The organism is Salegentibacter flavus, assembly GCF_900115145.1.
In the GTDB taxonomy this organism is placed as follows: Bacteria; Bacteroidota; Bacteroidia; order Flavobacteriales; family Flavobacteriaceae; genus Salegentibacter; species Salegentibacter flavus.
Genome location: NZ_FOVL01000003.1, coordinates 1 through 115,343, shown reverse-complemented (window position 1 = coordinate 115,343; position 115,343 = coordinate 1). Strand labels below are relative to the sequence as shown.

Annotated in this window: 106 protein-coding genes, 1 tRNA gene and 1 pseudogene (1 of these 108 running past the window's edge); 65 read left to right on the top strand and 43 right to left on the bottom strand. The window is 36.8% G+C overall.

Annotation, left to right across the window (positions count from 1 at the left end; all coding sequences use genetic code 11):
- On the bottom strand, positions 1 to 661 hold the 5' portion of the coding sequence (locus BM266_RS04010; protein WP_093406421.1) for a LytR/AlgR family response regulator transcription factor. 44 nt of this gene lie to the left of the window's left edge; 661 of the gene's 705 nt are visible here — the first part of the coding sequence; it begins with the start codon at positions 659 to 661; the stop codon falls past the left edge of the window.
- A gap of 173 nt (positions 662 to 834) precedes the next feature.
- Between BM266_RS04010 and rpsF the strand changes: the two genes are divergently transcribed.
- The 4 genes from rpsF to BM266_RS03990 all read left to right on the top strand — a co-directional run bounded on the left by rpsF (position 835) and on the right by BM266_RS03990 (position 2,559).
- Positions 835 to 1,173, top strand: coding sequence for a 30S ribosomal protein S6 (gene rpsF, locus BM266_RS04005; RefSeq protein ID WP_093406170.1), 339 nt, complete (start codon positions 835 to 837; stop codon positions 1,171 to 1,173).
- Between the two features lie 2 nt (positions 1,174 to 1,175).
- A complete protein-coding gene (gene rpsR / locus BM266_RS04000; protein WP_013071549.1) occupies positions 1,176 to 1,475 on the top strand; it encodes a 30S ribosomal protein S18 in 300 nt (99 codons plus the stop codon).
- A 13-nt stretch (positions 1,476 to 1,488) separates the two neighbouring features.
- Positions 1,489 to 1,938, top strand: coding sequence for a 50S ribosomal protein L9 (rplI, locus tag BM266_RS03995; protein WP_093406168.1), 450 nt, complete (start codon positions 1,489 to 1,491; stop codon positions 1,936 to 1,938).
- 150 nt (positions 1,939 to 2,088) lie between these two features.
- Complete coding sequence (locus tag BM266_RS03990; RefSeq protein ID WP_093406166.1) at positions 2,089 to 2,559, top strand: DUF6495 family protein; 471 nt, start codon at positions 2,089 to 2,091, stop codon at positions 2,557 to 2,559.
- A 20-nt stretch (positions 2,560 to 2,579) separates the two neighbouring features.
- Here BM266_RS03990 and BM266_RS03985 read toward each other — a convergent pair whose 3' ends face one another.
- On the bottom strand, positions 2,580 to 3,827 hold the full coding sequence (locus BM266_RS03985; protein WP_093406163.1) for an ABC transporter permease: 1,248 nt from the start codon (positions 3,825 to 3,827) through the stop codon (positions 2,580 to 2,582).
- A gap of 142 nt (positions 3,828 to 3,969) precedes the next feature.
- On the opposite strand from BM266_RS03985, the gene hisS reads away from it, so the two are divergent.
- Positions 3,970 to 5,340 (top strand): histidine--tRNA ligase, encoded by a 1,371-nt coding sequence (gene hisS / locus BM266_RS03980; protein ID WP_093406161.1) that lies wholly within the window; start codon positions 3,970 to 3,972, stop codon positions 5,338 to 5,340.
- A 60-nt stretch (positions 5,341 to 5,400) separates the two neighbouring features.
- Here the strand turns inward: hisS and BM266_RS03975 are convergent, their stop codons facing one another.
- Positions 5,401 to 6,354: an aldo/keto reductase gene (locus BM266_RS03975; protein ID WP_093406158.1), complete on the bottom strand. Its 954-nt coding sequence runs from the start codon at positions 6,352 to 6,354 to the stop codon at positions 5,401 to 5,403.
- Positions 6,355 to 6,502: 148 nt separating this feature from the next.
- Here BM266_RS03975 and glk point away from each other — a divergent pair, with 148 nt between their 5' ends.
- The 24 genes from glk to BM266_RS03855 all read left to right on the top strand — a co-directional run bounded on the left by glk (position 6,503) and on the right by BM266_RS03855 (position 34,060).
- Entirely contained in the window at positions 6,503 to 7,579 is a 1,077-nt protein-coding gene (gene glk, locus BM266_RS03970) for a glucokinase (RefSeq protein WP_093406418.1), read from the top strand.
- A gap of 321 nt (positions 7,580 to 7,900) precedes the next feature.
- The gene (locus tag BM266_RS03965) at positions 7,901 to 9,232 is read left to right on the top strand and encodes a tyrosine-type recombinase/integrase (RefSeq protein WP_093406156.1); all 1,332 of its coding nucleotides are present in this window, start codon (positions 7,901 to 7,903) and stop codon (positions 9,230 to 9,232) included.
- 379 nt (positions 9,233 to 9,611) lie between these two features.
- Positions 9,612 to 10,157, top strand: coding sequence for a DUF3347 domain-containing protein (locus BM266_RS03960; protein WP_093406153.1), 546 nt, complete (start codon positions 9,612 to 9,614; stop codon positions 10,155 to 10,157).
- A gap of 31 nt (positions 10,158 to 10,188) precedes the next feature.
- The gene (locus BM266_RS03955) at positions 10,189 to 10,680 is read left to right on the top strand and encodes a DUF305 domain-containing protein (protein ID WP_093406151.1); all 492 of its coding nucleotides are present in this window, start codon (positions 10,189 to 10,191) and stop codon (positions 10,678 to 10,680) included.
- A 45-nt stretch (positions 10,681 to 10,725) separates the two neighbouring features.
- A complete protein-coding gene (locus BM266_RS03950; RefSeq protein WP_093406147.1) occupies positions 10,726 to 13,089 on the top strand; it encodes a multicopper oxidase domain-containing protein in 2,364 nt (787 codons plus the stop codon).
- Positions 13,090 to 13,122: 33 nt separating this feature from the next.
- On the top strand, positions 13,123 to 13,317 hold the full coding sequence (locus BM266_RS03945; RefSeq protein WP_093406145.1) for a hypothetical protein: 195 nt from the start codon (positions 13,123 to 13,125) through the stop codon (positions 13,315 to 13,317).
- 137 nt (positions 13,318 to 13,454) lie between these two features.
- A complete protein-coding gene (locus tag BM266_RS03940; RefSeq protein ID WP_245760382.1) occupies positions 13,455 to 14,135 on the top strand; it encodes a DUF2231 domain-containing protein in 681 nt (226 codons plus the stop codon).
- Positions 14,136 to 14,595: 460 nt separating this feature from the next.
- Positions 14,596 to 14,913, top strand: a complete 318-nt coding sequence (locus BM266_RS03935) for a DUF6660 family protein (protein ID WP_245760381.1) — start codon at positions 14,596 to 14,598, stop codon at positions 14,911 to 14,913.
- A gap of 125 nt (positions 14,914 to 15,038) precedes the next feature.
- Positions 15,039 to 19,472 (top strand): CusA/CzcA family heavy metal efflux RND transporter, encoded by a 4,434-nt coding sequence (locus BM266_RS03930; protein WP_093406142.1) that lies wholly within the window; start codon positions 15,039 to 15,041, stop codon positions 19,470 to 19,472.
- Between the two features lie 19 nt (positions 19,473 to 19,491).
- Positions 19,492 to 20,742 (top strand): efflux RND transporter periplasmic adaptor subunit, encoded by a 1,251-nt coding sequence (locus tag BM266_RS03925; RefSeq protein ID WP_175494751.1) that lies wholly within the window; start codon positions 19,492 to 19,494, stop codon positions 20,740 to 20,742.
- 101 nt (positions 20,743 to 20,843) lie between these two features.
- Positions 20,844 to 21,200, top strand: a complete 357-nt coding sequence (locus BM266_RS03920; protein ID WP_093406140.1) for a P-II family nitrogen regulator — start codon at positions 20,844 to 20,846, stop codon at positions 21,198 to 21,200.
- Positions 21,193 to 21,609 carry a Fur family transcriptional regulator gene (locus BM266_RS03915; RefSeq protein ID WP_093406411.1) on the top strand — a complete coding sequence of 139 codons (417 nt, stop codon included), beginning with the start codon at positions 21,193 to 21,195 and terminating at the stop codon, positions 21,607 to 21,609. The genes BM266_RS03920 and BM266_RS03915 overlap by 8 nt, the downstream gene beginning before the upstream one ends.
- 9 nt (positions 21,610 to 21,618) lie before the next feature.
- Entirely contained in the window at positions 21,619 to 22,083 is a 465-nt protein-coding gene (locus tag BM266_RS03910; protein ID WP_093406137.1) for a Fur family transcriptional regulator, read from the top strand.
- The gene (locus BM266_RS03905; RefSeq protein ID WP_093406135.1) at positions 22,080 to 22,439 is read left to right on the top strand and encodes a SpoIIAA family protein; all 360 of its coding nucleotides are present in this window, start codon (positions 22,080 to 22,082) and stop codon (positions 22,437 to 22,439) included. Before BM266_RS03910 ends, BM266_RS03905 begins: the two co-directional genes overlap by 4 nt.
- 4 nt (positions 22,440 to 22,443) lie before the next feature.
- Positions 22,444 to 24,990, top strand: coding sequence for a heavy metal translocating P-type ATPase (locus BM266_RS03900; RefSeq protein ID WP_093406132.1), 2,547 nt, complete (start codon positions 22,444 to 22,446; stop codon positions 24,988 to 24,990).
- Complete coding sequence (locus BM266_RS03895) at positions 24,987 to 25,778, top strand: cation efflux transmembrane domain-containing protein (protein WP_175494750.1); 792 nt, start codon at positions 24,987 to 24,989, stop codon at positions 25,776 to 25,778. Before BM266_RS03900 ends, BM266_RS03895 begins: the two co-directional genes overlap by 4 nt.
- An 85-nt stretch (positions 25,779 to 25,863) precedes the next feature.
- A complete protein-coding gene (locus tag BM266_RS03890; protein ID WP_093406129.1) occupies positions 25,864 to 26,496 on the top strand; it encodes a cation diffusion facilitator family transporter in 633 nt (210 codons plus the stop codon).
- 268 nt (positions 26,497 to 26,764) lie between these two features.
- Entirely contained in the window at positions 26,765 to 26,938 is a 174-nt protein-coding gene (locus tag BM266_RS17015) for a hypothetical protein (protein ID WP_175494749.1), read from the top strand.
- Positions 26,939 to 27,002: 64 nt separating this feature from the next.
- Positions 27,003 to 27,368: a DsrE family protein gene (locus BM266_RS03880; protein ID WP_093406124.1), complete on the top strand. Its 366-nt coding sequence runs from the start codon at positions 27,003 to 27,005 to the stop codon at positions 27,366 to 27,368.
- Between the two features lie 162 nt (positions 27,369 to 27,530).
- Positions 27,531 to 27,911, top strand: a complete 381-nt coding sequence (locus BM266_RS03875) for a hypothetical protein (RefSeq protein WP_245760380.1) — start codon at positions 27,531 to 27,533, stop codon at positions 27,909 to 27,911.
- A gap of 71 nt (positions 27,912 to 27,982) precedes the next feature.
- Positions 27,983 to 29,167, top strand: a complete 1,185-nt coding sequence (locus BM266_RS03870) for a TolC family protein (protein ID WP_093406119.1) — start codon at positions 27,983 to 27,985, stop codon at positions 29,165 to 29,167.
- A 15-nt stretch (positions 29,168 to 29,182) separates the two neighbouring features.
- The gene (locus BM266_RS03865; RefSeq protein ID WP_093406117.1) at positions 29,183 to 29,449 is read left to right on the top strand and encodes a hypothetical protein; all 267 of its coding nucleotides are present in this window, start codon (positions 29,183 to 29,185) and stop codon (positions 29,447 to 29,449) included.
- Between the two features lie 15 nt (positions 29,450 to 29,464).
- Complete coding sequence (locus tag BM266_RS03860) at positions 29,465 to 30,961, top strand: efflux RND transporter periplasmic adaptor subunit (protein ID WP_093406114.1); 1,497 nt, start codon at positions 29,465 to 29,467, stop codon at positions 30,959 to 30,961.
- 18 nt (positions 30,962 to 30,979) lie between these two features.
- Positions 30,980 to 34,060 carry an efflux RND transporter permease subunit gene (locus BM266_RS03855; RefSeq protein ID WP_093406112.1) on the top strand — a complete coding sequence of 1,027 codons (3,081 nt, stop codon included), beginning with the start codon at positions 30,980 to 30,982 and terminating at the stop codon, positions 34,058 to 34,060.
- Between the two features lie 69 nt (positions 34,061 to 34,129).
- Here BM266_RS03855 and BM266_RS17325 read toward each other — a convergent pair whose 3' ends face one another.
- Genes BM266_RS17325 through BM266_RS03835 form a run of 4 tightly spaced genes read right to left on the bottom strand, consistent with a single transcriptional unit; the run spans position 34,130 to position 36,687 of the window.
- The gene (locus BM266_RS17325; RefSeq protein ID WP_093406110.1) at positions 34,130 to 34,336 is read right to left on the bottom strand and encodes a GDCCVxC domain-containing (seleno)protein; all 207 of its coding nucleotides are present in this window, start codon (positions 34,334 to 34,336) and stop codon (positions 34,130 to 34,132) included.
- A 13-nt stretch (positions 34,337 to 34,349) separates the two neighbouring features.
- The gene (locus tag BM266_RS03845) at positions 34,350 to 35,696 is read right to left on the bottom strand and encodes a dihydrolipoyl dehydrogenase family protein (RefSeq protein WP_093406108.1); all 1,347 of its coding nucleotides are present in this window, start codon (positions 35,694 to 35,696) and stop codon (positions 34,350 to 34,352) included.
- Positions 35,697 to 36,305: a mercuric transport protein MerTP gene (gene merTP, locus BM266_RS03840; RefSeq protein WP_394333116.1), complete on the bottom strand. Its 609-nt coding sequence runs from the start codon at positions 36,303 to 36,305 to the stop codon at positions 35,697 to 35,699.
- Between the two features lie 16 nt (positions 36,306 to 36,321).
- Positions 36,322 to 36,687: an ArsR/SmtB family transcription factor gene (locus BM266_RS03835; RefSeq protein ID WP_093406103.1), complete on the bottom strand. Its 366-nt coding sequence runs from the start codon at positions 36,685 to 36,687 to the stop codon at positions 36,322 to 36,324.
- Positions 36,688 to 37,389: 702 nt separating this feature from the next.
- Between BM266_RS03835 and BM266_RS03830 the strand changes: the two genes are divergently transcribed.
- The 5 genes from BM266_RS03830 to BM266_RS03810 all read left to right on the top strand — a co-directional run bounded on the left by BM266_RS03830 (position 37,390) and on the right by BM266_RS03810 (position 41,993).
- Positions 37,390 to 37,737, top strand: a complete 348-nt coding sequence (locus BM266_RS03830) for a single-stranded DNA-binding protein (RefSeq protein WP_093406406.1) — start codon at positions 37,390 to 37,392, stop codon at positions 37,735 to 37,737.
- 75 nt (positions 37,738 to 37,812) lie between these two features.
- Positions 37,813 to 38,262, top strand: coding sequence for a JAB domain-containing protein (locus tag BM266_RS03825; protein WP_093406101.1), 450 nt, complete (start codon positions 37,813 to 37,815; stop codon positions 38,260 to 38,262).
- Between the two features lie 691 nt (positions 38,263 to 38,953).
- Positions 38,954 to 39,355: a BfmA/BtgA family mobilization protein gene (locus tag BM266_RS03820; protein WP_093406098.1), complete on the top strand. Its 402-nt coding sequence runs from the start codon at positions 38,954 to 38,956 to the stop codon at positions 39,353 to 39,355.
- Positions 39,356 to 39,366: 11 nt separating this feature from the next.
- Positions 39,367 to 40,398: a MobB family relaxase gene (mobB, locus tag BM266_RS03815; protein ID WP_093406095.1), complete on the top strand. Its 1,032-nt coding sequence runs from the start codon at positions 39,367 to 39,369 to the stop codon at positions 40,396 to 40,398.
- 11 nt (positions 40,399 to 40,409) lie between these two features.
- A complete protein-coding gene (locus tag BM266_RS03810; protein WP_093406093.1) occupies positions 40,410 to 41,993 on the top strand; it encodes a type IV secretory system conjugative DNA transfer family protein in 1,584 nt (527 codons plus the stop codon).
- Here the strand turns inward: BM266_RS03810 and BM266_RS03805 are convergent.
- Positions 41,986 to 42,459, bottom strand: a complete 474-nt coding sequence (locus tag BM266_RS03805) for a hypothetical protein (protein WP_093406089.1) — start codon at positions 42,457 to 42,459, stop codon at positions 41,986 to 41,988. The two genes, BM266_RS03810 and BM266_RS03805, sit on opposite strands and share 8 nt — an antisense overlap.
- Before the next feature lie 6 nt (positions 42,460 to 42,465).
- Entirely contained in the window at positions 42,466 to 43,467 is a 1,002-nt protein-coding gene (locus BM266_RS03800) for a hypothetical protein (protein ID WP_139220591.1), read from the bottom strand.
- Between the two features lie 32 nt (positions 43,468 to 43,499).
- Between BM266_RS03800 and BM266_RS03795 the strand changes: the two genes are divergently transcribed.
- The 3 genes from BM266_RS03795 to BM266_RS03785 are packed head-to-tail and all read left to right on the top strand — an operon-like array spanning position 43,500 to position 50,111.
- Positions 43,500 to 43,787 (top strand): helix-turn-helix transcriptional regulator, encoded by a 288-nt coding sequence (locus BM266_RS03795; RefSeq protein WP_093406084.1) that lies wholly within the window; start codon positions 43,500 to 43,502, stop codon positions 43,785 to 43,787.
- A 5-nt stretch (positions 43,788 to 43,792) separates the two neighbouring features.
- Complete coding sequence (locus tag BM266_RS03790) at positions 43,793 to 45,046, top strand: type II toxin-antitoxin system HipA family toxin (protein WP_093406081.1); 1,254 nt, start codon at positions 43,793 to 43,795, stop codon at positions 45,044 to 45,046.
- A 13-nt stretch (positions 45,047 to 45,059) separates the two neighbouring features.
- Positions 45,060 to 50,111, top strand: a complete 5,052-nt coding sequence (locus BM266_RS03785; protein ID WP_093406079.1) for an NACHT domain-containing protein — start codon at positions 45,060 to 45,062, stop codon at positions 50,109 to 50,111.
- A gap of 62 nt (positions 50,112 to 50,173) precedes the next feature.
- On the opposite strand, the gene BM266_RS03780 is transcribed toward BM266_RS03785, so the two are convergent.
- From BM266_RS03780 to BM266_RS03745, 8 genes are read right to left on the bottom strand one after another with little or no spacing between them, the layout of a single operon-like run.
- Positions 50,174 to 51,007 carry a DUF4138 domain-containing protein gene (locus BM266_RS03780; RefSeq protein ID WP_093406076.1) on the bottom strand — a complete coding sequence of 278 codons (834 nt, stop codon included), beginning with the start codon at positions 51,005 to 51,007 and terminating at the stop codon, positions 50,174 to 50,176.
- Between the two features lie 11 nt (positions 51,008 to 51,018).
- Positions 51,019 to 52,005 (bottom strand): conjugative transposon protein TraM, encoded by a 987-nt coding sequence (traM, locus tag BM266_RS03775; RefSeq protein WP_093406074.1) that lies wholly within the window; start codon positions 52,003 to 52,005, stop codon positions 51,019 to 51,021.
- An 11-nt stretch (positions 52,006 to 52,016) separates the two neighbouring features.
- Positions 52,017 to 52,631 carry a conjugal transfer protein TraK gene (locus tag BM266_RS03770; RefSeq protein ID WP_093406403.1) on the bottom strand — a complete coding sequence of 205 codons (615 nt, stop codon included), beginning with the start codon at positions 52,629 to 52,631 and terminating at the stop codon, positions 52,017 to 52,019.
- Positions 52,632 to 52,668: 37 nt separating this feature from the next.
- Positions 52,669 to 53,514 carry a hypothetical protein gene (locus BM266_RS03765; RefSeq protein ID WP_093406071.1) on the bottom strand — a complete coding sequence of 282 codons (846 nt, stop codon included), beginning with the start codon at positions 53,512 to 53,514 and terminating at the stop codon, positions 52,669 to 52,671.
- Positions 53,514 to 54,095 (bottom strand): conjugal transfer protein, encoded by a 582-nt coding sequence (locus BM266_RS03760; protein ID WP_093406068.1) that lies wholly within the window; start codon positions 54,093 to 54,095, stop codon positions 53,514 to 53,516. The genes BM266_RS03765 and BM266_RS03760 overlap by 1 nt, the downstream gene beginning before the upstream one ends.
- A gap of 29 nt (positions 54,096 to 54,124) precedes the next feature.
- Positions 54,125 to 56,527, bottom strand: a complete 2,403-nt coding sequence (locus BM266_RS03755) for a TraG family conjugative transposon ATPase (RefSeq protein WP_093406066.1) — start codon at positions 56,525 to 56,527, stop codon at positions 54,125 to 54,127.
- Positions 56,514 to 56,798 (bottom strand): hypothetical protein, encoded by a 285-nt coding sequence (locus BM266_RS03750; protein ID WP_093406063.1) that lies wholly within the window; start codon positions 56,796 to 56,798, stop codon positions 56,514 to 56,516. Before BM266_RS03750 ends, BM266_RS03755 begins: the two co-directional genes overlap by 14 nt.
- A gap of 42 nt (positions 56,799 to 56,840) precedes the next feature.
- Positions 56,841 to 57,128, bottom strand: coding sequence for a hypothetical protein (locus BM266_RS03745; protein WP_093406060.1), 288 nt, complete (start codon positions 57,126 to 57,128; stop codon positions 56,841 to 56,843).
- A gap of 282 nt (positions 57,129 to 57,410) precedes the next feature.
- On the opposite strand from BM266_RS03745, the gene BM266_RS03740 reads away from it, so the two are divergent.
- The gene (locus tag BM266_RS03740) at positions 57,411 to 57,914 is read left to right on the top strand and encodes a DUF6705 family protein (RefSeq protein ID WP_139220590.1); all 504 of its coding nucleotides are present in this window, start codon (positions 57,411 to 57,413) and stop codon (positions 57,912 to 57,914) included.
- 42 nt (positions 57,915 to 57,956) lie between these two features.
- Here the strand turns inward: BM266_RS03740 and BM266_RS03735 are convergent, their stop codons facing one another.
- The 5 genes from BM266_RS03735 to BM266_RS03715 all read right to left on the bottom strand — a co-directional run bounded on the left by BM266_RS03735 (position 57,957) and on the right by BM266_RS03715 (position 63,202).
- Positions 57,957 to 58,619, bottom strand: a complete 663-nt coding sequence (locus tag BM266_RS03735; protein WP_093406054.1) for a P-loop NTPase family protein — start codon at positions 58,617 to 58,619, stop codon at positions 57,957 to 57,959.
- Entirely contained in the window at positions 58,603 to 59,322 is a 720-nt protein-coding gene (locus BM266_RS03730; RefSeq protein WP_093406051.1) for a hypothetical protein, read from the bottom strand. The genes BM266_RS03735 and BM266_RS03730 overlap by 17 nt, the downstream gene beginning before the upstream one ends.
- Positions 59,323 to 59,325: 3 nt before the next feature.
- On the bottom strand, positions 59,326 to 59,607 hold the full coding sequence (locus BM266_RS03725) for a helix-turn-helix domain-containing protein (RefSeq protein ID WP_093406048.1): 282 nt from the start codon (positions 59,605 to 59,607) through the stop codon (positions 59,326 to 59,328).
- Positions 59,608 to 59,858: 251 nt separating this feature from the next.
- Positions 59,859 to 60,692, bottom strand: a complete 834-nt coding sequence (locus BM266_RS03720) for an RteC domain-containing protein (protein WP_093406046.1) — start codon at positions 60,690 to 60,692, stop codon at positions 59,859 to 59,861.
- A gap of 101 nt (positions 60,693 to 60,793) precedes the next feature.
- On the bottom strand, positions 60,794 to 63,202 hold the full coding sequence (locus BM266_RS03715) for an aminotransferase class I/II-fold pyridoxal phosphate-dependent enzyme (protein ID WP_093406043.1): 2,409 nt from the start codon (positions 63,200 to 63,202) through the stop codon (positions 60,794 to 60,796).
- 211 nt (positions 63,203 to 63,413) lie between these two features.
- Between BM266_RS03715 and BM266_RS03710 the strand changes: the two genes are divergently transcribed.
- The 4 genes from BM266_RS03710 (at position 63,414) to BM266_RS03695 (ending at position 65,596) form a co-directional block, all read left to right on the top strand.
- Positions 63,414 to 63,785, top strand: a complete 372-nt coding sequence (locus BM266_RS03710; RefSeq protein ID WP_093406040.1) for a DUF7793 family protein — start codon at positions 63,414 to 63,416, stop codon at positions 63,783 to 63,785.
- A 17-nt stretch (positions 63,786 to 63,802) separates the two neighbouring features.
- Positions 63,803 to 64,717 (top strand): AraC family transcriptional regulator, encoded by a 915-nt coding sequence (locus BM266_RS03705; protein WP_093406038.1) that lies wholly within the window; start codon positions 63,803 to 63,805, stop codon positions 64,715 to 64,717.
- A gap of 93 nt (positions 64,718 to 64,810) precedes the next feature.
- On the top strand, positions 64,811 to 65,248 hold the full coding sequence (locus BM266_RS03700; RefSeq protein ID WP_093406035.1) for a MauE/DoxX family redox-associated membrane protein: 438 nt from the start codon (positions 64,811 to 64,813) through the stop codon (positions 65,246 to 65,248).
- A gap of 72 nt (positions 65,249 to 65,320) precedes the next feature.
- Entirely contained in the window at positions 65,321 to 65,596 is a 276-nt protein-coding gene (locus BM266_RS03695; RefSeq protein ID WP_093406033.1) for a DUF6520 family protein, read from the top strand.
- Between the two features lie 51 nt (positions 65,597 to 65,647).
- On the opposite strand, the gene BM266_RS03690 is transcribed toward BM266_RS03695, so the two are convergent.
- Genes BM266_RS03690 through BM266_RS03680 form a run of 3 tightly spaced genes read right to left on the bottom strand, consistent with a single transcriptional unit; the run spans position 65,648 to position 72,900 of the window.
- Positions 65,648 to 68,452: a M16 family metallopeptidase gene (locus tag BM266_RS03690; protein ID WP_093406030.1), complete on the bottom strand. Its 2,805-nt coding sequence runs from the start codon at positions 68,450 to 68,452 to the stop codon at positions 65,648 to 65,650.
- Between the two features lie 16 nt (positions 68,453 to 68,468).
- Positions 68,469 to 69,875 (bottom strand): RagB/SusD family nutrient uptake outer membrane protein, encoded by a 1,407-nt coding sequence (locus BM266_RS03685; protein WP_093406028.1) that lies wholly within the window; start codon positions 69,873 to 69,875, stop codon positions 68,469 to 68,471.
- 10 nt (positions 69,876 to 69,885) lie between these two features.
- Complete coding sequence (locus tag BM266_RS03680; protein ID WP_093406025.1) at positions 69,886 to 72,900, bottom strand: SusC/RagA family TonB-linked outer membrane protein; 3,015 nt, start codon at positions 72,898 to 72,900, stop codon at positions 69,886 to 69,888.
- A gap of 700 nt (positions 72,901 to 73,600) precedes the next feature.
- On the opposite strand from BM266_RS03680, the gene BM266_RS03675 reads away from it, so the two are divergent.
- From BM266_RS03675 to BM266_RS03615, 14 genes are all read left to right on the top strand, one after another.
- Positions 73,601 to 73,849 (top strand): helix-turn-helix domain-containing protein, encoded by a 249-nt coding sequence (locus BM266_RS03675; RefSeq protein WP_093406022.1) that lies wholly within the window; start codon positions 73,601 to 73,603, stop codon positions 73,847 to 73,849.
- Positions 73,850 to 74,185: 336 nt separating this feature from the next.
- The gene (locus tag BM266_RS03670) at positions 74,186 to 74,401 is read left to right on the top strand and encodes a helix-turn-helix transcriptional regulator (RefSeq protein ID WP_093406401.1); all 216 of its coding nucleotides are present in this window, start codon (positions 74,186 to 74,188) and stop codon (positions 74,399 to 74,401) included.
- Positions 74,398 to 76,656, top strand: coding sequence for an N-6 DNA methylase (locus tag BM266_RS03665; protein ID WP_093406020.1), 2,259 nt, complete (start codon positions 74,398 to 74,400; stop codon positions 76,654 to 76,656). Before BM266_RS03670 ends, BM266_RS03665 begins: the two co-directional genes overlap by 4 nt.
- Before the next feature lie 43 nt (positions 76,657 to 76,699).
- The gene (locus BM266_RS03660) at positions 76,700 to 78,031 is read left to right on the top strand and encodes a restriction endonuclease subunit S (RefSeq protein ID WP_093406017.1); all 1,332 of its coding nucleotides are present in this window, start codon (positions 76,700 to 76,702) and stop codon (positions 78,029 to 78,031) included.
- Positions 78,028 to 80,085, top strand: a complete 2,058-nt coding sequence (locus BM266_RS03655; RefSeq protein WP_093406015.1) for a DUF4357 domain-containing protein — start codon at positions 78,028 to 78,030, stop codon at positions 80,083 to 80,085. The genes BM266_RS03660 and BM266_RS03655 overlap by 4 nt, the downstream gene beginning before the upstream one ends.
- Positions 80,086 to 81,103: 1,018 nt before the next feature.
- A complete protein-coding gene (locus BM266_RS03650; protein ID WP_317040943.1) occupies positions 81,104 to 83,791 on the top strand; it encodes an Eco57I restriction-modification methylase domain-containing protein in 2,688 nt (895 codons plus the stop codon).
- Positions 83,792 to 83,795: 4 nt separating this feature from the next.
- On the top strand, positions 83,796 to 84,263 hold the full coding sequence (locus BM266_RS03645; RefSeq protein ID WP_139220588.1) for a hypothetical protein: 468 nt from the start codon (positions 83,796 to 83,798) through the stop codon (positions 84,261 to 84,263).
- 3 nt (positions 84,264 to 84,266) lie between these two features.
- A complete protein-coding gene (locus tag BM266_RS03640; protein WP_093406007.1) occupies positions 84,267 to 86,063 on the top strand; it encodes a DUF262 domain-containing protein in 1,797 nt (598 codons plus the stop codon).
- 17 nt (positions 86,064 to 86,080) lie between these two features.
- Positions 86,081 to 86,926 carry a phospholipase D family protein gene (locus BM266_RS03635; RefSeq protein WP_093406004.1) on the top strand — a complete coding sequence of 282 codons (846 nt, stop codon included), beginning with the start codon at positions 86,081 to 86,083 and terminating at the stop codon, positions 86,924 to 86,926.
- A gap of 92 nt (positions 86,927 to 87,018) precedes the next feature.
- Entirely contained in the window at positions 87,019 to 87,870 is an 852-nt protein-coding gene (locus BM266_RS03630; RefSeq protein ID WP_093406001.1) for a phospholipase D family protein, read from the top strand.
- A 288-nt stretch (positions 87,871 to 88,158) separates the two neighbouring features.
- Positions 88,159 to 88,323 carry a hypothetical protein gene (locus BM266_RS17010; protein ID WP_175494748.1) on the top strand — a complete coding sequence of 55 codons (165 nt, stop codon included), beginning with the start codon at positions 88,159 to 88,161 and terminating at the stop codon, positions 88,321 to 88,323.
- Between the two features lie 72 nt (positions 88,324 to 88,395).
- On the top strand, positions 88,396 to 89,562 hold the full coding sequence (locus BM266_RS03625; protein WP_093405998.1) for a serine hydrolase domain-containing protein: 1,167 nt from the start codon (positions 88,396 to 88,398) through the stop codon (positions 89,560 to 89,562).
- A gap of 19 nt (positions 89,563 to 89,581) precedes the next feature.
- Positions 89,582 to 91,267 (top strand): S41 family peptidase, encoded by a 1,686-nt coding sequence (locus tag BM266_RS03620; protein ID WP_175494747.1) that lies wholly within the window; start codon positions 89,582 to 89,584, stop codon positions 91,265 to 91,267.
- Positions 91,268 to 91,343: 76 nt separating this feature from the next.
- On the top strand, positions 91,344 to 91,790 hold the full coding sequence (locus BM266_RS03615) for a hypothetical protein (protein ID WP_093405992.1): 447 nt from the start codon (positions 91,344 to 91,346) through the stop codon (positions 91,788 to 91,790).
- Between the two features lie 66 nt (positions 91,791 to 91,856).
- Here the strand turns inward: BM266_RS03615 and BM266_RS03610 are convergent, their stop codons facing one another.
- On the bottom strand, positions 91,857 to 92,276 hold the full coding sequence (locus BM266_RS03610) for a hypothetical protein (RefSeq protein ID WP_093405989.1): 420 nt from the start codon (positions 92,274 to 92,276) through the stop codon (positions 91,857 to 91,859).
- Between the two features lie 109 nt (positions 92,277 to 92,385).
- Here BM266_RS03610 and BM266_RS03605 point away from each other — a divergent pair, with 109 nt between their 5' ends.
- Complete coding sequence (locus BM266_RS03605; protein WP_093405986.1) at positions 92,386 to 93,006, top strand: SOS response-associated peptidase; 621 nt, start codon at positions 92,386 to 92,388, stop codon at positions 93,004 to 93,006.
- On the opposite strand, the gene BM266_RS03600 is transcribed toward BM266_RS03605, so the two are convergent.
- Both BM266_RS03600 and BM266_RS03595 read right to left on the bottom strand, forming a co-directional pair.
- A complete protein-coding gene (locus BM266_RS03600) occupies positions 93,003 to 93,404 on the bottom strand; it encodes a hypothetical protein (protein ID WP_093405983.1) in 402 nt (133 codons plus the stop codon). The genes BM266_RS03605 and BM266_RS03600 overlap by 4 nt on opposite strands.
- Before the next feature lie 492 nt (positions 93,405 to 93,896).
- Positions 93,897 to 93,970: transfer RNA gene (locus tag BM266_RS03595), tRNA-Met, on the bottom strand.
- Positions 93,971 to 94,151: 181 nt separating this feature from the next.
- Between BM266_RS03595 and BM266_RS03590 the strand changes: the two genes are divergently transcribed.
- Positions 94,152 to 94,538: an START-like domain-containing protein gene (locus tag BM266_RS03590; RefSeq protein ID WP_093405981.1), complete on the top strand. Its 387-nt coding sequence runs from the start codon at positions 94,152 to 94,154 to the stop codon at positions 94,536 to 94,538.
- Between the two features lie 83 nt (positions 94,539 to 94,621).
- Positions 94,622 to 95,467 (top strand): aminotransferase class IV, encoded by an 846-nt coding sequence (locus BM266_RS03585; RefSeq protein WP_093405979.1) that lies wholly within the window; start codon positions 94,622 to 94,624, stop codon positions 95,465 to 95,467.
- On the opposite strand, the gene BM266_RS03580 is transcribed toward BM266_RS03585, so the two are convergent.
- From BM266_RS03580 to BM266_RS03560, 5 genes are all read right to left on the bottom strand, one after another.
- Entirely contained in the window at positions 95,464 to 96,024 is a 561-nt protein-coding gene (locus tag BM266_RS03580; protein ID WP_093406398.1) for a YqgE/AlgH family protein, read from the bottom strand. The two genes, BM266_RS03585 and BM266_RS03580, sit on opposite strands and share 4 nt — an antisense overlap.
- A gap of 122 nt (positions 96,025 to 96,146) precedes the next feature.
- Positions 96,147 to 96,419, bottom strand: a complete 273-nt coding sequence (locus BM266_RS03575; protein WP_006990442.1) for an HU family DNA-binding protein — start codon at positions 96,417 to 96,419, stop codon at positions 96,147 to 96,149.
- Between the two features lie 185 nt (positions 96,420 to 96,604).
- On the bottom strand, positions 96,605 to 97,552 hold the full coding sequence (gene fmt, locus BM266_RS03570) for a methionyl-tRNA formyltransferase (RefSeq protein ID WP_093405977.1): 948 nt from the start codon (positions 97,550 to 97,552) through the stop codon (positions 96,605 to 96,607).
- A complete protein-coding gene (locus BM266_RS03565) occupies positions 97,552 to 99,453 on the bottom strand; it encodes a RecQ family ATP-dependent DNA helicase (RefSeq protein ID WP_093405974.1) in 1,902 nt (633 codons plus the stop codon). Before BM266_RS03565 ends, fmt begins: the two co-directional genes overlap by 1 nt.
- A gap of 5 nt (positions 99,454 to 99,458) precedes the next feature.
- Positions 99,459 to 99,998 (bottom strand): AAA family ATPase, encoded by a 540-nt coding sequence (locus BM266_RS03560; protein WP_093405972.1) that lies wholly within the window; start codon positions 99,996 to 99,998, stop codon positions 99,459 to 99,461.
- Between the two features lie 85 nt (positions 99,999 to 100,083).
- Between BM266_RS03560 and BM266_RS03555 the strand changes: the two genes are divergently transcribed.
- The 3 genes from BM266_RS03555 to murA all read left to right on the top strand — a co-directional run bounded on the left by BM266_RS03555 (position 100,084) and on the right by murA (position 102,436).
- Entirely contained in the window at positions 100,084 to 100,377 is a 294-nt protein-coding gene (locus BM266_RS03555) for a DUF493 family protein (protein WP_093405969.1), read from the top strand.
- 97 nt (positions 100,378 to 100,474) lie between these two features.
- The gene (locus BM266_RS03550) at positions 100,475 to 101,110 is read left to right on the top strand and encodes a DUF4290 domain-containing protein (RefSeq protein WP_093405967.1); all 636 of its coding nucleotides are present in this window, start codon (positions 100,475 to 100,477) and stop codon (positions 101,108 to 101,110) included.
- A 15-nt stretch (positions 101,111 to 101,125) separates the two neighbouring features.
- Positions 101,126 to 102,436, top strand: a complete 1,311-nt coding sequence (gene murA, locus BM266_RS03545; RefSeq protein WP_093405964.1) for a UDP-N-acetylglucosamine 1-carboxyvinyltransferase — start codon at positions 101,126 to 101,128, stop codon at positions 102,434 to 102,436.
- A gap of 70 nt (positions 102,437 to 102,506) precedes the next feature.
- Here murA and BM266_RS03540 read toward each other — a convergent pair whose 3' ends face one another.
- Positions 102,507 to 103,967 (bottom strand): nicotinate-nucleotide adenylyltransferase, encoded by a 1,461-nt coding sequence (locus BM266_RS03540; protein WP_093406396.1) that lies wholly within the window; start codon positions 103,965 to 103,967, stop codon positions 102,507 to 102,509.
- 102 nt (positions 103,968 to 104,069) lie between these two features.
- Here BM266_RS03540 and BM266_RS03535 point away from each other — a divergent pair, with 102 nt between their 5' ends.
- Positions 104,070 to 104,831, top strand: coding sequence for an MBL fold metallo-hydrolase (locus BM266_RS03535; RefSeq protein WP_093405962.1), 762 nt, complete (start codon positions 104,070 to 104,072; stop codon positions 104,829 to 104,831).
- A gap of 1 nt (position 104,832) precedes the next feature.
- On the top strand, positions 104,833 to 105,330 hold the full coding sequence (locus BM266_RS03530; RefSeq protein WP_093405959.1) for a hypothetical protein: 498 nt from the start codon (positions 104,833 to 104,835) through the stop codon (positions 105,328 to 105,330).
- On the opposite strand, the gene BM266_RS03525 is transcribed toward BM266_RS03530, so the two are convergent.
- From BM266_RS03525 to BM266_RS03485, 9 genes and pseudogenes are all read right to left on the bottom strand, one after another.
- Positions 105,327 to 105,983 carry an alpha/beta hydrolase gene (locus BM266_RS03525; RefSeq protein ID WP_093405957.1) on the bottom strand — a complete coding sequence of 219 codons (657 nt, stop codon included), beginning with the start codon at positions 105,981 to 105,983 and terminating at the stop codon, positions 105,327 to 105,329. The two genes, BM266_RS03530 and BM266_RS03525, sit on opposite strands and share 4 nt — an antisense overlap.
- On the bottom strand, positions 105,983 to 106,309 hold the full coding sequence (locus tag BM266_RS03520; RefSeq protein ID WP_093405954.1) for a DUF4870 domain-containing protein: 327 nt from the start codon (positions 106,307 to 106,309) through the stop codon (positions 105,983 to 105,985). Before BM266_RS03520 ends, BM266_RS03525 begins: the two co-directional genes overlap by 1 nt.
- Positions 106,310 to 106,354: 45 nt before the next feature.
- Positions 106,355 to 107,605: a dihydroorotase gene (locus tag BM266_RS03515; protein ID WP_093405952.1), complete on the bottom strand. Its 1,251-nt coding sequence runs from the start codon at positions 107,603 to 107,605 to the stop codon at positions 106,355 to 106,357.
- Positions 107,602 to 109,512: a BatA domain-containing protein gene (locus tag BM266_RS03510; RefSeq protein WP_093405949.1), complete on the bottom strand. Its 1,911-nt coding sequence runs from the start codon at positions 109,510 to 109,512 to the stop codon at positions 107,602 to 107,604. The genes BM266_RS03515 and BM266_RS03510 overlap by 4 nt, the downstream gene beginning before the upstream one ends.
- A 38-nt stretch (positions 109,513 to 109,550) precedes the next feature.
- The gene (locus BM266_RS03505) at positions 109,551 to 110,753 is read right to left on the bottom strand and encodes a GAF domain-containing sensor histidine kinase (protein WP_093405946.1); all 1,203 of its coding nucleotides are present in this window, start codon (positions 110,751 to 110,753) and stop codon (positions 109,551 to 109,553) included.
- Positions 110,754 to 110,809: 56 nt separating this feature from the next.
- Positions 110,810 to 112,045 (bottom strand): GAF domain-containing sensor histidine kinase, encoded by a 1,236-nt coding sequence (locus tag BM266_RS03500; protein WP_245760379.1) that lies wholly within the window; start codon positions 112,043 to 112,045, stop codon positions 110,810 to 110,812.
- Between the two features lie 245 nt (positions 112,046 to 112,290).
- A pseudogene (locus BM266_RS03495) lies at positions 112,291 to 112,557 on the bottom strand (DUF2400 family protein); the annotation flags it as partial.
- Positions 112,558 to 112,582: 25 nt separating this feature from the next.
- Positions 112,583 to 113,641 carry a toxin-antitoxin system YwqK family antitoxin gene (locus BM266_RS03490; protein ID WP_093405944.1) on the bottom strand — a complete coding sequence of 353 codons (1,059 nt, stop codon included), beginning with the start codon at positions 113,639 to 113,641 and terminating at the stop codon, positions 112,583 to 112,585.
- Between the two features lie 56 nt (positions 113,642 to 113,697).
- The gene (locus BM266_RS03485) at positions 113,698 to 115,056 is read right to left on the bottom strand and encodes a recombinase family protein (protein ID WP_093405941.1); all 1,359 of its coding nucleotides are present in this window, start codon (positions 115,054 to 115,056) and stop codon (positions 113,698 to 113,700) included.
- Between the two features lie 113 nt (positions 115,057 to 115,169).
- On the opposite strand from BM266_RS03485, the gene BM266_RS16910 reads away from it, so the two are divergent.
- Positions 115,170 to 115,343, top strand: a 174-nt coding sequence (locus BM266_RS16910; protein ID WP_317040948.1) for a helix-turn-helix domain-containing protein, incomplete at its 3' end; no start/stop codon positions are given.

The window sequence follows — 115,343 nt, the reverse complement described above, 5'->3', positions numbered from 1 at the left end:
GCCTGCTAAGAGGAAGCTGTTGTTTATCTATTTCTATGTTTTTACTGTTGTAACGCTCAATCTTATCTAAATTCACAATATAAGATTTGTGAGTTCGTAGAAACTTATCATTTGGTAATTGTTCCTCAAAAGATTTCATGGTAGCTAGTACCACAAAATTTTCCTTTTCGGTTACAAACTTTACGTAATCACCTAAGGCCTGGATGTATTTTAATTTATTCAGAAAAACCTTTCTGTTCTTCAAATTGCTTTTTACAAAAATAAATTCTTCATCCTCGGGGTTAACCGGGACCTGATGTTTAAGTTTGAAAAGATTGATCGCCTTATTAACCGCATTACTAAAACGCTCCTTGGTGACCGGTTTGTGAATGTAATCTATCGCATCATAATCAAAGGCTTTAAACGCATATTGGGTTTTACCGGTTACAAATATAATTTGAGGTTTATTGGGAAGGTCGTCAAGCAGTTCGAAACCCGAAAGTATTGGCATCTCTATATCCAGAAAAATAAGATCGGTTTCGGTATCCAGTAAGCCGTTTTTGGTTTCGATGGCGTTATTATACTCAGCCACCAACTTTAGGTTAGGATGGTCTTTAATCAGCTTTACAATAGACAGTCTTTGTAAACTGGAATCATCGACAACAGCACATTTGAGTAAAATTTCTTCCACAGTCAGTTAGGTTAAGTAATAACAATATTAAACATTAAATTTATTAATTACAAGTTAAAGAGTACATTCATTAGGATTAAATGCACTTTATCTACGCGGTAGGGCTTTGAAAATAGAAATAATAATTCTACTTTTGCAGCCAATTTAATTAAAAGTTATTTTATATGAATCATTATGAAACTGTTTTCATCTTGAATCCCGTTTTATCTGATGAGCAGATAAAGGAGACAGTTCAGAAATACGAAGAATTTCTTGTTTCTAAAGGTGCCAAGATGATATCAAAAGAAGACTGGGGGCTAAGAAAACTGGCTTATCCAATCCAAAACAAAAAAAGTGGTTTCTATCACTTATTTGAATTTCAGGCACCAGGTGAGGCTATTGAGCCTTTAGAACTTGCCTTCAGAAGAGATGAGCGCATGATGCGTTATCTAACCGTTAAGTTAGACAAACACGCTATTGCCTGGGCTGAGAAAAGAAGAAACCGTAAACAAGAAAAAGCGTAAGTATGGCTACCTCTATTGAACAACAAGCAAAAGGAAAAAAAGACGGGGAGATCAGATATCTTACCCCTCTTAACATAGAAACTTCTAAAACCAAGAAGTATTGCCGGTTTAAAAGATCTGGAATTAAATATATAGATTATAAAGATCCGGATTTTTTAATGAGTTTCGTAAACGAGCAAGGTAAATTGTTGCCTCGTCGTTTAACAGGAACCTCATTAAAATACCAAAGAAAAGTGGCTGTTGCCGTTAAACGCGCCCGTCATTTGGCACTAATGCCATACGTTGGTGATTTACTAAAATAATAAAGGCAGTTTTATGGAATTGATACTTAAGAAAGACGTAGATAATTTAGGCTTTAAAGATGACGTTGTAAACGTGAAAAACGGATACGGACGTAACTTTTTAATTCCTCAGGGATTTGCACAACTTGCAACCCCTTCAGCCAAAAAAGTATTGGCTGAAACCCTGAAACAACGTGCCTATAAAGAACAAAAGCACATAGATGAAGCCAAAAAACAGGCTGAAAAACTTAACGGTTTGGAAATCAAGATCACTGCCAAGGCAGGAGCTGGTGACAAATTGTTTGGGTCTATAACCAATGCTGATCTTGCCGATGCACTGGCCAAGGAAGGTGTGGAGATCGAAAAGAAATTTATTAACATCGCAGGTGGAAACATTAAGCGTTTGGGACAATATGACGCTACTTTGCGTTTTCACCGTGAGGTGATCTCAAACTTCAGCTTTGATGTAGTCTCTGAAGCTTAATCTATTTAACTTATAAGAAAAAGCCTGCTCTTCTTGAGTGGGCTTTTCTATTTTAGTGAAACCCAAATTTGCCAGTCTAATATTACGCAGCAAGTTTGCCGGTTGAACTAATCCCGATGCATATCGGGATCCCTTTAATATTAACTGAGAATGAAATACGCCCGCCTAACTAAGGAACAATTTGAAGAAATGCACCAGGAATTTATTAATTTTCTGGCAAGCCAATCTATTACTGCTGAAGAGTGGCAGGATATAAAAGTCAATAAACCGGATGTAGCCGAGCAGGAACTGGATGTATTCAGTGATCTCGTTTGGGAAGCAGTATTAAATAAAGTGGAGTACCTGGAGCATTTTTCTCCCAATCAAATTTTTCTTTTTCAAATTACTGCTGCAACGATCAATCTTATTGCTATTAAAATTGAAAACGAAGCTATAGATCTCAGAACTAAAGAAGGATATAACTGGCTGCAGGGAAATCTTCTGGATGAATCGGTGAATATTTATACATCTACCAAGGCGATTAGCGATGATCGCAATAAAGATATTTTTGCACTTATTCAGCAAGGAGCTAATATCACCAAAGGTGAGTTATACACCTATTTTGAGAAGGTGGTTAATTAATTATTTTAAGAGATTATTTTTTACTCATACCGGAGTGATTCTATAGGATCCTGTTTTGCGGCCTTTGCAGCAGGGTAACTTCCGGCAAGGATAGCAACGAGAATGGTTATAGCTGTGGCCCAAAGCATAGCAATCCACGGCGTTGTAAAATCGAAGCCGGCAACTGCCGAAACTCCAAAACCGATTAGAATTCCCAATAAGATCCCCAGGATGCCGCCTATCTGCCCAATTATTAGGGTTTCCATAAAAAATTGTGTGGCAATGGTTTTGCTTTTTGCTCCCAGGGCTTTTCGAACTCCAATTTCGCGGGTCCTTTCGGTAACGCTTACAAGCATAATATTCATCAGTGCGATGGAAGAACCAAAAATGGTAATGATCGAAATGATCCAGGCTGCTATATTCAGGTAACTTGTTATGGAGAAAATTCGGTTTATCAAATCGTCACTCTTCTCTATCCCGAAATTATTTTCTTCTACCGGGTTGAGCTTTCTAATATTTCTAAAAGTGAGGATGGCTTCTTCCTGGGCCGTTTCCAGAAATTCCTTATTCTCAACCTTAACACTTAAATTGTAATTGATACGGGGTTGCGTAAATAAGGACCTGGCCATTTGAATAGGTATCAAAACCCTGAGATCCTGATTATTTCCAAAGGTGGAACCCTTGGATTCCAGAACCCCAACAACCCTGAATTTCGCTCCACGTACACTAATGGTCTTTCCAATAGGATCTGCTCCCCTAAACAGTCCCTTTTCCTTAACAAAATCGGCTCCCAGAACCGCGACATTGCTGTTGTTCCTTATATCGAAGACATTAAGTTCACGCCCGGTTTCAACATTGAGGCCGCTATTGCTTAAAAAGTTTTCGTTGACCCCGAGAACAGAAACTTCGGGATCGGTTTTTTCATTTTCATACTTTACTTCTGCAGTTCCGGTTCCGGTAAAAGATACCGAGGTTTGGGTATAGGGATAATCGTAATTCTGTTCAAATTGCCGAACTTCTCTGTAACTTATTATTGGATTTATCTTTTCGGTTTCACCACCTCCGCGACGTTGAGAACTAAATTCGTAGCGTTGAATATTAAAGGTATTTGCTCCCATAGAAGCAAAATCACTGCTAATAGTGTTTTCAAGAGCTGCCACGGCGCTAAGGATACCTACAAGTGCGGTGATTCCAATAGCGATTATCAGCACGGTTAAAATAGTTCGTAAGAGCTGACTTTTAATAGAATTAAAGGCAATCCTGATGTTTTCTTTTAGCAGGCCAAACATATATTCGAATTATTATGCAAAAGATTAGACTCTAAGAATACCCAAATGTTACTTTAAAATTGAAATTTATTTAGGTTCGCTTAAAAATTAAGATATTTGCAACCAGAACAAAATCAATTCAAGGCTTTACCACCAAAATTTTATGGCACAAAAACCATCTATTCCTAAAGGCACCCGGGATTTTTCTCCTGCTGAAGTTGCCAAAAGAAATTACATCTTCGGGAAAATAAAATCTCAATTCAAAAACTTCGGATTTCAACCCATAGAAACTCCCAGTTTTGAAAATTCCGATACCCTTATGGGGAAATATGGGGAAGAAGGGGACCGGCTGATTTTTAAAATTCTGAATTCCGGAGACTTTTTAAAGAAAGCTGATGAAAAACTGCTTCAGGAAAAAGACAGCCTGAAAATTACATCTTCAATTAGTGAAAAAGCCCTTCGTTACGATCTTACCGTACCTTTTGCCCGCTACGTGGTTCAGCATCAAAATGAAATAGATTTTCCGTTTAAGCGCTACCAGATCCAGCCGGTTTGGCGTGCAGACAGGCCACAGAAAGGCCGTTTTCGTGAATTCTTTCAGTGTGATGCCGATGTTGTGGGAAGTAAAAGTCTGTGGCAGGAAGTAGAATTCGTTCAGCTTTATGATGCTGTTTTCGACTCGCTTGGATTGAAGGGAGTAACCATCAAATTAAATAACCGAAAAGTCCTATCGGGTTTTGCTGAAGTAATCGGAGAGCAGGATAAACTCATAGATTTCACCGTAGCCCTCGATAAGCTCGATAAAATAGGGGAGGAAGGTGTTAAGAAAGAAATGCGGGAGAAAGGAATTGCAGAAATCGCCCTTGAAAAAATTCAACCTATTTTCAACCTTCAGGGAGATTTTGGTCAAAAAATACAGGGAATAAAAGATATCCTTGCAACTTCAGAAATAGGTAAAGCAGGAATTGCAGAGCTGGAATTTATCGAGAAAGCCATTGCCGCTATCCCATTGAAATCAGCGAAACTGGAACTCGATGTAACCCTGGCCCGCGGACTCAATTATTACACAGGCGCGATCTTCGAAGTTGCAGCACCAGAGGGTGTGAAAATGGGTTCAATTGGTGGCGGAGGCCGTTATGATGATCTTACCGGAATCTTCGGTTTAAAAGATATGAGCGGGGTTGGCATTTCCTTTGGACTGGACAGGATCTATTTGGTTCTTGAGGAATTAGGATTGTTTCCGGAAACCGTCACTGAAAATACGAGAGTGTTATTTATCAATTTCGGGGAAGAGGAAGCACTTTACGCCCTGAAGGTGATTTCGGAGTTAAGAAGAAATAAAATCGTTGCGGAACTTTATCCTGATGCGGCTAAAATGAATAAGCAAATGAAATATGCCGATAAAAGGGAAATTCCGTTTGTAGTTTTAGCCGGAGGTGAAGAAATGCAGCAGGAGAAATTCACCTTGAAGAATATGAAAACCGGAGAACAATACACGATTTCAGCCACAGAATTAATGGAGAAAATTAGTTAAGCTATATAAACCTGATAAAATCAAAGCCGGAATTCTTTTAGGAATTCCGGCTTTTTAAATTTAATACTCCGAAGCTCGCAGGAGAGAATTCATTTCTTCTCCGGTTAATTGCAGTTCAATTGCTTCCTGAAATGCATCAAGGTGAGACGATTTTGTAGCACTTGCAATAGGCGCAGTTACTCCCGGCCTTTCCATTAGCCAGCCAAGAGCTACCGCAGCCTGGGAAACCCCGTGTTTTTTCGAGATCTTATCAAGGACTGCCAAAACTTTCAGTCCACGCTCATTTAAATATTTTTCAGCAAACATCTTTCGGTCTTTACCTTCAAAATCTGATGGTTTTCGGTATTTTCCAGTTAAGAATCCGCTGGCCAGGGCGAAATACGGGGTTACGCCTAAATTATTTTCCCTGGAGAATCGTCTACCCCAACTTTCAAAATTTTCACGGGCCATAAGATTATATTCAGGTTGATACACCTCATATTTGGGTAGTTTTTTTTCTTTAGCAACATCTAATGATTCCTGCAATCTTGAGTGAGAAAAGTTGGAGGCACCTATATGTTTTACTTTCCCGGCCTTAATAAGTTCCTGATAAGCTTCAAGGGTTTCCTCTACCGGTGTTTCACCATCATCGGAATGTGTGAAGTATAGGTCGATATAATCTATTTGCAGACGTTTTAAAGAATCTTCTGTTGCTTTAAGTATATAATTCTTTGAAGTGTTTTTTGGGCCGCCCTGCTGCATACTTGAGCCTCCCTTCGTCGCAATAGTAATTTTATCCCGTACCCGACGGTCCTTTATCCATTTCCCGATTATCTTTTCTGAAGTCCCAGCTTCAACACCGTCTGCCCAGCGGGAGTAAACATCGGCTGTATCTATCATATCGTAACCACGATCAAGGAGTTCATCCAACATTTTAAAGGATTCCTCTTCGTTTAAGGTCCATCCAAAAACATTACCACCAAAAATGATAGGAGGAGCTTGAATACTGGTATTTCCAAGTTGCTTTTTCAGCATAGATTTAGGGTTTTAGTTGCTCTCTAAAATACGATTTTTATAAGATTTAACAAGGCTCTTAATACTGTCGGAAATCAAATTCTTATCTTGAATAGGCAGAATTGTGGCTGAAGGGGTATGGATTGGAGAATTTATAAAATTACTAATTATGGACGAAATTGTAAGGTTCAATAAGGAATCTGAAGAGTTTTATATTCCGCTTTCGTTTCGGGGAAAAGAGACTTTTAAACAATCTTCGGGAGTGATTTTGGCCGGTGATATAGGTGGAACTAAAACAAACCTAGCCTTATTTCATTTTGAAGAAAATACTTTGAAACCCATTAAAAAGGAAAGCTTTAAGACAAATGACTGGTCTTCCTTCCTTGAACTTATGGCAACTTTTCACTCTAAAGACTTACCGGTAATAGATAGTATTTGCCTTGGAGTGGCTGGACCTGTGATTGATGGTAAGGTATTGGGGACAAACTTTTCCTGGGAACTTGATGAAAAAAAAATAGCAAATGCGCTAAAGGTAGAGCGGGTTTCTATTATAAATGATATGGAAGCCAACGCTTATGGGCTTTCTGTGCTGGCAAAAAAGGATTTGGTTGAAATCAAAGATGGAACGTGGAATAGAGGAAATGCCGCGATGATTTCTCCCGGAACCGGCCTTGGAGAAGTTGGACTTTATTGGGACGGGACTCATTATCATCCATTTGCTTCGGAAGGTGGCCACTGCGATTTTAGTCAACGTACCGAATTAGATCTTAGGCTCTGGAGATTTCTGCAGAAGAAGTATGGCCACGTGAGTTGGGAACGGATTGTTTCCGGGCCCGGAATTGTTAATATTTATGAGTTTCTGCTTGAGGACAAAAAGGTAGCGGAACCGGAAAGTTTGAAGAATAAGCTTAATGGAGGAGATCCAGCGGCGGCGATAAGCAAATGTGCGATGGATGAATCCTTTGAAATCTGTAAGGAAGCAATGCAACTATTCAACATTTATCTGGCCACAGAGGCTGCTCAAATGGCTTTAAAATTTAAGGCATTGGGAGGAATTTTTATAGGTGGTGGTATCCTGCCTAAGATTATCGATATGGTTGATAAGGACCTTTTCTTGCATCATTTTATTCAGTCTGACAAAATGAATACGCTTTTGGAAAAGATTCCTGTAAATGTGATCATGAATGATGAAAGTCCGCTTTTTGGAGCTGCTTTTGGCGCCGCCAGAAATCTTCCGAAGAAATAATTAAACAGTGATTTCCAGGAGGTTGAAATTACCGATAGAAAAACCAAAGAATATTATAGCATAAAACAAAAAAATCTCTTCCGGAAAAGAAGAGATTTTTAGTGTAGCGAGACCGAGATTTGAACTCGGGACCTCCGGGTTATGAACCTAGCTAAACACCTATATAAAATAAACTAAAATATATTAAATAGTATGATTGTTAGATAATTACATATTTTGTGATTTTATTCAAATAGTGTTAAAATCAAATTATTCTGTACTTATTCTGTACTAGTTTTTAAATTGGTTATTTATCTTTATATACATTTTAAATAACGAATTATGGCCAATGTGAAGATCGTTTTACGTAAGAATATGATTAGAAAGGATGGTAGAATTCCTCTTGCTTTGAGAATTAGTGAAAATTACAAAACCAATTATAAGTGGCTTGGGCAATATGTTTTTGAGAAGGATTGGGATGGAAAAGCAGGAAAAGCAAAGAGAAGTCATCCAAATTCACAAAAGCTAAACAATTTTTTAATGAAGAAATTGAGTGAAGTGAATGATATTTTTTTTGAATCTAAAGATCGGGTTAGCCCGAAACAGGTAAAGCAAAAATTAAAAGGAACCTATGGACAGAAATCTTTTTTTGAACTAGCAGCGGAACGCATAATGGAAAAATATGAAAGGGGAACGTTTTCCGTTGCTAAGGCAGAATTATCTATTCTATATAATCTTGAAGAGTTTTTAAATTTAAAAAGAAATAAAAATAAATCAGCCGTTATTAAGTCAATAAAGGAGCGTCGACTGAACCGTCTCAGTAAGGCTCGACTCAATGAATATGATTGGTTGGATGGTGTAGCTTATTTTAAAAATAGTAAGGCTCTAGCATTCCGAGATATTGATGAAGTATTCATTAATAAATATAAAACATTTTGCTATTCTTATTTAGGACAGAAAACCAGAACTATTACGAACCAACTTATTTTAATTAGAACTCTTTTCAATTTGGCTATTAAAGAAGGAATTATTGAACGAAAATATTATCCTTTTGCCGGTGATAAAGAGAAAATTAGAATTGGTTCTGGTAATAAGATAGGACTAAGTATAGAAGAGATCGAAAAAATAGAAAAACTAAAGTTGAAGAAAAATAGTTCTATTTGGCACACTCATAATGTATGGCTATTTTCTTTTTATTTTGCCGGTATTCGTATTTCTGATGTGGTCAAAATGAAATGGTCGGATTTTAAGGATAACCGGCTTTATTATGTAATGAATAAAAATGAAAAAGCGCTTAGCCTTAAAATTCCTTCCAAGGCAAAAAAAATTTTAGAACATTACAAAAAAGAGAAAAAGCTCAATAATGGTTATGTCTTTCCATTCTTGAGAAATACGGCTACTAATGATGCTGAACAAATTTATATACGAACCAAAAGCGTCACTAAGGTCTTTAATAAATGCCTTAAACAAATTGCCAAAGAATGCGGAATCGAAAAAAACTTATCTAACCACATTGCTAGGCATAGCTTTGGTAACATTGCGGGGGATCGTATTCATCCTTTAATGTTACAAAAGCTTTATCGTCATAGTGATTTAAAAACCACTTTGAATTATCAGGCAAATTTTATCCACAGAGATGCTGATGAGGCTTTGGATAGTGTCATTAACTTTTAACTTGAGATTATCATTTTAAGTTTAATCTTATTATGATGTTTCATTACGTAATCTTTGCTTGATTTTCTATATGAAATCGAAGATTCATTTTTTTGTTAAAAAAAATAATTTTGAAAGTTTTCTCTATTAAAACAAAAGGAATTGACTTCTTCAATTTCTAATTTAGCTTTTTAAAAAATAGTAACTCCACTAAAATTCTATACTTTATTAAAAATTTATATATCTCGAAGTTAGACGATTATAATAATTGAAGATCGAGTTAATTTTGAAAAATTATAGAAATATATGAGTTATAAAGAATAGGATATTTTTTAATTTTTTAAAACAAAAAAAGGTGGAGGGAATTACAGTTTAACCAATTATCCAAACAACTAATATTATGAGATTTATTATTAAAATGAGTGTAGTCGCTATAGTAGTGTTACTATTAACTTCCTGTATGGATGATAAAGGCAAGCAGTCGGTAGAAATTAATACCCCTGAGGAAGTTAAGAAGGCTGAAAAAGAAACGCCAGATGTTGCCGATCAGGATTTTAAAGATGGTATGACTGGGAAAATTTGGCATAACTATCTTGAAATGAAAATAGCCTTAACCAATGAAGATGCCAGTCAGGTTAAAGATGTAGCTAAAAGCATGGAAGAATCTTTTACTGAAGAGAGAGCAGAGATGAAATCTTTAGCAGGGCAAATTGCCTCTACAGATGATATTGAGAAGCAGCGTGAACTATTTTCAAAATTTACTGAAAAAGCAGGATCCATGTTTGAGGAAGCCCTTTCTGGCGGAACTATTTATAAAAAATTCTGCCCAATGGCCTTTAATAATAAAGGTGCTTACTGGTATGCTGATGTTGAAGAAATAAATAATCCGTATTTCGGTGAGAAAATGCTCAATTGCGGTTCAGTAAAAAAGACAATTAAAAAGTAAATACCTCTCAACTAACTTTAAAACCAAAAATATGAATTCAGAAGAAAACAACCAGCACAAAATGAGTGGTAGCAATTATGGAAGATTTTTCTCAATGCTGGGATTATCATTTGTAGCCATGTATATCACCATGTACTTGAATACGTATGAATTCGACCATGTTTATTTCAGCCTAACTAGATTTTATATGACCTGTCTGGGTATTGCTGCCATGGCCGTAATCATGTTGTCTCTCATGCTCAATATGTATAAGAATAAGAAAAAAAATATTGCTATTTATGTGGGAAGTCTGGTGCTGTTTGTAAGTGCTTTAGGCCTGGTAAGAGCACAGAGACCTATTGTTGGAGATGTACTTTACATGAAGGCCATGATACCTCACCATTCTATTGCTGTTTTAACCAGTAAAAGAGCCGATTTAAAAGATCCGGAAACTAAAAAACTTGCTAAAGAAATTATTGAAGCTCAGAAAAGGGAGATCGCCCAGATGAAAAAGATAATCTATCGTCTGGAAAATGAAAATTGATTATAGATAGGAGAGGGGAAACCCTCTCTTTTTAATAATACCATAATGAAAATGAAAAATTACTTAATAGTACTAGCCTTTTTACTGGGCATCACAGGTTATAGTCAGGAAGAATTAGAGGCTTCGATTGAAGGGAATGTCAACAATCTTCCGGTAAGGGAATATAAGCTAACCATAAATCAGGAAAAAGTAAACAAAGCCGGAAAGGAAGTGATGGGAATGACTGTGAACGGAGGTATTCCCGGCCCAACCCTGGAATTTAGTGAAGGGGAGTATGCAGTGATTTATGTGGAGAACAAGATGGATGTGGAAACTTCCATTCACTGGCATGGAATGTTGCTTCCAAACTTTTTTGATGGGGTACCTTATTTAACTACCCCGCCTATTAAGCCTGGTACCACCTTTAAATATGAGTTTGAAATAAAACAAAATGGGACTTACTGGTATCATTCTCATACGATGTTGCAGGAACAAAGTGGTGTGTTTGGATCTTTACTGATTCACCCTAAGGAGAAAAAATTGGAATATGACAAGGATCTTGTTTTGGTGCTTTCAGACTGGACCAATGAAAAACCTAAAGATGTTTTAAGGTTCTTAAAAAGGGGGACTGAATGGTATAATATTAAGAAAGGAACAGCAACACCCCTAAATCAGGTGATTAAGAGGGGAGCCTTTGGCGCACAGCTAAATTTCTGGAAACAGCGAATGGAAGGAGCCGATATTGCAGATATTTACTATCCTGCGTTTTTAATTAACGGGGAAGAGAAAATAGAATATCCTCAATTTAAACCTGGAGAAAAGGTAAGATTACGCATAGTAGATGGTTCAGCATCCACTTCTTTCTGGATGACTTTTGGGGGGAAGACGCCCACTTTAGTTTCAGCCGATGGAAGAAATGTGGTGCCCGTTAAACGAAATAAAACATTTATAGCCGTAGCAGAAACCTATGATTTTATTGTGGAAATTCCTGAAAATAGAAAACTTGAATTTAAGATTACTGCGCAGGATGGTTCAGGAACTGCTTCAGCATTTTTAGGTCAGGGAGATGTTTTACCCGCGCCAAATGTTCCCAGCCCAGACAAGATTGGCATGATGCAGAAAATGGCAAAAATGGACATGAAAATGGGAGCACCGGCTTTAAAGTTTAGGTCTAAAAATGTAGATCCTTATGAGATGATGGATGAATGGGGAATGCAGATGGATGAAATGGACCATGGGCAAATGGAACTGAAGAAAGACGATGGTATGGATGGCATGGACCATTCCAAAATGAATATGAAGAAGGATACTACCCAAATGGAAATGGATCATTCTAAGATGAAGCACGATAAAATGAATATGGCCGAAGGATCTATGAAAATGGATGAAAAGGAAAATATGAAAGATAATGGAATGGATATGTTTTCAGAATATAATTATGACTACCTCAGGTCTCCAGAGAAAACAAATTTTGATAAAGAATATCCTGTTAAAAACGTCCTTTTAAATCTTACAGGTAATATGTCTCGTTACGTATGGAGTATGAATGGGGTGGTACTAGATGAAGCTGATAAGATAAAAATCAAGGGAGACGAGGTAACAAGAATTACCTTCAATAACCTTACGATGATGCACCACCCTATGCACCTTCACGGTCATTTCTTTAGGGTGATTAATCAAAATGGAGAATATTCTCCTTTGAAGCATACGGTAAATGTACCACCAATGCAAAAGGTTACTATTGAGTTTTATGGGAACGAATATGGAGACTGGTTCTTGCACTGCCATATATTATATCATATGGATGCGGGAATGGCTCGTGTAGTTAGCTATGATACTCCCAGGGATGAACGTATGAAAGCTTACCCCGTAAGTAATTTGATAAATGAAACAAATAAATTTTACACCTGGGGGATGTTAGATGCCGCTTCACATATGACAGAGTTGAATGTGGTTAGTTCCAATGTTAGAAACCAGTTTACTGCTCTGGCAGAATATGGCTGGAATGAAAATATTGAAGCAGAACTCTCCTATGAATATTATTTAAATGACTGGGTCCGCCTGTTTGCAGGTGTTAATGTGGAAAATGAGATGGAGAACAGTATGGAAGAACTTAGTACCACAGCTATTGGGGGGATTAGGTATTTCACACCTTATATGTTTAGCCTGGATGTTCGTTTAGATAATAAATTAAGGCCTCAAATAAGCCTGGCCAGGGAAATCATGATTTTTCCAAGACTTGCGGTGTTTGGCGAGTATGAATTCCAGGCAGATTTTGGATGGGTAGATGATTTGCCGGAAGGCGATAATTTTAAAAAAGAAGAAACCTGGAGTGCGGGTCTGGAATATTTTCTGTCAAAAAACTTTTCGTTGATGGGAAGTTACGATAATAGGTTTGGCGCCGGTGGCGGATTATCCTTAAGGTTTTAAACAATTTCGTTACAATTCTAAAACTATAAACAGATGAAAAATATAAGAGCCTTAATGATCTTTTTGTTAGTAGCAGGGCTTAACTTTTCGATGATCTCATGTAGAGAAACTACAGAAGAAGATCACGACGACATGGAAATGCAACATGAGGAGATGGAAAATGACGGTATGGAAATGGAACATGATGAGAAGATGAACCACGACGATGAACATGAGCATTCGCATTAAAATCCAGGGAAATGGAGGGGTTTGTTTTAATAGTGATTAGTTGAATTTCTTAATTATCCTCCATTTCCCTTTATTATAAAATTTAAATCATCTTAAAAACCAGATTCTCTCTTTTTGAAAAAATGTAAAGTAATGTCATGAAAAAAATACTCTTTTTATTCATTTTTATAAGTATGACGCTTGCTACACAGGCGCAGGATACTCATGAAGACCATGATCACTCTTCAAACAATCAGGAGCAGCAATTGGAAGCAGATAGTATTTCAACTCCTGAATTAAACCCTAATGAGGATGCAGACCATCCTGAAAAGGGAGAATTAGGGAATCATACGAATGAAGTAAAAGCTGAATTTGATGATTTTCCCAATCTGCATCCTTTGGTGGTTCATTTTCCCATAGTGTTGCTATTGCTGGGAGCTATATTGCAGTTAATTCAATTATTTGTTTTAAAAAGAAACTTAGATTGGGTGATCCTTTTAACCGTAGGGGGAGGGTTTATCGGTGCCTATATCGCCGGGGTGTATGCCCATCCACATGCGCATGATTTAACCTCAATGGCTAAAAGTGTATTGGAACAGCACGATAAATTTGCCGAATGGACCATTTATTCCAGCGCAGTCGCTGCTACCTTAAAATTGGTGAGTTTGTTTTTATTAAAAAGGAACAGAATCTTTGAAATTGTAGTTTTTTTAGTGCTGGCTTTTTCAGCATATTCAGTTTCTGAAGCAGGACATTATGGAGCCCAGTTGGTATATCTGGAAGGAGTTGGCCCACAGGGTGAATATCTGGAATCTGAAGCAGGTGGTCATAGTCATTAGAATTTATTTTTGCACTTAAGTAAATCCATGTTTTATTTAATACTTGAGAAGTTTTAAATGATCTTAAAAAGCAAAACAGCCGTGAATATCCGGAAAGCTCATCGCTATCTGGGAATAGTTATCGGAATACAATTTATAATTTGGTCAGTAAGTGGTTTATACTTTCTGGATCGATATTGATAAGATACACGGAGATCAATTTATCAAAACAGAAATGAAAGATCCCAATTTCTTTGGGATTGGAAGTCCCACCGATGGTTCATATTGTTCAAGATAGTTTTGCATTAAATGTCAGAAATATTTTACATTCTGGAATGGTTCAAAATATATCTGAATAGAACCTTAAAAATCACTTTGAGATTACATCCATTTATTGTTATGGTTTTGCACAATAATTGGCTCAACTATTTTTTGCACACCCTGTGCATGCCTATTTAATTATCTTTGTAATGTGAAAATAATGGCACTCATATTATCTCTTTACGTACTCGGACTTAATTTATTAGCCTGTAATGACAGTGATACTTCACAAGTGATTTCTGATTCAGAAGTAACGATGGTTGCTACCCAGAATTTAGATTTTGACCATTCACATGATAAAGTAGCAGATTTATGCCCTCCATTTTGTAGCTGTCATTGCTGCCATGTACATACAATAGATTTTGGTTCTTCTAGTTTCAAACCTTTAATCGCGGAAATTCCTTCCAAAACTTTCGCTCATTTTGACAGCTCGGTGGAAGAACCTATTCTTTCCTTTTTAGATCCTCCAAAAGTTTAATTCAGTTTTTTTAAAGGATAGTTATATCCTTTACTGTCCTGAAGTCGCATAACTTCTTCAGACCAGTATATCGACTCTCTCTACTTAGGGAATATCGAGATGTTTAACTGAATTAATTTTTTTATATGATCAATAGAATCATTTCATTTTCCATTAATAATAAATTTATTATTGGACTACTCACCTTAGCACTTATAGGTACTGGTATTTGGTCCATGATGACCGTTAACCTGGGATCGGTACCAGATATTACTAACAATCAGGTTCAGGTGATCACCCAGTCACCTAACCTTGCAACAGAAGATATTGAACAGTTTGTAACCTATCCCGTTGAACTTTCGATGGGTAATTTACCTGGGGTTACAGAAATTCGCTCTATTTCACGCTTTGGACTTTCAGTAGTTACTATTGTGTTCAAAGATGATATGGGGACATACCTTCCTCGGCAACTGGTACAGGAAAAACTTAATGAATTGGGAGAAACCATTCCCGATAAATTTGGAAGTCCTGCTATGGGACCTATTTCAACCGGATTAGGTCAAATCTATGAGTATACCATAAAGCCAAAAAAGGAATATGAAACTGAATATTCCCCCATGGAACTTCGAACTATTCAGGATTGGATAGTAAAAAGGCAACTTACCTTACTGGAGGGCGTGGTTGAAGTAAATTCTTTTGGAGGCTCCATAAAACAATATGAGGTAGCAATTAACCCGGAAAAATTAAACAGTATGGGTATAAGTATCTCTGAGGTTTACGAGGCTTTGGCTCGAAATAATGTAAATACTGGAGGGGCTTATATTGAGAAAAATAAAATGTCAAATTTTATTAGAGGTGAAGGTTTAATCCGTTCACTGGAGGATATAAGGAAAATTGCTATTACTACCGAAAATGCTGTTCCGATAACTATTGGAGATGTTGCGGAAGATGTTCAGTTTGGAAATCAGGTACGCTACGGAGCTTTCACTCAAGACGGAGAGGAAGCCGTAGGCGGGATAATAATGATGTTAAAAGGCGCCAATCCCAATGCCGTAATTCAGGATGTTAAAGATAGAATGGCAGAAGTTGAAAAGTCACTTCCTGAAGGTTTGACCATAGAGCCAATTATTGATCGAAGTGAATTAATAGCCAGAACGACCGATACGGTTAAAACAAATTTACTGGAAGGTGCATTGATAGTGATTTTTGCCCTGGTATTGTTATTAGGTAGTTTAAGAGGTGGACTTATTACTGCTACCACTATTCCCTTATCACTGCTTTTTGCTTTTATTTTAATGAAGCAATTCAATGTCTGGGCCAATCTAATGAGTTTGGGCGCTATTGACTTTGGAATCATTATAGACGGTGCAGTGATTATCATCGAGGGAACCGTGTATGAAATTCAAAAACGGATAAGATCTGGCAAGGTGAAATTCAATCAGGCTAAAATGGATGAAGTAGCCTATGATGCTGGGAGCACGATGATGGGTTCCGCATTTTTTGGGCAAATTATCATTCTTATCGTATTTACACCCATTCTTTTTCTAACGGGGGTAGAAGGTAAAATGTTTAAACCGATGGCGTATACCTTCGGTTTTGCGATGATAGGAGCTATCTTCTTATGTCTTACCTACGTGCCTATGATGTCTGCCCTATTTATGAAACCAATTCAGAATAAAAAGAACTGGTTTGGAAAATTTGAACGCTGGCTAGAGAAAATAAGTGATAAGATAATTGGTGGAATACAAAAAGTATATATGCCTTTACTGAAAGGGGCATTAAAACTGAAGCTCATTGTCGTAGGTGCTGCTGCTGTTCTACTTGTATTAGCCGGTTTCCTTTTTTCCAGAATGGGAGGAGAATTTGTACCTCAACTGGATGAAGGGGATATTGCAATGCAGGCTTTAATCAGACCAGGAAGTTCATTAACAGAGTCTATTGAAGTTTCCAAAAAAATAGAGAATATACTTCTAGAAAATTTTCCTGAAATTAAAACAGCAACAGCAAGAATTGGAGTAGCGGACATTCCAACAGATCCAATGCCGATGGATATAGCAGATATGTACCTGATTCTTGAAAAAGATAAGGATAAATGGACAACCGCTGAAACTAAAGAAGGACTTATAGCGCAGATCAAGGAAAAACTCAATAAAGAACTTACTGGGGTAAACCTTGTGTTTACGCAACCTGTAGAATTAAGGTTCAACGAATTATTAGAAGGAGTTAGGGAAGATATTGCGGTTAAACTATATGGAGAGGACCTGGAGGTGTTGTCGGAAAAGGTACAGGAAATGGCCAGTATTATCCAAACCGTGCCTGGTGCAGGAGACGTAAACGCGGAGCGAACATCTGGCCTTCCGCAAATGACCGTTAAATTTAACCGTGATAAAATTGCCCAATATGGACTGGATATCCAAAAAGCCAATGATTACATAAGTACAGCTTTTGCAGGAGGAACAGCCGGAGTCATTTTTGAAGGAGAAAAACGATTCGATTTAGTAGTGAGGTTTGATGAGGAACATAGAAAGAATATTGATGATTTGCGTGGTATGTATATCGATCTTCCAGACGGAACCCAGGTACCTATAAAAGAAATAGCAGATATCGAATATGTTCCGGGCCCTATGCAAATTTCGAGAGATGATACCTACAGAAGAACCTATGTGGGTGTAAATGCCCGGGGAAGGGATGTAGAGTCAGTCGTTAACGACATCCAGCAAAGATTAGATGAAGAATTAGAACTACCTCCCGGTTATTATATAACTTATGGAGGGGAGTTTGAAAACCTTCAGAGTGCTAAGGACCGTTTGGTAATCGTTGTACCGATAGCCTTATTCTTGATATTCGTGCTTCTATATTTTGCCTTAAAATCTTTTTCCCAATCTATCATGATCTATATGGCGATACCATTGGCTGCTATCGGAGGTGTTTTTGCCCTTTGGTTAAGAGGTATGCCATTTAGCATTTCCGCTGGAGTAGGCTTCATTGTACTGTTTGGTGTTGCAGTTTTAAACGGACTGGTACTAATAAATAGATTCAATTCCTTGAAAGAAGAAGGAGTAACCAGTATAAAAGATAGAATTTTTACAGGAACCAAAGAACGAATACGCCCAATTATGTTAACAGCAACCACAGATATTTTCGGTTTTTTACCAATGGCATTTTCCACATCTGCCGGTGCAGAAGTTCAACAACCACTTGCTACGGTTGTAATAGGTGGTATGCTTACGGCTACACTGCTTACCCTCGTTGTATTACCAGTATTATATACATTTGTGGAAAGAAAGCGAGAGAAAAAAGAACAGAATAAATTAGGTTCTTCCAATATGCGCTCTTTAGCTACGATTTTGATAATTGGCTTAATGTTAGGCGGAACCTTATCCGTAAACGCACAATCTGATGTTGTTTCATCTGAATATCCACAACAGGATACTTTACAGACTATAAGTTTGGAAAAAGCCAGGGAAAAAGCCATCAAAAACTTTCCTCAGCTTAAAGCTGCTCAACTCGAAATTGAAAGTGAAGAAGTACTGCGTAAAACCGCTTATGATTTTGGGAATACCCAAATCTTTACTGGAAAAGAAGAGGTAGGAAATGGTTCAGATGGGATTTATACTCAAATTGGTGTTCAACAACAAGGTATAGATGTTTTTGGAATTGCCCCCCGGTTAAAATTGCAAAAAGAACGGATGGCACTTGCTGAAAATGCTTTAGAACTAAATATCTTAGAAGTGGAACGTGAAGTAAGCAGGGCCTGGACTTCAGTTTATACTAGTAAAAAGAGGTATCAGGTATATAAGAAAATGGATTCAATTTTTGAAGACATTGAAAGGGCTGCAAGAATCCGATATGAGACAGAAGCTACTTCTAAACTGGAGTATCTTGCTACGTCCAATCAGGGAAATGAAGTAAAAATACAACTGGAACAAGCTTATCGAAATTACCTGAAATCATTGCAGCGTTTAAATTTATGGTTTGTTAGTGATACGATCTATGATGTACCAGATTTACCTGCCGAAGCATTAGATGAACCTTTAAATTTTCTGACAGAGTCACTCAAAACCCACCCGGCTCTTGAGGTTTCAGAACAGAGAGTTAATGTTGCAAAAGCTTTAACCAGAGAACGGAAATCTGAATTTCTACCAAAATTTCAGGGACAGTATGCCAGGCAGGAAATTAATGGACAATCGGGTTTCTTCCAATATCAAATAGGAATCCAAATTCCGTTATTTTTTGGACCTGAATTAGGCCGTACTCAGGAAGCGCAAGTGAATAGAAAGATTGCAGAGCAAAATTTTTACCAGGATAAACTCGAATTGGAAACTGCCTATAAAAATATGCGGGAAGAATTCATCAAATGGAGAAATTCATGGAATTATTATAAGGATGAAGCGCTTCCCTTGGCTAAAGAGCAACAGGAAGGATCTGTATTGGCATTTAAGGAAGGTGCTATAGATTATGTAACCTTCCTTCAAAATATAAGAGATGCCATTAGAATCGAGGTAAATGCCTGGAGTGCTTTTAATGATTATCTCGATAGCCGTTATCAACTCGAATATTACCTCGAAAAATCAAACTAAAATTAGAAAGAAAAACGATATGAATACAAGATCAATAAATATTTTAATGCTTGCCTTAACGCTCAGCATATTCTTTGGATGTAAAGAAAATCCTGAGGCAGGGGATGACGCTTCCAGTGAAACTGCAACTACTAATACCGAAGAAGGTGAAAATCACGGTGAGGAAGGAGATGAAGAACACGGTGAAGAAGAAGGTGGGATGCGTTCGGTACATCTTTCAGAAATGAAATTCAATAGTCTGGGGATTAAAGTAGATACCTTACCTAAAAAAGCTTTGTCCGGTATTGTGGAAGCCAATGGCCAGTTAGAAGTGCCGCCACAATATGAGGCTACCGTGACGGCAGTTTTAGGCGGTAATATAACTTCTATAAAGGTTATTGAGGGGGATAAGGTAAATAAAGGTCAGGTACTGGCTTATCTTTCTCACCCAAATTTAACCAGAATGCAGTCTGATTATATTAATGCATATAGCAGGATGCAATTTTTGGAAAAGGAATTTGAAAGACAGAAACGTTTATATGAAGCAGAGGTAGGATCTGGAAAATCTTTTCAACAAACCCAATCAGATTACCAGTCTGTACAAGGTGAAGTGCGGGGGTACGAATCGCAATTGCGCCAGTTAAACCTAAATGCTTCCCAAATAAGAAACGGCACCCTCTACGAATACGTGCCTATAGTTAGTCCTATTGCTGGCTATATAGAAAAAGTAAAGGTGCAAATTGGCCAATATGTGGAACCTCAAACCAGCATGTTTATGGTGGTAGATAATGAGCATGTTCATGCCGATCTAATGGTTTTCGAAAAAGATATTTATAAGGTAAAAGAAGGCCAAAAGATTTCTTTTAAGCTGGAGTCAGTCCCCGGAAGTGACCTCACCGGAAAAATATATTCTGTAGGGAAGCAATTTGAACAAAATCCTAAAGCGGTGCATGTTCACGCAGAGATAGATAATAAGGAAGATTATCTCATTCCGGGAATGTATATCAAAGGAAAAATTAGGACAGGAGAAGAAGCAGTACCTGCATTACCAGAAGAGGCGGTGATAGAAGAAGAGGGAAATCCTTACATATTTACGGCACAAAAACATCAGGAAGAGGGTAAAACAGAATGGGAATTAAAACCGGTGCAGGTAAGAACGGGGATCAATGAAGATGGATGGGTAGAAATTAAACTGTTGGAGCCCCTTCCAGAAGGTACTTTAGTTGCGTATAACAATGCCTATTACCTGGTATCTGAAATGCAGAAAAGCCAAACCTCTCATGGTCATTAAATAGAGCTTTAAAAATTTAGATGGATGGGCTCTCTGTAAAATGTTTGTCTTAATTAAAATTCCAGAGGGTTCATTCTTAATAAAGAATTAATAAAACAGCGATGAAAGAAATAAAAGCATTTATAAAACCAAAACGGGTTCAAAAAGTGATAGAATCCCTTAGTGAAGGTGGATTCAAAAGTATGACGCTGTCTCAGGGGGAAGGCACCGGGGCATTTAAAGCAAAAGGTGCGTCGCCTTCTTTGGATTTTCGTGTAACCGACAGTCCGGTGGTAAAGTTGGAACTGGTATGTCAAAATGAAGAAGCACAATCAGCAATCGATATTATCCTTGAAAATGCAAAAACAACTGAACCCGGGGATGGGATCATTTATCTATCAGATATTGAAAATGCTTTTCAAATAAAGACAGGAAAATCGCTTAAAATATCTGATTTAAATAAGGATGAAAATGAATGAAATCGAGAAAATATTAGAGGCACACGAAGTTCGGCCAACAGCCATGCGTATCCTGATCTATAAATTTATGGCTAAAAAAGACAGGGCTGTAACGCTTACTGAAATTGAAAATGCCTTTGGAAAAGCAGATCGGGCTACATTATCTCGAACAATACGCACATTTGAAGCAAAGAATATTGTGCATCAAATAGATGATGGCACAGGGATACCAAAATATGCGCTCTGTGAAAATAATTGTAACTGTGAGGTAGAACAGGATTTACACATCCACTTTCATTGCAATAATTGTGATGAAACTGTTTGTTTGACCGATCATAAAATTCCGCATATTAACTTACCAGAGGGATATATGGCAGAAAATGTAAACCTGGTAGTAAAGGGAATATGTGAGAAATGTAGTCGCGTTTAATTTTATGAGATGACCAAAGCCGAAAAAACACTTAGAAACAACGGGATTAGACCTACCAAAATGAGATTATTTATTTATAAATATCTCAAAAGAAAGTTTTATGCTGTAACATTAAGGGAAATAGAAACGGCTTTCGTGAAAAAAAGTGAACATACACGAGATAGAACAACAATTTATCGGAGTATAAAATTATTTCAAAAGAAAGGGATTATACATCAAATTGATGACGGTACGGCTATCGCAAAATATGCATATTCTGATAAGAATTCGCTGGATCTACACTTACACCTTCACTGTATGAATTGCAGCAAAACCTTCTGTTTGCCCAATAAAGTTCCACAGGAAAATTTACCTGACAAATACGAAATTACCGAAGTAAATTTAGTTTTGAAGGGGGCATGTGTAAAATGCCAAAAAGCAAAGAAGCTAAAATATAACATAGACCAATCTGCTCATAAAAACTTAAAACAATGATACGAATCAAAAATGTCGAAAAAAGCAATTTGATATCCGCTTCAATAAGCGGTAAGATTACTAAAGAGGATATAGAGAAAATCCATCCTTTGATACATAATATTGTCAAAAATGGAAATAAGGTGGATTTCTTTTTTGAACTAGTTAACTTTAAGGGCTACGATCTCAAAGGCTTATGGGAAGATTTAAAAGTTGATACCGCCCATATTTCAGATTATGGAAAAATGGCCTTTGTGGGTGAAAAAGAATGGCAGCAATGGGCTGCTAAAGCCACTGATTTTTTTACAAGCTCGGAAGTTAAATTTTTCGACCTTAATGAAAAGGAAGAAGCTAAAAGATGGATATTAAACCAATAGGGATATGAAAAAGCTACAACTAAAAATTCCGGTATTGTTACCTCAGGTGCCAAATGAAAAAGATACTTGTGTGCAAAGGCTCATTGCTGAATTAGAGGCCAAAGAGGGTCTTGAAAAAGTACATATAGTAGATGATCAGGAAGATACGGTGCCGCAACTGTGCTTCCATTATGATCCGGACATTATCTCTATTGACCGAATTCAATCTTTGGCGGAAAATGCCGGGGCAGAAATTACAGAAAAATATGGTCATCTTCTTTTAGAGGTTGAGGGGATTAGGCATACCCGCCATGCAAGGACTATAGAAAAGAGTCTGCTGAATATCGAAGGCGTTTTGGAAGCTTCCGCCAATGCCGGAGGAATGATCCGTTTAGAATATGATAAGCGTGAGACCAGTTTTGAAGCTATAAATGCGAGGCTTGAAAAGGAAAGTCTACAAGTTGAAAAAAGCTCCTCTGGCCATGAAAATGGTTTTGAATCTACAGAAAAAGCTTCTAAGAAATTAAGTAAACGAGATAAAAGGGGCAAAGAACACAACCATAAAGATAAGGGTGTCCAAAATCATAACGAAGTTGATAGCCACGGAGCCGGGGAAGAACATTCACACGCCCACGGAGGTATTTTTGGAAAAAACACAGAACTTATTTTTGCCATTATTTGTGGTGTTTTACTGGGAATAGGATTTGGTTTATCCTTTGTAGATTCAGTTCCGCAATGGGTTAGTCTTTCCTTTTATATTGTAGCCTATTTCTTTGGAGGATTTTATACTGCAAAAGAAGCTGTGGAAACAGTAGCCAAAGGTGGTTTTGAAATTGATTTTCTCATGCTGGTTGCAGCTATTGGAGCGGCTATACTAGGGGAATGGGCAGAAGGGGCCTTGTTATTATTTCTCTTTAGCCTGGGGCATGCCCTGGAGCATTATGCCATGAACAAAGCACGAAAATCTATAGCCGCCTTGGCAGAACTAGCGCCAAAAACAGCTTTGGTTAAAAAGGATGGTAAAACGGAAGAGGTTGGTATCGAAAAACTAAATATTGGCGATATCATTGTGGTAAAACCAAATAGTAAAATATCAGCAGATGGAGTAGTGGTAGATGGGAAGAGCAGTGTAAATCAGGCTCCAATTACCGGGGAAAGTGTGCCGGTAGATAAAATTCCGGTGGAAGACGTCGACAAGGATTACTCAGAGGTAGATGATATCAAAGATGAAAACCGCGTTTTTGCCGGAACCATCAATGGGAACAATACTTTGGAGATTAAAGTGATCAAAGCAGCCAAGGATTCTACATTGTCAAGGCTGGTCAAATTGGTTAATGAAGCCCAGACCCAAAAATCACCTACCCAGTTGCTGACCGATAAATTCGAAAAATATTTTGTGCCGTCCGTTCTTATTTTGGTCGGAGCTCTTTTATTCGCCTTCTTAGTAATTGACGAGCCATTTAGCGCCAGCTTTTACAGAGCAATGGCTGTACTGGTAGCTGCAAGTCCCTGTGCGTTGGCAATCTCGACCCCGAGTGCTGTATTGAGTGGTGTGGCCCGGGCGGCTCGAGGTGGGGTATTAATCAAAGGGGGACGACCACTGGAAGATCTGGGAGAATTAACCGCCCTGGCTTTTGATAAAACCGGGACTCTAACGGAAGGAAAACCTAAACTTACACAAGTAGTAGCCCTTGGGGATATTTCAGAAAATGAACTGCTAAAAATAGCAATAGCCGTGGAAAGTTTGAGTGATCATCCCCTGGCAAAAGCAGTGGTTCGTGATGGAAAGGAGCGTCTGGAGGGTGAAGAGATCCCAGATGCCTCCAACCTGGAAGCAGTTCTGGGTAAAGGTATTAAAGCAACGTTGGGAAATGATAAGATCTATGTTGGTAATTTGGATTTATACGAAGAACTAAATGATACTATTCCATCAGAAGAAATAACTACTAAAGTAAGAGATCTTGAAGGTGGTGGAAACACAACGATGCTTCTTCGTAAGAATGAAGAGTATATAGGCATCCTTGCTTTAATGGATACCCCCCGGGAGGCAGCCAAAAGGACCCTTTCTGAATTGAAGAAAATAGGAATTAAACGAATGATCATGCTTACCGGTGATAACCAGAAGGTAGCAGACGCAGTAGCAGAAGAAATAGGATTGACCGATGCCTGGGGTAGTTTACTGCCAGAGGAAAAGGTGGAAGCCATAAAAAAACTGAAAGAAAAAGAATCTAAGGTAGCAATGGTAGGTGATGGTGTGAATGATGCCCCTGCCATGGCCAATAGCACGGTGGGAATTGCCATGGGAGCTGCTGGTAGCGATGTTGCCCTGGAAACAGCAGATATTGCACTAATGGCCGATAAATTGGAAACACTCCCTTTTGCCATTGGACTGAGTAGAAAGGCAAAGGCTATAATCAAGCAGAACCTTTGGGTAAGTCTGGGAATTGTAGCTCTGCTTATCCCTGCTACCATTTTTGGTTTTGCGAATATTGGAGTGGCGGTAGTTATACATGAAGGTTCCACACTTCTGGTAGTTTTCAACGCTTTAAGACTTTTAGCCTATAAAAAATGAACAAAAGCACCTTTATAGTCAGTCAAATGGACTGCCCTTCTGAGGAGCAGATGATTAGGATGAAACTGGAATCTTATGAACAGATAAAATATCTAGACTTTGATATTCCCAATAGAAAACTTGAAGTATATCATCGAGAAGGGATTGAGGTTATTCATTCCACGATTTCAGAATTAAAATTAGGCGATAAATTTATAGGATCAGAAGAGGCGGAAGTTCCAGTTAGGGAAAACGAAACCAAACAAAAAAATATTCTTTGGTGGGTGTTGGGTATTAATTTTGGGTTTTTTCTAATTGAAATGATTACCGGTTGGATATCTTCTTCGATGGGCCTTATTGCAGATTCTCTTGATATGCTGGCAGATTCGATAGTATATGCGCTAAGTTTATTTGCAGTAGGTGGTGCTGTTTCAAGAAAAAAGAAGGTCGCGAAATTTAGTGGGTACTTTCAAATGTTACTGGCGACTCTTGGATTTATAGAAGTCTTGCGCAGGTTTTTTATGAGTAGTGAAACTCCCTTATTTCAGTGGATGATTATTATTTCTTCTTTGGCACTTGCTGGAAACTTAATCTCATTATGGCTAATCAACAAGGCTAAAAGTAACGAAGTCCACATGCAAGCCAGTGCCATTTTTACTTCAAATGATATTATCGTGAACGGCGGAGTAATTTTGGCGGGTGTTTTGGTTTATTTTTTAGGAAGTAAATGGCCAGATTTGATCATTGGCGCTATTGTCTTCACATTTGTGATGCGTGGGGCGATTAAAATATTGAAATTATCAAGGTAAATCTTGAAAAAAAAATCATCTATCAAAATGCCTATTACATAATGAAAACAATGAAAAAAGTGGGAACTATACAGACGAATTAAATATGGAATCATCAAGAAAAAAGAATCTTAAACAAGCAAGAACACTTCAAATATGGAATGTCATTTACGACACGATAGAAGTGGTCATTTCACTTATTGCTGGAATAACTGCAAATAGTTCTGCACTCATAGGATGGGCACTGGATAGCACCATAGAAGTAATAAGCGCAGCAACTTTGGGCTGGCGGTTGCACGGCGAGCTTAACGGCATAGAAGAGGAAAAGGTTAAGCGTCGTAAGAAAATTACCTTATATGTTATTGCAGCATCTTTTACACTGGTTTGCCTTTTTATTTCCTATGATTCAATCACAAAGCTAGTCAATCAAGAAACGGCACGTTGGAGTACATTGGGTTTAATCATCTTGCTTGTTTCATTGGTAGTTAATCCTATTTTAATCTATTACAAAAGAAAATACGGAAATAAATTGGACAGTCCGGCTATGCTGGCCGATGCCAAAGACACTTTTATTTGCTTGTACCAAACTGTGGTGGTACTTGCAGGATTACTGCTGGTCAATTGGCTAGGCTGGTGGTGGGCAGACCCGGTTGCAGCACTGCTTATTGTTCCCTATGCAGCCAAAGAAGGTTGGGAAGCTTTCAATAAAGCCAGAAACATTGAATATAATACGGATTAAAAATGGTGCAAACAGAAAGAAAAAATCTGTAAAATATTTAATCTATAAAATTCCTCTACGGCTTGCCTCGTGCCTGCTTGTTGCATACAGAGATAGATGGTTCCAGGAATCTTCTTATTAATTACAATGGCAAAATTAAGAAATCAATGTGCACACTTCGTCTTGCAGTAATTTGGATAAGCCGGTTTCTCCGTTGGCAATTTTTTGTGTGTGATGCAGAGTATATTTATTAACTATGGTCTTTTTTGTTCTAAAACTATTTCAAAAAATGAAGGAGGATATATTTAAGGATTACCAGGAGAGGCTAAATTCGCTAGATGAAAATATTAGAGCGGTAACATTGAAACATGCAACGGATTTCCATTTGAATAAAAATTGTTCAAAAGAAGAAGCTATTGAGCGTGGAATAACTAAGGCTGAAATAGCCAATAGAAAATTATGACTTCTTTAGAATTAAATGAAATTATGGAATGGACTTTCGTAGAATTTAAAACAAGTTTTGATAAGTGACACAAACATCCAAACAAGAGGATCACTCACATAATTATGTGGTACTTACGAAAAAGATCCCCCAACTTCAGCCAATTATTTTAACCGCTGAAGCGCTGGTGGAAGAAGATGGGAAGAGTTTCGGGGATTTCCAAGCGATTATCTGTGGAAAAACCCTGGAAGATCTTAATGATAAAGAAGTGATGAAGCGTTTTATTGAGAAAGCTGAAAAAGCACACGTGAAAATAGTGGTTTGCGGCTTTTCTTTGAAAAAGTTCAAAGTTAATAAGGAATGTATTCCCGAAGAACTTGAAGTTGTGGACAATGGTATTTTACATGATTTCCAACTTCAGAAGAAAGGTTATTTGAGTATAGAACTCTAAATAGTCAGTAAGTTAATTAGTTGAAGTATAAACCATAGGAGCTAAGGTTCTTATGGTTTATACTATTTTTCCTCAAATCTCTGTGATAAATTATTACTTTTGTAATCAGTGCAAATACAAAATCAAATAAAAGCATTATTCCTTCTAGGTATATTTATGCTGATGTCTTTTCATCAGGTCATACCGCATGCACACCATGAACATCAGGAGGAGAATAACGAGGTTGCACATCATCATTCCGGTGAAGCTCATCACCACAAAAAGAAGCAGGAAGATAAGCAGGGCGGATTCTTATCTTATTTGCTGGCTATTCATTCTCATACGAGTGCTTCCAATGAAATTCCGGTAATTAAGGAATATACCGAGGACGTCAGGGCACAAAAGACAGAAGCCAAAAAGAAAACTTCAAACAAAAACTATTTAGGGAATTGGATTTTAGCTGATCAGGATTCAGAAAATTTTGAAAATTATCAGCCTCCAAATGAATATTTCAATTCTTATTTATCCTTACTCTCACTTCGGGGACCTCCCGACTTAGTTTGATCAACTAGTCAGGCCACTATTTAAAATAGCTGGCTGACCTTATCGTATAGATTAAACTAAAATCAAAATTTATGTACAGAAATATAGTTTCCGCTGTATGCGGAATACTAATATCTATGGGCTCATTTGCCCAGGATACCGGTATGAATGGTATTTTGCAGCAGATAAGCCAGAATAACAGGCAACTTAAGGCATATCAGTCTTATATGGCTAGTCAGAATCTTGCTAATAAGTCAGAGAATAACTTGCAGGATCCCGAGGTTTCAGCATTTTACCTTCCATTCGGCGAGCATCAAACTGGTGATTATACAGAATATCAGGTTTCTCAGCAATTTGAGTTTCCTACAGTTTATGGAGCGCGAAGTAAGCGTATTGAAAAGCAAAAGGAATTGCAGGAACTAGAGTATGAAACGCTACGTGAAGAAGTATTACTGAATGCCAAGGAACAGCTTCTAGAACTGCAGACCCTGCAGAAACGAAAAAAGCTGGAGGAAAAAAGAGTGGAGCAGGCCAAACAGGTGTATGATCAAATTCAGCGTTTATTCGATGCAGAACAGATTGGTATCCTGGAATTGAATAAAGCCAAAGTAGCCTGGTTACAGGAGCAGTTTGAACTGGATCAGGTCAACATTAGGATTAGGAACACATTGCTGGAACTTCAGAAATTGAACGGTGGAAATACAATTGAGGCTGAAGAGGTCCAATTTTTTGAAGATCCTGAATTGGCCGAAATGCAGACGCTTTGGGAAGAAAAACTTTCCGAAGATGCCGAAATTCAGCAGTTAAAAGCTCGAGAGAATCTTGCTCAGCAGCAGGTAAAACTGGAAAAGAATAGGATTCTTCCAGACCTAAGCATTGGGTATAATTACCAGGGAGTGAATTCTAGCAATTATTCCGGTTTCTTCGGCGGACTATCAATTCCGCTTTGGAACAGCAAGAATAAGGTAAAAGCGGCAGAGGCAAATTTGGAATATAACCAAGCGAACACTGGCGTTGAAACGGCTGAACTATACACCCGTTTTCAGGAAGACTATCAGCAATATCAATTATTAAAGAGAAAATACGAGGAATATCAGCAAACCTTTCAGGATCTGAATTCCGAAGAACTTTTATTTAAAGCCTACGAACTTGGGGAATTTTCATTTCTGGATTATTACCGGGAAGTGGAGTTCTACAGGCAGGCTTTTAACAATATGCTGGGGATGGAAAAAGAACTCCTTCAGCTTAAAGCAACACTTTTAAAACATCAATTATAATTAAAATTAAATAATATGAATTTCAAGAATTTATTTTTCGCAGCAATATTAGTATTTGGTTTTTCAGCTTGTAGAGATACAGCAAAAGAAGATCATGGACATGAACATGCAGAAGGAACTGAAGATCATGCCCCGGAAGAGGAAGAGCATGGTCATCCACATGATGAAGACGGCAATCATATGGAACAGGAAGAATTCAAAGTTGGTGAAGATTCACTTGATATGCATGAGGATTCTGATCAGCATACGCATGATGACGGAACGGAGCATGAGGATCATTAAAAATTAATATTAGACATGAAATATATTTATATAGTATGTATCTCGCTTTTCCTTTTTTCCTGCGGAAATAATGAGGAGGAAGACCATGCGCATGATGCAGAAGGAAATCACGTAGGCTCAGAAGTACCTACGATTAGCAAAACCATCTGGACAGACCAGACGGAGCTTTTCGTTGAATTTCCAGCTTTAGTGGAAGGGAAAACCAGCAAATTTGCAGCTCACTTTACTGTTCTGGATAAACACCAGCCGGTTCGAAAAGGTTCGGTTACAGTGAGCCTTATTCAGGGAGATAGTGGAATTCGGCATAAGGTAGAATCACCTTCTTCACCTGGGATTTTTTCTCCGGCCTTGCAACCAAAAGATCCGGGAACCTATGACCTCGTTTTTGATCTGAAAACTCCTGAATATTCAGACAGGATCGTGATAGAAGACGTTCAGGTGTATGCCTCGGCTGAAGAAGCATCAGAAAATGTAGAGGCAGCAGGAGATGCCGGCATTAGCTTTTTAAAGGAGCAGGCCTGGAAGATCGATTTTCAAACAGCACCGGTTACTCAGGGAGAAGTATATGACATTGTTCAAACTTCCGGAGTCTGGCAAGCCGCGCCGGGAACTTATAAAACCCTTGCGGCAGGAGCCAATGGAATGGTGAATTTCGTTGCAGAAAACCTGACGGAAGGTAGTGAAGTAAAAAAAGGTCAATTGTTGATGACCTTGAGCAGTGAAGGACTTTCTTCCAATAATATTCAGGCAGAGATAGCCCAGGCCAAAGCCAGATATGATCAGGCGAAAGCTGAATATGAGCGGAAAAAAGAATTGTATGAGGATAAGATCGTTCCCAGAGCTGAATTTGAAAGGGTGGAAAGCGATTTTCGTGTAGCCGAATCTAATTACCGTGCACTTGCCTCCAATTACGGAGCTGGCGGGAAGCAGATCAGGGCTCCTTTTGACGGATTCATTAAATCCATCAGCACCTCAAACGGGGATTATGTAGAACAGGGTGCTAACCTTGTTAGCATTGGAACCGACCGGTCACGTTTACTTAAAACGCAATTAAGTGCCTCTCATAATCCGAGTAAAGAAGCTATTGCGAGTGTCTGGTACAAAAATGATGAAGGGACCTGGAGTGAAGTAGAAGAAGGATCGATTGTTTCCGTAGGGAAAGAAGTAGAGGATCGCAAACCTATGGTCCCGGTATATATCAAAGTGAACGATGTAGTTGAAATGCCCGAAGGCAGTTTTACTGAAGTCCAAATTGCGCTTGGAGAAGCTGAAACTGGAATTGTGGTGCCTGAAGCTGCACTGCTGGAAGATTACGGGAATTATTCTGTAATCGTACAAACCGGGGGTGAAAGTTTCGAGAGAAGACCGGTGAAGATCGGGAAACGAAACGGTCAGAACGCACAAGTACTTAGCGGACTTGAAGCCGGAGACGTTGTAGTGACTACAGGGAACTATCAGGTGAAGATGGCTTCAATGTCTGGACAAACTCCGGGTCACGGTCACGAACACTAATCCTGAAATAGAAATTAGATGCTAAACAAGATATTATCAATTTCGCTCCAAAACCGGCTTCTGGTTCTTTTGGCAGCGGTGGTGCTGAGTGTTGCGGGGTTTTACTTCGCACGTACTATGAACGTGGATGTATTCCCAGACCTTACTGCGCCTACCGTGACCATACTTACGGAAGCGCACGGAATGGAAAGTGAAGAGGTAGAAAAACTAGTGACCTACCAGCTCGAAACCGCGATGAACGGTTCGCCAAATGTAAGAAGGATCCGTTCTTCCTCAGCCGCGGGGATCTCCATCGTTTGGGTTGAATTCGACTGGGGCACGGATATTTACAAGGCAAGACAGATCGTTAGTGAACGTATTCCGATGGTTCGTGAAAATCTTCCAACCGGAATAGGAGCACCTACCATGGCACCTATCTCCTCGATTATGGGAGAAGTAATGCTGTTGGGAGTCACTTCAGACAGTCTTAGCCCAATGGAACTTAGAACATTATCTGATTGGCAGATCCGTCCACGGATAAAGGCCATCGGAGGGATTGCCAACGTGGTGGTGATTGGAGGAGATTATAAACAATACCAGGTTTTTGCCGATCCCGGAAAAATGAAATACTACGATGTAAGCCTCGAGGAGTTAACCGAGAAGGTTAAAGAGGCGAACACAAATGCACCCGGTGGTTTTCTAAATCAATATGGAAATCAATATATCATTAAAGGGAGTGGTAGGGCTTATGCGTTAGATGATCTGGAGGAAGCGGTGGTAAAACAGGTAAATGGGCAGAGCATTAAGATCAAGGATGTAGCAACTGTGAAAATAGGAGCTGCTGATAAGATCGGTGATGGCTCCCTGAATGCAGAGCCAGCTGTTATTTTGACAATTTCCAAGCAGCCCGATGTAAATACCCTGGAACTTACGGAAAGGCTGGATGAGGCCATCGCAGAACTGGAAACAAGTCTGCCGGAAAGCGTGGAAATCAAAAGTCAGATCTTCCGACAGGCCGATTTTATTGATGCTTCCATCAGCAACCTGAACATGACCCTGCTTGAAGGAGCTTTTTTTGTGGTCGTTGTATTATTCATCTTCCTGATGAACTGGCGTACTACCCTAATTTCGCTACTGGCAATCCCAATTTCGTTATTGGTATCGATTATCGTATTAAAAATGCTGGGCTATACCATCAATACTATGAGTTTGGGAGGGATGGCAATTGCAATTGGAGCACTGGTAGATGATGCTATCATTGATGTGGAGAATGTTTATAAACGCCTGCGCGAAAATATTCGAAAACCAAAAGCTGAAAGGCAGTCGGTGATCACCGTGGTAAGGGATGCATCGGTGGAAATTAGAAGTTCTATTATCATAGCAACCCTTATCATTATTGTCTCTTTTGTACCACTGTTTTTCCTTGGTGGAATGGAAGGCCGATTGCTCAAACCACTGGGAATTGCTTTTATCACTTCAGTATTGACGTCGCTGATTGTAGCGGTAACGGTTACTCCGGTGCTGTGTAGTTATCTTCTGAAAAAGGAGAAAATGCTGAAAAAGCAGTCCGAAGGAACAAAAGTGGAAAGATGGTTACAGAAGGCTTACGCCGATATTCTAAATCGAGCCTTAAAGATCCCTAAAACCGTGATCGCGGTAACAGTGGTTGCTTTTTTACTGAGTATTGCGTTATTTACGCAATTAGGAAGAAGTTTTCTTCCTGAATTCAACGAGGGATCACTAGTGATAAGTGTGGTGGGGCCTCCATCTATGTCTTTGGAAGAAAGTAATAAGACTGGAAACCAGGTAGAGCAATTATTGCTTGAAATGCCTGAAGTGGATGTGGTTACCAGAAGGACCGGTAGAGCTGAACTGGACGAGCATGCCCAGGGAGTAAATGCCGCCGAGATCGATGTACCATTCACCCTGGAAGATAAATCGAAGGAGGAGTTTTTTGAAGAGGTACGGGGAAAATTAAGTATCGTTCCGGGGGTTAATATTACGCTGGGACAGCCAATTGCCCACCGTATCGACCATATGCTTTCAGGTACGAGAGCCAATATCGCGATTAAAATTTTTGGACCCGATTTACAACAGCTATATGAAATAGGTAAAAACGTGGAGGAGAATATTACTCCTATCGATGGGCTTGCCGATGTAGCTGTTGATCAGCAGATCGAAGTACCTCAGATCAAGATAAGTCCAAAACGACAGATCCTTTCAGCTTATGGAATGACCGTAGGACAGTTAATGGAGCAGCTAGATATCGCCTTTGCCGGTCACGAAGTTGGTGAGATTTATGAAGGTCAGAAGTATTTTGACCTGGTGGTGCGTTATAAGGAGGATGTTAGAAACAGCATCGAGAAAATCAAAACTGCCTTGATAGGATTGCCAAATGGTTCACAGGTTCCATTGGAACAGCTCGCTAGTGTTTCTTCTGTAAGCAGTCCTAATACCATTAGCCGGGAAGATGTACAGCGTAAAATAGTTGTGGCGGCCAATGTGCAGGGTCGGGATTTGAGAAGTGCGGTAGAAGAAATTCAAGAAACCGTGAATTCATCTGTGACTATTCCCGAAGGTTACAGGGTACAATATGGCGGACAATTTGAAAGTGAATCCAGAGCTTCACAAATGCTGTTGATCACTGCCATTATTGCAATCTTCGTGATTTTCCTCTTGTTGTATTTTGAATTCAACAATGTGAAACTCGCTTTTGTTGTGCTTATCAATTTACCCCTGGCTTTGATTGGTGGAATCTTAATCGTATACTTTACTTCAGGAATTGTAAGTATAGCTTCCACGATAGGTTTTATCAGTTTATTCGGGATCGCGACACGAAATGGAATCTTGCTGGTATCGAGATATGAGGATCTCAGAAAAGAAGGACTTAAAGGTTTTGAGCTCATTAAATCTGGTGCGCTCGACAGGTTAAATCCAATTCTGATGACAGCGTTTACAACTGGTCTTGCACTTATTCCACTTGCTTTAAAAGGAGGTGAGCCGGGAAGTGAGATCCAGAGCCCAATGGCTGTTGTAATTCTTGGAGGATTGCTTTCAGCAACGGTACTAAACCTGGTTGTGATACCTTGTGTGTATGAATTAGTTACGAGGGAAGATTAATCCACTTCTAAAGTTTAAAAATGTATGGCGGACTCAATGTGGAGTCCGCTATTCATTTTTTTTAAATTTTTAGCAGCAATTTGTTCCTTCCTGAATGGGTGGACAGGCAACTGTACCATAAGAACAATAAACGCAGCAATCACCTTCTTTTGGTTTCAATAATTGATTGCAATTTTTACATCGGTAAAAAAATTCACAGGCTGTTGTGGGCATTTTTTCTTCTTTTGTATGTCCGCAATCAGGACATGTAATGGTAGAAATTAGTTCTATTTCCATAATTTATTTATTTTTAAAGCATATGAGGAATATCTGATGACAATGTTGGATATGTAAATATCATCGTCCTAAATTCATTAATTTTCATTTTGGTTTTTATCGCCATGGCGAACAAATTGATGGTTTCTTCCGCGTTAGGACCTATTAAATGTGCGCCAAGAATAGTCTGGTTTTCTTTATGAATGATAGTTTTGTAGGCATATTCCTTAACATTCAATCGTTTTGCATTAAACCAACTTTCCGCATGGTTATAATTTACCTGATATTCTATCTGTTTTGATTTGGCTTCCACCTCGGTTAATCCTACTGATGCCAGTGTGGGCAAAGTAAAAACTACGGAAGGCATTGGTGGATAATTGACTTTTTTCTTGTTCCCTTTGATGATATTTGAAGCCACAACATGCCCTTCCATTACTGCTACAGGGGTAAGTGGTAATCCTTTTGAATCTGCTGAATCTCCCGCTGCATAAATATTAGGGTTAGAGGTGCTTTGGAGGTATTCGTTAACTGTGATTCCTTTTTTTGAAAAAGAGATACCTGCTTTTTCTAAATCTAAATCAAAGATAGCGGGAGGACGCCCCGCCGAGTTAAAGACAGATGCTGTCTTGTAAGTGGCCTCTTTTCCATTTGATTTTCCTGTTACTACATAATGGTCTTCTTTCTTTTCAATTTTAGAAACTTCGGTTTTCAAAATCAGTTTAATCCCCAGGTTTTGGGTGGTATCCACAAGATGTTTTACTATGTCACTATCAAAATTTCCCAATGGTTGATCTCCACGATGTAATATGGTTACCTCAGCACCAGCACGTGCAGCGATATGAGCAAATTCAAAGGCAATGTAGCCACCCCCAATAAATAAAAGTGATTTAGGTAGCTTTTTCAGGTTAAGGAATTCTGTACTTGAAAGTGCCAAATTTCCACCTTCAAAATCCAATACCCGTGGTTTTGCTCCGGTTGCGATCACGAATTTATCAGCTTCAATAACTTCATCACCTAACTGTAAGGTGTTATCAGATAAAAATTTAGCAGAAGTGTGATAGGTGTCTATGTCTTTATTCTTATATCCTTTTTCAATTTTAGGAGGCATGGCATCGACAAAAGATTGTTTAAAAGCCATAATATCTTCCCAATTGACTTCAGGCACAGTATCTATTCCATTTCCTTTAAGCCTTTGGGCAAAATCACGTACTTCAGTTGCTCCTATAATCACTTTTTTAGGATCACAGCCTCTTAGGGCACAGGTTCCACCGTAGGGAAGTTCATCAGTAATGCCCACCTTAAGGCCTTTGGAGGCACATTTATTAGCAACAGTCATACCTGACATCCCGGAACCTATTACAAATACATCATATTTTTTCATCTACTTCTCTTTTTTATTTTCTGTATCGATTACTTTATAACCAGTTGTATTTATTGCTTTTCTGATTGCGGTTAAATCGACTTTAGTTTTATCATATTCTACCACGGTATTAGTATTTGCGTAACTCGCCTTGATCGATAAAATACCATCCAGATTATTTACCTCACTTTCTACGTGGGCTTCACAGCCTGCGCAAGTCATTCCCTCAACTTCAAAGGTGTGCTTTATTATGTTTGATTGAGAAACATACATTATATCCTTACTGGGCTGTGAATAAAATATATTGGAATAATAAGGGAAAGCCAGCATCAATCCGGCAAATACTGTTACCATGAACAGAAAATTTTTGGACTGCCAAAAAGATGGTTTTTCTTCCTCATCACAGGCACAATCTATTTCTTCTTGTGTTTTCGGTTTCAGTTTTAAATACCAGGCCAAACCAAGAATTCCTATAGTAAGTACAATCAAATACGGACGAAAAGATTCTATCCAGGAAAATGTGGTGACAAGTCCACTACTACCTGCTAAAATTGCCAGAAGGGGAGTAATACAACATACGGAAGCAGTTACTGCAGTAAGCAAGCTAACAAAAGCTGGGCTGTTTGACATATTGGATGATTTCATTTTACGCAGTTTTTTTAACCATTTTAATTGTAGTGAAAACAGCATCAAGTACCGCTGTTTTATCCTTCACTAATGAATAATACAAAGTTTGCCCATCTCTTCTTGAAGAGATAAAACCTGCATCTTTAATTTTGCGGATGTGTTGGGATATTGCCGGTACACTCATTTCTAAAATATCAGCAATATCACAAGGGCATAATTCGTCTTCCATATTCAAAAGGAATAAAATTTTTAAGCGTACTTCACTACCAGCAATCGATAGTAGTTTGGTCATATCTTGAAAATTATCATCCATTCTTTCCAAAGTGTTTTTGCAATTAAGAAGTTGTTGATGATCAGCCTGAGCTCTTGTACACGAAATTTCCATGGTTAATCTATTATTTAGAGATCAAAAGTATAATAAAATACGTATTTAAGCAAATGCTTAAATAATAGTTAGTACAAATATTCTGCTTCATACATTTAAGAGATTATGACCACTAATTTCAAAGACCTTCTGGTTGTAAATCGGTCAGCACATTACCGCTTCATTCCGTGAAATGCTCCATTTCGGGTAAAGAGCTTCCCTAAGAATATCTTGGGCATCCTTTTTATTTTCCTAATGATGTATCCGCTATATAGTAGTTACCGCTCTTCGTGTAATCTTATACTTAATTAAGTAAAAAAGGACGCCCGCTAAATCGGAATTCCATTCTTGCATTTACTTCGCTTCCAGTTGTTTTTCAATTTCAGTATTTCCATTTCCTTCCCGGCCGTTGCTGTCCCTACCTTTTTTGTTATGCAAAATACCAATATTTAGAAGTTAGTCCAGGTTGCATAAGCCAGTCGCTTACTCCTTTTTATAAACCTTCCCTAATTCTAAATATTGAAAATGTATCAGCATCAAAAAAGGTAATAGCAAACGGCTCTATAGGAAGTAAATCAATAAATAACAATTATGAAATCATTTCAAAACAACATAACCGGAAGCGAAGTAAAAAAATCAAAAAAGGAAAACGCTCCGGATATAATAAGTAAATCAATGTTTAATCAACCTGTATTGAAAAGCAGGTATCTAAATCTTTTAATTATGAGTAATCTAAGAAACCAAGTACAGTTAATCGGAAATGTGGGGAATGCCCCGGAAATCAAAAACTTTGAAAGTGGTAAAAAAGTAAGCACTTTTTCACTGGCTACCAATGAGTACTACCACAAGGAAGGGGAGAAAATTCAACAAACCGACTGGCACAATGTAGTGGCCTGGGGAAAGCAGGCTGAGCTTATCGAGAAATATGTTGATAAAGGTAAAGAAGTGGCAATTCGTGGCAAACTAACTTCCCGATCCTATGAAACCGAAACAGGAGAAAAACGATATGTAACTGAAATTTTGGTAAATGAAATCCTATTCCTTGGAAATAAGGAAAATTCATACCAGTAATTTTTAAAACTAAGAGGGCGTTCCCTTCGAAAGTAGCGCCCTCTTTTAATTATTAACCCTTTAAATTAGCCAATAATGAAATCCAAAGTTAATGAAATAGCGATAAGCTACAGCGGAAGCTTAAAAACAAATTTGCTACCCAAAATTTCAAGTTCCAGAGATGCCGCAGATTTAGCGTTCGCACAATGGAATAAAAACGAGATCGAACTGCAGGAAACTTTTAAAATAATGCTACTCAATAATTCCAATAAATTAAAAGGTATTTATGAGGTTTCTAAAGGAGGTATTACCGGGACACTGGTCGATGTTCGAATCTTATTCGCAGTAGTATTAAAGTCTTTAACCACGGCACTAATCTTATTGCACAATCACCCCAGCGGAACCCTAAGACCAAGTGAAGCGGATAAAAGCCTGACCAGGAAAATTAAAAATGCGGCATCATTTTTTGATGTGAAAGTCCTGGATCATATTATCCTTATGCCTGATGGTAATTACTACAGTTTTTCAGATGAAGGAATTTTGTAATTTACCTGGCACATTCTAACTAGATTGTAAGCACTTCTAATTTTAGAAGTGTTTTTTTAGGCTCAAATATTTCAATGAATCTTCTAAGCAAAGCAGCTCTATAAAAGGTCATAAAAAAATAGCTTGGTTGGTAGTGCTTAATAGTAAGGAGCATTTCAAGCTCAATCAAGTAAAAAAGGGAAAATTCGCTGTTACCTGAATTTTCCCTTTCTTTTTAGGTCATTGAAACCTACTCAATAAAGATAAAAAAAAATCTTGAATCCGGACACCCTTTTGAATAAGAATTATTTATTACTCGCTACCTGTTACTAAAAAAATCCTTATATTTATTTCGCTGATCTTCAGCATTAAAATTTACGCAGGGCTATCCATTTTTGACTTTCGCCGATAAACTTGCACATCAAAAAAATATTAATCCGGAAATTTTTTCCGGGAATTGGCAAGGGGTTTTTGACTGTCTATCAAGACAGGCAACAGACCAAATTGTACGGAATTTTCGTCCCGCGCTGCGGGACGAAAAGGAGTAGCAAGAGGGTAACACGCTACGCGATGTTAAGCACTCCTTTTCGATTTTAAATAACTGTAAATCAGTTGTTTAAAATTTATTTAAATTCCTGAGTTTAAGCAATTTGCGACAAATGCTCTGCCAGGCCCCATTTTTAGGGAGGAATTTGCGACAAATCGGCGAATTATGGACTCATTTATCGGCATCAGGTTTAAAAAGGAAACTGCAAAACGTTTTCAGGAATTTTCAAGAACACACTTCAAATCACATACTGAAGCCCTGGAGACAATGCTCGACTTTTTCTTCTATAATGAGATTTCCCCCCACGAAAGATTAGGCCCAACCGGAAGGACTATCGAAGCTTCTTTTAAGAAACGAATCAATGCGGTGATTGCCATTATGCGTGATATGGAAAAAACGCAAACTAAGCCTACCGCGGCGATGATCGCCTCACTTTTTCAAACCGAAACACCTCAAAAGAAACCACTCATCCTGGAAAAGAAAATTCTCCGGGAGAAAAAAGATGACATTCCGCAACCGGAACAATATGGTAGGGGTGAAAAGAATTTTTCTGATAATAACCTGTAAAATTTCCTGCTATGTATATCACGATCACACCTCAAAAATTGGGTGGGAATTACTCCCAAAGTTCGGCCGGTTTTGTTAGCTACCTGGAAAAAGAAAATGAAGGAGTAGCCGAAGGGGCCAAGGAACATTTCTTTAATCAATATGAGGATGCTATCACCCCAGAGAAAGTTGTCAAAGAAATTGATAACAATACCACCAAGCTCAAAAAGAAAGAACCGAAGTTCTATTCCATTACTGTTAGCCCTTCCAAATACGAATTAAAACGCCTGCAAAATAGTAGCAAGGATCTACAAAAGTATACCCGGGACCTGATGAAGGATTATGTGGCCTGCTTTAACCGGGAAATAGATGGAAGGCCGATTAATATTGATGATATTAAATATTACGCTAAAATTGAACATAGCCGGAATTTTAAAGGTACCGACCGACAGGTTCGCGAAAACCAGCCCTATGCCACTAAAATCCTTGAACTTAAAAGTGAAGTCCGGAAAATTGAAACCGGACTGATGCAGGGAAGTATTGAAAAGCGGGAAAAGCAAATTGAGAAACTGGAAGCCCGGGCTCCACATCGGCAAGATGGTAAGCGAATCGTACAGGGGATGCTCAAAGCAGGCAACCAAAGCCATATCCATATTATCGTAAGTAGAAAGGATGCTTCTAATTCGGTTAGCTTGTCCCCGGGCAGTAAATACAAAGCTTCAGAAGTTAACTTTAATGGTAAGACGGTTAAACGCGGATTCGACCGGGACCGCTTTTTTGAAAAGGCAGAAAAGACTTTTGATAAGACCTTCGGTTACCAGCGCAATTTTGTGGAAACCTATACGGCACGAAAGGAATTTATCAAAAACCCGAACTATTATTTTACCGCGCTAATGGGATTACCGGCTAACGAAAAAGCACTTGCTTTTAAACTCATCCGGGAATCGGGCATCCCGATGATGCCCAGTATCCCAACCTCCCAGGCACAACTTGCCCTCAAAATTTTTAACAGGCTTAAGAAAGGGGTTGCGGTAGCCGTTAAATCAAGTTCAATCGGAATTTAATTTTAAATGTTATGGACATAGAAAATCTTGTTAGACTGCTTCTGATCATCGGGCTGGTAAGCATATTGTTCTATATATGTTTTAGGCTGATCAACCGCTTTGCCTTTGTTTTGAATTTATTACTAATGGTGACTCTTGGCATTTACGGGGTCCAGGATAACCAGTGGATTCCGGCTTTATTATTCCTGGGGTGTCCGTTACTACTGGTCAATACCCTGATGTATGTTTTTTTACATAAGGATGAGGATAGTAAAAAGATCGATAAAAAATACCAGGTCGGTTTTGCAACCACCAAAGGAAAATTTAAACTGGAGAATATTAAACGCGGTGCTTCCGTTATTGGTTCCGCCGGAAGCGGGAAGACCGAAAGCGTGGTATATGGTTTTTTAAATCATTTTCAAAAGGAGAATTTTTGTGGGGTGATTCACGACTATAAAGATTTTGAGCTTACCGAAATGGCCTATCCGCTTTTTAAAGATCGGGAAATTCCTTTTAAGATTATTTCCTTTAATAAAATTATCCATAGAGTAAATCCCATAGCTCCACGATACCTGGAGAACGAGGAAAGCGTGAATGAAGTTTCCCGAGTTCTGGTGGAAAACCTCTTGGAACAACGGGAATCAGGTACCTCTGGCACTACGAAATTTTTTAATGATGCTGCGGAGGGGCTAATTGGGGGACTGATCTGGAAATTAAAAACGGATTACCCGAAGTTTTGTACCCTTCCGCACCTTATCGCTATCTACCAGTACCTGGATACCGATAGCCTGATCCAATTTTTAGAAACTAACACCACTTCTCGTGCAATGGCCGATGCCTTTATTAGCGGTAAAGACTCCGAAAGACAAACAGCCGGGGTAAAAAGTACCCTGGCCAATGCGCTTAAAAGGATCAGTACCCAACAGATTTTTATGGTACTTTCTAAAGATGAGGTTCCACTTCATATTAATAGTGAGGAAAGCCCATCGGTTATTTCCGTAGTGAACAATCCAAAATACGAAGCTTCCTACTCTCCGGTCATAGCCACCATCATACATACCATAACTAAGCAAATGAGTGTGCGTAATTCCAAAGCTTCCTTCCTGCTGATGGAAGAGGCACCGACACTTCGTTTGCTAAATATGCACCGGATTCCGGCAACCTTGAGAAGTTATGATATAGCGACAATTTACGTGATGCAGGATAAGATTCAAAATGATATGATGTACGGGGAAAAGGCGAGTAGAGCAATTCTAAGCAATCTTTCCTACCAATTCTTTGGAAAGGTAAATGACCCCGACACCGCCAAATACTACGAGCGCTTTTTTGAAATCGTGAAAAAACCTACCACAAGTGTCAACCGCGGGTATAGCCTAAATTTTGATACGAGAGTGACCACCGGGGAGAAGGAAATCCCAAAAATCCGCGCCGATGTTTTCTTCCGTCTGAAACAAGGAGAGTTTATAACCTACGCCGATGGCAAGGATAAAAAGGTGCAATTTAAACTACCTAAAATTAACAGGGAACTACCAGAAGAAGCTAAGCACTATTCAAGTGCTGATATGAATGCTAATTTTGAGAAAGTGTATGAGGAAGTGAGGTCGATATTTAGGTAAAAGGACCGGACACCATCTGGCATTCGTCGTATATTTCTGATAGTTCAAGATATATGCCGTATTTGTAATCAAATTCTTTTAAGTATTCATTTATCCTTAGAAAATCATTTTGTCGTTTGCTATTCTTCCAAGCCATTTTTACTTCTATTAGAAGCAGATTATCGTTAGTATCTCTTTTATGCACAATAATGTCAGGATATACGAAACTCGAGCCCTGATCGTGCCATTCCAGTTTTTTACCCATAAGGTTTCCGACAGCATCAGAATCGTAATCACCCCTAATTCGATTGTACTCAACATCCACTACATAGCCTTCTTTTTTAAAGAATGGTTCTAGGTACATTGCCAATCTATGGGTTATTTTTCTTTCATTAATGTCGTATGCGGAATTCATTAATAAAGAATCTTTTGCATAAAGTATTTTCAAAGATTTTTGAATTGTAGAAAGGACCTGTTTTTTGTTCATATTTACCTACCAATTTACATAGAAAGCGAATGGCGTATTGCTATATAATAGAGTCATTGTAGAAAGCTTAGTGTATTCCCGAGTATTTTCGATGGGATAAAATGTTTGAACTCGCAGATACTCATTTTGAATATTGCCAGGCAGTGACTTTTTAAAGGGCCTAAACCAAATGGCATAAGGTGTATCATTGAAGCTAAAGTAAAGGTGTCTTTTGTTTAAGGGGAGCTTTAACGTTTTAAAGTTGTGCAAAGCGTTGAGTAAAAAGTCTGGTACCTCTTTAAAACCAATGTTTTCGTCAAAATGGTAAGACTTTTTTATTTGATGTTTTTTGATGTGTGCAGCAAAATGCCTAAACATTGTATGGACATAAGTGAAGCCATCTACTAGAATTTCTTCGCCCTGTATTTCTATTTGCTCTTCATTTGTACCCAATTCTTCATAAAATTCTTTGACGAGTAAATAAATGTACTTGGAGTGAAGAAATAATATTTTACGGAGGTAATCTTTATACCGAGAGCCTATTTGCAGGCGTAAGGTATATTTGTCCAATTCCTTAAGCTGATATTTGAGTTCTTGGGCAACATAGTTTATAAGCCCAAAACCAGTTGATTTATTTTCTAAATAAGCTTCCCATTCCTCATACGTTTTTTGAAGAAAAGCGACATCTTTTTCTTTTTGAGGTTTTGATACAGGTCCATTGTAGTCCATAATTTCTCTGTGGCCATTTAAGTCATTTACATACTTTAAATATCTGCTTCTAAAATGATAATTTTTGCAACCCTCAAAGTCTTCAATTTTATGAGCACGTTTACCATCTTTATTTCTCAATTGCTCAATTATCCCGCCTATAAACAGCTCCTCTGCTAAAGATAGCGGTTCATTGTTGTGAGCTCTCGTAAAGAGTTCTTGTACAATACTGTCATAGTGCTTGGGTTTTGTAGGGTCTCTATATAATTCGCTAAGTTCTTTTCTTGATGGCACTTCAAAAATGTTGTATATTATCAACAAAAATAGTAAATTTGGGGAAAATATGCAACGAAATGAATTCTAAGAAAACAATTCTATTACCGAAGTATAAGAAGGTTTTTGAACAGTTGGGCGAGAATATAAAGCTGGCACGAAAACGACGAAAACTTACGACAGAACAGGTTTCCGAACGGGCAGGTATTAATCGTACTACACTGTACAGGATTGAAAAAGGAGATCCCGCGGTTGCCATAGGTTCCTATTTTAATGTGTTTAGGGTGTTGAATTTAGAAGAGGGTTTTAAAAAATTGGCGGTCGATGATGAATTTGGAAGAAAACTGCAAGACCTTGATTTATTATAAATACTATGGCAACAGGAAAATTTGATATATACGTATTTGCAGACTGGGCCGCTCTAGGAAAGCCAACATTGGTAGGCGTACTTTCAGCTCACTTTGCCAAAGGTAAAAAAGCATTCAGTTTTGAATATAACAAGGATTGGTTAAAGACCGATGCTCAACGATTGTTAGACCCAGATATAGATTTTTATTCAGGGCCACAATATCCTAGCAATAAAGAAAACTTCCGAATATTTTTGGATAGTATGCCTGACACTTGGGGGAAAACTTTAATGAAACGTAGAGCTGCACAAGATGCTAGGGCCAAGGAAGAAAAAGCGCCTAAACTTTACGAAATAGATTATCTGCTCGGTGTTTTTGATGAAAGTCGAATGGGTGCTTTACGCTTTAAAACGGATTTGGAAGGCCCTTTTTTGGATAACGATGAACACAGTCCGACACCCCCTTGGTCATCACTCGGTGAGCTACAGGAAGCAGTAAATCAACTAGAAAATGATGAAAATAGTGATGCCATTAGAAAATGGATTGCAATTTTGATCGCACCCGGTTCATCCCTGGGGGGTGCAAGACCAAAGGCTAATATATTTGATTCCCAAAAGAATTTGTGGATAGCTAAATTTCCTTCTAAAACGGATGTACTGGATAAAGCAGCTTGGGAATTTTTAGCCTATAAATTGGCCATTGCTTCTGGAGTACAAATGGTAGAATCTAAAATTGAAAAGATAAGTGGTCAATACCATACATTTCTGACCAAACGATTTGACAGGGATAAAGGTAAAAGAATCCACTTTGCCTCAGCAATGACAATGACCGGGAATACAGAAGATATCATCAGAGATACAACACCTAGTTATTTGGATATTGTTGAGTTTATTGAGAATTATGGAGTTGATGTGGAAAATAATTTACATCAACTGTGGCGAAGAATTGTGTTTAATATTGCCATTTCAAATACGGATGACCATTTAAGAAATCACGGATTTATACTAACCCAAAAGGGTTGGATGTTATCACCAGCTTATGATCTAAACCCATCTATAGAAAAAGATGGTCTATCTCTAAATGTGGATATGGATGATAATGCTCTGGATTTTAATTTGGCAAAAAACGTGGGCGAATATTTTCGTTTAAGTGAAGTTGAAATGCAAACCATTTTGGAAGAAGTTCTCACAGTAGTGAAGGACTGGAAAACCATAGCCAAAAAGATAGGCATCAAAAATGCGGAAATAGAATTGATGGAAGGGGCTTTTAAAACAAGTTAAGTAATATAGAATTATGAATAAAACAGGGAGTGTATTTTCGATGGGAAGTGGTGGGGCTACTTACGAGTATCACGTGCAAGCCGCATACTTACTTGCAATGATGCTTCGGATTGAAGTGCCTCTGGTAACAAAAGGTAAAATATGTGAAGTAGCCTTTCAGACCACCAATAGAGGTTATGCTACGGATGATTTGATGGTAATAGTTGATTTTGGGAGTGGTAACGAACAAAAGATTCTAGGTCAAATAAAGCATAACATAGTATTAACTAAAAATAATGATGTTTTTAATGAGGTCATCACAGCTTTTTGGAAGGACTTTAACAATGCTAGCTTTAATAAAAGTAAGGATAGGCTACTCCTGGTTAAATCTAATCTGACCAATAATGACAAGAAACATATCGTTGTATTGCTAGATTGGGCATCCACACATAAAGATGAAAATGATTTTTACAAAGAGGTTGAACGAATAGAAGTCAAGAAAAAGCATCTCGACATCTTTGAGAATCTGCTCAAAAGGGCTAATGATGGTAAAAGTGTGTCAAAAAAGAATATTTGGCTGTTTCTTAAAAGTATGGCCCTTGCAGGATATGACTTCGGTGATGAAACGAGTACTGCTTTAAATAATTCATTAAACTTAATAACAATCTCTAAAGGATCTGAATGTGGGCTAAATGGGCTTGAAATATGGAATAGCCTACTGGCTTTAGCAGCGAACTACAATCAAAACGGTGGGGCAATTACCTATGATGACAGTAAGCAATTGGACGTTTACAGTTATTTCAATCCGTCTGTTTTTGATAGCACCTATCCATCTATATCAAAACTTCTGGAGTATAGTAGTATCATCATCGAGCCCTTTACCAGTTATATTGAAGATTTTCATTTGGACCGCTCGGAAAAATTGGAAGAGCTTTCAGATGTCTCGCTAAATCATCAATTCACTATAGTTTCAGGTGATGCTGGTGCAGGTAAGTCAGCTTTGTTGAAAGACTATATTGAAAATTTTTACGATAATGTACAGGTGTTCGTTTTTAAGGCAGAGCAATTTAATGAGACTGCCTTGCCGCACGTTTTTACCAAACTCGGGGTGAACGACTCGATTACAGATATAATAAGTTCAATTGGATATCTCAAGGAAAAGCTTATAGTTATTGATAGTTTAGAAAAACTACTAGAGGCAAATCTTGAAAATGCTTTTCAGCAATTTTTGGCACAAATACGGGATCACAAAGATGTAAAAGTCATTTTGACCTCAAGAGCTAATGCTGTTAACCTTATACTTCAAAAATACCATATCCCAAAAGCGGGTATTTTAGAAATTGAACTATTATCGGATGCGGAAATGCATTTAACCAAAAAACACTTCCCAAGTTTAGAGGCATATTTTGATAATCCTGGGCTAAAAGAGATTCTCAGAAGTCCCAAATACTTGGAATTTGCGGTACGTACAATTGGCGTGAAAGGCTTCAAAGTGGAAAATTTGTCCATAGTCGAGTTTAAATCAAAACTGTGGAGCCATATCATCGAGAAATCAACAATAACTGGTATTGGTATGGCAAGAAAACGTGGAAAAGCATTTTCAAATATAGCATTGAAACGGGCAAAACTAATGCGGTTGTTCGTTGAGCCTGACGATGGGATTGATGAAGGAGCAGTCGAAGCTTTGCTTGATGACCATGTTCTATTTAAAAGTAAAAATGATTACCAATTTTCACCTTCCCATGATATTCTCGAGGATTGGGGCTTGGTAAAATACATTTTAAAGCTAAGGTCAGATGTAACTTCAGTTGATGAATTCTTTTCTAGAATAGGTGGGCAGCCGGCTCTACGAAGAGCGTTTAGGCTTTGGGTGGAAGACTATCTCATAGAAGACCCGGAATCAATTGTTGCAATAATACGCGATACCATCAACAATGAGCAAATAGAGAGGTATTGGGTAGATGAAATTCTGGTCGCCGTGTTTCGGTCTAAAGATGCGTCAGTTTTCTTTCAAAAATTCAAAGCTGATTTGTTAGCCGAGGATGCCGTCTTTTTAAACAGATGTATTCTTTTGGCAAGAACAGCTTGCAAGGAATATGGTAAAGACTCAGAGTCAAATAAATCCATTCTTTTTCCTAATGGTGATGTTTGGAAAGAGTTATTAGTATTCATCGCTGAAAACCTTAGTGCGATACCGAATCTTCGCGAATCCATTTTTTTGCTTTTAATGGATTGGGAACTCAGATTCATTTTAGATTCCAGTAATTTGTCCGAAAAAGAAATTGATGCTTGTAAGCGTATAGTACTTCAGTTGATCGAACAAATAGAAGCTGGGGATGATTTTTGGTTAAATAAGTTGTACCGAGATAAGTACACAATACAGCACTTGGTATATCTACTTTTTGGATTGGTACCCTATGCCAAATCAGAAGTCGAAGCCTTTTTGGAGAGAGGGAATGCTAAAAAGGATACACTTTGGCATATACAGCAATTTTATGATATAGCAATTAAAATAGCTCTTGACGGAATACGAAACCAAAATTTAGTCAAAGAGCTTCCTGAATTACTAATTAAGTTGACAGAGACAACCTGGAAAGAACAACCTAGGAAAGAGGTCAAAGAAGTAAACATAGAAGGGCATAGAAGAATATCCAGTTTTCTGCCAGAACCAAGACCCAAAAAAGACGAATCTTGGGGTATAACAGATTCTAAGTTTGAGTATTACCCATCCGGTATTTATAAAACCTTTATTACAACGCTATTTGTAACCAAACCGGTTGAAGCTATTGCCTTTGTAGTTGATTTTGTGAACTACTCAGTTGATTACCTTATGAGTTCTAAATATGGAAAAGAAAACCCTTTGGAACAAATAACCTTGCGTTTTGAAGATGGTGGAGAAAAAGTGATTTATGGGGATTTGGATTTATGGGTTGCCTATAGAGGATTAAGCACACAAGTAAATCCGCTTATTGAATCCATATTGATGTCAATGGAACGGTATCTGCTGCTGCTGGCCGGTATTGAAGAAGAAATAGCCAAAAGGCTGTTGGAGGAACATTGTAAATACATTCTTCAACTTTCCAACAATGTTGCGCCCATCTCTGTAATTGCCAGTGTTTTTATGGCGCACCCCAAAGCTTTTACTAAGAACATACTGCCAATTTTCGGGCTGAGACAGTTTTATGAGTGGGACTTACAAAGGGCAATAAGTGAACATCAGAGTATGGCGCCCCAAGATAGGCAGATAGCCCACGCACAAAAAGAAAGAATGGAATCCAATGCCTTGTCCCATAGGAGGAAATACTATCAAGGATTAAGAGCCTTTATGATTCCATATCAGTTTAATGTTGGTGAATTCAACGAAGGATTATTTGAGATTTTCGATAGATTTTACAACGATTACAAGGACGACCATTTATGGATAAAAACCGTAACCGAGATGGATGTTCGCAAACTCGAAACTGGAAAAGTGGACAAAGAGACAGGTACGATTGAATTAAGACCATCATATCCGAAGGAAATTGCTGGTACTCTAAAAGCTATTGAAGATGATTCTAAAGATAATCACTTGGATGCAGGTCAAAGCAATCTTCTGCTAAAAACGCTAGAGAAAAAAGAAGAGGTAACATTTAAGCAGTGGCAGGAAATCTATAATAACTACTCAGCCCCAGATTTTCAAAATGGAATGTTCGATATGCCCGCGACATTTGCTAAAGTTGGACTCGATTCATTTGCAGGTGAATTGAATCCAAAGCAAATATCGTGGTGCTTTAGTGTATTGTATAATGCTGTAGATGCCTTGGTGAAAGATAAATATAATCAAGACTATAGTTTGAGTATGAATTATAGCGTGTTGGAAAAGGAGCCCATACTGCACTCTATTCACTTGCTAGGCAAATATGCCAGTTCCGCAGAAGACTCAATGGATTATAAGTTACTGCTTGGGAAACTTGTGTTATGTCCGTTGGATGATTACTACTTAAGGCAATTTTTAATATACTTCAGAAAAGAATTTTCCGAAAATTGCCCGGATATGGCCACTGATCTGAGAAAAATGGTAATTAATTTTGCAAAATTTGAAAAAGAAAACCCACGACCATACAGGCCAACAAAGGAGGAAGAATTGGAATATGAGAAAGGCTTTGAAGAATTTATTACGGCCTGCTTAGAATTGCCAAACAAGATTGACTTCAATTCCATTGATTACAATTCCCACGAAAAACATTTTCTTATTAGAGTAATGCTAATGATACCCACAGAAAATTGTACGCCGGTTCAAGCTGATTATGTGGTCAAGGTTTTGAATGAATTCGTAGTACTGCATCAAACTGTTGAGGGTGACACGTGGCGGAACACTAAACAGCACTTCGATTACACTTCTCAAGTAGATATGCAATTGTTTCTTGGGGAACTATGGCTTTATGCCGATAGTATCGAATATGGAAAAAGGACAATAGATATTTTAATGTCACCTTTCTTAAAAGAGAAGGTTAGAAATTCAGACGATATTCATGATCTATACGAATTCATATCGGGTGCAATTAATTTTTGCGTAACTATAATGTATGATATAGTAAGAGATAGAACCAATACAGAATTACAGAAATATGGATCAAGATTCTGGCAATTATGGGATTATATGTTTCATAAAATAAACGGAAATGGGAAATATTATTTCAGCGACAAATTACTGCTCAATAACCGTTTCCTGAAAAACTTGGAAGATTGGGAAGGCTTTTTGAGCTATAAAACCCAATATCTCAATATGGCAAAATACTTTGGTGCTAAAAATCTATCCGCAATACTTGCCGTTTTCTCAACCTTCGGCGAGAAAGAGTTCCTGCCGGAAGGAATCTTGCTTTTGGAGAAGCTCAGTGAAGACAATCCTGATAGAGCTGTTGATTTTATGGGAAAAGATGGTAAAGCCTTGATTAAAAAGCTTTTTTTTAACCATGTAAATACCATTAAGAATAGACAGGATTTAGTAAATGCGTTTTTGCATATTTTAGGTTTAATGATAGACTCAGGCTCAACTGAAGCTTATTTAATTCGCGAAAATGTATTTATATATAAGACTGAAGTTTAGTTTTCCGTCAAAGGCCATAAAATTATAACTAAAGAAAAAACTGCTATTTTTTCATAACAAAGTTAATTCGGATTATTAATAAACCGATGCGATACCTTTAGTTTTAAATTTCGTTCCCCGTCTTTTTCATTGAGCTCCAAAATCGCCCTCCTTTCTTTAGACAATGAAAACTTTGGCAGTACATAAACTATTTTTACAGCTTTATTTTTTCCAATCTTGGTCGGCATCTTGTATTTAAAAACCGGATCCTGGTATAAACGCTGCAGGGATTTCTTCTTTCCCTTTTTGCGTGTTTCACTGGCCAATTTTAAGAAATTGAGATCGTAATCCAGACCTGATCTATTCTCAATTTTGATCACAAAATACAGCTCTTCCTTATTAAAAACGATATTCTCAACACTTAATATGATACGGTACTTACGTTTTTTTATCCGGCCAATACGATGTTTCTCACTAAGCAAGTAACTGCAGAATCTTCGGTAATAATCTTCCTTATCGCTTAAGTATTTTTGTGAATTACTGGTCTTAATAGAAACCATAGCAACAGGCTTTTCCTTTCCTATACTTTCGGCTTTCGGGATAAAATAGTTCAGCCTGGTAAGTTGTTCCTTATACTTCAGGATGTAGGAAAAGACCGATCCATCTGCGCCGATAACGAGCAAGTTACTTTCCTTGCCGGGTTTGGCTTGCAGTAGGCCAAAATGCTGATGTTTTTCCCGATTATAAGTAAAAATAAAATGTGCTGCCCCCGTAATGCCCTGGTTGATCGCTTTAGGGAAAAATAGCGCAACATTTTTATGATCATTGGCGTAAATGGTGTCCAGTTTTTCTTGGGTTTGTGCACTGGTGATGATAAAAACCAGTAGAGCGGCCTTGGTTAAAATATACTTTTTCATAAGGTTTGTTTTTATTGGTTAGCCAATCCCCAGTTTGGTTCAGGTTTGCTGGCTTTGAGAATTAATCGGTAATTATTTAGAATGGTCACTTTTACATTGCGGTTATTTCGCCTGAATACTTTGCTTATCCCGCTTACCTGTGGCACACTTGGGATATTAATATCACCGATTACATCATCCAAAACTTCCGTGGTTATTTCCGCCCGGAAATTATTCTCGATGTAAATACCTTCGCTACCATCTTCAAGGTCAAAGGCTTTTAAACTTGTGGGGTCGTTATTTATGTATTCAATTTCAATCAAGACGCGATTTGGTTGAAAACTGACAAAGCCAAAAACCGGGGTGTTTTTGGGGATTAATTTATCACCAATCCTGGCAGGTTGTGCAAGTCGCATTCGAAGCCTGGAGTTTGCTTTAACCACCTGGGTACCATCAACCAGCACATTAATTTCCTTGTCCGTAGTATTGGTAATACCATTTTCAGGTTCTTGGGGAGTAGAAGCAAAGAATAATTGATGTTCCAGCCCCATTTCTTTGGCTTCGATTTTTCGCTTTTCCTCAATTTCCGCGGTGTCTACTTTTGGTACTTTTTTTATTAGGGCTGGGCTGTTATTATCCGGTGTTCTGGTTGGCCGGGTTTGTGTAAGGTTTGCAATTTGTGCTTGCCGGGCTTTTCCCAAATCATAAATACTATCGATCTTGCGTTCTTTTTCTTTTTCCAAAAGCTCGGTGTCGTAATAGCCTAAAGAATCCAAAAACGTTTCATCATAAATACTTGGTGCATTCTTAACCCGAACTTCTTTGAGGTTATCAATGGCCTCCAGTTTGGAATCGTAGGTTTCCTGGTTTTCTTCTTCAAGAGCCGGAACTTCCGTTTGCCGGAGGTTTTCTTGTTGCTCTGCATCGCTTCCGGTGATCATTAGGGTATAGGAGATAAGGAAAACCACAATGACTACCAGGATGCTAATGAATACTATTTTGTTTTTCTCTATTTTCATCCGTTCTAGTTTTAATTTTGTGAGGGTACTTTTCTTAAACTGTTTTCGAAATAATCAGTAATAAGGAGTCCGTGAGGGTTATGTGGGAAGTGACGATCTACGATGAGCAGTTTTCCCGTGGAAACCAGCTCATAAGTATCGACAATGCTTCCCCGGTTGATCTCGAAAATCACCGTGGTTCTAAAATGATAGGAATCTTCCCTTTCTTCGAGCTGTGAATCGATCGTTAATACCTTTTGAACCAGCGAGTACTGCAATAAGCGGTTGTAAACCCCTTCAGCTTTCTTTTGCCTGTATAGGTTGTCTACCGAACTATTGCCAAGCCATAATGCTTTTTCCAGGTTTTTCTTAAAGCTATTGGCATCAATATTATAGAAGTAGGTGTGAAACAGCTCCAGATGGGCAAAGGCCTCCACCTGGAAGTTTTCTTTTTGAGTAACCAGTTTTAATGGAATTATACTGCCATCGGTGTTGATTGCAAAAGCGCTATTTAGCGCATTATTCCGTGTGGAGATGGCCATCCAAATGGCAAAGACACTGCAGCCCATCGAGCAAAGCACTACAGAAAGCACGATAAAGCGGTTGAGCTTTAATATCGAATAGATATTTTTATATGGTGTTTTCATTTTTGAACTATTTTTCATTGGTTTAAAAAGGTGAGGATTACGTAGTGAATAGTCTCAGCGTAAAAGAAATGGCCCGTCGGTAGAGTTTAAATTTTAAAAACACGATAAATACTATCGAACCCAGTTCTACCACCGGTGCAAAAAAGTCGCTCCCGTAATCTGTACCAAATAGGTTTTGCCAGAAATTGGTGTTGATTTCTGTGTAAAGGGCGTTAATAAATACATTGACCAGGAAGAAAGCCGGAACCAGCATATATACCGCTGCATACAACCTGAAAAATCCATAGGCCATAGACCGAAACTTTTCAATTACCGCCAGGCTAAGCACCAGCGGAAAAAAGGCCTGCATAATTCCCAAGAGGAAATAGCGTTCCGCCAGAAATAGCGGGTAGATGAATAAATCAAGGATCCATAAAAACAGGCTGATTAAAAATGCAAAGGTTTTAAAGCCGTAGAGGGGAGTGACCAGGGCTTCATAAAGTAAGGCCATGGCTTTGCGCATCGCCCCCATAGGGGAGACATCTTCTTCGATGGGAATCTCCTGCATCTGAAGGGGGAGCAGGGCAGGGGCCGTATCGCGGTATTGGTTTTCAATAGCCACCAGAATGTTGTCAAAGAATCCAAGGATTTGCGTGGAGAAAATAACCAGCAGTACCACCGCAAAGTTCTTGGCCAGATCCCCGGGGGAAAGCCCCCAGGTATAGCCCTGCCTATCGGCTACCCCTTCATTATACTTTTTAAGGATGTTGACCAAAAAGAAGAGCACGGCCAAGGTCTTCATACCAACAATCGTATAGCGGGAAAACTCGCTCTCCTGGATGGTCTGGAAAACGCTATCGATATATTCGACGCCTACAGCCAATATAATTACCCCGCTATTCATCAAAAGCCTGTTTCCCGGTTATTGATCTTATCCTGCATTTCCCTAAAGGAAATGATCTCGCGGTAGCGTTTGGTCTTTAGCCGCACATCGGTCACCATTTCTTTGGACTCGAGTTCTTTTTGTTTTAAAACTTCGGCTCGCTCGGCATCACTCATTTTTAAGTGATCACTTGATAAAATTTCATCGATAAAGCTTGCGGTCTCCAGGGAGTTATCTACCACGGCACTGAAGGATTCGGTCACCCGGCTTATTTCGTCGGATTTGATATAAGGGGAATTCAAAATATCCCGAAGGTCATGCTGTATCACCGCAATAAGCTGCTGGTTATTTCGGCCAATCTCGCGAACGGCTTTTAAATCCTGCACTACGCTATTGACCTTCTCAATATTTTCTTTTTGGGCTTTTAAAAAATTAACGGTCTTTACCAGGTTGGCGGTTTGCTTGGCCGATTCCACCAGGGATTTAACCAGGCTGACAAAGTTCGTATTATCATACACCGGCATCCCCTGGCAGGCAACGCCTGCAGGCAAGCATAAAACAAGGGCCAATGTAAATACTAAAGTTTTGCGATTGTTTTTCATATCTAAGAGTTTTAAATATTAATGTCCGCTTAGGACTTCCTGATGAATTCCTTGATAGCCTTTTCCATATTTTTTGTCTCATTATAAATTGCCATTATGGCCTCGTTTTCGGTGCCGTCGGTGAGATAGGCAGCATAGACTTCGGGTGGTACTTCCAGGCGGAAAATGTTACTTTCTTTACCGATCTTGATGAAGATCTCGGTGTACTTGCGTTTGCCGGTCAAATTATTTCTAATGGATTTTAGCTGGTTGAGATCGTGGCTGGAGAGGCCTAAGCGTTTAGCCAGTTCTTTATAACCTTTTTCGTTATTCAGGCTGTAGATCACCTGGGTGTTTTCCAATATGCTTGAGGAAGTCGCATTATTAGGAAGCTGATTTATGGATTGCAAGATGATCCCAATGGCACCGTTCTGTTTACGGATTGCCTGGTAGTAGAATTCCACGCTTTCCAGGACATTTTCAAATTTGAGTTGCTTGGCGAATTCATCAAAAAGGATGATCCCTTTTTCAGCTCTATTTTTCCAGATCGTACGTTGGATCGCTGACTTGACCAGTTTAAGCATCACCGAGAGGATCTCCTTGTTGTCCTTGACTTCATCGAGTTCAAAGACAATCAGCCGCTTATCTTCGATCTTGTATGTTTGATCTTCGTTAACTTCAAATAAAAAGCTATATAGACCATCGCCGACATACTCCGAGAGCACGTGCAAAAAGTTGGTAACATTGAAGTAGTCGGGATGGATTTTAAGGGTCTCCAGCAGCTGATCTTTTCGCTGCTCGATAAAACGGTAAAAACTGTCTAAAGAATGGTTTTCCTTGGTGTTTTTGTAATAGTAGCGAAGGATCTTTTTTATGGCTACAGATTGTGCTTTGGTAACCTTGTCATCTGTAGCAATGAGTTCTAATAGAAACACCGAAAGATCTTCCAATTGCTCCGGGCTTACATCATTGGGATTGGAGATGTAGAAAGGATTGATGCCCAAACTCTTTCCGCTCTCGTAGCGTAAAACGGTATATTTTTCGGGATAGAGTTTAGCGAACTTGGTATAAGAACCTCCAAGATCGATAATCACCAGCCGTACCCCGTTTTCAAAATATTGACGTAGAATGTTATTGGCCAGAAAGGATTTTCCTTCCCCGGTAGGGGCGAAGATGGCAAAGTTCCGCGCCTTGATACGTTTTTTCCTCTCATCCCAAACATCTTTTAATACGGGAATATTATGTTCACGGTCATTAAAAATGATGCCGGTAGGGTCCGATTTATAATTGGTATTATTGATAAAGAGGCACAAGGCATGTTTTAGATCGGTCACATAGAGATCTTCATCGGAAAAATTGGAAGAGAAGCAGCAGTAGCTGTTTAGCAGGTAATTCTTTCGTTCCTCGCCCCGTGGAGCGTAAGGGATAATATCCAGTTCCTTGAACTCAGCCTTAATTTTAGAGGCAATGCCTTCCAAATTACGAGGATCACGATCCCAAAAGATTACATTGAGATGGCCACGGATAATCCGCGCGTTATCATCGCTATTAATCTTTTCCAGGATTTCCTGGATCTTTCCTAAAATGAGTTTGTTTTGAGAACCGAAATTAGAACTCTTGCTGAGCTCTTCTACTTTTTTATCCAGTAGCTTGCGCCATTTGTGTTTATCATCCAGGTAGAGTACCTGGTTGACTATATGGTTTTCTCTTAATTGAAGCCCCAGCCCATCAATAAACCCCTGGTGAAATACAAAGTCATCAGATGTGAATTTCTCATTGGTTTTGCTCGACTGTACCCTTTCGCCAAAGCACAGCTCGCTATTGATAGCCAGGGCATCAAAGTAATTGTCCCCCGTTTGAATATGTTGTTTTTCCAGTAGCATATCGGTATCGAAACCTTCATTGAAACCATTGAAATATTCCGTAGTGAGTTTGGTGATTTCTTCTGGTGGTAATGCTTTTATAGAAACCTTTCGGCTGTTAGCAATAAAGGAAACACAATCGTTTACCGAGCCGATAAAGCTTTTAAGGTTAGCATCCAGTTCAATTACAATTTCTTTGGAGACTTTTCGAAAAGGATTTACAAATTTGGAGTTATTTAAAGCTTTGTTCGTGGTCAGGGTAAAAAATATTAAAGAACGGTGCTCTGTATACTCCCGATCTTTAAAATAATCACTGGTGGCCTTTTCCAAAAAGGTTTTGTTTGGAAGTGCCGTTGCAGTGAATGCCTTCTTCTCATAAATATCCTGCTTATGCACTACTGTACCCACCGGTAAGGATTTAAGCGCCTGGAACCAGGTGGCGTGCAGGTCTTCAAAATCTTTTTCCGATAAAGAATAGATTTCAGGAAGGTTCAGCTGATAACACAGCACAACGTTACCGTTTCTGGAAAAAATAATATTATCCCGGATATCAGTAATTGGCCAGTGGGAGGAAAGCTTAGTCTTTTTCATAATCGATACCGGAATTTCTTTTATTACTAATCATTTTTGGAAATGCACCTGTCATTTGTACAAATTCCAGTAGCCTGCTGATACGATTTAACCCGATATACAAGAATGCATTAAAGAGCATGGCGCTGATAATCACACCCAGGCTGAAGGAAAATATAATTACCAACAATGAAGCGATAATCGAAAGCATCATTAGTGCAAATAGGGGAAGGGAAAGCCTAAAGATGATGGCACTCTTTCGAATGTTTCTATAAGGAGTATATTTTTTCATAAGATTTCTTTTATGATTTCCAAATGTCGCTTAGCGACCGACTTAAACTACAATGGTGACCAAATAAGTGAATATGCCTACCACGGCGCCTGCGATAAGTACAAAGACTAACACCCGGGTTATTCCTTTTTTGAGATCGGAGTTTTCTCCAAAAAAGTGGCCGGCATTAAAGAGAAAGCCGACCAGGAAGATTACCCCTAGGATAATGGGAAATATATTCCTTATAGTATCGGAAATATCGGCCACGGAATCTTCGATCCCACCGATTTGCGCAAAAAGACTTGTTGAGAGCAACGAGAAGAATGTTGCCAGGAAGATAGATTTTTTCATAACGGAAAGTTTTAAGTTTTTGACTCGTTTTCGTTATGTGAAAATTAGAAATTTAACCTCTTAAATAATTGAAAATCAATAAATTGTGAATAAAATATTATTTGTATTAGATTGGTTTTCAATGCTTTCATTTGGCATTAAATTTTATGGGATTTTGAAAGAGGGTTGTTGATAAGTTGAAATGTGGTTAAGGAAAAAGATGGTAAAGTCGTCAAATTATGGGTTTGGTGATTTATAATAAAGTATTGTGGTTTAGTTGTATATTTATTAAAAATGAAAAAGATGAAGAATAATATTTTAACTTTAGGCTTTTTGATTTTGACCTTTAGTGTATTCGCTCAAAATAAAAGTATATATAGTCCGGATCCTGACGTATATAGGCATTATATAGGACGTTGGGAGAACCATGAAGAAGATTTTAATTTGGAATTTTTGCACTTTACTAAAGAATTTAATGGTGAAATTGAAAATATGATTATTGGGTATTATATATATGAATTAAATCAGAAAGTAATTAAGAATCTTCCTGTTGAAGGTTTAGATCGAAAAAATTTGAAAATTGGTGACGCACCTATTATCGGAGGTTATGATGAAGATAAAGATGAATTAGTGTTGTACATGAACGATCCAATTAATCAAAAACGAGGAAAAATAATCATTCAAAAAATTAATGATCAACTCCACTGGACACTTAAACCCAACCCAGGGGAGATTAGCTTTAAAACTTATGATCCTACCATTCCATTTAGTATTCCTAAAGAAATGGTTTTGGAAAGAACGGACTAAGCTGTAAAAATTTCAGTAAATGTAATTTTAAAGAAGTAATTCTTACTTCCTCTTATCCCCCGCCTTCTCATCAAAAGCTATCAAATTAAACAGTTCCCGCATCCTACTCCGAACACGATTACCATAATGATCTTCTAATTCTTCAGCATTCAAATTTGTGGTAGCATGCGTTTTGAGTTTTCCATTTGTTTCTAGAAATAGTTCATACCTCGATAGCAGTACTTCGCCCATAACATTTAAATCCTTGCCATAAAATCTGCCTAATGGTTCCACACCCAGGTCGTCAAAACAGAAATATTTTGAGTTACCGTAATCCTCAATGGTTTTATATCCCAAATGATTAAAACTAAAGGTTACATTTCTACAAGGTATCATTTCGTAAGGGCGTTGTGCGGGAACCAGGTGCCTTAATAATTTCATTAAAGAAGTTTTACCGCAACCCACGGGCCCTGAAAGTAAGATTCCCTTATTGATGTCAATATCAAATCGTTTACAAGTAGCTTCATCCCGTATGAAGTACGATGTGAGTTTTAATAAAACAGCTTTATCTTTTTTATAAATTTTAAAATGTTTACCGAATAGCAGCTTTCCCTTTGCATTAAGATAAATCAAGATTTTTGGGAAGTCATAATGCACACAAGTCCCGTCAAATTTTCCTAGGGAATACTCAACGCCGCCTTCGGTTATTTTAGAGGGGTTGTCCATAATCTTTATTTTTAGTGGTTCGCAGGTTGTCCCTAAAATGAGATGCTGCCTTTTTATTTAATCTATTTTTTTCTTTCATAAGCGATTTTTGTTCAACCCAATATTTGGCAAGAGCTCGCCAATCTCTCACATCAGAACCATCGCTTGTCTGCCACTGCCTGGCTTTATAGTACTCGTAGAACTCTTTGCCATATTCCGGATTAAATTTTTTATTACTAAAAAAGTCCAGTACCTCCTTCAAACTGTTTGGGTGTTTATTATGTTTTATTGGTTTAGTATTGTTTATAGTAGATACCAAAGCTTGTCCACTGACGGGACGCTGCTGGTCTACTACTCGTTCCCTTATGGGATGGTAGCGTTCCGCAAGCTGTTCTAATTTGGGATCATAGTGACCCTCTTCAAGTTCATCACTTGTCCCCATTATGGACATCTTGATTTTACTGCCTTTGTAGGGGTTGTTGGAAGGAAAGTATTCCAGGTAACTCCAGGCATTCAGATCAGTTATACATCTGTGATAGGTTGATTTGGAACCTATCTTTGAAGCATTCATTAAATCCCTTCGGTTAACGAAAAAGTCCAACGCAAACCTGCTGCTATTCCATTCCTGGAATAAAGCCATATACAAGCTGATATGCGTTGGATTAAGACGATCATCAAAATAGAATTTTTCAAAAGCGGCGTTTAGAAGTTTTATGTAATTCATCGCTTAATATTCTAAATGCTGTACTCGGTTTTCTTCCATTACTTTTTGGATTTCCGATGCATCGTAATAAATAATACCGCCTATTTTGGTATAGGGAAGTATACCCTTTATTCGTAAATTCTGAAGGGTTCCCGGGCTTATTTTTAAATAATCCATTACCTCTGCAGATTTCAGGTATTTTTTTATTTTACCTGATTTTTGCTGGTTTAGTAGTTCTTTAATGTCTTGTAGTAACTCCATTTTGAAATCCTGAAGATCGTCTGTAGTAATAATTGATGTTGGCATAATAGAACAAATTTTATGGCTTGGAACATTTCATTTGTTTGTTCCTGACCTGGTTTATAATTGCTCTATAAAATTGAAATTGTTTCCAGGAAATAATTCCCTAGGTTTTTCGTAGTACGAAAAAGTTTAACATTTAATAAAAAATGATGAGAATTGATTCAATTTAAGATTCAGGTAGGAGGGAAGAGGTAGAAATTCTTTGTAAAATTAATGGAGAGCTGATTTTCGTAGTTACGACTTACTTCGAAAATTTACTTTTCATCATCCTGGCGCATTTTGGTTTCCAGGTTGACAGCGATCTGGTATAGGTATTTGGCTCTTGGATCTTTTCTGGCTCTCATCTCACTATATGTTTTATGATAATTATCGAGCTTAATATTAAAAAAATCTTCAAAGGCAGAGATAAGCGTTTTAAGATCTGCAGTCCCATGGTTGATATCTCCTTTAAGGTATAAACTATAGATTATTTCTACTAAAGAAGTTTTAGATCCGGACCATAGTAGAAGGTTTGGTTGGCGTTCCCGGAAATCTCCGCTACTCCCCGGTTGAATCAGTTCTAACTTCTCCCGAATATAATGTATATAACGGTAAAGCGCCTGTACCTTTGACCAAAGCATATCGTGACTGGTCGAAAATTCGGGATTCTGATAATAGTTTATAGTAGGGCTAAAGGAAAAATCCATCTTACCACTGCGACTGAAAAATTGTGGATCCAGGTAATTGTGGTTTTGCTCCATATAGTTGACAAAACTGTTATTTTCAGAAAAAAATCTATTGATCTTTTTAATCTCCTTTTCCAAATAACGAACTTTATGAGAGTTACCGACTTTTGGGAGCTTTAATTCACAAGAGCGGACTTCGGTAAAATAAATAAGATAGCTCATAGGGAAGGGCTTTATATTTTTAAAAAACTCAATTTCGGCTTGAGTATCTTCAAAATCGTACTTATCTACTTGCTTTTGTAATTTGGAAAGAATTTTAATACATAAACTAATGCCATCTTCAGCTTTCTTCAAATCAGGTTTCCCTGATTGAATTAAACTTTCAACATTTTCGCTGAATATCGACATTGTTTTCTCGAACATGAGATTTGTATTTAATGCAAACAAATAATGCCTTTGCTGTGCTATTTTCAATACGGCTTTTTAAAAGGGTAAATATTAAAAAATATACTTCAAAGGGGGTGTTAATCTTTTCGTAACCAATCTAAAGCTTCTAAAGCAAAATTATCCCGAGTTTGAATATAGGCGCATTTATCAATAATTTTTGCACCAACTTTTCGCTTTTCAAACCCTGCTGTCAATCCAAAATCAATTCTAATAAAACCCAACTGCTGGGCTCGAAGTATTGTCTGGTATAAAAGCTGCCTGTAAATATTATATTCCCTGGAGAATTTATAATCCATCCCTACAACAGCGGGGGTATAAATTTTTTCAGAATTTTTATAACAAAACATGACCCCCACCAATGTCCTGTGCGTGTCATTCAGATTAATCAAAATGAATTCCCATTGTGATGAAGAATTCATATGCTGAAATAAGGAGAAGGGATAAGTAAATGTATTCAAACCGAGGTTATTATCCTTTACCGCTATATAAAGTTTAAATGACTTTTCAAGCTCGGACTGGGATAAATTATCTTTAATCTTGATTTCAAGTTTATCTTTAAAAGCTTCAATATCGTTTCTGAAATGTTTTCTTGAACGCTTGCTCAACGTGTTTACATACTCTTTCTGGTATCCCCAATTGAATTCTGTGTAAACTGCTGATTCTGGCATTGCAACTTGAACATATCCCTTATTTTGAAGAAAGGATTTAATAGCTTCATTACCTACATCGAAATCTCGTAGGATGAGGTACTGAGGTTGAAGTCGTTTTTCCAGTTTCTCGATCTCTTCCAGCAATAAATTAAGGGCTTCTTTCCACCTTGGAGAGTTCTGATCCAGGTATAAGTGATCTCCTTCAGAAATCATCGAACCAAGACTAAGGCAGGTACTTGTATGGTAATAAGGTTTTGTTTCCCTAATCTTTTCTATGGCAACCGAAACTGACTTAGGTGCCAGCATATCTTCTTTCCATATACCAAACGATAGAAAAGTTGCCAGTATACAATTTTGATTTTCATCCCGGATGATATAATAATAGAACTGGTTATTATGTTCGGGGGAATTCTGGTCTGTTAGTATATTCTCTAAAGATTTAAGGCCGTTCCAGTCATAAAAGCTATTTCCTCCCACAGTACTATTCCAAAGTATAGGATCGATTTCTACAATAGAATTATAAGTATCTAAACTCAGACTAGATTGGTTTGGTTTTGACAAGCTTAAATTTTTACTGCCACGGCCAAAGGCGAAATTTACACGTTCGAGGTTTGTTTTAGTTTCTTTCAGGGCTTTCGGAAATTCTTCTACCAGACTATCTATAAGTCCCTTAATTTCTTCTTTCTGGTTATGCCTTGATATTGTAATCCTTAAACCTGTATTTTTAGCAGGTACAGCTGGAAAGAAACCAATATTTACATAATATCCATTTTTAATAAGTCTGTTCACTAAATTAAAACCTGTCTCCGGCATTCCCGCCCCTATATAAAAAACGGGGGAATCATTTTCTACAATTAATGGAAGGTTAGTCTGCTGCAGGTATTTATTAAAATAAGATATGCGGCCAGCCAGCTCTTCCTGCATTTTATAAATTTCATCACTCAAATGAATTTTTGCAGAAGCAATAGCCGCACCGACTGCAGCCGGTTCCAGTTGTACTGAAAAAGTTAGTGGGCCTCCAAAATTCTTAACCCTTTGCTGAATTTTTTTATCACTGCAAACCATTACCGCTCCGCTGGCACCAAAAGTTTTGCTCATAGTACCAAATAGTATCACTTTTTCTGGAAGTTCTTTTAATATGCTCATAACATATCCGCTACCGTGCTTACCTTTCCAGCTCATTCCGTGTACGTCATCAAAATAGATGTGAAGTTGCGGATATTTTTTGCAAAGCATCATTAATTCTTCAATAGGTGCATAATCTCCAAACATCGAATACATACCATCTGCCATATACCAAATTTTTCTGCATTTAGATTGAAGTTTTTTAATTTTGCTTTCCAACATTTCCAGGTTATTATGCCGGATCATTTCAACAGGTACCGAACGAAGCTTTAATGGGTTAACCGCACTTTGAACACTCCAGTGCACCTGATGATCCAGGATTACCCCGTCATTATCATCCACTACCGATGGTATAACCCCCATATGGCCCAAGGTGCTATTTTTGGTTATTACAATCGGATGACCATAAATATCAGTCATTAAGGATTCTAATTCTGAATACAAAGGATGGGAAATATAGGATTTGGAAAGGGGGAACTCAGTTCCATAGGCTTTTATGGCATTAATAGCTCCTTCTTTTAACCTTTTATCTTGTTCAAGTCCTAAATATCCGGTAGTTCCAAAATGGTAAAGTCTTTTTCCTTTAATTTGAATTTGCCGACCATTAAAACTATCCCCTTCAGCATATAAATGTATAGCCCCTGAGTCTTTTGCGTTTGTCATTACCGAGACCACCGTATCTAGGAAATTGTTGTGTTTAATTTTTGCCATGCCCTACTAATTAAGAAATATGAAACTAGCAAAAGATTTTGGTAATCAGAATTTTAGGGAAAAATATGGCTTTTAAGTCAAATCATAACCTTTAAAGTCAAATGCTTTCAAATGATACCAAAATATGCGGTGTACCGCGATATCTAAAATGTTATATCAAGATTTTGTTATTATTATTTTATTTAAATTGGATTAATAATAGGGCCCTAAAATGATTAAAGGAGATAAATATGCGCACTTCTGGATAGAAGAGGGTATTTTAAACTTTGTTTATAAACCAAATACCATACTCGATCTGGATGGTGCCAAAGCGGTAGTAAGAGCCAGACTTCGTTATCAAAACGGAATCTCTTATCCAATTTTATGTGATGTGAGACATCTAAAATCAGCAAGTAAAGCAGCGAGAGAGTATCTTGCTGAAAATGGTTGTTTAAAGGCACTTGCAGTTGCTATAGTAATGGAAAAAGCATATTCAGGCACTTTATACAAAGCTTATATGAATATTAGTAATCCTTCAGTGCCTACTAAAGGTTTTAATACGATTTCGGAAGCGCTGGGTTTTTTAATTCAATACAAGTTATAAATTAATAATAGGCTACTATGACTACTGATGATTATAAGACTAGAGTACAGGAAATCCTGGATTTTATAACTGAAATTGCTCTTGGAACCTACACATACACTCTTCCTCTTAGAAATCAAAAGGATGAATTGGAGCAGATCGTAGTATCCCTAAATACTATGGTGGAAGAAATTGATACAGCAGTTCATCAAATCAATCACGAAAAGAGTAAAGAGGTATTTGAAAATATTGTTTTTAACCTCGACCGTAATTTTCATATTACTTCTTATTCAGATAATGTAGAAGAAATTCTTGATTACACCAATAATGAACTTTTGAATATGCCAGTGCGATTATTAATAGGTAATAATACTGAGTTACCAGATGATCTTTATCAACTTTTGAAACATGCTATAGAAGAAAATCTTTCTTTTAAAGTGGAATTTAAACATAGGAGTGGCTATATCTGGCGGGGTATAGGGTATCTTCATGGAATGATAGCAAAAGGAAAGAAATCTTATACACTATCAGTATTTAAGGCAGCATACCAAAATCACAAACTAAACAATACCGGTAACTCGAAATCGCGCTCAGCAAAATATCCAAGCCAATACAGAAGTCTACTGTTGCATGATCAACGTGAGTTGGTTCGCAAATTACATCAGTATGTTATGGAGCGACTGGATAGGACGCTTCCTAAAATATCAGTGATTGGCATTGAAGTAGGATGTAGTGTGAGTAAGATCAAAACGATTTTTAAGAGAGCATACGGGGACACAATTTATGCTTATCATAGAAGAAAGCGATTGGAGAAAGCATATACCTTGATTAAGAATACCAGTCTTCCTTTCAGTGAGATTTCAGAAGAATGTGGCTTTTTGAGCCTCGCTCACTTCTCTAGATCTTTCAAAAAAACTTACGGAATTACTCCTACTCAGACCAGAAATTCCTGATTAAAATACCTTCTCATACAAATTCGAATCTTTTAAAGTCAAATGATTACTTGGTAAAAATCAGACCTTTATAATACTTAAAAAAAGGAACTGATGATAGGGAAACGCTATATAAATGAATTTATTAGGTATGCATTTATGCTATTATTGTTTTATGCCGCCGTTAGCAAATTCATTGAATATCCTCAATTCTATAATGATCTATTAAATAGTCCTGTATTTGGAAATGAGAAAGTAGCTGTATTTATTTCCTGGTTTGTTCCCATCATAGAATTAGCCATCGCTGGACTTTTGATTAGTTCCAGATACAGGAACTTAGGTTTATATTTAGCATCAGGTATAATCTTGCTTTTCACGGTTTACATTATTTGGATTCTGGAAGTCAGTACAAATATTCCCTGTTCCTGTGGTGGGATAATCAATAATCTAACCTGGCAGGAACATCTTGTATTTAATATCTGCTTTTTGCTCCTGGGGGGATTGGGAATATACCTTCAACTTAAAGATTATAAAAAAGTATATATAAAATAGTATTGCGCAGTACTAAGAGCGCCTAGAGCTCAAATAGGGCATAGGCATATTGTTTAATTTAATATTTATATTATGAAAAATTTCAAATTTTTAATGCCCATGTTGGCATTCGTAATGGCAATTGGAATGAGTTTTGCCAATAAAGCAAATGTACAGTCCAATGGCTGGGTTGAAAGGGATGGTGTTCCATACCAGCTGCAAAATGATCCTTGTGATTCAGGCAAGGAAGACCTCTGTATGGTTAGATTTGCCGATGATCCGGGTACAGTTCTCCAGGTTTACACTGACTCGAGCTTGCAAACACCAAAAGATGGTGGAGATACTGTAGCTTATATAATCTCTGATTAATAGGCTTAAATTTGAATCCCCGGGGAAATCCGGGGATTTTTTTATTTAATTTTAGTCATAACCACCAGTCAATACCCATTTACTTTTTGAGTTAAAATATTCCTTAGCAACTTTCAGTAAATCATTAGAATCAAATTCATTAAAATATCCTTCTGCCTCAGCCGAATCAAGGTAAGGTATATTATATCGATAATGATTATAGAGGTTTATCCTCATGGATTTATTTCTATATTGTTGTTGCCATTTCGGTAAATAAGAAGAATTTTTAACAGATTTCAGGAAGTTTTCCGAAACAAGTTCAGTTTTTAATTCTTCTACATAATTTAAACTTGATTCCAATACTTTTTCGAAATCGCTTTTACTACTTTGAAGAAAAATCTCCATTGTTTTCCTGTTGTACTCTTGGTCAAATTTTCTCGTTGCTAATGGAAAGTAAACTCCTAATTTTTCTTTATACCTCATTTTAATAAGTTTAAGTCCCAAGGCTTGTTTAAGTATTTCTGCATCAATTTCTTCTTTAAAAAATGGAGAATTAAGAGGGGTAGCATACTGGATTGACAACAATTTATTATCCGCCTTGTAGGGTAATTTAAAATTGGCATTATTTCCTTTACCTATTGGTTGGCTGTCATTTTTATTAGGTGATCGCTTGCAATTAATAGTTCCTTTTTTGTTAGGAAGATTTCCTAAATATTTCTGTAGTAGCGGTAATATTTCGTTTTTTTTGAAATCGCCTGTCAGGATAAAAGTAAAATCTTTTGCTCTTGAGTGTAATTGTTTATATTTTTTTAATGCTTGCGTGTAGTCAACTTCTAAACTATTGTAATAACGATTTCCTCCCTGGGGAATTTTTGTAATCCCTACTTCCCGATTTTTAAAATCAATAAAATCGTTATTCGCATTAGTTATTCTTTTGGACTTGTATTTTTCTTGCAATTTCCAATCTTCAAAAGCTTCTTTATCGAACCTGGGATCAGTAAAAGATAAAAATAGTAATTGCAGTAGTATCTCCATGTCTTCGGACGCGGCTTCTGCCTTTACTCCGGTTTCATATTGTTCAACATAATCCCTAACTCCAAACGGAATACTGGTACTGGATAAGCGCTTGTTGATTACGAATTTATTAAATTCTCCCACGCCTATATTCTTTACTATAAATGGTGATATAAAGGCTTCAAAATCAAAAGGACCAAAGCAGGAAGCGCCATATGGACTAAAGCCATGAACCATAATTTTATCTTTATACCTACCAGCTTCTGGCCTAAAGTTTTTGAGGATAATTTTTAATCCATTTTCAAGGACTATTACATCTTCATTGTAGTCACCAAATTTTCTTTCTACAATATTGGCTGGTTTGAGATTAGATAATTCTTTGGTACCAATTAAATTTTCAGGTGCTTCCAGAGGTTGGTATTTCTTAGGCTCACTTAAACCTTTTTTAATCGATTTTTCGATTAGTTTTCTTGAAAATATATTTTCCTGTTCATTAGGCGGTATTATCACAGCTATATCATCTGGTTTCCAATCTATATCCTTGAGAATACTATTAATTTTATTTAATTCCAGAGTTTGTAGAAAACCTCTACGGTTATTTATTCCCGAAACTTCCAGTTTTTTGAGATCTTCAACCGAATGCTTAATTAAATCCATCCAGACTTGGGAGGAAGAATAATCAATTCTTCTATTATTACTAATCAATTCATTTTTAATGGAATTCCATTCTTTCTTGGTAAAGCCGTATTTCGAAATTCCACCTAGTACTTTAAAAACTCTTTCTATTGTTTTTAGCTCATTATCTGTAGTTAGAATACTTAATTTTAGTGCTGGTATATCATCGCTTCTGAAGAAATTTGTTTGATAATTAATATTATAATTTTCCTCATCACTTTTAAGTCTTTTTTTAATATGCTTAGCAAGAGAATTCCATATTATTTTATTTTCTTCCTCGGTAAATTTTTTCAAATACAATCTTGGGTTCCGATAGAAGAACTGGAAAATATTTCCAGGTTCGGTTTCACTATTTAATACTGGTGCATTTTTTTGAACAATAAATTGATTTTCACTATTCAGATAAACTCCTTCACAGTCCTTTTTTTGAAATTTTTCAGCTGGATTTTTTAAACTACCAAACTTGTTTTTTATTTTTTGTTCAATTACATCTGTATCCTCAATATTTCCCACTACTGAAATAACCATGAGCTCGGGACGGTACCAATCCTGGTAAAAACGTTTCAAATCTTCCAGTGAAGTATGCATTAGCGTGGATTCTACATTTTCAGGCTTGGGAATTTCATAGCAGCCTGTTAATTGAGAAATAACTTTCCAATCCGCATAGTTTTGGTTAGGGTCTCCTCCTTGGAGTCGTTCCTGGTAAATTGCTTTTTTTTCTGCTAAAACTGCTTTTTTATCAAAAATAAGTTTACCGGAAGCTATATCACGGTATATTGATAAGGCTGTATCCAAAGCGATGGTCTGTTCCTTTGGATACCGGAATAAATACCTGGTCGCAGTCCCTCCCACGTGAGCTGTTAAATCCATGGCTTCCATATGAAATTGAGAAAGGAATTTTGCCTCATTTCTCATATCAGGAAAATTTTCAGTGCTATTAAACGCCAGGTGTTCTAGAAGATGGGCAATATTATATTGATCCGCATTCTCCTGAAAACTTCCTGCTTTTACAGTCAAACCGGTATGAATTTTACTTTCGTTACTTTCAATTGGTTTTATAACGTATTGTAAGCCATTTTCAAGTTCGCCTATTATAACATCAGATTTGAAAGAATTCTTATTTTGCAGATTTTGTCCAAAGAAAACCTGTGATATTCCCAGGAGTAGTATAAAGATTATTTTTTGCATTACTTATATTTAAAGATTAGTACCCAGGGTTTTGGGAAAGGTTTGGATTTTTCTCTCGTTCTTCTGATGGAATCGGTAAAAGGTTGGAAGTAGATGTCCAGTTTGAATTCTCTTTATTCTGTAGAATTTCAGATCTTCCATATCTCTGTAGATCAAACCAGCGGTGCCCCCACTCTGTAAAAAGTTCACGTCTTCTTTCTAATAAAATTTCTTCCAGAAGTGTTTCTTTTGTGAGTTCGTTTTGGAATTTATCTATTTGGGATAGCCCTGCCCTTGTTTTAATTTTATTGATGTCTTGAATCGAGCCCGTCAAATTTCCAAGCCTGGCCCGGACTTCCGCCCTAATGAGATACTGTTCAGCTAACCGCATTACCATGGAATATTCGGCAATCTCTCCGCCAGAAGCATCATACTGTATTTTGTATTTGTTTGGAAAGTAAAGCGTATCTGTTTCAGTAAAAAATGGACTAATCCAATTCTGATATCTAATGTCTAACGAATCATTGAATACTTCCAGAAAATTTTCTGACAAAACAACTGGATTATTAGAAGTTGGAGTTTTCGTTAAAAGGTTACCATCACGGGTATGGGTAAAACTGTTTCCCCAGCCTATTGGAGAGATTTGCCAAATAGCCTCCTTACTGTTCGCCAGGAATACTTCGTCCAGATCATTCAAAAGATCATAATATGAAGTAGCATCTATTACCTTGCTACTATAGAACTCTGCATTATCCCAATTTTTTAAATGTAGATGCACTTTTGCTAGAAGTGCCTGTACGGTAAAATAGTTTGGTCTCGTTCTGTCTCCATTGGGGTATTCTTCTTCTAGTAATAATGCCGCATCCTCTAAATCATTCAGGATTTGATAAAGAATTTTATCTTTAGAATTTCTTGAGACCAGGGCATTTTCCTCATAGTTAGTGCTTAAAATTAATGGGACATCCCCATAAAGTTTTACCAGGTAGAAATAGGTTAACCCCCTAATAAACTTACTGCTTCCTTCTATTTTGTCTTTTAATCCTTGAGACAGAGAATTGTTATTATCTATCCCATTGAGTAAAGCATTGGCCTGGTATATTATATTGTAGCTTCCTGACCATAATGTAAGGTTGTAATTATTGTCTGGTGATATTTGGTTTTGGTGGAATTCTATTACATCCTGAGTGGTAGATGTTAATGTGAAATTATCAACAGAAAGGGCCGACAGAAAACTTACAGATTGGCTTCCACCATTCGCATAACTGGTATTGAATAACTGGTTAAATAAACCATTTAAAGCGCTTTGAGCTGTTTGATCATCAGAGAATACAGCTTTACTATCTAATTTATAGTCAGGTGTCTCTACTTCTAAAAATTCTTCACAGGAAATAAAACCGAGGCTTATTGTAAAGATCAGAAGTATGATAAGAAAGTAATTTTTCATAATTTTTAGTTTAGAAATTAATTTGAATTCCTCCGGTTATACTTTGAAGTGGCGGGAGATTTAAAGATCCGGGATTCTGTGGATCAAGACCGTCATAATTAGTGAGGGTAAAAAGGTTTTGTGCGTGTACAAAAAGCTGTACCTCAGAAGATGGAATAAAGCCGGTTACTTTTTCTGGGAGTTGAAATCCCAGCGATAATGTTTTTAACCGAATATAAGAGGCATCAGTAATGCCATAGGTGCTCAAATTTGCATTATTATAAGCAATAAAGCCAAAGATAGACTGTGTAGGTCTCTGTAAAGAAGTATTCCCATCTTCTGAGCTATTATTTACACTCTCTTCGTTTACATTTCCAAGAAATCCGGGAACATTATTATAATATCTGCTTCCTTTTTGCTTTACAAATTCAAACAAGAAGTTGAGGGAAAATTGCTTGTAGTTGATTTGATTATTGATTCCCCCAAAAAACTTGCGTCCAAGGTTTCTAATAGCAGTCCTATCATCGAAGTCATTTCTACCATCCTGGTTTATATCAACAACCTGAAAATAACCGGTTTCTGGATCTATACCATTAAACTGATATAAAATCCCTAAATCAAGCGGTTTACCCACTCTATAAGCATTTGCATAACTACTTTGATCAATGTTATCAAACCTGATAAGTTTATTAGAAGGGAGGGTAAGGTTTAAAGAACTTCTCCATTTAAACTGATCTGTTTTTAAGTTTAAAGTAGAAAGTTCAATTTCTACACCTGTATTTTGAACAGTTGCAGGTAGGTTAGCTTCTACTGTATTGAACCCTGTAATAGCAGGAAGTGCATAGCCTACCAATTGATTTGATGATCTATTCCTGTACCAGCTAAGGTTTAGATTTATACGATCTTTAAGGAATCCCAATTCAAGTGCTCCTTCAATTTTCTTATTAGTTTCCCAGGTAAAAGACGGATTGGTAAGCTGAGTTGGATATAAACCACCAGGTCCCGGAGTAGATTCGTAAGTATCTAAATACCGATAATCGCCTATCTGGTCATTTCCGGTGATCCCGTAACTACCTCGAAGTTTACCAAAACTTAAAAAAGGTAGTTTTTCACTGAAGAAAAGATTATTTGTAAATATCCAGGCCATTCCAACGGCACCAAAATTTGCATACCTATTTTCTGGAGAGAATCGAGAAGAACCGTCTCTTCTTCCAGTTAAATTTAGGAAATATGTACGATTCCAATTATAACCTAAACGTGCAAACATCGCCTGGTATTTATAAACTAATTTCCTGTCGTTATTTACACTAACAGCATCTGCCGCATTCAGGTTCCCTATGAGTTGTTTATCAGAATAGCCAGTGCCATTAATAACGAGATTATCGTTGTTATTTTCCTGAAATGTTGCGCCTACAAGGGCATCAATATTATGATAACCTTTGTTTTTTTTATAATGGAATTGAGGTTCTGCAATCCAGGATATTCTATTTACAAAAGAATGTTGGGAGCGATTAGAAACACGATTCCAAATTGCAGGATCATATGTCTCAATAGGTAATAATATATTTTCTTTACTATTTAAAAGGTTATACCCCAGATTCGCTTTAAAAGTTAAGCTTTTTGTTAGATCATATTGGAGTCCAAGGTTAGAAACCAGGCTGTTGGTCTTAGCTTCTCCTTCTCCTTCTAGTGCCGCTAGAGGATTATTCCAGGAGGAATCCTCCCAATTTAGGTTTCCATCTTCGTTATATAATCTTGGTGCATTCGGTGATAAGTTTAATGCTGTTCTTACAAAATTTGAACTACTAAATAAACTGTTATCATTTAAACCATAGTTAACCGAAAGATTGAGACGGAATTTTCGATTTTGGGATTGGTGGTTTAGTGCAAAATTTGCTGTTGTTTTCTCAAATGAATAGTCTCCCGGAAAGACACTTCCTTGTTTAAAATAGGAAGCTCCTATATTAAAGGAGGTGAATTCTCCACCACCAGCATAATTTAAATTGGCATTAAATGTAGGTGCAGATCTTCCAAAAAGCACTTCCTGCCAATTAGTGTTTCTATCTGTATCCCATAATAATAAATCCTTTGCATTGGAAACTGTGGGTTCAACTCCATCATTTTCAAAAGCCTGTCGTCTAACTTCCAGGTACCGTGGTGTTTCCAGGAGATTTACGAAATTAGCTACCCGGCTAACACCACTATATACGCGAGCTTCAATTCTATCACTTTTACCGCTAAAGCTTCCACCTTTTGTAGTAATTAAAATCACTCCATTTGCTCCCCTGGATCCATATATAGCGGTAGCATCGGCATCCTTAAGGATCTCAATACTTTTAATATTCGAAATATTAAGTCCACTTAGAGGATCAGTTCCTATTCCCGAAGTGAACTGGTTTATAGAGTTGACAGGTCCAGAATTTATCGGCATTCCATCTACTATATATAAGGGTAAATTACCATTGTCGTTCTGAGAATTCCGCAAGCTGTTTTGACCCCGAATTCGAATAGTAGGAGCCGCCCCCGGTACACCGCTTTGATCAACTACCTCCAATCCGGCAACTCTTCCTTGTAACGCTTGCAATGGGCTCGTTAAAGGTTGTAATTCTATTTCCTCTGCGGTAACTCTTGAAATATTTCCCGTTCGTTCCCGTTCAGTAGTATTGTAATACCCCGCATTGATTTTTACCTCTCCAAGGGAGGCAACGTCTTCCTCTAATAGAACGCTAATTTCTTCGTTGTTATCTACTGGGATTTCTGCGGTTTTAAAACCTATATAGGAAAAAACCAAAGTCCCATCGGCAGGGGCAGTGATATTGTACTCGCCATCCAGGTTAGTTATTGTTCCTCTATTGGTGTTTTTAACTGTTACGGTTACGCCCGGGATAGGAAGGCCGCTTTGATCTTTTACTATTCCCGATACCTCTTGCTGTTGCAAGGATAGGGAAGTAGTAGTTGCTGCAGTCGCAGCCTTGGACAAGAAGAATATTATCCCGCCAAGAATAATTAGCGCCACCCATTTAAGGCGCGAGTAATTATTTTTCATAATTTTACGTGTGATTAAATGAAACATTGTTTTATTTTAAGCTTAGGCCTTCCCCGCTTAGACGCCAATCTTAGGGGAAGGCTTTTTGGCTTAACACCTTTAACTAAGGCTAATTCACTTTCTTTTCATAAACAATTTCTTTTTTACTAAACTTAACGGCCCTATGCGTTAATAGCTATTAACCCAAATCTATTTTTCCCAGAGCCTCAAAGAGACCCCACCCAAAGCTGTTATTAAATAATAGGACATATAACAGCAACCCACGGGATTGTTAAAGTGATTTCCTTGTTCCCGCAAACAAGAATTAGCGAATACAGTACTTGTTACTGCCGGCCACTATGGCCTATAATAATGTAGAGGCAAAAAAAAGCGAGACTAATGCTTATAAATTGTAGAAGATTACTTTGAAAATTAAGTGGAGTTAAAAACCAAAAAAGGCGTGGAGACTCAACTTATCAATCTGAGGTACTGGTATACCGTGCAACGATAAGAGAGCCCACGCCCGGGTCGTGAGCATCCTTGCTTATCATCTCGTTGCAAAAAATTACCAGTTTTCAGATTGAGATTCAAAGCGAAATGCTTCTAATATTTTTACTTAAAGAAGTTTCGCAAATATATTAATATGAAGTAAATATAAAATAAAAATTTATGTAATGCAAATGCATTACAATAAAAAATATAGATTTTACCAAATTGCCTTATGGCAAAATTGAGGGAAGAAGACGAAATACTAAAGCAAAAAATTAAACTAAGACTTCTTGGACTAAGAGAAAAACAAGGCGATTCTAAAAGTGGTATTTCAAAAAATATAGATGTTGATCGGCAAAATTTTCAACCCTGGGAAAATCTTAAATCAAAGCGCGGGATAACTATTTATTCCCTAAATAGGATATGTAAAGCGCTTGGAATTACTTTAAAAGAATTCTTTGATGATGAATTGTTTAGATAATCTTTAAAACGTTTATAATTGTTTTTATTCGCTTAATTGCCTAGCCTAAAATATCCTTCTATATGATTATCCGTAATTTCCTTTTATTTTAATATTTTAAATTTAGGGAAATTGGGTTTATCCAGTCCTTTTGCTTATTGTAAGATTATTTTAGACAGTATATAGCGACTTACCTGCAAGCTAAGAAGTCCAACGCAAGGTCAAGCACATTTTATTTTGTTCTTGCCTCACCAAATAGAAAGCTTTCCATTTCCGAAAACCAACCAATCAAATTATACTAACGGAACACCTACTAATCGTTAAAAGATGATACATTTGCGTTAGATGCTAACAATTATGAATAAAAAGGCAATTAATAGATTGAAAGTCGTTTTAGCTGAATATGGAAAAACCAATAAATGGTTAGCCGGAAAGCTAAATAGAAACGAAACAACTGTATCTAGATGGTGTACTAATGAAGTACAACCTTCATTGAAAACATTATTGGAAATTGCCAATCTGTTTGGTATTGATGTAAAAGAATTAATCAATTCAACAATAGATGAAAAATGAAACTAGAAATAAAAATAGATAAAAACAAGAATAAAATATTTGCTCCTTTATTAGATAAATGGATTAAGTATTCAGCAGAAGAAGAATTAAAGCAAAACTTTATCTGCCGACTTGTTAATGTTTACGGATACTCATTAAGTCAACTTGGGCAAGATGTAAAAATAAAAAAACGATATGAAGCAGATATTGCAATTTGGCGAAATAAATTAGACAAAGATGAAAATATCATTCCTTCTATAATTATTACAGTTGAATGTAAAGCTGAGTATATCAAAATTAAGGAATCTGACTATTCACTCGGCTATAATTTTGCTTCAACAATTAATGCCAATTTTTTCATTGCAGTAAACCTAAAGGAAACTAAGATTTTTCATATTAAAAATGAAATTTCTAATAAGAAAATTGAGAAATTAACAGAAATTCCCAAAGCGGACATTCTCTCGGATAATAATAAAATAGTAAAATATGTAAATGAAAACAAACGATTTACCAGGGAAGAGTTCACTAAATTATTAACAAGAAGTCATAACATAATTAGAAACAACGATAAACTATCTCCTGAGGCTGCATTTGATGAAATCAGTAAGATTTTGTTTATGAAAATAATGTATGAACGAAGTTCTAAAGAGGAAATGATTTTTTCAAAAGATAGGTTTAAAGCTGACGAACTAAATTATGAGAAAATTATTCGTCCTAGCCTTAAGAAGGAATATCCCAACTTTGACCAAGATTATATGCAGTTTCTTTTCAATGAGACAAAAAAAGAATTTGAAACTGATGGCCTTTTTGAGTTTAAGGATATCATTAAAATAAAGAAAAATAGCTTTGAAATGATAGTTGAAGAACTTGAAATGTTTAACCTTTCTGACACCTCTGATGATGTAAAAGGAATTGCTTTTGAACAATTCCTGGGGAAAACTTTTAGAGGTGAATTAGGACAATTTTTCACACCACGAACCATTGTAGATTTTATGATTGACATTCTCGATCCTCAAGAGGGTGAGACAATTTGCGACCCCTGCTGTGGTAGTGGCGGATTCTTAATTAGTGCTTTTGAACATATAAGAGACAAAATAGATTCTGAAATAAATAATCAAATTAAATTACTTAAGCAACAATATTATAATGAAAATTTTGAAAAACTCTCAGTGCGAGAACAAGAAAAAATTATAAAATTAGTGCAAGAAAAAATTCATAAAATAAATCAAGAATTCGATATCGATGATGAAAAAAGCAGGTATCATAAGCTTTCTCATTATAGTATTTATGGAACTGATGCAAATCCTAGAATGGCTAGGACAGCTAAAATGAATATGATTATGCACGGAGATGGACACGGAGGTGTTCACCATAATGATGGATTATTAAATGTAAATGGAATTTTTGAAGAACGTTTTGATGTTATCCTTACCAACCCGCCTTTTGGTGCAAGGGTAGAAAAATCGCTTAAAGTAACTGAATTAGACTTACCCTCAGTAGATAAATTGGAAAAGTACAAAACTAGATACCAGAATTATGAAGAGAAAGTTGTTGAACCTCTAAAAGAATGGGCAAATTATATTAACAAAAAAGATAAAAGTAAAGGAAAGCCCATTCTTGACTTATTTGAAGTTGGTAAATGGAGTACATTAACAGAAGTACTTTTCATTGAAAGGTGCTTGAATTTATTAAAATCTGGTGGACGAATGGGAATCGTTTTACCTGAAGGTGTTTTAAATAATACTAACCTACAAAAAACACGTGAATTTGTGGAAGGAAAAGCTAAAATTGTGTTGATTACTTCTATACCACAAGATGTTTTCATAGCAAGTGGCGCTACAGTAAAACCAAGTTTATTATTCTTTAAAAAATTTACAGAGGAAGAAGCTAAAGAATATAAAAAAACATTCAAAAACGCTAAAGTAGAAATTGAAGCAAAATATGCTCCCAAAACAAAGGCTTTAAAATCAAAACTGGCTTTAAGAGGAAAAGACGCTCCAACAGTTTCTGAAAAGAAACAGTTACGAAAGGACTTAAAAGAACTAGAAGTCAAAATTGAAACAGAAATTAAGGCTAAAATCAAAACAGATTTTGATTACCAAATCCCCATTGCAGAAGTTGATAAAGCTGGGATTAGCACAACTGGTTCTAAAATTGAAAATGAATTGGAACCTTTAGCAAAAGAATTTACAGAGTACAGGAAAGCAAATAAACTGTGGGAAGTAAAATTTGATACAATTAATTATAATTCTGACAAAAACGAAGTTTATCCTTGAATAGCTATGGTAGATTCTCTAGCACAAGAACCTGAAATATTTTATGGTAAGTAATAAAAAATACTTAAAAACTTCAAACTTTAAAACTTTGAAGTTTTGGGATTATTATACCCTTAATAATAAATCAAAAATTTATTCTGACTATCCTTTAGTGGAATTATCTGAAGTATTGACTCAAAGGAAAGAATCCATCACAATAGATGATACAAAGATTTACAAAAGATGTAGAGTTAAAGTTAGAGGACAGGGAATCATACTCCGTGATGAAGTATTAGGAAAAGAAATAAAAACTAAAAAACAATACTCGTGTAAAGAAGATGATTTCTTAGTTGCAGAAATAGATGCAAAAGTTGGTGGATATGGTATTGTCCCAAAAGAATTAACAAACGCCATTGTAAGCGGACATTATTTTCTTTTTGAAATTGACAAAATTAGATTGAACCCAGATTTTTTGTCAATTCTAACTAAATGTGATGGATTTTCTAAGCAAGTAAAAGCAACTGGAAGTACAAACTATGCTGCAATCAGACCATATCAAGTACTGGAGTACTTAATACCACTTCCTTCCCTTGAGGAACAAAACAGGATTGTAGAAAGCTACAATACCAAAATAAAATTAGCGATACAACAAGAAGAAAAGGTACAAGAGCTTGAAAAAAAAATTAAAAACTATCTTTTTGAAGTACTTGGTTTTGAGAAGTTAGAAGAAAAACAAAAACAATTATTGCAAATAATTAGATATTCCACTCTGGATAGATGGGATAATTCTAAAGCATTTGCATTGAAATCAACTTACCCTATAAAAAGAGTAAAGGATATTCTTTTCGATATTTCCACTGGTACAACTCCTCCAACTGCAAGGAAAGAATATTTTGATGATGGAAAAATAAACTTTTATACTCCTGCAGATTTAACGGATAAAATGTATTTAGAAGAATCTATAAGAAAAGTGACTCGACTAGCTATCGATGATCGAAAAGCTAGGGGATTTAAACAAAACACTCTACTTTTTGTAGGAATAGGCTCAACTATTGGCAAAGTCGGAATCATAAAAAACGAATATGCTACAAGTAATCAACAAATTACAGGATTAGAAATAGATTCTACAATTGCTGATATTGAATTCGTTTATTATTATTTCAACAATTTTATAAACATCACAACAAAAGAGAAAACACAAGCAACAATACCAATTGTTAACCAAAATAAAATATTAAACATTCCTATTCCATTACCTCCTATTGAGACACAAAAAGAAATAGCAGAATACATATCAAATTTAGAAAGAAAGATTCAAGGTTTTAAGAGTAAAGCTATACAAAATAATGTATTAGCGATGTCTGAGTTTGAGAAAGAAATATTTAGTACAATATGAAAATAAAAAAACTTAAAATAGATGGATATAAAAACCTCGACTTTGAATTGGTGCACAGTTCTGATATTGTTGCAATAATAGGAAATAATGGGAGTGGAAAAAGTAATCTACTAGAATCACTAAGCTTAATTTTCAAGAGTCTATATACTGAAAATCAAAGCCTTTCATTTGATTATGAAATTGAATATCTTAATAGTAAAAACGAAACAATAAAAATAAATAAATCAAAATCTAAACTTACTTTTCATAAAGATGATGAAGATTTGGTTTCTATTAAAGATTATTTACCAAAAAAGGTTGTAGCTATATATAGTGGTGAAGAAGACAGGCTTTGGAGAAAATGTTTTAAACCATTTTATGATGATTTTATAAAAGATATTAATAAAACTAAGCTTGAAGGAATTCTTTATTCTCAAACACCACAAATGTTGTATTTGAATAAATTTTACTGGCATATTTCACTTTTAAGTTTGGCTCTTTCGAACTTAGATGATAACAAAGACTTTATTAAGAAAGCGTTAGGTATAGATAAAATAGATAAAGTGAAATTTGATTTCAATAAAGGGAGTTATACAAATTACAGTAATAGTCCAACACTTGAATTCATTAAAAAAATTGATTCAAAATCTGAATACACAATACCACAACTTCAAAAAATATTTGATAAAGAAGGTTATATAGCTGATGATGTTTACAAGCATCTTTATTTGGCTTTCACTCCAAAAGGTTCAAAAATCATTAATGATATTACCATTAAATTCAATCAACATTTAACCATTGAAGATTTAAGTGAGGGCGAGAAAAAATTGCTCTTAATCAAAGCTGCTTTTGAATTTGCAGAGCAAGAGGACAGCCTATTTATCTTAGATGAACCAGATGCTCATATCCACTTAAATAATAAAGAACTAATTGTCAAAACTTTTGAGCCATATAAATCAAATAGACAGATAGTTTTAACAACACACTCTCCTACTATAACTCAAGCTATAAATGAGGAAGAGCTCTTTATGGTGGATAAAGGACAAATCATTGACAAGAAAAAACAGGAAATCGTAAATGATTTAACTAGCGAATTCTGGAATAAGCACCAGCAAAGTTCTTTCCTTTCTAGCACCAAAAAACTTGTTTTATTAGTTGAAGGAAAACACGACAAAATACACATTAAAAATGCTTACACCGCTCTAAAAGAACAGTATAAAAATATTGATTTTGATATTTATTCTTTGGGAGGCGAAAGTAAAATTCATCCATTTATGAATGGATTATATGAAACAGATTTAAAAAACAATGTTACATATATTGGGATTTATGACAATGACGGGGCTGGAAAAAACACATTAAAAAAAGCAGGATTTGAACCAGAAATGGACAATTGCGGTTTTAGAAAACTTAAAGAAGATAAGATTAAACACAATCATTTTTTTGCATTCCCATTAATTAAACCAGAAAATTTTACTGCTGATTGTACAATTGAGAATATGTATAACTCTAAAAAATATGAGGAAGCTTACAAAGAATCTTTAACTAAAACTCTTGGAAACTTTAAAAATAAATCGATTGATGACTTAAACAAAAGCATTAAAGAAACTTCAAAAAACATTCTTGCTGAAAATTCGAAAAACTTTGACAAAGAAGATTTTAAATATTTTAAACCACTTTTTTCGCTACTTGAAAAAATAGTTTCTAATAATTCTGTCGTTGAAACAAAACAGGACCAGAAAGAGAACCAATTACAGGAAGCGAATATTTTTTTATTTAAAAATTCAAAAGGAGTTTTTAACCCAGAAGATGAATCATTAACATTATTGAGCGGGAGTAAAATAAGTAAAGATTATACACCTGCTACAACACAACAATACAAGAACACAAGAGATACATTAATTCAGACTCTTAGTCATACTGCAGAAGAGACTGAAATAATAATAAATACTGAATATAAATTTAGTTCTCCAAGTGGAGCTGCTAAATTTGTTAATGGTGGAAACAGAAACGGTTGGACTGCTTGGAAAAATGAAAATAATGAAAGTTTGAAGGATAAATATCAGACAAAATAGCCCACGCCAGTTCAGGCACATTTTAAGGTTTGTTAGTGCCTCAAAAGTTAAAAGGACCTTTCATTGCTGGATATCTCGGATCGATTTGTGCCAGTGATTTCGGTAGGATAGTGCCAGGCATTAGGGTGCAAATTGAGCCCATATCGGTTCGTTTTGTGCCATTTTGAAAGATCAAATAACTTATACCTTTGCGTTTTAAAAAACAAACGATCGGATCAATTCACTACTACAATACTACACTTGATCCAATGGACTTAAAAACAAAACGTTCAAGAAACACATAACTACTGCTTTAACCCTGCCCGAAACTTTTTCCCGTAGCGACCGATGTTTTGATTTTATTTATACATCGAGCTTAGCTTATTTTAAGATAATTTTATAGTTTTATGCCTGGATTGAAAATTACGTTACCCTACTTCTGTTATTTTCTTTTCGGGCTACCAACTAACCTACAATTTACATGGCATTATTTCAGGTTTCTGTACTTAAAAACTATTTGCGTTTACAGGATGAACAAATAGTTGAAAAGGCATATAAGAAATTCACCAAATATTTTCATAATCAAACTATTCAAGAAAATATAAAGAGCTCTAAGGAGGAGCAGTTTCAAGCAACTTTTCTAAATGAATTGTTTGTGAATATTTTAGGTTATACCCTGAACCCTCAACCTAATTACAATCTTACTACCGAATTTAAGAATCAGCAGAACGCTCGTAAGGCCGATGGAGCTATACTTAAGGATAATCAGGCTATAGGAGTTATAGAACTTAAAGGAACTAACACCAAACACCTGGAAGGAATTCGCCAACAAGCTTTTGATTATAAAGCTAACCAAAAAGACTGTATATATGTTATTACCTCTAACTTTGAGAAACTAAGGTTCTATATAAATGATGCTACCGAGTTTATAGAATTTGATCTCTTTGGTTTAACTCGTAACGATTTTTCTCTCCTTAGGTTGTGTTTGAATTACGAAAATATAAGTACAGGAATCCCGCTAAAAATCAAAGAGGCCTCTTTGGTTAAAGAGGAAGCCATTACAAAAGATTTTTACAAAGATTATTCACTTTTTAAACGAGAACTCTACCGCGATTTGGTGCGGCGTAATGCCAAGCGACTTAAATCTATTAGAGAGTCTGAACTTTTATCGCAAGAGTACCAGGATAGTGAGAAATTCGAGTCGGAAATTTCAGGCCTGGAGAAGAATGTAAAGAAGAGCCTATTTAAAAAATCACAAAAATTAATAGACCGTTTTCTCTTTATTTTCTTCGCTGAAGACCGTGGGCTTTTACCGCCAAATTCTATTCATAAAATTATAGCTGACTGGAATAAATTAAAGGATCTTGATGCAGAAATGCCTCTATACGAAAGATTCAAGCTCTATTTTGGTTATTTAGATACCGGCAGAAAAGGCACTGATAGTCGTGCAGAGATTTTTGCCTACAATGGTGGACTCTTTAAACCTGATACTATTCTAGATCTTTTAGAGGTAGATGATAAACTTCTTTACAAACACACGGCAAAACTTGCTACTTATGATTTTGAAAGCCAAGTTGATGTAAATATCCTTGGGCATATATTTGAAAATTCACTCAATGAAATTGAAAGTATTAATGCTGAAATTGAAGGTGGCGAATTTGATAAACAAACAAGTAAACGTAAAAAAGACGGTGTTTTTTACACTCCAAAATACATTACAAAATACATTGTTGAGAATACTGTGGGCAAACTGTGTGATGATAAGAAGAACGAACTTAACTTTCATGAAGAGGAATATTTTGAAGTAAAAAAGGGTACTCATAAGAATACTAAGAAGAAGCTTTTACAAACTTTAGATGATTATCGCTACTGGTTATTACAACTTACCATTTGTGATCCCGCTTGTGGAAGCGGCGCCTTTTTAAATCAGGCTCTTGATTTTCTGATTAAGGAACATCGATATATCGACGAGCTTAAAGCCAAAGTTTTGGGTGGGGCCTTAGTCTTTAGTGATATTGAAAACACTATTCTTGAAAACAATATTTATGGAGTAGATATCAATGAAGAAAGCGTTGAGATTGCTAAACTTAGTCTTTGGTTAAGAACAGCACAACCCCGCAGGAAACTCAATGACCTTAGCAGTAACATTAAATGCGGAAATTCATTAATAGATGATCCCAAAGTAGCCGGAAAGAAAGCATTTAAATGGGAAGAGGAATTTAAGGATGTATTTGAAAACGGAGGTTTTGATGTGGTAATCGGAAATCCACCATATGTAAGACATGAATTAATTAAAGAAATAAAGCCTTACTTGAAAAAAGTGTTTAATTGCTTTAATGGTACAGCAGATTTATACACCTACTTTTATGAGAAGGGGTTGAAAATTTTAAACTCTCAAGGGAAATTCGGCTTCATTACTCCAAACAAATTTATAGAATCCAATTACGGGTCAAGCTTGAGGAAATTTTTAGATGACTACAATATTATAAAAATAATAGATTTCGGAGAGTTACCGGTTTTTAGTGATGCAGCAACCTTTCCTTGTATTTTAATCATTAATAAAGGAGTAAAAAAAGAAGAAGTTAAATTCACTAAAATTGAAAGTCTCAAATTTGGGGATTTATCTACCTATATAAATGAAAAAAGCGTAGCTATTGAAAAAGGCAACTGGCAACTAAATTCTTATGAAGTACTTGAATTATTAAAGAAAATTTCGGAAAATCAAATGACCCTCAATGAGTATGTTGGTGGTGAAATTAAGTTTGGATTAAAAACAGGATTTAATGAAGCTTATGTTATTAGCTCCGAGAAATATGAATCTTGGATCAAAGTTGAACCGGGTATTAGTGATGTAGTTAAACCATTTATGAATGGAACAGATTCCAGGAAATATGCTATAGAAGATTCGCATGAATATATTATTATGGCCAAAATCGGAGAAGATTTAACGCGGTATCCTATTATTCATAATCATCTTATTCAATTCAAAGAAAGATTAGAAAGTCGATCGGACAAAGGTAATTCATGGTATGAATTTAGAACTTGTTCATATTACCAATATTTTGAAGAACCGAAAATAATCTACCCTGACATTGCACTGGAATCGAGGTTTTCAATAGATTATAACGGCCGAATTCCCAATGCCACTTTATTTATAATCCCTACCGAAGACAATTTTCTTCTCGCAGTATTGAATAGCAAAATTGGATGGTTTTATTTCAAGAATCACTGTCCTGTAATTGGAGATAAATCAAAAAGAGGAAGATTAAGATTAAAAACAGTTTATGTAAAGAATTTGCCAGTACCTAATGTGTTATCTAGCCAAAAAAGCAAAATTGAAGCTTTAGTTCAAATAATTATTTCTTTAAAATCTGAATTTAATCACTTAACTCATTCTTTTCAAAAGTTTTTATCCGGTGAATATCTATTAGAAAAATTAAGTACAAAACTCCAGAAATGGCATGAGTTGGATTTTAATCATTTTATTAGGGAAATTAATAAAGCTATTAAGACAACCAATAAGACCCGTGATAAAGAAGACCTGCCCTCAATTCCCCAACTAAATAAAAAAGATGAGTTTGAATGGATGGAACTTTTTGAAGATAAAAAGAAAAAAGCCCAGAGACTTAAACAACAGATAGATAAAACCGACAGCGAAATAAATCAGATGGTTTATGAACTTTATGGGTTGACAGAAGAGGAGATACAAATAGTTGAAAACAGTTAAAATTATGGAGGTTCAGTTTGACGAAACAAGCCTGGAACAAAAATTCAAGGAAGCAGAAAATATTTTACTCAATTCAGAGAATATTACCCTGGTAGAGTACGAGGATTTTAATTATGAAAGTTTTGATAAATACAATCAAGAATTATTAAAAATGATTTCGCAAAAACCTATAGTTTATTGCATTTGGACGGGACCTTCGCAAAAGGAGTTACAATACAAATATATAGGCCATGTCGGTAAGAAGTATTCGCGCCAAAGATTACGTAATCATTTAACCAAAAAGCACGAGAGAACAGGTGCACAATTGAAGAATACAATTAAAGCTTTATCTGAAAAATATGTAGTGGGTATTTCCTTCATTAGAACGGAACCACATTACATGAGGAAAGCACTCGAGGATTGGCTAATCGACAATAACTCCAAGAATTTAGATTGGAATATTTCAGGAAGAAGAAAGATGAAAAATACATAGGCTATGCAAACGCAGAAATATAGTGTTAATCAACATCCAATCGAAACTTTGCTCTCCTGGGTGAAGTCTGGTGAGATTGCAATTCCTGAGATTCAGAGACCATTTGTTTGGAAAAAAAGTAAAGTAAGGGATCTTATGGATTCACTTTATAAAGGTTATCCAATTGGTTATATAATATCCTGGAGAAATCCAGATGTTCGCCTAAAAGATGGTTCAATGTCTGACGGAAAAAAAATACTCATTGACGGCCAGCAGAGGATTACAGCACTAAGAGCTGCCGTATTGGATCAATATATTATTGATAAGAACTACAAACGGCAAAAGATAAAGATTGCTTTTAATCCGCTTGAAGAAAGGTTTGAAGTACAGAGTGCTACTATGGCTAAAGATAGGGAATGGATTCCTTCTATTAGTAGAGTCTTTGATGGCTCCGTAGATCAATTTGATCTTGTTCAAACCTATCTTGAGAAAAATCTTGATGCAGATAAGGAAAAGGTGAAAAGAGGTATTACAAATCTTATTAAAATGCCCTTGCGCCAAATAGGAATAATTGAATTAGCCGGAGATCTTGATATTGAAGTAGTAACTGAAATATTTATTCGTATTAATTCTAAAGGTGTCGTTCTTAGTCAAGCAGATTTTGCAATGTCAAAAATTGCAGCAAATGAAACCTATGATGGTCAGAACCTGAGAAAGGCAATCGATTATTTTTGTCACCTGGCCGTAGCTCCGGAGTATTTTCCAACTATATACGAAAACGATACTGCATATAGAAATACAGAATATTTCAAATCGATGACCTGGCTCAAAAATGAAAATGATGATCTTTATGATCCTTCATATACAGATATGCTGAGGGTGTCTTTTGGAACAGAATTCAAGAGAGCAAAATTAGAAGATCTTGTTAGTTTGCTTTCAGGAAGAAATTTTGAAACACGAACATACGAACAGGAAATAGCTGAAGCATCTTTTGAAAAACTTCGTAAAGGGGTTATGAATTTCATGAACGAAACCAATTTTAAAAGGTTCGTTATGATTATAAAATCTGCAGGTTTTAAGAAACCGTGGATGATAAGATCGCAAAACGCAATCAATTTCGCCTACATTCTGTATTTATCTCTTAAGAACCAAAATTATCCTCCTGCAGAAATCGAATCGTTTGTTAAGCGATGGTTCGTGATGAGTTTACTTACTGGTAGATCTTCCGGTTCGTTTGAATCTCAGTTCGATTATGATATAAAACAGATAGCTAGTAGAAACTTTAAAGAATATCTAGAAGATATTGAAGGGGCAGAATTAAGTGAAGGATTTTGGGATGTTGCTTTACCCCAAAATTTAGATACTTCTGTAGCCAGCAGTCCATACTGGTGTGTATTCATAGCAGCGCAGATTTACCTTGGAGACAAAGGTTTTTTATCTAAAGATATTCGAGTTGAAAACATGATAGACCATAGAGGAGATATACATCATATATTTCCAAAAGATTTTCTTCGAAGAAATGGTTTAACAAGAGGGAAATATAATCAAGTGGCGAATTATACTTATATGCAATCTGAGATCAATATTAAGGTAGGTAATAAAGAGCCAGGACAATATTTTAACGCGGTTTTACAGCAAATAGAGGATCGTGAAATGAAGTACGGTGGCATTAGTACAAAAGAGGAGCTTATTGAAAACCTTAGAGCTAATGGTATTCCAGAATTAGTTATGGAGGCTGGAATAGAAGAGTATGATCTTTTTCTGAAAGAAAGAAGACATCTTATGACACAAAAAATCAAGGAATATTATAAATCACTTTAATTAAATAGTTTTAGAATATGGCAGAATTTTTACACGGAGACGATTTAAATGCGGAGCTTGGTAGAATTTTTAGGGAATGTGAAGAGCAACTTATAATTATATCTCCTTTCATTCAATTACATTCAAGATATAGGGACGCTCTTAGGACGAAAATCGAAAATCCTAAGCTTAAGATTACTATTGTATTTGGTAAGAACGACGAAAAAATATATAAAAGCTTCAGCAATGAAGAATTTGAGTTTTTAAAGCAGTTCCCGAATATCGAAATCAAATATGAAAAACGGCTACACGCTAAATATTACGCAAATGAAAAGTCTGCGATTCTAAGTTCGATGAATTTATACAAGTACTCTCAAAATAATAACATTGAATTTGGAATCTATACCGAAGCGACTTTCTTGGGGAATATTACAGGGAGTATTACTGGAAACACACTTGATGTTGACGCCTTTAAATACTTTCAGGAAGTAATAAATCATAGTAAAACATTATTTCATAAAAAGCCGATATATCTGGATGGCAATTTACTTCAAAAGGTCAGAAAGAAGTATTCTCATTCAGAAGAAGTGATCGATGATCTATCGCATAGACTTGTAAAGCCCGAGAAAAAAGTGGTAAAAAAAATTGAAAAAAATGAAGAAAAAGTTAGCACAGAAATAACTGGTTACTGCATTAGAACTGGTGAAAAAATTCCGTTTAATCCAGAAAAACCATTAACTCAGAAAGCTTTTAAGCAGTGGAATAAATATGGCGATCGCGATTATTCTGAAAAATACTGCCACTATTCCGGAGAACCATCAAAGGGTGAAACTACAGTGGCTAAACCGATTTTGAGGAAAAACTGGAAAAAAGCTATGAATTAACGTAACAAGAATACATGTGCAAGCTTCTGAGGTTCCACAGAATTTCAAATTTATCACAATAATTATTAACCAATAAAATCCAGCAATACTAAATGGCCCAGTTTCTAACCACTGTTGGTAATTCCTTTTATATAGAGCAGATTATAATTAACTCAGTAAAATCATTAACATTGGTTACTCCATACCTAAAGTTGAGTAGAAATCTAATCGAAAGACTTTCTGATGCTCAAAGAAATGGAGTGCGCATTACCTTAATTTACGGTAAGAATGAATTAGCACAAAAGGAAAAAAAGAACCTTTTTTCATTCAGTAATATTGAGATTTTTTTCTGCCAGAATTTACATGCAAAGTGCTATCATAATGAAAGTTCTATGATTATTACATCAATGAATTTGTATGAGTTTTCAGAAAGAAACAACCGGGAGATGGGGCTATTGATAGAAAGAGATAGAGATAGCGAAATTTTTAATGATACATTAAAAGAAATAGCATCCATAAAAAATTCCTCAGTACTGGAGAAAGGTTTTAAGGAAAGTCAAGAATATTCGGAAGAAAGCTTCCAACTTCATCCAGATTATAATGAACTCTGGAACTTTCATTTACCCAGCCTCAAATCTTCTTTAGAAGTAAAATACCCTAATCATCTAATAAACTTTTCCCATAATCAAATTAGAGCCAATGATTTTCCTCGTAAAGGGATTGATCTTGTGGTCAATGGAAGAATTGACTTTTTAGTTAATAATAGAAATTATTACGATACTCTCAAGGAAAATAAGCGGGATGAAATTGAAAATAGATTAAAAGATGTAAGGTGTTATTGGAACCACAAAGTGATCAATATTTATCCCGAGAAGAATTTCGATGCTCTTGTGAATAAGGAAGGGCAAAAACGAAAAGTGGTTAAATATCTTGAGATTATCGAGAAAGTTGGTAAATGTCTATGAAATTGAATGAAATGATCCAAGGTAATTTTAAATATATAAAAAACACAGCATCTACTATGGGATAACAAAGGCACAGGAATAAATGATAGTATTCTTGAAACTAATGGAAACGGTCTGAAATTCAAAGCTACAATGGAGGAAGTTGAATATGTCATGATTGATGAAATGGTAAAAATCGAATAAACGACAAAATAACCGAGACCGTAATATTTATCATACAAGGAGAGCGGGGGGACATTTCATTATTTGCAGAAATTTTGAAGTAAACACAGGCGAAATTAATTAAGGATGAATAAAAAAACTTTTGAGAATTTGATGATCGCAGTAATTGCCGCAATTCTTTTAATTGTAAGTTATCTTGGCAAAGAAGAATTTAGTTCAATCTCCTTATTTCCTTTGATACTTCTATTTTTAAGCGGGAAATTATTTTATAAGGCTGAAAATAAACAATAAAAATAGAAAAATGCATAGAAGTCGACACAGACGTTTGTACTAAAACGTGAAACTTAATTAGAAATTAGAAACATGATCAAATACATATACTTTGTATTAATTATCACCTTACTTATAAGCTGTAATCAAAATCCCAATAGGGAAAGCGTCCTAAACGAAGAAAATAAAGAAATCCAACAACTCATTGATAGTGCTGCAAATCGATTAATTAATGAACCATTAATTAATTCTACTTCTATAGGTTTAATTTACAATAAACAGGAATATATAGGTCATTACGGGGAATTGGAAAAAGGTAAAAACAATTCTCCTACCAATAATACTGTTTATGAAATAGGTTCTTTGAGTAAAGTATTGACGGGAACCCTTATGGCTAATGCTGTATTAGAGGAAAAACTGAATCTTGAAGATAAGGTCAGTAAATATTTGAAGAAAGACTATCCTAATTTGGCCTATGAGAATCAGCCAGTAAAAATTAAACATCTGCTCACACACTCCAGCGGCCTTCCTAATGTTCTTCCCCTAAAGCTTAATTCTCTTATGACAACCGACTTTCTAAAGCAGGACACACCTTCAAAGATTGATAGCATCCTGAAGGATTATAGTCAGCAGTCATTTCTAAAGGATTTGCATAAAATCAGCATAGATACCGTTCCCGGTTTAAATTATTCTTATTCAACCGCAGGAACAGAACTTGCCGCCCACATCTTAGAGAATGTGTATGAAACAGAATTCGAAAAACTGCTCACGGAGTTTCTTTCCAATGAAGTAGGTATGGAGGAGACTTTTATTGCCCTGGATCAGAATAATGAGAAAAACCTGGCTTTGGGTTATCACGCAGATCATCCTGATATTACCTTACCAATGGGTAAATTACCCTGGGGTGCAGGAGGAGGTATTAAATCTACTGTTCCAGATATGATTAAATTCATCCATCACCAATTAGAAAATAATGAGGTAGTGGAGGAGTCCCATAAAGTCCTGGTAGATTATACCGATGAAGTGGGAGTAGCTTATTTCTGGGAGGTGGATGCTTCACAAGTTGATTTGGGTAAATATTATTCACATCATGGCGGGGTGCCCAGGTCGCAATGTTTTCTATTTATATTACCGAAATACGATTTGGGAATTTTTCTGATCACAAACCAAAGTGGAAAAGATACAGCTCCAAAAATGAAAAAGGCCATAGATGAAATAATTGATGGTGTAATAAAACATAATGAACAAAATCTACAATAACTTGGGTAAAACCGTACCAATGATAAAAAATTATTATTTCCTACTGTTTTTAATCTGCTCTCAAGTTTGTTTTTCCCAAGCAAGGATTTCCGAAGAAGAAAAAATTGAGAACCTAATCCGGGTATGGGGCCTGGTTAAATATCAACATCCTGAAGTTAGCCGTGGCAATTACAATATAAACGCAGAGTTTTTAAGTCAAGTCGAAAAACTGGAAAACATAGGTAATCGGCAGGATTTTAATTCACAAGTGCTCAGCTGGCTGGAAAGCCTGGGGACAAAAGATTTAAAACCGAAAGAAAACTGGAGAAAAAGAGAGCAACTATTCAGCAAAAATGCAGATTTTGAGTGGATATCGAATTCGGGTTTTAGTAAAGACCTACAGGCGCTTCTGAAAGAAATTCAATTGAACAAAAATTATAAAGATTATTATGTATCGATACACCGCCTGGCCAACTTTGTAGATTTCACGAATGATAAGCCCCTAGCGAATTTTGACGCAACCAACAAGGCTCACCGATTATTATTCCTGGCGCACTTTTGGAATGCCATGAAATATTGGAATGTCAATATCTACTTAACCGATACAGCCTGGTCTCAGGTCCTGCCAGAAATGATCCCGGAGTTTATCAAGAAAGATCAAAAATCGTTCGATTTGGCCAAGGAAAAACTATTCACCAAGCTAAACGATTCCCATGCCAATTACTATCCCAGTCGTACCCTAAACTCCCTTACCCATTTTCCAAACTTCGGTGGGAGAATAATCAATGATTCCCTCGTGATCACCAGGATTTTTAATGAAGATTCGATAAAGGAGAATACGATTTCAGTCGGTGATATTATTTATTCCGTAGAAGGCGTGAAACTAAAGAAGTATTACACCGATAAATTTTCTCAGGTTATTAGCGTTTCCAATGAAAATTACCTGAAGAGGGAAATTGAAAACAGCTATTTACTGTCTTCAGACAAAGATTCAATTAAGGTAGGCGCTTTAAAAAAGAACGGTGTTAAGATCGAGGAGTATATACGTTTGGATACATTGAAGTATCCGTATGAAAAGTATCAACGAAAGCACCCTGAAAAGACTGAAAACTGGAAAATGCTGAGTGAAGATATTGGTTATATGAACCTGTATGAGATTACAAAAGACGAAGTAGATGCGGCATTCCAGAGGTTTGAGAGAACAAAAGGAATTATTATAGATCTTCGCAATTATCCACAGAATATATCGCAGGGAACCCTTCCGAAACATTTGTATCCTCGCCGGAAGAAATTTGTAAAAGCGCTTACTCCCAAATTACCATCCTATGGTAACCCCGATACCAAAACAGCCCTAAGATGGATTATGAATCCTTTTGCGGCAGGTAGGCGAAACAGGAATTATTATAAAGGAAAGGTTATTCTACTAGTAGATAGATCTACTTTGAGCAAGGCTGAGTGGATAGGAATGGCAATACAGGCCGCGCCTAATGTTATTACTGTTGGAGAACAATCTGGCGGTGCTGTTCTTAACAGAAATGAAATAATGTTAATGGATAGTACTTCTATAGATTTCACCAAAGCTACTGCTTTCTATCCAAAAGGTCCAGAAGTTCACCGTAATGGCTTAAAATTGGACGTGGAAATAGAGGAAAGTGCAATAAATTATAATAAAGATTTATATCTGGAGATTGCAAAAAACATTATTAAAGAAAGTAGACTGCCTTGATGTCATTTCTACCCTATGACACAAATTAATCTTAAAAATAGAACAGAGCAAAAAATAAAAATAAACCTTTTAAACAATGAAAAAATTATTACTTCTTCTCTTAGCAATTCTATTTTATTCCTGTTCTTCTGAAGATGAGTCTTCAAACCAAATTGTAGGTAGCTGGCAGTATCAGGGAATAACAGAATTTATAGAAGAGGGGGAAACAATTGAAAGAGATCCTGCACCATGTACGGAAAATTCTATCATTACTTTTAGTAATAATGGGAGTTTCAAGTCTGTGGAATATACAGTGGACGTTGGTACTGGGGAGTGTATTATAAATGAATTAGCTACCAGTGATGATCTCCAATGGGAAGAAATTTCTAATGGGACTTTCAACATATTTAGTGACGAGAATTTAGGTACAGAATATGAAATTTCCTTCCCAGACAATAAAACGATGTGGATGATTTCGGGAGAAACTTACACCAGGGAAGAAGTAAACTATAGTTATAGGGCATATGTTTATAAAAAGATTTGAGGTTATGTAAGAAGCTTATGCATCAGGTTGACCTTGTAGCGTTTCCGGTTTCTACGTTTCTCTATCTTAACCAAATTTAATTTTTACCGGATCCCCCTGGTCAATTTGCATTTCTTCAAGGTGCAACCTTATTTGGATCTCTTCATTGGTTGTAGGGGAGCGGTAATAATAATCTACGTACAAAAATTCCTCCTGTTCTTTAGGAAATACAATTGTTATATTACGTTTACTTCTGTTTTCACAAATTAGTATAAGTCTGTCATCTAAAACTTGGGTTTCCTGGATATTTAATACTTCAATATCCTTTCCCTGTTTTGTTTCGGTTACAATAGTTACATCATTGGTTTCAAAAACGATCCTCCGGTCAACCCATTTAAATTCTGACCTGTAGATGTTGGGGTAAGTTTCAGTAAGAAAAGAGTAATAAACCTCCTGCCCAAAAAGGTTAAAGTGTATAAATAAAAATATTAGGCAAAGAGTTTTCATTCTATTAAAGATATGATATTAAACTGATTAAAGCTGTCGCCTAGCGCCTTTTGGTTTACCTACCCTTCAAATTCAACAGATTTTAGTAAATTGATATAAAATTAGAACTATGTGCTATCGAACTAAACTCAATGCTAAACTCAGTGATATAGAACGTACTTTAGAAGCGCGATTTATTGAACCCGAAGCCTATAAACCACAACAGGAAATCAATGCATTTACATTTTCAAAAACTCCAGTGATTTCAGATGAAAACCAAGGGGAAATCCAAATGTTTAATTGGGGATTAATACCATTTTGGGCCAAAGATGATAAAATCAAAAAAATGACCCTGAATGCTAAAATTGAGACTATATCTGAAAAACCATCTTTTAGAAATTCAGTGAAAAAACGTTGCTTGATTATTGCTGATGGTTACTATGAATGGCAATGGAAAGATCCCAAAGGAAAAGACAAACAAAAGTATCTAATTACTCCTACAGATCAGGAAATTTTTGCATTCGCAGGAATTTATTCTAACTGGATAAATCCACAAACAAACGAAGCTCTTAATACTTATTCCATTGTAACTACTGAAGCAAATGAGTTGATGGCTGAAATTCATAATAATAAAAAAAGAATGCCGGTGGTATTAAAACAACAGGATCATCAGGCCTGGCTAAATGGTCAGGATCATTCTAATTTTGCATTTCCCTATGAAGTACCATTAATTGCAACGGAAGTAGCTTAATTTTCTTTAAATCGTCTCATTTTAGATTTCGTTTCCAAAAATTTTTTTTCAAAAGATTCAGTAGGTAAATATTTTTCTGATTCCACTTCAAAATATCTCAACCGTCCACTAGCAACTTCCTTACTTACATTTATATCGTACATAAGCTTTTTAAACTGTTCGGTAATTTTATCTTTCCAGCTTGTTTTATCTCCAGAATAAATAGAATAACGAATAAATATATTTTCCACATCGTCCATTATCCAGGTTACTACAAATAAATCGATAAGATCCTTTCTGGATCCAATTCGCTTTCCCGAGAAGAAATAATCAAAAGTATATTCGGCCATATCATCGTTGATAATAGACTTGTCGAAATAATCATTTCTTGAAAATTCCCTTAATGGAGAGGTGTACATAATTGCTAAAAATAGAATTTTGTTCTGCTAAAAACTAATACTTCTAAATTCCAAATATAGGAAAATATCCAAAATTAGGAATAATTCCAATTAAGATATTAAGTATTACTAATGTTTTGTGGCACTAGAAGTTAAGATATAATGCATTCCAATGTCCGTTATCAGAAATATTGATCTAAATCCACTGATAAAATACAAGTAGATGTGCTTTAGAATTTTACAATAGGGTAAGGGAGTTATTGTATCAATTTAATTTTCTAAGAAAAAGAAAAGGTCTCTTTTTTTAAAAGTAAAATTGTTCAGAAAGTTACGATAAGGGATATGAAGGTGTATCTGAGAGAATAATCATAAAATTTATTTTCAATTGCTACTAAATGGTAATATTGAAAATTTTTTCATCAAATTTTCACGAAAATTCGTCATTCTGTACTTATTCTGTACTAGGTACAAAAATAAAAAGCTTCACATCTCTGTGAAGCCTTATTATTACTGTAGCGAGACCGAGATTTGAACTCGGGACCTCCGGGTTATGAATCCGACGCTCTAACCAACTGAGCTACCTCGCCATAACGTTGTAATCTGCCTATTGGCGTGCCTTTTCAGGTAATAGACTGCCCGTAAATGCGGGTGCAAATATAAAAACAATTTGGGTTGCCGCAAACATTATTTTCTAAAATATTTATTTTGTTTTCTTTTTATCTTTCCAATTAATATCTATATTGCCCGAACTAACTAATAAATCATAAAATGGAAGAAAAGATCAAGTACGAAATGGAATTTCCCATACACGCTTCTCCTTCTCTATTATATCAATACATTTCCACCCCTTCGGGCTTAAGTGAATGGTATGCCGATAACGTTAATTCCCGTGGTGAGATTTTCACTTTTATCTGGGAAGGCAGTGAGGAGAAGGCCAAGCTGGTAAGTAAAAAAAGCGATGAACGTGTGAAGTTCAAGTGGCTGGACGATGAGGATACTCCATATTTTTTCGAGATCAGGATTCAGGTGGATGATATTACCAAAGATGTTTCAATAATGATTACCGATTTTGCTGAAGAAGATGAAATTGATGAAGGCAAAATGCTTTGGGATAATATGATTTCCGATTTAAAACAGGTACTTGGATCAGTTTAATATTCAAGAGATAAACATTACCTTTGCCCCCGCCATAAATGGGGGCTTTTTTATGCTTCCTGATCAGTAATTTAAAGTGTTTTATGATAAATCTAAACGGAAACCTGGTAGAAGACCAGAATGCGAAACTTTCAGTATTTAACCGTGGACTTGCCTATGGAGACTCGGTTTTTGAAACCATTAGGGTGATAAACGGGCAGGTGATGTTTTGGGAGGATCACTACTTTAGATTGATGGCTTCTATGCGGATAATGAGGATGGAGATCCCGGCCAGTTTTTCTCCTGAATTTCTTGAAGAAAAAATGGGGGAACTAGTGGAAGCAAATGACCTGAAAAATTCGCCGGCGAGAATCAGGTTTACTGTTTTTAGAAAAGAGGGAGGTTATTATACACCGGCTACCAGAGAGATAGATTATATAATTACTGTGGCGCCTTTGAAAGATGCTTTCTATCTTCTGAATGAGGAAGATTATGAAATTGAGCTTTTTAAAGACCATTATATAACCAGCGGACTTCTCGCCACTATAAAATCCAATAACCGGGCAGTTAATGTTTTGGGAAGTATTTATGCTTCGGAAAATAATTATGAAAATTGTCTTCTATTGAATGAAAAGAAGAGTGTAGTGGAAGCCTTAAACGGAAACCTTTTTGTTGTAAAGGGAAACACGATAAAAACCCCGCCATTAACTGATGGTGCTTTAAATGGGATAACGCGTAAAAAACTGCTGGAAGTTATTAAAGATTTACCGGAATATACTCTGGAAGAAGCTTCTGTCTCACCTTTCGAACTTCAGAAAGCCGATGAGTTATTTATAACCAATGTGGTGTTGGGTATACAGCCAATTACCAAATACCGCAAGAAAAATTTCGATAATACGGTAGCGAGGGACTTGCTTTCAAAATTAAACGTGAAAGCGCGTTTGGGCTAGTTGTAAGTAGGATTCTCTGGGGCGTTAGACCATAAAAGGTAATCCCCACCAAGTTGCATCATTTTGTCTTTCCAGAACGAGATATAAGGCCTCTCAATTACTTCGGAAGCATGTTCATTTGTGGTGATGATCCAGGAATGCGAATTGAGTTCTTCATTAAGTTGCTCTGCTTCCCAACCTGAATACCCAAGAAAAAACCTGATCTGTTTTTCCGAAATTTCACCTTTCCTGATAAGGTCTATTACTACATCAAAATCTCCTCCCCAATATATGCCATTAGCGATTTCAATACTTTCGGGAATAAGTTCCGGTACTTTATGGATAAAGTACAGGTTATCCTGTTCTACGGGGCCGCCATTATAAATTTTGAAATCAGAATCTAATTCGGGAATAAGGTCTTTTAGATTGAAATCGAGAATTTTATTCAGGATAAAACCAACGGAACCTTTCTCGGAATGATCGGCAAGTAAGACTACAGAGCGATTAAATGCGACATCTCCAATTATAGAAGGTTCTGCTACTAAAAGATGGCCTTTGGTTGGTTTTAAAGCTATCATAACAGGATTCTTTTTATCTAAGCTACTATTTATTTGAAAAAAATCAAACATTTAAACAAAACTTTTGCATAAAAAAAGCCTTCCCGGGGGAAGGCTTCCTAATTTCGTACTAATACAATTTATTAGTTTACAGCTTTTTGCAGGTCAGCTCCGGCTTTAAATTTAACTACATTTTTAGCAGCAATTTTAATAGTTTTTCCGGTTTGTGGGTTTCTTCCTTCACGAGCAGCTCTTTTAGAAACTGACCAGGAGCCAAATCCTACAAGAGATACACGGTCTCCTTTTTTAAGTGACTTCTCAACATTTTCTAGAAAAGATTCTAAGGCTTTTTTTGCTGCTGCTTTAGAGATTCCAGCATTTTCAGCCATGGCATCAATTAAATCTGTTTTGTTCATAATTTGAATTTTAAATAAATTGTTGGTTAAACATTCTGTTAAATTGCTCTACAAATTTATATGGAATTCTTTCCCGTGCAAGTAATAACAAGGGAAAAGCGGCTTATTGTTAATAACTTTAACTTTTTGTTAATAAAGTTATGTAAGTTTTATGGATTTTTTGCTCCTTCAGTGGTGATAAGGGTTTACAGGAATTTTGCCTCATCGGAGAATTTAAATCCGTTTAAAAGATCTTTTACCTTCATTTTTCGTTTTCCCGGAAGTTGAATTTCATCTATTATTAAAAATCCTTTTTGTAGGGCTACTTTCAGGTTTTTATCCTCTATTAAAATTTTACCCTCAGGGAGATCATGCACAGCAGGTTCTTTATGACAATCAAAAATTTTCACCTTTAACTCCTCTCCATTGTTCTTTAGAATACACCAGGCCGCCGGATAAGGATTTAGACCGCGTATATGGTTGTAAACTTTATCAAGATCCTGAGTCCAGTCTATTTTTGTGTTTTCCCTGCTTAATTTAGGAGCTTCTTTTAAGGTACCGCTTTCAGCCTGGGGTATAGGCTTTACTTTTCCTTCTTCAATTTGCTGAAGGGTTTTGGTGATCAATTTTGCACCGGTATGCATTAATTTGTCATGAAGCTCGCCTACGGTTTCTTCCGGAGCGATTTCAACTTCCTCCTGTAGGATCATAGCCCCGGTATCTATTTTTTTATCCAAAAAGAAAGTAGAAACTCCTGTTGTTTTTTCTCCGTTCATTATTGCCCAGTTAATCGGTGCAGCTCCGCGGTATTGAGGTAGGAGGGAGGCGTGTAGGTTAAAGGTGCCCATTTTGGGCATGGCCCAAACCACTCTTGGAAGCATTCTAAAGGCCACCACCACTTGCACATCGGCCTGCAGCTGTCTTAGATCTTGCAGGAAGTCTTCTGATTTGAGACTTATTGGTTGTAAGACTTTTAAATTGTGCTCTACTGCGAATTGTTTCACAGCACTTTCTTGCAGTTTACGGCCACGGCCTGCGGGTTTATCGGGGGCGGTAATGACCCCAACCACGTTAAAGCCCTTTTTTAAAATTTCTTCTAAGCAATGAACCGCAAATTGCGGAGTACCCATAAAAACTATTTTCAGGTCTTTCATCAATCTTTAATTTTGTAAGTGTTTGTTTTAGTACGGTAAATTATTTCTTTTTCAGCTAAAAGTCGTAAAACTTCCAGAACGTGGTTTTCCGGATAATTTATATTTTGGGTTATATCGCGGGAAGTATATTCTTTCTGCTTTAAAAGAGGTATAATATCCCTGTAGATTTTATTCATTTCGGTTCGCGTTAAAACCTTTTTGGTAGCGGTGCAAACCGAACATATTCCGCAGTCCTCCACTTTATTTTCGCCAAAATACTCCAGTAATTGGCGGCTACGACAAACTTTTTCATTGGCTATGTAGTCTAGAATAGCCTGAATGTTGGCTTCTTTTGTTCTTTTTTGTTCTTTTATGTAAACTGAAAAAGGGTTAATAGTGGTGTCGTCCTCCCGCGGCATCCAAAATGTAATATTGGCATCGTGTTTAGCATGGGAGAAATCTGCGATTCCCTGTTTCTGAAGTTCGTCCAAAAGATGGAGGGCTTCCTTTTCATTAATTCCTGTTTTATCTGAAATTTTACTGAGGTTAATCCCGGTTTGGTTTTCCAGGACTCCGCCATAGGTTCTTAAGATAGCCTTAGCTAGCAAATTGTATTTAGGATTCTCCTCCAGAAAAAACTGTAATTGCCTGCCCGAAACAATAAATTGTAATTCGGTTTTTTTATAAAATTGTTCAGAAAGTTTGAGTATTCCGCAGCGATCCAACACCTGAAGGGCATTATAGGCTTTTATTGTATTAAATTGATAATGCTGACAAAACTGCCCGAAATTAAAATCGTGGCTTGTATTTTCTCCTTCTCCGTATGCGATTCTGAAATAAGAATTTAACCTTCGATATACCAGTTTTACATCTGCTACATCAGGGATTCCTGCCAGAAACTGATTCTTTAAAACCGGGATGTCGCTGGTATGGGTAATAATAGTTGCAGTCGCGGATTTTTCATCACGCCCAGCCCGCCCAGCTTCCTGGAAATAACTTTCAATAGATTCGGGAAGATTCAAATGGATAACTTGCCTAACATCGGGCTTATCTATACCCATTCCAAAGGCTGTGGTAGCGACTATAATATTGATTTTATTGTCCAGCCAATTTTGAAGTTTTTTTTGTTTCTCTTCAAACTTTAATCCGCCGTGAAAGGTTTCAGCTTTATAATTATTTTTTTTAAGGAAATTAGCGACCTCAATTGTTGCTTTCCGACTCCTCACATAAATAATAGCCGATTCCTCTTTTTTGCTTAAAAGCTGTAATAAGCGGTAATTTTTATCTTCAGCATTTAAAACATTGTAAGCCAGATTTTTTCTGAAAAAAGATTGTTTGAAAACTTCAGCATCTTCTAATTCCAGTTGGGTCACAATATCTTCTACCACCTTTTGAGTTGCAGTGGCCGTAAGGCCCATTACCGGCACTCCGGGTTTAAGCGCTTTAAGAATATTCACATTTCGATATGCCGGCCTGAAATCGTGACCCCATTGCGAAATACAATGCGCCTCATCTACAGCGATAAGGTTAACATTCATTCGTTTTATTCGTTCCTGGACTAATTCCTGCTGCAATCTTTCCGGAGATAGATAAAGAAATTTATAATTTCCGTAGATGCAATTGTCCAAAGCGGCATCGAGATCCTGAAAAGAGATCCCTCCGGTAAGCGCCATGGCCTTTATGCCTTTATTTTTCAACGCATTTACCTGGTCTTGCATTAACGCGATAAGGGGCGAGACTACAACACATATTCCTTCGCGGTATAGTGCCGGTACCTGGAAACAAACCGATTTTCCACCGCCGGTTGGTAGAAGGGCAATAACATCTTTATTTTGTAATGCAGCCTCAATTATTGGCCACTGCATAGGCCTGAAGGCTTTATGCCCCCAGTATTTTTCCAGTATGTGTGTGGCTTTTTGCAAATATATTATTCATCAATTGTCTTTAAAATAAATTCCGATCGCTCTCTTACAGGAATTTTTGGTACCTCAATGGGAGTGTAGCCGTAATTTTTATAGGTTTCCACAAGATAACTGGAAATGCGCCTGGATTCATTAAAAGATTCATATCGTTCATTATCGCTCACGTATATCTCCGGCCAGGGAGGTAAGATAAAAATTTTATCGTAGAGGTGATTCTTACAGGCTTCAATAAAATCAGATGGATAACTTGTTTTGAAGTATTCCATATAAGCGAGAACATCGGGAATTCCGCGATCGATAAAAACCGTAGTGGCCGGGAGCATATCGGCTTCTTTATGTTGCACGATTCGCCCCTCCAGCAATTTTTCGCTAAAGAGTAAGGGTTTATCCAGAAAAAGCTGGTCTATACCTTGTTTTTGGGCTTCGAGGGTAACCTGTCTTGAGATTTCGTGCAAGCATTCGTGGCCCTGGGCCTCTAACATTCGGATGATGGATGATTTGCCGGTGCCGGGGCCGCCGGTTATCACAATTTTTTTTGTTTTCACGCTGCAAATTTCGTCATTTGTATCCGATTATAAAAATGTAACCAATCTATGTATCTTTGCATTTATAAATGAAGAAAGAAAACTTATGAGCGAAGCAAGTAATCCGGAAGAATTTTACGCTAAACTTAAAGCGCAGTTGCACGATACCTCACTTTGGCCTACAGAATACCTTTATAAATTCATCGTTCCTACCAGGAAAGAAAAAGTTGAAAAAATAGAAGGAATTTTCAATAATATGGGAGCAGTGATCACTACCAAACAATCCAAAAACGGCAAATACACAAGTGTATCTATAAACGTGAGAATGAAAAACCCCGATGTCGTAATCGAAAAATATAAAGAAGTTGCCCGTAATGTAGAGGGGGTAATTTCTCTGTAACTATTAAAAATTTTGATATCGGAATATTTCTGGATAATATTTAGTATTTTGCAGCGATTAACTTCTACATAAAAGTATCACCTTATAAATTTCAATTTTGACACACGCATTAGAATATAACTCCGAAAGGAGTCACCTCATAATTCCTGAATACGGCCGACATTTACAAAAAATGGTAGATCACGCTATAAGTATTGAAGATGAAAAAGAGCGCAACAAAGTAGCCAGATCTATTATTGCCGTTATGGGAAATATGAATCCGCACTTAAGAGATGTATCCGATTTTCAGCATAAACTTTGGGATCAGTTATTCATTATTAGTGACTTTAAACTTGATGTGGAATCTCCCTTTCCAAAACCAACCAGGGAAATGCTATCTGAGCGTCCCGAGATGCTTGAATACCCTCAAAACTTTCCCAAATATCGTTTCTACGGAAACAATATTAAGCGAATGATTGATGAGGCAAAAAAATATGAAGAAGGCCCCCTAAAGGAGGCTTTGGTTTTGTCTATTGCTAATCATATGAAAAAATCTTATCTCAACTGGAATCGCGATTCTGTTGAAGATCAGGTGATTTTCGATCATCTAAATGAGCTGAGCAATGGTGCTATTAACCTAAAAAATACCGATGAAGATCTGAGCGAGGCAGCTAATTTATTGCGCAATAAGAAAAAGCACACTAAAGCACCTTCTAAGAAATCTAACCGTGGCAAAGGCCGCAAGCGTCACTAAAATCTTTTAATTTTCATGGGAACTTTCCAGATTGAAGGAGGACATCGTTTAAAAGGAAATATCCAACCGCAAGGTGCAAAAAACGAAGCTCTTCAAATTTTATGTGCAGTATTGTTAACTTCTGAGGAAGTAATTATTCACAATATTCCAGATATTCTTGATGTTAACAAACTCATCGGGCTTCTTAAGAACCTTGGAGTTAAAATCAATAAAAAGGGAAAGGGGAGCTATACTTTTAAAAGTGATGAGCTTAACCTGGACTACCTGAGTAGCGATCAATTTAAAAAAGACGGAAGTGGCTTACGAGGGTCCATCATGATAGTTGGTCCTTTACTTGCCCGCTTCGGAAAAGGTTTTATCCCTAAGCCCGGAGGAGATAAAATAGGCCGTCGCCGCCTGGATACTCATTTTGAGGGTTTTATAAAACTTGGGGCGGAATTCAGATATAACAAAGAAGAACGTTTTTATGGTGTAGAAGCTCCCAATGGCCTCAAAGGTAGCTTTATGTTACTGGAAGAAGCCTCGGTTACAGGCACTGCCAATATTGTTATGGCCGCTGTTTTAGCTGAAGGGAAAACCACTATTTATAATGCTGCCTGCGAACCCTATCTACAGCAATTATGCAAGATGTTAAATTCAATGGGAGCAAAAATTAAAGGCGTTGGGTCTAATTTGCTGGAAATTGAAGGCGTGAAAAACCTGAAAGGCTGTGAGCACACTATCCTTCCGGATATGATAGAAATAGGCTCCTGGATTGGGATGGCCGCAATGACTAAAAGTGAGATTACCATTAAAAATGTAAGGTGGGATATGCTGGGGTTAATCCCGACCACCTTTAGAAAATTAGGAATAACCATTGAGCAAAGAGGAGATGATATCTATATTCCTGCTCATACAGATGGATATGAAGTTCAAAGTTTTATTGATGGTTCTATAATGAATATCAGCGATGCTCCCTGGCCAGGATTCACTCCAGATTTATTGAGTATCCTGCTGGTAGTGGCAACGCAGGCGAGAGGAAGTGTGCTCATTCATCAGAAGATGTTTGAAAGCCGACTTTTCTTTGTCGATAAACTTATCGATATGGGAGCTAAGATCATTCTTTGTGATCCTCACAGGGCAACGGTGATTGGCCACGATTTTAAATCGCAGTTAAAAGCTACCACGATGAGTTCTCCCGATATCAGGGCCGGAATTTCTTTATTAATTGCTGCACTCTCTGCAAAGGGGGTATCACATATACATAATATCGAACAGATAGACCGTGGCTATGAACATATTGACGAGCGTTTAAAAGCTATTGGAGCAAAGATCACAAGGACCTGATTCCATATAAAATTAAAAAAGGCTGTTTTTCAATCTGAAAACAGCCTTTTTTTGCTTTTATTTTTCTAAGCTAAGCTTCGGTTTCGGCTTTTTTCTTACTTTCTTCATAATGAAAAAGATTTTGCTCTTTAATCATCTTAGTAGTTTTTTCAGGTATCATTTCTTCCCAACCTTCTTTTCCTTCACTTATCATTTGTAAAACTTCCCTGGAAAAGACACCTAATATTTCAGGGTTGTAATTTTTAATATCTTCTACACGTCCATTGTATTTGAAGAACTTATAGAGTTCTTTCATTCGTGGGTGCACTTTTAAATTATCACTGGTGGTAATTTCACCGGTTTCAGGATCTTTAAAAGGATAGAGATACACTTTTAAATCTTTGAAAAATAGCTTACCGAACGCTTCAAGGATTCCACCGCTTAAATGACGATAGTATTTTTCATCGAATACGTCTACTAGGTTATTAACCCCCATGGTTAGACCCATACGTTGTTTTGAGTATCTCGAAAAGTATTCAACTACGCGGTAATATTCCTGGAAGTTCGAGATCATTACTGTTTGTCCCAAGGAGCAAAGAAGTTTGGCGCGGTCCATAAAATCCCGTTCATCAATCTCGCCTTCAGCTCGCAGGTTTGAAAGAGTAATCTCAAAAATCACCTCAGTATTTTCTTTTTCTACCTTATTTTCGGCGAGGAACATTTCAAGAGATTTTTCGTACATATCCATGTTCACCTTGGTCACCGGACGAAAACTTCCGCGTAGCGCTAAAATATTTTTTTTGTAAAGCACGGCAGCAGGAAGCACGTTATTGCCATCGGGAGAAAACATCACGGCTTCGGTCATTCCGTTTTTAACCAGTTGTAAACTCATCAAACGGTTATCTACATTTTTAAAACGAGGACCGCTAAAGTTAATAGTATCTATTTCAATCTGATCTTTATCGATATGATCGTAAAGATACCGGAGTAATTTTTTAGGATTGTCGTATTTATAGTATGCACCATAAATAAGGTTTACCCCAAGTATACCCAGGGTATTTTGCTGGTGGCGGGCATCATTTTCATGAAATCTTATGTGAAGACTTATTTCGTTATAATCTTCATCGGGTTTAACCTGGTATTTAATACCAATCCAGCCGTGACCCTTGTATTTTTTGGCGAAATCTATGGTTGCGACCGTATTGGCGTAACTGAAGAATAATTTATTTGGATGCTTTTCCCGTGAAATACGATCTTCTATAAGGTTTATCTCGTGAGACAACATTTTCTTAAGCCGGGCTTCTGTCACGTAACGCTTGTCTTCTTCAATCCCATAAATGGAATCACTAAAATCCTTATCGTATGCACTCATTGCCTTGGCAATGGTCCCGGAAGCCCCCCCGGCACGAAAAAAGTTTCTTACAGTTTCCTGTCCTGCGCCAATCTCTGAGAATGTTCCGTAGATATTTTCATTTAAATTAATGCGAAGGGCCTTACTTTTTATTGAAGGAACGTTTTCAAATTCCTTGTCACCCATTATGGTTATTGGCATAATTCTTCTTTTAAAATTTCCTGTTTTTTGTCCTATCAAAGGTACTAAATCGTTAAAGTAAACAAAAAATTATATTTACTTTTGTGATTAAAATCATCTTTCTTGGAAGTTACATTTTTAGGCACAGGTACATCTCAGGGAATTCCAATTATAGGAAGCAATCATCCGGTTTGTTTAAGTAAGAATCCAAAGGACAAACGCCTTAGGGTTTCGGTATTGGTAGAGTGGGAGGGATATAATATTTTAATTGATTGTGGCCCCGATTTTCGAACCCAGATGCTTTCTAATAATGTTCAAAGACTGGATGCCATTCTCTATACCCACGAGCATAACGATCATACCGCTGGTCTAGATGATATTCGGCCCTTTTTCTTTCGCCAGGGTGATATTCCGGTATTTGCTCATAAGAGAGTGCTTAAAAGTTTGAGAAAGCGCTTTGATTATATTTTTGAAACCGAAAATAAATATCCGGGTGCCCCGGGTGTAATTGAGAAGGAGATTGAGAATAAACCTTTTCATTTTGAAGAGCTGGAAATAATTCCTGTGGACTTCGATCATAACAGGGTACAGGTTTTTGGATTTAGAATGAAGGATTTCGCTTACCTAACCGATCTTAAATCTATTGAAGAAGAGGAAATAGATAAGCTGAGAGATTTAAAGGTTTTGGTAGTAAACGCGCTTAGAATTGAACCACACCATTCTCATCTAAATCTTGAGGAAGCGCTGGAATTCATTGATAAATTAAAGCCAGAAAGAGCCTATCTTACTCATATTAGTCACCTCCTGGGTTTTCACGACGAAGTGCAGGAACAACTACCAAAAAATGTTTTTCTGGCCTATGACAATCTAAAAATCACAATTTAAAATGCGTAATAAAATATTATTGTACCTGTTTATTTTCAGTGTGCTTTTTACCATATTCATCTATGTAAACGATAAAAGAATTCTTGATTCCCTTCAGGAGGACAAGGCAAATCGGGAGCTTAAAATAGAAGAGCTGGAAACAGAAAATGAAATTCTTAAGTCTGAAAATGACAATCTCCGGTATTTTTCTCTGAAGGAAAACGATGATGCTATCACTTATTTTGAGAATATGGGCGTAAATTCAGATGAAGTAATCGCAAAAATTGAAGACGAGTTGATAAGCCGAAATCTTGCCGAGAAAGATAACGAGCTGGTGCCTTATGATGGAATGGAAGGGCTAATGCGTATCAATAAAATAAACGTTTTGAATCACAAATGGATCATCGCAGATTTTACCGATGGCACTTATTGGGGAGAGGTTTTTTTTAGCTATGAAGTGGATGAAGAAGGCCAGATCAATTTTACCCGGGAGAAATCTTTCCTTTATCCTTTAAATTAGAGCCTTTTTTCCAGCCAGGATTTAAATTCGAAAAAATTCTGAGGGGCTACTCCGTGACCCACAGGAAATTCTGAATACTGATTTTTTATTCCCAGCTTATCTAAAAATGGCTTGTTTTGGCGAGCCCATTCCACAGGAATAACCTGATCTTCTGAGCCGTGGGAACAATAAAAATCCAGATTTGAAAAATCATTCTTTTCATATCCGGTTTTTAGAATCCCCTTATTTATATAGCCGCTAAGTGCAACTATGTTTTTAACTTTTTCCGGGTAGGAGAGGGCAACCGCATGGCTAAGAATGCTGCCTTGGCTGAAACCGAGTAAACTAACATTGTTTTTATCTACTTTATACTCTTCTATAGCCTCATCTATAAAATCAGCGATTCTATCGCGCGATTCAACAGCCTGCTCATCGTCGCTGAACTTCCCATCAGTATTGTCCCAATGTATAGCATACCAGGCATTGCCGAAAGGTTGCATCGGGTAGGGTGCCTTTACCGAAATGATAAGAAATTCTCCGGGTAGTTCTTCAGCAAAAGAAAAAAGATCGTTTTCATCGCTGCCATATCCGTGCAACATAATGAGTAAAGGAGTTTTTTCAGAAGCAATAGCCGGTTTGCGAACCAGGTGATGTAGAGAAAGTGATGTTTGCATTAATTTATTGTACTAAACCATTTTTGATAATAATGCCCAAGGATAGGCACTACTTTTTGTTCCCCCTGGATTGCTGTTACGAGTCCGTATATTCCTAAAACAGCAATAAAAATATAAAAGGCAGAAGAAACAAGCCAGCTGTCGAAAAGGCCCACAAGAACGCCCAGGACATAAAAAGTGATATGAATTCCCAGCGCCTGTCGTATATGAAATGCGGCAAAAGTATTCTTGCTGTCAGAGTTCATGAAATAAGCTATTATAGTGCCTATAATGGTTAAATAAGCTACAATAGCTGCGGTTTTACCTTCTTCAACGAGGGTTTTCATCTTTGGAATTATTTATTTTTACAAAGGTATAAAATCTATGTTTCTTTAGACAGTAATGCTTCCCTTTTCCGTGACGACTCCTAAAGCTCTTCCCTTAATTTTATAGTCAAGAAAAATACTGTTTTTAGAGGTTGAAAATATATGGTCCAAACCGAAAACAGCTTCTTCTTTTACCTCAAACAGGCTTAGGTTTGCCGGGTTTCCTTCGGCAATCCCAGTATTTTTAATTTTAAACCTTTCCTTGCCTCGGGTGAGGAATTCCACGCTTTCTTCAGGAGTAAAAATGGTATTCAATGCTCCAAAAGCCGATTCTAAACCAATACTTCCAAAAAGTGCATTATCAAATTCTACTTTTTTATGTTCCGTGTCAATAGGGGTGTGGTCGCTTGTTACCATATCTATGGTTCCTTCTTTAAGGCCTTTTATAAGAGCTTTTACGTCTTTTTTAGTGCGAAGCGGTGGCAGAAGTTTCGCGTTAGTATTAAATTCATTTAAAAGCTCGTCTGTGAAGGTGAGATTGTGAATTGCTACGCTGCAGGTAACGTCCAATCCTTTCTTCTTAGCTTCTTTTATAAGCTTTACAGATTTTTCTGTGGAGATGGTTGGGATATGTAATTTTCCGCCGGTATATTCCAAAAGATACAGATCGCGGGTAATTTGTAATTCTTCCGCCAGGTCCGGAATTCCTTTTAACCCCAGCATCGTACTTTGGTGGTGTTCATTCACCATCCCATTACCTGCAATACGGTTTTCCTGCGGAAAAGATTGTACGAGAGCATCAAAATTCTGGGCATATTGGAGGGCTAGTTTCAACAAATTCGGATTGCCTACAGATTTTTTGTAGTCTCCAAAGGAAATAGCGCCTGCCTGTTGCATGTCATAGAGTTCAGCAAGGTCTACCCCCTTGCTTTTAACGGTTAAAGCCCCAACCGGAAGTAAGCTTACCGGATGTTTTCCCGCTTTAGACAAAACCGAAGTAATTGCGCCGTTATTATCCAGAACAGGGGAAGTATCAGGGTTTAATGCCACAGAGGTAAATCCGCTTTTGGCTGCTGTATCTAAGCCATTGGCGATGGTTTCGCGCTCTTCGAAACCCGGCTCTCCAAAACTTACACTCGAATCGAACCAGCCCCTGGAAACGTGTAGATCTTTAAAAGAGATACTCTGGTTGGCATTTGTTTGAATATTGGGCCCAATCTTTTTTATGATTCCATTTTCTATTAAAATGTCAACTGTTTTCTTATGAAAATCGGACTGACGGTCTAAGATGGTGGCCGATTTAATGAGTAGTTTCATTTGAGGTATTTTAAAAGGAGCATTTCTGCGGTTAAAAAAATCAGTGCTAAAATAACAAACCATTTCCAAAGCGCCTTGCTTTGAGTTGCGCTTCGTACATTATTAAAATATTCCGAAACCGAATTGTACACTTCTGCATCGTTAAATTCTTCGCTGTAAAGAGCGTTACTTTCTTCTCGGGAGTAGTTATAACTGATGTTTCCGGTTTCCTCGCCCTTATAGATAATGCTGAAGTTTCCGGCGGTTTCCGGCAGATCTTCGTTATTAAGCCGAACCTTACCGGCGAAAGCCTGCTGGGCCGGAATAAAATTTTCATTTTCAGAAACAAGGCTCACCACCTCATCGCCGCTGCTTTCTACGGGCACTTCTATTTGGTTAGTGCGGTTCACCTGGTAATACAATTGAGGTAAAGCCAGGGCTGTACGGCCCAGGTTATAGAATATCGGTACTACGAGGGGAGCATTCTTAAAGTTTGAATTTTCACTGTTTATGGGAGCAGCAAAAAGGTAGATATTCCCCTGTTCACTTAAGAAAGCCGAATTATCCTGAAAGCCCAGAATCTTATTTCCTCCAGTTAGCCTATAGTGATTTTTAGCCCTGGGATAATCGAAATTTTTGATTTCATTCTCAAAGACACCGTTCAAAAGCGGGTGCTCAAAAGCGATATTCGTAATAAGCAGTTCCTGGGATTGCAGGTTTCCGTAGCCGGATGCGGGCAGGCTACCAAGAAATGAATTGACCGCGGTATTTTCTTCTGAAGGGATGATCACTATAGTTTTTCCTTCTTTATGCATTTTCTCCAGGGAAATTCTTAAAGATGATGGCATTTCTTCCAGCTCATTCAGAATAATAAAACTGGCCCTTGAAAGCAAATTGTAATCAATATTTTCCGAAGTGAAATTATGGAATTCAAATTCAGGTCCAGTAAAGATTCGGTTAAGAAAACCGGCCTGGCTTAATTCCCTTGAAATTGCAGCTCCCTTAATCTCCTGGGGAGGATTAATGCTGAAGTATAATCTGTTATCATATTGTAAGCCGTTGTCTTCAATCTCCAACCTGCCGGCAGGAAACTGTTCGTTTCTCAATTGAAATTTACCTTCAAGACGCTCCTTGTTATCTAAACTAAAGGTTTTTCTGGCTAGTAATTCATCAGCATTAAAAGCACTTACCGTGATCTGGTCTGAATTTTCCCTGTTGCTTTTCAGAATAAAATTCAGCTGCAAAAACTCCGGGTCACGCTCTTCAATATAAAGGCTGTCCAGGCTAAAGTTGATATTATTTTCAGCCTTATATGGTACGAGGTGATAGCTGATCTTGCCTTCAAAATTTTCAGGGAATTCCATTTGTTGCTGGAAATCTGAAAGCATAATCACTTCAGAAGGGATTTCCCTATCAGAAAACTGAGAGGCTTTTACCTCAATGTCCTGGAAATCCAGAGATTTGGAGGAAAACCCCGTTTGCTCAAGCCTGGTTTTTAACTCTTCAGCATTCAGGTTTTTATACTCTTCAGTATTGGTGATAAGGTGAAAATCTCCTTCCTCGGGAATATTTTTTAAAAGGTCTTGTATAGCAGTATTCAGGAGTTCGCCAGATTTTCCAATTGCCTGCATACTGAAGGAGTTATCCAGGTAAATCACTTTTTCTGAAGTTGTTCTGTTTTGGTCTCTGGCCGGTAGGTAGGGTTGAGCGAAAGCGATAATAATACTTCCCAGGGCTATCATTCTGGTAAGCAGCACCAGCCATTTTTTTAGGCGGGAGCTTTTTCTGGTTTCGCGGGAAATCTTTTTAAGGAACTTTACGTTTGTAAAATCTTCTTTTTGATATTTTCGGAGTTGGAAAAGGTGAACAAGCAGCGGAATTAGCAGAAACACAAGGGCGAAAAGAATTTCCGGCTGTTTGAAATGCATGCTGACTTAAATGTTTTTCAAATATAGGAAATGAAACGCTAAAGCCTCTTAATCCTGAATTTAAAATTACTGCCCACTCCGGGAGTAGATTGAACCTCTATTTGCCCGTGCATATTTTCTATGTGCTTCTTTACGGTGGCCAGGCCAATTCCGCTTCCCGGGTTACCGTAACGATCGGTTGCATCTAAAGTGGAGAAGAGTTCAAAGGCTTTTTCTACCTTTTCAGGCGGGATCCCATTTCCGTTATCTTCAACTTCGAATTTATAAAAGCCATTACTTTCTTTAAATCGAATATCGACCTTTCGCTGTTCTTTATCGTTATATTTTAAGGAATTGCTCAAAAGGTTCATAAACACCTGAGTAAGTGCTAATTTATTAATATTCTGAAGTTTTCCTTCTTTGGGATAATTGATCTCAATATCATCAGAAATATTATAAAGACCTACAACACCTTTTAAGAGCTCCGCAAGGTCTACATCCTCATAATCCTTTTCGAGAATATGATCGCTGCGGTAAAAGTTTAGAATTCCATCTACATAATTCCGAAGGGAATAGGAGGAGTCGACTAAAAAATTCAGATATTCTTTGGTTTGCTCGTCCAGTTTATCCTCATTTTCATCTTTCAGGAGTTCTGTAAGGGAAATGATATTAGCAAGCGGCGATTTTATATCGTGAGAAACAAGACTAGCGAATTTCTCAAGCTCTCGGTATTTTTGTTTTAAAGAACGCTGTACGTGATGTAATTTATAGGTTTGCTTTCGGGCTTCGAAAAGGTTCATGCATTGGTTAGCTAAAGCTTCCAGAGATTTAAGCTGATTTGATTTCAGCATTCTGGGTTTAACATCAAATACACAAAAAACAGCTATAGCGTGCCCCTGTGAATTTACCAAAGGCACCCCGGCAAAAAACTGGTAATCACGGTCATAAAGACCCTTAGCCTTTTCAAATACTTCAGGCTGTTCTGCTCTTTGAAGGATAAGAATTTTTTCTCCGGATTGTATACTGAGTTCGCAAAAGGAATTTTGACGGGGAATAGAGGAAAGTTCTGTGCCATAAACTGCTTTATTCCAGACTTCTTCATTTGCGATAATACTAATTTTGGCGACTGGAACCTCACAAATTTCGGCAGCAAGAAAGGTTAATTGGTCATAATCCTTGTCAGGATCCGATTTGAAAATGGCATATTGTGCTAAAGCAGCACGGCGCATTTTTTCGTTAACTGACACTGTTTTTTGTTGCATACCCTTTTTACAATATATTAAAATTAATGCAACTCAATAAATTTAATGCTGGCTGTTTACAAGTTGCGTTTTGCCGAAAAGGTGAATTGTGTGCCCTGGCCTGGTTGGGAGTTAACTTTTATATTTCCTCCCAGATTTTTAACCAATCTTTTTACGGTAGAGAGCCCAATGCCATTCCCTTTATTTCCTTTTCTGTCGGTAACAGCTAAAGTTGTGAAAATTTGAAATATTTCTTCTTGTTTGTCTTGTGGGATACCAATCCCGTTATCGCTGATACTGAAATAATAAAAATCTGGGGTTTGTCTGAAATCAATGTCTATGACAATCTTCTCGCTTTCATTATATTTCAAACTATTACTTAGAAGATTCAGAAAAATCTGTTCCAATGCAGCACGGTTTGATTGGATGATAATATTCTCATTGGGTAGGTTTATATCTACATTATCGCTGATATTAAAAAGATCAATGATTTCCTCCAGCATATGGTGCAAATCGAATTCCTGCTTTTTCAGATCTGAGGTATCATTGCTTTCATAATGAGTTAATAAGCTATTGATGTAATCGCTTAAATTTAATCCCGCATTTTTTAAATTTTTAAGATATTTAAGTCCTTCTTTTCCTAGTTGGTCACCGTATTTAGCTTTTAATATGTCGGCGGTAATAATCATATTGGCCAATGGCATTTTCATATCGTGAGAGACCACTCCTGCAAAATCTTTTAAGGCTGTATTATGTTCCTTTAATTCTTTCTCTATCTGTTCGAGATGCTTGTTTTTTCTTCTTAGTTCGAATAAAACTTCCACGTGTTTGGCAAGGGCTTTTAGAGCAATCTTTTGCTCTTTGTCAAGTTTGTTGGGTTTAGTATCCAGCACACATAAGGTTCCCAGGGCAAAACCATGATGATCTACCAGGGGCATTCCCGCATAAAATTGAACCGGGTTGTTTTCATCGAGAGTAAAAGGATTGTCTTTAAAGCGTTCATCCAGGCGGGTGTCATTCACAACCATTAATTGTTTTGGCTTTAGAATAGCGTGGGCGCAAAAGGAAATTTCCCGACTGGAACCATAAATTTCAGTTCCATATCTCGATTTAAAATACTGTTCTGACTCTCCAACCAGTGAAATAAGTGAAACCGGGGTTTTACAAATGAAACTTGCGAGCTTGGTGATGTTATCAAATTCAGCTTCCGGAGAGGTATTAAAAATTCCAGCCTCTTCCAGAGAAGCTAATCTTTCTAGCTCATTTCGCGATATCGCTGGTTTGATCATCTGTTTAGCCCCTGTCTTTATCATAAATAAATAATTAACCTAAATTAACAAAAAAAATTGACATATGTTAAAATAAGATTAAAAAAGTTTTAGCCTAGGTTTCAGGGGAATTAGTAAAGTTAAAGTTAATTGGTTTTATTGCTGTTGCTTGTTTCAATGACTTCTCGAGAAAATGGAATCACTTGGGAAAACCTTATTTCGTATAATAAAAAAAGGCGTACCAGAACCGGGAGGAGGTTGTATCTATCTATCCAGGTAAGCTAAATTTGTTAGAGCTTTTCATTGACTCCAATTCCAAACAATGCGAAATCATATTTAACAGGATCAACCGGGTCCATTTTCCGAAGGGAATTATCAAGCTCCATTAGGGCTTTTGCATCGTTCGCTTTACGTTTTAGAAGCTTTAATTTGCGAGCCACGTTGCCCGAATGAACATCCAATGGACAACTTAATTGTTGAGATTGTAAGCTATCCCAAATCCCAAAATCAACGCCGGATGGATCTTTTCTAACCATCCACCTTAAATACATATTAATGAGGTTAAATAGGGTGATTTAATAACTAAAATAGCTTTTCGTCAAGTAACTTGCCTTCTTCGAATGTTTTTAATTTAATTAATTTTCCTGACTCATTCCATTTTTTTACGATACCATGGGTTTTATTATTTTTCAAAAAACCTTCTATCTCGATTTGGCCATTTTTGTAGTATTTTCGATAAATACCATTACGTACATCATCTAAATGGCTTGTTTCTACCTTTAAACTACCATCCTCATAATAAGATTTGAATATACCATCCATTTTTCCCTGGAAATAACCGATTTCAAACTGAAGATTACCATTTTCAAACCATTCGTTATAATATCCGTGATTTAAATCATTCTTTATACGACATTCAATTTTCTTCTTACCATTTGAAAACCATTCAGTATGTATTCCACCTAAATCATCATATTTATAATTAGTTTCTAAATAAGGATTTCCGTTTTCAAACCATTCTTTTTCGGAAATTAATTCATCATTCTCCCATACATCTTCATATTTTAATTTACCATTATCAAAATACTCTTTTTCAATACCATCAGCTACTATATCGGTCCATACATCTGATTGTTCTTTTTTCTCATTATCATACCATTTTTTCTCACCTTCCCTCTTACCGTTTAACCACTTTTCCTCAGAAATTAGATTTCCATCCTCGGCCCATTCCTTCCAAACGCCATGCGGCTGGCCATTTTGATATGATTTTTCGTATTTAATTTGTCCATTTTCATACCAGGATTTCCAATTCCCATCGGGCTTATTTTTTTTCCATGAATAATTATAAGCCATATTTCCATTTTCCCACCAACCCTCGGAAACGCCATCGAGATGACCATCACTATTTATACCTTCCGATTTTAAACGGCCATCATCAAACCACGATTTCTCTATTCCATTTTTTCTACCATCTAAATAAAGCGCCTCATATTTTATCCCACCATTTGGATAGACCTCATAACCAATCCCATTAAATAATTTACCATTCAGATAAACTGTAGTTTTTTCAAGTTTAAAATCTGGTATGACCTTAAGATTGGACATTTGAATTTTTGGTAAATTGGTGTAGTCTTTATTCATAATACTTATAGATTAATTTGAAATTTTGAATAGTCGTAATAAATTGAATTTACTATTTAAATATTAAAATCGTACAACTCATCCTTTTTCAGCACTACATTGGGTGTTTCTATATTAACTTTAGAATACCCTTCGTTAGGAACTTCTTTTAATTTTTCCAAAAGTTTGGGGACTTCCCAACCTTCATATTCCTTATCCCACATCTCAAAATGTTTTAATGCATCAATAAGCTTTTCCTTTGGCCAGTTTTCTGTTGATGCCAGGTAATCCAGGAGCTCATTATCTTGTTGTTTATCTTCTTCGGTACGGGGTACAACTTGAGTATGCCTCATGTTAATCCATTTCATCTGGCCATGAGTAGTTGCGAAAACGGACTTCTTATCAAAACCCCGATAATTTATTTGAACAACAAAATATTTTTGTTCGGGCATATGATTTACCACAATCGATTCAATTATACCATGTACTGACTTTTTAATTTCATCAAAATTCATTTGATAATTAAACGCTCCGAAAATTCTATCAAGCCTGGCATTCCTTTGTACTAAGGATTGTTGGGCTATTTCTTCTCTTTTGTTTTCAATATCGATGTTTATTTGTTCCAGGTCATTTTTAACTTTTAGGTAATCATCCTTAACATCCTCTTTTAAATTAGGGTCGATGAGTAGTCGATACAAATGTTTAATGGATACCTGGATTTGCTTTTCTTTCTTTTTTAAATCCTCTAATTCCTTTTTTAAAACATCAACTTTATCAGATGGTTCCTTAAGGTTCTTAAGCTTCTTATATAGGTCTTCGGTGTCAAATAGGTGATTTAAGATAAATGATTCGAAGCGGGGGATATTTAAACCTCTAGCTGAACTACATTCCTTTCCTGCTGCCCGACCTTTACAAGAATAAGTTTTATTACGACCACTAGTTTTAAATTTTCCTCTGAGCTCAGAATCACAGTTAGCACAAAAAATTAATCCGTTCAACAAATACTTAAACTTTGTTTTTGGTCCAACATTCTTTTTATTCTGCTCCAGGTTACGATTGACCTTTTCCCATAATCCAGGTTCAATTATTGCATCAATTTGGACGGAAACATCACCATAATTTCTTTCTCCCTTATGGATTGGGTTTTTTATTATGTCGTGAATTACATTGCCTCTCCATCCTACATTATCCCTAGGGTAGCTAATTGTGCGTTTGGTGTACTTATCCTTTCTCTCTATTATCTTACCTTTAAATTTCACTGATTTAGTGGGAATCCCTTCTTTATTAAAAATGTTGGCAATAGTATAAGTTCCCACACCTTCCAAAGACATCTGAAATATTCGTTTTACTATGGGTGCTTCTTTTTCGTCAATTACCAAATATCCATGCTCATCTTTTTTATAACCGTAGGCAGGTATACTGCAAAAAACGGTCATAGTATACCACCCTGGCCGGATTAAAGTGAACCACCTTGGCCGGGACAAAGTGAACCACTTTAGCCGGAGTAAATTGAGCCACTAAAAAATCGATTCTATTTGTAAGAAGCCAAATGTCTTTTTTTGTAAAAAAGACCATGGCCAACAAACAGATAGATATGCGAAAAATAAAACAGATTTTTAGGTTGTACAGCCAGGGCGTCAGTAAACGCCAGATAAGTTCAAGTTTGGGTTTATCACGCAACACCATTACTAAATACATCGCCTTTTTTCAGCGTTACCAGTTT

Coding starts and splice junctions, on each gene's coding strand:
- BM266_RS03805 (WP_093406089.1), bottom strand. CDS start 42,459: ATGAACAAAAAACAGGTCCTTTCTACAATTCAAAAATCTTTGAAAATA.
- BM266_RS03715 (WP_093406043.1), bottom strand. CDS start 63,202: ATGGCAAAAATTAAACACAACAATTTCCTAGATACGGTGGTCTCGGTA.
- BM266_RS03770 (WP_093406403.1), bottom strand. CDS start 52,631: ATGAAAACACCATATAAAAATATCTATTCGATATTAAAGCTCAACCGC.
- BM266_RS03795 (WP_093406084.1), top strand. CDS start 43,500: ATGAATTCTAAGAAAACAATTCTATTACCGAAGTATAAGAAGGTTTTT.
- BM266_RS03635 (WP_093406004.1), top strand. CDS start 86,081: ATGGCAGAATTTTTACACGGAGACGATTTAAATGCGGAGCTTGGTAGA.
- BM266_RS03505 (WP_093405946.1), bottom strand. CDS start 110,753: ATGCAACAAAAAACAGTGTCAGTTAACGAAAAAATGCGCCGTGCTGCT.
- BM266_RS03925 (WP_175494751.1), top strand. CDS start 19,492: ATGAATACAAGATCAATAAATATTTTAATGCTTGCCTTAACGCTCAGC.
- BM266_RS03510 (WP_093405949.1), bottom strand. CDS start 109,512: ATGCATTTCAAACAGCCGGAAATTCTTTTCGCCCTTGTGTTTCTGCTA.
- BM266_RS03785 (WP_093406079.1), top strand. CDS start 45,060: ATGAATAAAACAGGGAGTGTATTTTCGATGGGAAGTGGTGGGGCTACT.
- BM266_RS03745 (WP_093406060.1), bottom strand. CDS start 57,128: ATGAAAAAATCTATCTTCCTGGCAACATTCTTCTCGTTGCTCTCAACA.
- BM266_RS03915 (WP_093406411.1), top strand. CDS start 21,193: ATGAATGAAATCGAGAAAATATTAGAGGCACACGAAGTTCGGCCAACA.
- BM266_RS03950 (WP_093406147.1), top strand. CDS start 10,726: ATGAAAATGAAAAATTACTTAATAGTACTAGCCTTTTTACTGGGCATC.
- BM266_RS03835 (WP_093406103.1), bottom strand. CDS start 36,687: ATGGAAATTTCGTGTACAAGAGCTCAGGCTGATCATCAACAACTTCTT.
- BM266_RS03670 (WP_093406401.1), top strand. CDS start 74,186: ATGAATAAAAAGGCAATTAATAGATTGAAAGTCGTTTTAGCTGAATAT.
- BM266_RS03680 (WP_093406025.1), bottom strand. CDS start 72,900: ATGAAAAATAATTACTCGCGCCTTAAATGGGTGGCGCTAATTATTCTT.
- BM266_RS03485 (WP_093405941.1), bottom strand. CDS start 115,056: ATGACCGTTTTTTGCAGTATACCTGCCTACGGTTATAAAAAAGATGAG.
- BM266_RS03620 (WP_175494747.1), top strand. CDS start 89,582: ATGATAAAAAATTATTATTTCCTACTGTTTTTAATCTGCTCTCAAGTT.
- BM266_RS03990 (WP_093406166.1), top strand. CDS start 2,089: ATGAAATACGCCCGCCTAACTAAGGAACAATTTGAAGAAATGCACCAG.
- BM266_RS03525 (WP_093405957.1), bottom strand. CDS start 105,983: ATGCAAACATCACTTTCTCTACATCACCTGGTTCGCAAACCGGCTATT.
- BM266_RS03790 (WP_093406081.1), top strand. CDS start 43,793: ATGGCAACAGGAAAATTTGATATATACGTATTTGCAGACTGGGCCGCT.
- BM266_RS03610 (WP_093405989.1), bottom strand. CDS start 92,276: ATGAAAACTCTTTGCCTAATATTTTTATTTATACACTTTAACCTTTTT.
- BM266_RS03985 (WP_093406163.1), bottom strand. CDS start 3,827: ATGTTTGGCCTGCTAAAAGAAAACATCAGGATTGCCTTTAATTCTATT.
- BM266_RS03710 (WP_093406040.1), top strand. CDS start 63,414: ATGATTAAAGGAGATAAATATGCGCACTTCTGGATAGAAGAGGGTATT.
- fmt (WP_093405977.1), bottom strand. CDS start 97,552: ATGAAAGACCTGAAAATAGTTTTTATGGGTACTCCGCAATTTGCGGTT.
- BM266_RS03515 (WP_093405952.1), bottom strand. CDS start 107,605: ATGAAACTACTCATTAAATCGGCCACCATCTTAGACCGTCAGTCCGAT.
- rpsF (WP_093406170.1), top strand. CDS start 835: ATGAATCATTATGAAACTGTTTTCATCTTGAATCCCGTTTTATCTGAT.
- BM266_RS17015 (WP_175494749.1), top strand. CDS start 26,765: ATGAAGGAGGATATATTTAAGGATTACCAGGAGAGGCTAAATTCGCTA.
- BM266_RS03810 (WP_093406093.1), top strand. CDS start 40,410: ATGGACATAGAAAATCTTGTTAGACTGCTTCTGATCATCGGGCTGGTA.
- BM266_RS03585 (WP_093405979.1), top strand. CDS start 94,622: ATGATAAATCTAAACGGAAACCTGGTAGAAGACCAGAATGCGAAACTT.
- BM266_RS03675 (WP_093406022.1), top strand. CDS start 73,601: ATGGCAAAATTGAGGGAAGAAGACGAAATACTAAAGCAAAAAATTAAA.
- BM266_RS17325 (WP_093406110.1), bottom strand. CDS start 34,336: ATGGAAATAGAACTAATTTCTACCATTACATGTCCTGATTGCGGACAT.
- BM266_RS03555 (WP_093405969.1), top strand. CDS start 100,084: ATGAGCGAAGCAAGTAATCCGGAAGAATTTTACGCTAAACTTAAAGCG.
- BM266_RS03890 (WP_093406129.1), top strand. CDS start 25,864: ATGGAATCATCAAGAAAAAAGAATCTTAAACAAGCAAGAACACTTCAA.
- BM266_RS03530 (WP_093405959.1), top strand. CDS start 104,833: ATGCGTAATAAAATATTATTGTACCTGTTTATTTTCAGTGTGCTTTTT.
- BM266_RS03660 (WP_093406017.1), top strand. CDS start 76,700: ATGGTAAGTAATAAAAAATACTTAAAAACTTCAAACTTTAAAACTTTG.
- murA (WP_093405964.1), top strand. CDS start 101,126: ATGGGAACTTTCCAGATTGAAGGAGGACATCGTTTAAAAGGAAATATC.
- BM266_RS03605 (WP_093405986.1), top strand. CDS start 92,386: ATGTGCTATCGAACTAAACTCAATGCTAAACTCAGTGATATAGAACGT.
- BM266_RS03975 (WP_093406158.1), bottom strand. CDS start 6,354: ATGCTGAAAAAGCAACTTGGAAATACCAGTATTCAAGCTCCTCCTATC.
- BM266_RS03965 (WP_093406156.1), top strand. CDS start 7,901: ATGGCCAATGTGAAGATCGTTTTACGTAAGAATATGATTAGAAAGGAT.
- BM266_RS03720 (WP_093406046.1), bottom strand. CDS start 60,692: ATGTTCGAGAAAACAATGTCGATATTCAGCGAAAATGTTGAAAGTTTA.
- BM266_RS03615 (WP_093405992.1), top strand. CDS start 91,344: ATGAAAAAATTATTACTTCTTCTCTTAGCAATTCTATTTTATTCCTGT.
- BM266_RS03655 (WP_093406015.1), top strand. CDS start 78,028: ATGAAAATAAAAAAACTTAAAATAGATGGATATAAAAACCTCGACTTT.
- BM266_RS03600 (WP_093405983.1), bottom strand. CDS start 93,404: ATGTACACCTCTCCATTAAGGGAATTTTCAAGAAATGATTATTTCGAC.
- BM266_RS03700 (WP_093406035.1), top strand. CDS start 64,811: ATGATAGGGAAACGCTATATAAATGAATTTATTAGGTATGCATTTATG.
- rpsR (WP_013071549.1), top strand. CDS start 1,176: ATGGCTACCTCTATTGAACAACAAGCAAAAGGAAAAAAAGACGGGGAG.
- BM266_RS03695 (WP_093406033.1), top strand. CDS start 65,321: ATGAAAAATTTCAAATTTTTAATGCCCATGTTGGCATTCGTAATGGCA.
- BM266_RS03640 (WP_093406007.1), top strand. CDS start 84,267: ATGCAAACGCAGAAATATAGTGTTAATCAACATCCAATCGAAACTTTG.
- BM266_RS03735 (WP_093406054.1), bottom strand. CDS start 58,619: ATGGACAACCCCTCTAAAATAACCGAAGGCGGCGTTGAGTATTCCCTA.
- BM266_RS03960 (WP_093406153.1), top strand. CDS start 9,612: ATGAGATTTATTATTAAAATGAGTGTAGTCGCTATAGTAGTGTTACTA.
- BM266_RS03760 (WP_093406068.1), bottom strand. CDS start 54,095: ATGAAAAACAATCGCAAAACTTTAGTATTTACATTGGCCCTTGTTTTA.
- BM266_RS03935 (WP_245760381.1), top strand. CDS start 14,596: ATGGCACTCATATTATCTCTTTACGTACTCGGACTTAATTTATTAGCC.
- BM266_RS17010 (WP_175494748.1), top strand. CDS start 88,159: ATGAATAAAAAAACTTTTGAGAATTTGATGATCGCAGTAATTGCCGCA.
- BM266_RS03705 (WP_093406038.1), top strand. CDS start 63,803: ATGACTACTGATGATTATAAGACTAGAGTACAGGAAATCCTGGATTTT.
- BM266_RS03625 (WP_093405998.1), top strand. CDS start 88,396: ATGATCAAATACATATACTTTGTATTAATTATCACCTTACTTATAAGC.
- BM266_RS03955 (WP_093406151.1), top strand. CDS start 10,189: ATGAATTCAGAAGAAAACAACCAGCACAAAATGAGTGGTAGCAATTAT.
- BM266_RS03685 (WP_093406028.1), bottom strand. CDS start 69,875: ATGAAAAATTACTTTCTTATCATACTTCTGATCTTTACAATAAGCCTC.
- BM266_RS03870 (WP_093406119.1), top strand. CDS start 27,983: ATGTACAGAAATATAGTTTCCGCTGTATGCGGAATACTAATATCTATG.
- BM266_RS03845 (WP_093406108.1), bottom strand. CDS start 35,696: ATGAAAAAATATGATGTATTTGTAATAGGTTCCGGGATGTCAGGTATG.
- BM266_RS03895 (WP_175494750.1), top strand. CDS start 24,987: ATGAACAAAAGCACCTTTATAGTCAGTCAAATGGACTGCCCTTCTGAG.
- BM266_RS03575 (WP_006990442.1), bottom strand. CDS start 96,419: ATGAACAAAACAGATTTAATTGATGCCATGGCTGAAAATGCTGGAATC.
- traM (WP_093406074.1), bottom strand. CDS start 52,005: ATGAAAATAGAGAAAAACAAAATAGTATTCATTAGCATCCTGGTAGTC.
- BM266_RS03910 (WP_093406137.1), top strand. CDS start 21,619: ATGACCAAAGCCGAAAAAACACTTAGAAACAACGGGATTAGACCTACC.
- BM266_RS03940 (WP_245760382.1), top strand. CDS start 13,455: ATGAAAAAAATACTCTTTTTATTCATTTTTATAAGTATGACGCTTGCT.
- BM266_RS03730 (WP_093406051.1), bottom strand. CDS start 59,322: ATGAATTACATAAAACTTCTAAACGCCGCTTTTGAAAAATTCTATTTT.
- BM266_RS03765 (WP_093406071.1), bottom strand. CDS start 53,514: ATGAATAGCGGGGTAATTATATTGGCTGTAGGCGTCGAATATATCGAT.
- BM266_RS03490 (WP_093405944.1), bottom strand. CDS start 113,641: ATGAATAAAGACTACACCAATTTACCAAAAATTCAAATGTCCAATCTT.
- BM266_RS03930 (WP_093406142.1), top strand. CDS start 15,039: ATGATCAATAGAATCATTTCATTTTCCATTAATAATAAATTTATTATT.
- rplI (WP_093406168.1), top strand. CDS start 1,489: ATGGAATTGATACTTAAGAAAGACGTAGATAATTTAGGCTTTAAAGAT.
- BM266_RS03580 (WP_093406398.1), bottom strand. CDS start 96,024: ATGATAGCTTTAAAACCAACCAAAGGCCATCTTTTAGTAGCAGAACCT.
- BM266_RS03630 (WP_093406001.1), top strand. CDS start 87,019: ATGGCCCAGTTTCTAACCACTGTTGGTAATTCCTTTTATATAGAGCAG.
- BM266_RS03520 (WP_093405954.1), bottom strand. CDS start 106,309: ATGAAAACCCTCGTTGAAGAAGGTAAAACCGCAGCTATTGTAGCTTAT.
- BM266_RS03900 (WP_093406132.1), top strand. CDS start 22,444: ATGAAAAAGCTACAACTAAAAATTCCGGTATTGTTACCTCAGGTGCCA.
- BM266_RS03780 (WP_093406076.1), bottom strand. CDS start 51,007: ATGAAAAAGTATATTTTAACCAAGGCCGCTCTACTGGTTTTTATCATC.
- BM266_RS03690 (WP_093406030.1), bottom strand. CDS start 68,452: ATGCAAAAAATAATCTTTATACTACTCCTGGGAATATCACAGGTTTTC.
- BM266_RS03725 (WP_093406048.1), bottom strand. CDS start 59,607: ATGCCAACATCAATTATTACTACAGACGATCTTCAGGATTTCAAAATG.
- BM266_RS03755 (WP_093406066.1), bottom strand. CDS start 56,527: ATGAAAAAGACTAAGCTTTCCTCCCACTGGCCAATTACTGATATCCGG.
- BM266_RS03945 (WP_093406145.1), top strand. CDS start 13,123: ATGAAAAATATAAGAGCCTTAATGATCTTTTTGTTAGTAGCAGGGCTT.
- hisS (WP_093406161.1), top strand. CDS start 3,970: ATGGCACAAAAACCATCTATTCCTAAAGGCACCCGGGATTTTTCTCCT.
- BM266_RS03645 (WP_139220588.1), top strand. CDS start 83,796: ATGGAGGTTCAGTTTGACGAAACAAGCCTGGAACAAAAATTCAAGGAA.
- BM266_RS03860 (WP_093406114.1), top strand. CDS start 29,465: ATGAAATATATTTATATAGTATGTATCTCGCTTTTCCTTTTTTCCTGC.
- BM266_RS03830 (WP_093406406.1), top strand. CDS start 37,390: ATGAGTAATCTAAGAAACCAAGTACAGTTAATCGGAAATGTGGGGAAT.
- BM266_RS03875 (WP_245760380.1), top strand. CDS start 27,531: ATGTCTTTTCATCAGGTCATACCGCATGCACACCATGAACATCAGGAG.
- BM266_RS03590 (WP_093405981.1), top strand. CDS start 94,152: ATGGAAGAAAAGATCAAGTACGAAATGGAATTTCCCATACACGCTTCT.
- BM266_RS03740 (WP_139220590.1), top strand. CDS start 57,411: ATGAAGAATAATATTTTAACTTTAGGCTTTTTGATTTTGACCTTTAGT.
- BM266_RS03865 (WP_093406117.1), top strand. CDS start 29,183: ATGAATTTCAAGAATTTATTTTTCGCAGCAATATTAGTATTTGGTTTT.
- mobB (WP_093406095.1), top strand. CDS start 39,367: ATGTATATCACGATCACACCTCAAAAATTGGGTGGGAATTACTCCCAA.
- merTP (WP_394333116.1), bottom strand. CDS start 36,305: ATGTCAAACAGCCCAGCTTTTGTTAGCTTGCTTACTGCAGTAACTGCT.
- BM266_RS03920 (WP_093406140.1), top strand. CDS start 20,844: ATGAAAGAAATAAAAGCATTTATAAAACCAAAACGGGTTCAAAAAGTG.
- BM266_RS03905 (WP_093406135.1), top strand. CDS start 22,080: ATGATACGAATCAAAAATGTCGAAAAAAGCAATTTGATATCCGCTTCA.
- BM266_RS03750 (WP_093406063.1), bottom strand. CDS start 56,798: ATGAAAAAATATACTCCTTATAGAAACATTCGAAAGAGTGCCATCATC.
- BM266_RS03820 (WP_093406098.1), top strand. CDS start 38,954: ATGGACTCATTTATCGGCATCAGGTTTAAAAAGGAAACTGCAAAACGT.
- BM266_RS03825 (WP_093406101.1), top strand. CDS start 37,813: ATGAAATCCAAAGTTAATGAAATAGCGATAAGCTACAGCGGAAGCTTA.
- BM266_RS03540 (WP_093406396.1), bottom strand. CDS start 103,967: ATGCCAATAACCATAATGGGTGACAAGGAATTTGAAAACGTTCCTTCA.
- glk (WP_093406418.1), top strand. CDS start 6,503: ATGGACGAAATTGTAAGGTTCAATAAGGAATCTGAAGAGTTTTATATT.
- BM266_RS03855 (WP_093406112.1), top strand. CDS start 30,980: ATGCTAAACAAGATATTATCAATTTCGCTCCAAAACCGGCTTCTGGTT.
- BM266_RS03500 (WP_245760379.1), bottom strand. CDS start 112,045: ATGATAAAGACAGGGGCTAAACAGATGATCAAACCAGCGATATCGCGA.
- BM266_RS03665 (WP_093406020.1), top strand. CDS start 74,398: ATGAAACTAGAAATAAAAATAGATAAAAACAAGAATAAAATATTTGCT.